Origin of the sequence: Mycobacterium marinum (genome assembly GCF_003391395.1) — a bacterium.
Lineage (GTDB): Bacteria > Actinomycetota > Actinomycetes > Mycobacteriales > Mycobacteriaceae > Mycobacterium > Mycobacterium marinum.
The window spans coordinates 3,800,682-3,916,024 of record NZ_CP024190.1; the positions used below are offsets into that span (position 1 = coordinate 3,800,682).

The window sequence follows — 115,343 nt, forward strand, 5'->3', positions numbered from 1 at the left end:
CCCCCTCCGCGTTCTACGCACTACAAACCATCGACGACACCACCCACCACAACCCCACCCAGCCACCACTCGCCCTCACCACCGTGATCCTCGCCGGTGAAGCCTTCGCCCCCACCCGCGCCCACACCTGGCTGTCCCACCACCCCCACACCCGACTGATCAACATGTACGGCACCACCGAAACCACCGTGCACGCCACCCTGCGCGACATCACCGAACACGACACCACCAACGACACCAGCCCCATCGGCACCCCCCTGCACCACCTGGCCTTCGCCGTCCTCGACAGCTCGCTGCGCCCGGTCCCACCCGGAACCGTGGGTGAGTTGTATGTCGCCGGTGCTGGGGTCGGTGTCGGCTATTGGCGCCGGGGTGGGTTGAGCGCGGCCCGGTTTGTGGCATGTCCGTTCGGGGCGGCGGGGTCGCGGATGTATCGCACCGGTGATCTCGTGTGTTGGGGCCCTGATGGGCAACTGCAATATGTGGGCCGCGCTGATGAGCAAGTCAAAATCCGTGGTTACCGCATCGAATGCGGCGAAGTCGCCGCCGCCCTGGCCGCACTCGATGGGGTGCAGCAGGCGGTGGTGATCGCCCGCGATGACGCCCCCGGCCAACCCCGGCTGGTCGCCTACTACACCACCACCAGCGGGACCGGGCTCGACACCACCGACATCCGCGCCTCCTTGAGCCAGGTGTTGCCGGCGTATATGGTTCCGGCCGCCTTCATGGTGATCGACGAACTACCGTTGACGGTCAACGGCAAACTCGACCGCCGCGCTTTGCCCGCCCCCGACTACACCACCAGCGCGCAGGCTTATGTGGCGCCGCAGGGGCCGGTGGAAGAAGTCCTGGCCAGCCTCTACGCCCAGATCCTCGGTGGTAGTGACCGGGTCAGCGCCGCCGACTCCTTCTTTGATCTGGGTGGGGATTCGCTGTCGGCGATGCGTTTGATCGCCGCCGCCAACACCACCCTCAACACCAGTCTGCGCGTTGCTGATGTGTTCGAAGCCCCCACCATCACCGGGCTCGCCGAGCTGGTGGGCACCACCACCACGACCACGCAGCAGGCGGTGCCGGCGTTGATCGCCGGTGAGCGCCCGCCGCGGGTGCCGTTGTCGTTTGCCCAGTCCCGGCTGTGGTTTCTTGAACAGCTTCAAGGCCCCTCGGCGGTCTACAACATCCCGGTCGTCCTGCACCTGCACGGGCCCCTGGACACCGAGGCACTCCGAGCCGCACTCACCGATCTGATCACCCGCCACGAAACCCTGCGCACCCGCTTCAGCACCACGAGCGAGGGGATCGGCTACCAAGACATCCTCACCCCCAACCAAGCCGAAATCTTCTGGCAGGTGGTGGATGCCCAGGGTTGGACACCCCAACACCTGCACACCGCTATCGACGAAGCCACCAACTACCACTTCGATCTAGCCGCCGAGATCCCGATCCGCGCCACCGTCTTGCACACCGCACCCCACCAGCACGTGCTGGTACTGCTGATCCACCACATCGCCGCCGACGGCTGGTCGCTAGGCCCGCTCGCCCGCGACCTGAACACCGCCTACACCGCCCGCACCGCCGGACACCCACCGGCCTGGGTGCCGCTGCCGGTGCACTACGCCGACTACACCCTGTGGCACCACCAACTCCTCGGCGACCCCCACGACCCCACCAGCCTGCTGGCCACCGACCTGGCCTACTGGCAGCACACCCTGGCCGGACTCCCCGAACACCTGCCCCTGCCCACCGACCGCCCCTACCCCCCGATCGCCGACTACCGCGGCGCCAGCCACCAATTCAGCTGGCCCCCCGAACTAACCACCGCAATCCACACCCTGGCCCACACCCACCACGTCTCGGTCTTCATGGTCATCCACGCCGCCCTGACCGTGGTCCTAGCCACCCTCGCCGACACCAACGACATCGCCATCGGCGTCCCGATCGCCGCACGCACCCACCCCCACCTCGATGAACTGATCGGCTTCTTCGTCAACACCCTGGTCCTACGCACCCACACCCACCCCGCAGACACCCCCACCGACCTACTCGCCCACATCCGCGACCACAGCCTGACCGCCTACCAACACCAACACGTCCCCTTCGAACTCCTCGTCGAACACCTCCAGCCCACCCGCTCCCGCACCCACCACCCCCTCATCCAGGTCATGCTCGCCTTCCAAAACCACCCCTGGACCCAACACGACACCACCGGCGCCGAAATGCGCCTGGGTGAAGCCAGCATCAGCCCCTACCCCGTCGCCACCCACACCGCCCGCATGGACCTGGTCATCTCCCTGCGCGAACACGCCACCAGCCCCGACACAGCACCGACCCTGACCGGCGCCATCGAATACCGCACCGACGTCTATGACCCCACCACCATCAACACCCTGGCCACCCGCCTGCACCACACCCTGCACGCCTTCACCACCCACCCCGACCAACCCCTGCACCACCTCGACCTACTCACCGACACCGAACACACCCAACTACACACCTGGGGCAACCACCCCACCCTCACCGCTCCCACCACCACGGCGGCGATCTCGATTCCCGCCGCCTTCACCGCCCAAGTCGCCGCTCACCCCCACGCCCCGGCCCTCACCTTCGAGGACCACACCTGGACCTACCAACAACTCGATGCGGCCAGCACCCAACTCGCCCACCACCTCCTGAACTACGGCGCTGGGCCGGGTGCGGTCGTTGCGCTGCTGCTCCCGCGCAGCGACCACGCCATCCTCACCATCCTGGCCATCCTCAAAACCGGGGCCGCCTACCTCCCCATCGACCCCCACCACCCCCCAACGCGTATCGCGTTCATGCTCACCGACACCACCCCCACCGCAGTACTGACCACCACCGAACTGACCACCCACCTCCCCACCAGCACCGGCACCGGCAGTGGTGTTCCGGTGATCACCCTCGACACCCTCACCAACCTCGATGACCACCCCACCACCCCACTGCTCCCACCCGACCCCCACGACCTGGCGTATCTGATCTACACCTCCGGCACCACCGGAACCCCCAAAGGCGTGGCCATCACCCACCACAACATCGCCAGTTGGATCAGCTCCCTGCATCAGCGGGGCATCTACGGGTCGATACCGTCCCGGCAGAGCTGGTCGCAATGCCACTCCTACGCCTTCGACTACTCCGTCTGGGAAATCTTCGGCGCCCTGCTCGGCGGCGGACGGGTCGTGGTCGTGCCCGAGGACATCATCACCTCACCCGAGGACTTCCACGCCCTGCTCGTCACCGAGCAGGTCAGTGTTCTCAGCCAAACCCCCGCCGCACTCCAGAACCTGCCACCAGAAGGACTGGAAAACACCACCCTCCTCACCGGAGGTGAGCCCTGTCCTGCTGACCTACTAGATCGCTGGGCACCAGGGCGGATCATGCTCAACGCCTACGGCCCCACCGAAACCACCGTGGCAGCCACCATCACCGCCCCGCTGGTGGCAGGGACCCCGGTGGTGCCGATCGGCGCCCCCGTGCCCGGGGCCGGGGTATTCGTGCTGGATGGGTGGCTGCGTCCGGTTCCGCCGGGGACCGTGGGTGAGTTGTATGTCGCCGGTACTGGGGTGGGTGTCGGCTATTGGCGCCGGGGTGGGTTGAGTGCGGCCCGGTTTGTGGCATGCCCGTTCGGAGCAGCCGGGTCGCGGATGTATCGCACCGGTGACCTGGTGTGTTGGGGCCCTGATGGGCAACTGCAATATCTGGGCCGCGCCGATGAGCAAGTCAAAATCCGTGGTTACCGCATCGAATGCGGCGAAGTCGCCGCCGCCCTGACCGCACTCGACGGGGTGGATCAGGCGGTGGTGATCGCCCGCAACGACGCCCCCGGCCAACCCCGCCTGGTCGCCTACTACACCACCACCGGTAACGCGGGGATCGATACGGCGTGGCTGCGTGACCGCCTAAGTGAAGTCCTGCCGCCGTATATGGTTCCGGCCGCCTTCATCGAGATCGACCAACTACCACTAACGGTCAACGGCAAACTCGACCGCCACGCCCTGCCCACCCCCGACTACACCACCAGCGCACAGACCTACCTCGCCCCCCAAGGCCCCACCGAAAAAACCCTGGCCAACCTCTACACCCAAATCCTCGGCGGTAGTGACCGGGTCAGCGCCACCGACTCCTTCTTCGAACTCGGCGGAGACTCCCTCTCAGCCATGCGCCTAATCGCCGCCACCAACACCACCCTGCACACCGACCTCCGCGTCGCCGACATCTTCGACACCCCCACCATCACCACCCTCGCCCACCGAATCGACACCCAAGCCCAACCCGCCACCATCCCCCCCATCCAAACCCTGCGCACCGGCACCGGCACACCCCTGTTCTGCATCCACGCCACCAGCGGCATCAGCTGGCCCTACCAAACCCTCGCCAACCACCTCACCAACCCCCTCATCGGCATCAACCAAACCCTCAACGCCGACGAAACCCCACCCCACACCCTCCAAGCCATGGCCCACAACTACGCCACCCGCATCCAAAACACCCACCCCACCGGCCCCTACCACCTCCTCGGCTGGTCCTTCGGCGGCGTCCTCGCCCACCAAATCGCCATCGAACTACACCACCGCGGCCACACCGACACCCGACTCATCCTGCTCGACTCACTACCCACCCTCGACACCAACACCAACCCAACAACCACCCCCCGCAACGACCGCCAAACCCTGCAAACACTGCTCGGCCACCACCACACCACCATCCCCGACAACCAGCTACATCACCTCACCACCAACCACAACCACAACATCACCCTCTACCAACACCACCAACCCCACACCTACACCGGCCCCACCCTGCTCATCGCCGCCGAACACACCCCACCCCCCAACCACCCCACCTACGAAAGCACCCACACCAAAGCCGCATACCTCCTCCACGCCTGGCAACCACACCTCACCGGCCCCACCACCACCCACTCAACCAACAGCACACACCACCAACTCCTCCACCCCAACATCGTCCCCACCTACACCAACCACCTCAAAAACTTCCTCCAATGACACACACCAATCACCCAAAACGGCCCAACACAACACGCCCCACCGTTTGGGTTTCAGATCCCGTAACTAACTGATGCCCGGCACGAAAGACTCACTGTGATGCCAGGTTGTATCCGGCCGAATTCCTCACCCACACAATCGCGCTCGTACACCGGTGACCCCACAAAGACAGACCCCCGACCATCTCGGCACAGACCCAGTCGCCCTCTCGAAGTAGATCAAGCAAGACGACGTCGATCGCGGCATGCGCCCCGGTGTCCCGGCAAACGAATCAACACAGTTGCAGGGGGCGAGGCGAGGAATCAACGCGTTCGAGTCCGAGACGGCCATCGTGCGCCGAGCCTCCACCTTCCTGGGTGAGGACAAACCCCGCCCAATCGGCGCTACCGGTCACCGACCCATTAGTGGACGCCGGGGCCCCGGTACGCCGCTGCCGGAACTTTCTTGGCATCAGCCGACCGAACTACCACAAACGAGACTGGCCCGGTTTGGTTGACTCCTAACATTTGATGGATTCGCCCTTGCTGGACGGATCAATCTCGTCCCGAAACCGTTTCCCACCGAGTTCCGAGCCGAAGTCATCGCGGGGCGAGGCCCGCTGCACCAGATCTCGAAGGACTTGGGCTTCTTAGAAGCCCGCCTGCATCGCTGGCTCAAAATCGCCGACCGCCAGGACTGTGGAGGCCCGCCCGACTCACCAACCGCTGCCGAGGATGTAGCGGCCCAGCTACGCGAGGCACACAAGCGGATCAAATCCTCGGAATGGATGTCACGAGCGGCGTTGATCGGGCGGGCATCATCCTAATCACTTTGAAGCACAGGCGCTTTGCACCTTTTGCGGAGCGCTCAGGTGGAGAATTGCAGGACTCGGCGGGTCACTGTGACGGGCACGCCTTCATCAGGGAGGCAGAGGACCAGCGGGTACATCATTTTGGGTTGGCGTCCCGGGACAGGTCCGCGTTCACCTGCCGCGACGATCGCCCACACCGACAGGGGCAGCCACTTTCGACCGCGAAAGTTCGTCCATGCACTGCCACACAACGGCTTACATGGATCGATGGGACACGCCGGTCCATGGTGGGACAACGCCGCAATGGAGCGGTCCTCCGCCCTTCTGCAAAGCAACGTGCTCGACCGGCGACGCTGGCACACCCGAGCCCAACACCGCCTGGTGATCGTGACCTCGATCGAGCGCACCTACCACCGACACCGCCACCAAAGCGCACTCGGCAGACTCACCCTGGTACAGCTCGAACTTCTCCACGCACCAGCCGCAACCGCGTCCTGAAATTCATACCCCGCGAGTCAACTGAACTCGGGATAGTCCCGATCACCCTGCACCCCCGCAACGGGTGCACGGACTCCGCAACAGCCCGGCAGACCCGCCCAAAGGCAGCCATCGGTTGTCGGTCAATTTTCAGGCCCGCCACCAAGCTCCGATGCAAAAGGCGCATCCAGACCCAGTCCATGTGCGTTCATCCTTGAATTCGCCATCAATCCTAATAGGACAACGTATCGTCGAACCATCGCTCCACCAATATCGGAGCGAGCGAACCTGCTGTCGCCGTGACAGTTACCGCCCGCGGCAATTCCATTTTGTTAAGGTCACGCGGCATCGCCTCCGGGTCGGGGAATTTGATATCCGCATAGGGCTCCCGAACCAGATACCTCATACGTCACCTTTCTCGGGTTGCGAGGATCTGGACCTTTCCCCGAAGGTCACGGGTGTGACGATCACAGGGGACAGGACCAGAGTAGGTACGTATCCGCGTCACGAGCACTCTCGGCTTGCGACCACTAAGTGGGTGACAATAGGGGTCTACAACCACCTCAACACCGAAGCGATGAGATACATAGTGACGCATAAGACATTGCTAGGAACCATTCTGGCGACTAACCAGAGCCTTCTTTGCAACTTTTCATATACCGCGTATATTTCCAATTCTCTGATTACGCCAAACTAGCACGAGACGGCATTATCGTGGATCAAACCTTGCCCTTGTCCAATTCTTTGACCACCAAAATAAATTCAAGATAAGTTTTAACATTCGCCGAACCCACAAGCCACAATCTTCGCCCCCCCACTCGAGCTCGACCCAGTCCTGAGAATATGACACCAAACTACCCGGCTGATACTGAGTACCTATGAAACAATTGACGATGCATAATCGCATTCTTCAAAACTGATCCCAGTTCTGCCTGTAGTGGCGAAGTCCACACCCAACTCTCCGAGGCGCATCTTCGGGATACGGGACAGCGGCGCAGTGAACCACAACACGAGCGACGAACCCCCGCGTTTGAACAGCCCATTTCAACCCATCCCCCGCCGAGCTAGCTAGCCGTTGGACGCAGTGATGGGGTAGCACCTTTGGACACCCCTCAGCGCAACCGCAACGCGTGGCTTCGCGCACCAGGCCGTGTGGCGGATCCATCCAGACACGATCATTCGAACTAACTACCCTAATCAAGGGGCACTTTGACACCATGGGAGTTCAAGCAGGACCCAGCGGAGCAAACCACCGGTCATCGCCAACCCGCCAACTCCGCGAGTGACCCTTCCCAGCCTGACGGGCACGCCAGCCGACCCTATCGGCGATACATCCATGTCTCAAATTGACTCTTCTCGTCTCTGCTGCGAAGACTCTGTCCCATTTCCCGACTTCGACTGGCCGGCCACGAAATCGCGACATATGCTTGGCGTCTTCCGCAGGTATCAGAGACTATGGGCGCGCTTGACCCGCCGCCCGCGCTAGGTAGACGAGATCATTGTTTACTGTTGCCAGTGAGGTTTGTGCGAGAGTTGATATCATGACCAGATTCCTCTTTAGTATTCAATGCATCGAAGTGCGACATACTCGATATGCGTTTTATCCAGCGCTGACGATCTTCGACTCCAGCAGATAGCGGTACCGACAATCTCATAGAAACTACATACCGGCTCGATATATCAACATCAAATCCACCATTCGAAACTCGCCACTGCAGAGCCTCACGCGTGAACGCGGACCGATCAGCTATTTTGCTGCAACCACTCTTTGGGGGTAACTAGTGGCGCGACAAAACGTCGCCTTGCCTTTGACTCGCGGCCAGATACACATCTGGCTTGACCATCACATTAACGGCGCAGGTACGCGATGGAATCTGGCGAATTTCCTGGTCATAGACGGTCCGATAATCCCCGATGTATTCATCAGTTCTTTGCGCCAGGCGGTCCGGGATTCGGACTCACTGAGGGCCACCTTCCGTGAGAGCAATGGCGAGGTTCTTCAGGAGATTCAGCTAGCTGAGGATTTCGGCGTACCGTTCTACGATCTCCGCGGGTTCGATGACCCGGTTGAGGAGGCCTACCGCCGCGCTCTGCTGCACCGGAACAAGCCGATGCCACTGAGTGAGCCGCTGTATCGATTTGAGCTTTATCAAACCGATGCCAGCCAATTCTACTGGTATGCCGGTTTCCATCACCTCGTCTGCGATGGATTCGGGGCGATGGTTTTCTGCAACCGGGTTGGGATGATCTACTCCGCCCTGGTCGCCGAGGAGCCGGTTCCCCCGAATTTTGTCGGTTCACTGCAGGACCTCATCGCCCTTGAGGCCGCCTACGACAACTCGCCCACCTATCACCGCGACCACAAGTACTGGGCCGAGCATCTGCCCGCAGACACCAACATCGATCCCCGCTTGCTCAACGCCGAAGGCAGCAACACCGCTCGCGGCGGCGTTGCTGCCCCGGTGGTGTTGAACCCTACGATCATCTCCGCAGTACAGCGGTTGTGTCGAACCCTGGGCGTGCGCCAATCGGCGATACTGACCGCCGCGTGCGCGCTACTGGTGGGCAAGTGGTCCGAACACCGCTCCGACGTTGTGTTCGATTTCCCGGTAAGCCGCCGCGTGCAACCCGAGTCGATGACCTTCACCGGGCTGATGGTGGGTACCGTCCCACTAGGGCTCACCGCTACACCAGGACAAAGTGTTACCCAGCTCTGCAAACATACGCATTCCCAAATTCAGGCGGCGGTACGCCATCAGCGGTTCCCGGTGGAAACGCTCACGAGACAGCAGCATTCGCCTACACCGGGACACACCGCCTCCAGAGTGGCAGTCAATTTCATCCCGAGTACCGCCTCGCACCCATTCGGACAGGCTCCGGCATCGGCGATGTGTGTCGCCTTTGGTGGGGCCAGCAGTTTCGGCATTTTCTTCCAAAACAACGGCCACGAACTACTTGTGAGCACCGAGGGAAGCGCCCACCCAAACTCAGATTTCGCAACTACACAGATATTTGCGCAACGTTTAGAGCAGGTCTTGGTGGCCATCACCACCAATCCCGACCTTCCTATTGGTGAGCTCGATCTGCTCACCCCCACCGAACACACCCACCTACACACCTGGGGCAACCACCCCACCCTCACCGCTCCCACCACCACGGCGGTGTCGATTCCCGCCGCCTTCGCCAGCGTGGTCGCCGCTCACCCCCACGCCCCGGCCCTGACGTTTGAGGACCACACCTGGACCTACCACGACCTCGATACGGCCAGCACCCAACTCGCCCACCACCTACTCGACTACGGCGCTGGGCCGGGTGCGGTCGTCGCGCTGCTGCTCCCGCGCAGCGACCACGCCATCCTCACCATCCTGGCCATCCTCAAAACCGGGGCCGCCTACCTCCCCATCGACCCCCACCACCCCCCCACGCGTATCGCGTTCATGCTCACCGACACCACCCCCACCGCAGTACTGACCACCACCAAACTGACCACCCACCTCCCCCACACCCCAGCCATCGCCACCATCACCCTCGACACCCTCACCCTCGAGCACCACCCCACCACCCCACTACCCCCACCCAACCCCCACGACCTGGCGTACCTGATCTACACCTCCGGCACCACCGGAACCCCCAAAGGCGTGGCCATCACCCACCACAACATCGCCAGCTGGATCAGCTCCCTGCATCAGCGGGGCATCTACGGGTCGATACCGTCCCAGCACAGCTGGTCGCAATGCCACTCCTACGCCTTCGACTACTCCGTCTGGGAAATCTTCGGCGCCCTACTCGGCGGCGGACGGGTCGTGGTCGTACCCGAACACATCGTCACCTCACCCGAGGACTTCCACGCCCTGCTCGTCACCGAGCAGGTCAGTGTTCTCAGCCAAACCCCCGCCGCACTCCAGAACCTGCCACCAGAAGGACTGGAAAACACCACCCTCCTCACCGGAGGTGAGCCCTGTCCTGCTGACCTACTAGATCGCTGGGCACCAGGGCGGATCATGCTCAACGCCTACGGCCCCACCGAAACCACCGTGGCAGCCACCATCACCGCCCCGCTGGTGGCAGGGACCCCGGTGGTGCCGATCGGCGCCCCCGTGCCCGGCGCCGGGGTATTCGTCCTCGATGGCTGGTTGCGCCCGGTTCCGCCCGGGACCGTGGGTGAGTTGTATGTCGCCGGTACTGGGGTCGGTGTCGGCTATTGGCGCCGGGGCGGGTTGAGCGCGGCCCGGTTTGTCGCATGCCCGTTCGGGGCGGCCGGGTCGCGGATGTATCGCACCGGCGATCTGGTGTGTTGGGGCCCTGATGGGCAACTGCAATATGTGGGCCGCGCCGATGAGCAAGTCAAAATCCGTGGCTACCGCATCGAATGCGGCGAAGTCGCCGCCGCCCTGACCGCCCTCGACGGGGTGCAGCAAGCGGTGGTGATCGCCCACGACGCCTCCGGCCAAACCCGGCTGGTGGCCTACTACACCACCACCAGCGGGACCAGGCTCGACACCACCGACATCCGCGCCTCCTTGAGCCAGGTGTTGCCGGCGTATATGGTTCCGGCCGCCTTCATGGTGATCGACGAACTACCGTTGACGGTCAACGGCAAACTCGACCGCCGCGCCCTGCCCGCCCCCGACTACACCACCAGCGCGCAGGCTTATGTGGCGCCGCAGGGGCCGGTGGAAGAAGTCCTGGCCAGCCTCTACGCCCAGATCCTCGGCGGTAGTGACCGGGTCAGTGCCGCCGACTCGTTCTTCGAACTCGGCGGGGATTCCCTGTCGGCGATGCGTCTGATCGCCGCCGCCAACACCACCCTCAACACCAGTCTGCGCGTTGCTGATGTGTTCGAAGCCCCCACCATCACCGCCCTCGCCCACCGAATCGCCACCACCACCACGACCACGCAGCAGGCGGTGGCGGCGTTGGTCGCCGGTGAGCGCCCGCCGCGGGTGCCGTTGTCGTTTGCCCAGTCCCGGCTGTGGTTTCTTGAACAGCTTCAAGGCCCCTCGGCGGTCTACAACATCCCGGTCGTCCTGCACCTGCACGGCCCCCTGGACACCGAGGCACTCCGAGCCGCACTCACCGATCTGATCACCCGCCACGAAACCCTGCGCACCCGCTTCAGCACCACGAGCGAGGGGATCGGCTACCAAGACATCCTCACCCCCAACCAAGCCGAAATCTTCTGGCAGGTCGTGGATGCCCAGGGTTGGACACCCCAACACCTGCACACCGCTATCGACGAAGCCACCAACTACCACTTCGATCTAGCCGCCGAGATCCCGATCCGCGCCACCGTCTTGCACACCGCCGACCACCAGCACGTGCTGGTACTGCTGATCCACCACATCGCCGCCGACGGCTGGTCGCTGGGCCCGCTCGCCCGCGACCTCGACACCGCCTACACCGCCCGCACCGCCGGACACCCACCGGTGTGGACACCGCTGCCGGTGCACTACGCCGACTACACCCTGTGGCACCACCAACTCCTCGGCGACCCCCACGACCCCACCAGCCTGCTGGCCACCGACCTGGCCTACTGGCAGCACACCCTGGCCGGACTCCCCGAACACCTGCCCCTGCCCACCGACCGCCCCTACCCCCCGATCGCCGACTACCGCGGCGCCAGCCACCAATTCAGCTGGCCCCCCGAACTAACCACCGCAATCCACACCCTGGCCCATACCCACCACGTCTCGGTCTTCATGGTCATCCACGCCGCCCTGACCGTGGTCCTAGCCACCCTCGCCGACACCAACGACATCGCGATCGGTGTCCCGATCGCCGCACGCACCCACCCCCACCTCGATGAACTGATCGGGTTCTTCGTCAACACCCTGGTGCTGCGCACCCACACCCACCCCGCAGACACCCCCACCGACCTACTGGCCCACATCCGCGACCGCAGCCTGACCGCGTTCGAACACCAACACGTCCCCTTCGAACTCCTTGTCGAACACCTGCACCCGACCCGCTCCCGCACCCACCACCCCCTCATCCAGGTCATGCTCGCCTTCCAAAACCACCCCTGGACCCAACACGACACCACCGGCGCCGAAATGCGCCTGGGTGAGGCCCGGATCAGCCCGTATCCGGTCGCCACCCACACCGCCCGCATGGACCTGGTCATCTCCCTGACCGAACACCCCACCAGCCCCGACACAGCACCGGCCCTGACCGGCACCATCGAATACCGCACCGACGTCTATGACCCCACCACCATCAACACCCTGGCCACCCGCCTGCACCACACCCTGCACGCCTTCACCACCCACCCCGACCAACCCCTGCACCACCTCGACCTCCTCACCGACACCGAACACACCCACCTGCGCACCTGGGGCAACCACCCCACCCTCACCGCTCCCACCACCACGGCGGTGTCGATTCCCGCCGCCTTCGCCAGCGTGGTCGCCGCTCACCCCCACGCCCCGGCCCTGACGTTTGAGGACCACACCTGGACCTACCACGACCTCGATACGGCCAGCACCCAACTCGCCCACCACCTACTCGACTACGGCGCTGGGCCGGGTGCGGTCGTCGCGCTGCTGCTCCCGCGCAGCGACCACGCCATCCTCACCATCCTGGCCATCCTCAAAACCGGGGCCGCCTACCTCCCCATCGACCCCCACCACCCCCCAACGCGTATCGCGTTCATGCTCACCGACACCACCCCCACCGCGATACTGACCACCACCGAACTGACCACCCGCCTCCCCACCAGCACCGGCAACAGTGGTGTTCCGGTGATCACTCTCGACACCCTCACCGTCGATGACCACCCCACCACAGCGCTACCCCCACCCGACCCCCACGACCTGGCGTATCTGATCTACACCTCCGGCACCACCGGAACCCCCAAAGGCGTGGCCATCACCCACCACAACGCCACCACCCTGACCACCACCCTGACCCCACAACTGGGCCCCACCACCAACCAGGTGTGGTCGCAATGGCACTCCTACGCCTTCGACGTCTCCGTCTGCGAAATCTTCGGCGCCCTACTCGGCGGCGGGCGGGTCGTGGTCGTACCCGAACACGTCATCACCTCCCCCCACGACCTGCACCACCTCCTGGCCACCGAACACGTCACCGTCCTCAGCCACACCCCCTCCGCGTTCTACGCACTACAAACCATCGACGACACCACCCACCACAACCCCACCCAGCCACCACTCGCCCTCACCGCCGTGATCCTCGCCGGTGAAGCCTTCGCCCCCACCCGCGCCCACACCTGGCTGTCCCACCACCCCCACACCCGACTGATCAACATGTACGGCACCACCGAAACCACCGTGCACGCCACCCTGCGCGACATCACCGAACACGACACCACCAACGACACCAGCCCCATCGGCACCCCCCTGCACCACCTGGCCTTCGCCGTCCTCGACAGCTCGCTGCGCCCGGTCCCACCCGGAACCGTGGGTGAGTTGTATGTCGCCGGTACCGGGGTGGGTGTCGGCTATTGGCGCCGGGGTGGGTTGAGTGCGGCCCGGTTTGTGGCATGCCCGTTCGGGGCGGCGGGGTCGCGGATGTATCGCACCGGTGATCTGGTGTGTTGGGGCCCTGATGGGCAACTGCAGTATGTGGGCCGCGCTGATGAGCAAGTCAAGATCCGTGGTTATCGCATCGAATGCGGCGAGGTCGCCGCCGCCCTGGCCGCACTCGATGGGGTGCCGCAGGCGGTGGTGATCGCCCGCGACGACGCCCCCGGCCAAACCCGGCTGGTGGCCTACTACACCACCACCGGTAACGCGGGGATCGATACGGCGTGGCTGCGTGACCGGTTGAGTGAGGTGTTGCCGCCGTATATGGTTCCGGCCGCCTTCGTGGTGATCGACGAACTACCGTTGACGGTCAACGGCAAACTCGACCGCCGTGCCCTGCCCGCCCCCGACTACACCACCACCGCGCAGCCTTATGTGGCGCCGCAGGGACCGGTGGAAGAAGTCCTGGCCAGCCTCTACGCCCAGATCCTCGGCGGTAGTGACCGGGTCAGCGCCGCCGACTCCTTCTTTGATCTGGGTGGGGATTCCCTGTCGGCGATGCGTTTGATCGCCGCCGCCAACACCACCCTGCACGCCGGTCTGCGCGTTGCTGATGTGTTCGAGGCCCCCACCATCACCGGGCTAGCACAACGTGTCGGGGCCGACCCGGTCGCTCAGCTGCCATTGATCGCCGGCCCCCGCCCGCCGCGGGTGCCGTTGTCGTTTGCCCAGTCCCGACTGTGGTTTCTTGAACAGCTTCAAGGCCCCTCGGCGGTCTACAACATCCCGGTCGTCCTGCACCTGCACGGCCCCCTGGACACCGAGGCACTCCGAGCCGCACTCACCGATCTGATCACCCGCCACGAAACCCTGCGCACCCGCTTCAGCACCACGAGCGAGGGGATCGGCTACCAAGACATCCTCACCCCCAACCAAGCCGAAATCTTCTGGCAGGTGGTGGATGCCCGCGGGTGGACACCCCAACACCTGCACACCGCTATCGACGAAGCCACCAACTACCACTTCGATCTAGCCGCCGAGATCCCGATCCGCGCCACCGTCTTGCACACCGCCGACCACCAGCACGTGCTGGTACTGCTGATCCACCACATCGCCGCCGACGGCTGGTCGCTAGGCCCGCTCGCCCGCGACCTGAACACCGCCTACACCGCCCGCACCGCCGGACACCCACCGGCCTGGGTGCCGCTGCCGGTGCACTACGCCGACTACACCCTGTGGCACCACCAACTCCTCGGCGACCCCCACGACCCCACCAGCCTGCTGGCCACCGACCTGGCCTACTGGCAGCACACCCTGGCCGGACTCCCCGAACACCTGCCCCTGCCCACCGACCGCCCCTACCCCCCGATCGCCGACTACCGCGGCGCCAGCCACCAATTCAGCTGGCCCCCCGAACTAACCACCGCAATCCACACCCTGGCCCACACCCACCACGTCTCGGTCTTCATGGTCATCCACGCCGCCCTGACCGTGGTCCTAGCCACCCTCGCCGACACCAACGACATCGCGATCGGTGTCCCGATCGCCGCACGCACCCACCCCCACCTCGATGAACTGATCGGGTTCTTCGTCAACACCCTGGTCCTGCGCACCCACACCCACCCCGCAGACACCCCCACCGACCTACTCGCCCACATCCGCGAGGACAGCCTGACCGCGTTCGAACACCAACACGTGCCCTTCGAACTCCTTGTCGAACACCTGCACCCGACCCGCTCCCGCACCCACCACCCCCTCATCCAGGTCATGCTCGCCTTCCAAAACCACCCCTGGACCCAACACGACACCACCGGCGCCGAAATGCGCCTGGGTGAGGCCCGGATCAGCCCGTATCCGGTCGCCACCCACACCGCCCGCATGGACCTGGTCATCTCCCTGACCGAACACCCCACCAGCCCCGACACAGCACCGGCCCTGACCGGCACCATCGAATACCGCACCGACGTCTATGACCCCACCACCATCAACACCCTGGCCACCCGCCTGCACCACACCCTGCACGCCTTCACCACCCACCCCGACCAACCCCTGCACCACCTCGACCTACTCACCGACACCGAACACACCCAACTACACACCTGGGGCAACCACCCCACCCTCACCGCTCCCACCACCACGGCGGCGATCTCGATTCCCGCCGCCTTCACCGCCCAAGTCGCCGCTCACCCCCACGCCCCGGCCCTGACGTTTGAGGACCACACCTGGACCTACCACGACCTCGATACGGCCAGCACCCAACTCGCCCACCACCTCACCACCACCTACGGGGCTCGAGCGGGTGCGGTCGTCGCGCTGCTGCTACCACGCAGCGACCACGCCATCCTCACCATCCTGGCCATCCTCAAAACCGGGGCCGCCTACCTCCCCATCGACCCCCACCACCCCCCCACGCGTATCGCGTTCATGCTCACCGACACCACCCCCACCGCGATCATCACCACCACCGAACTCGCCCAACACCTCCCCGACACCCCAGCCATCGCCACCATCACCCTCGACACCCTCACCCTCGATGACCACCCCACCACCCCACTGCTCCCACCCGACCCCCACGACCTGGCGTACCTGATCTACACCTCCGGCACCACCGGAACCCCCAAAGGCGTGGCCATCACCCACCACAACGTCACCACCCTGATCCACACCCTGACCCCACAACTGGGATCCACCACCAACCAGGTCTGGTCACAATGCCACTCCTACGCCTTCGACGTCTCCGTCCGGGAAATCCTCGGAGCCCTCCTCAGCGGCGGATCCCTCATCGTCGCGCCCGACGACGTGGTCGCGTCCCAGGACGAACTCGTCCGGTGGTTCGACGATGCCGGGGTCAATATCGTCTATCTCACCGCTCCTGTACTGACGGTGTTGCCGCCGCATGGTTTAACAGGCGTACGCACACTGCTAGTCGGTGCCGAGCCGTGCCCGATCGAGGTGGTCCGGCGGTGGGCCCCGGGGCGGCTGATGCTGAACTCATATGGCCCCACCGAAACCACCATCACGGCCACCATCAGCAACCCCCTACAACCCGACTCCGACCCAGTACCCATCGGCGCCCCGGTACCTGGTGCTGCACTGTTTGTGCTCGATCGGTGGCTGCGTCCGGTGCCTCCCGGGGTGGTGGGTGAGTTGTATGTGGCCGGTGCTGGGGTGGGTGTGGGGTATTGGCGCCGGGGTGGGTTGAGTGCGGCCCGGTTTGTGGCATGTCCGTTCGGGGCGGCGGGGTCGCGGATGTATCGCACCGGCGATCTGGTGTGTTGGGGCCCTGATGGGCAACTGCAATATGTGGGCCGCGCCGATGAGCAAGTCAAAATCCGTGGCTACCGCATCGAATGCGGCGAAGTCGCCGCCGCCCTGGCTGCCCTCGATGGGGTGGATCAGGCGGTGGTGATCGCCCGCGACGCCTCCGGCCAACCCCGGCTGGTGGCCTACTACACCACCACCAGCGGGACCAGGCTCGACACCACCGACATCCGCGCCTCCTTGAGCCAGGTGTTGCCGGCGTATATGGTTCCGGCCGCCTTCGTGGTGATCGACGAACTACCGTTGACGGTCAACGGCAAACTCGACCGCCGTGCCCTGCCCGCCCCCGACTACACCACCACCGAGGCTTATCTCGCCCCGCAAGGCCCGGTCGAAGAAGTCCTGGCCAGCCTCTACGCCCAAATCCTCGGCAGTAGTGACCGGGTCAGCGCCGCCGACTCCTTCTTTGATCTGGGTGGGGATTCCCTGTCGGCGATGCGTTTGATCGCCGCCGCCAACACCACCCTGCACGCCGGTCTGCGCGTTGCTGATGTGTTCGAGGCCCCCACCATCACCGGGCTAGCACAACGTGTCGGGGCGGACCCGGTCGCTCAGCTGCCATTGATCGCCGGCCCCCGCCCGCCGCGGGTGCCGTTGTCGTTTGCCCAGTCCCGACTGTGGTTTCTTGAACAGCTTCAAGGCCCCTCGGCGGTCTACAACATCCCGGTCGTCCTGCACCTGCACGGCCCCCTGGACACCGAGGCACTCCGAGCCGCACTCGACGATCTGATCACCCGCCACGAAACCCTGCGCACCCGCTTCAGCACCACGAGCGAGGGGATCGGCTACCAAGACATCCTCACCCCCAACCAAGCCGAAATCTTCTGGCAGGTGGTGGATGCCCGCGGGTGGACACCCCAACACCTGCACACCGCTATCGACGAAGCCACCAACTACCACTTCGATCTAGCCGCCGAGATCCCGATCCGCGCCACCGTCTTGCACACCGCCGACCACCAGCACGTGCTGGTACTGCTGATCCACCACATCGCCGCCGACGGCTGGTCGCTAGGCCCGCTCGCCCGCGACCTGAACACCGCCTACACCGCCCGCACCGCCGGACACCCACCGGCCTGGGTGCCGCTGCCGGTGCACTACGCCGACTACACCCTGTGGCACCACCAACTCCTCGGCGACCCCCACGACCCCACCAGCCTGCTGGCCACCGACCTGGCCTACTGGCAGCACACCCTGGCCGGACTCCCCGAACACCTGCCCCTGCCCACCGACCGCCCCTACCCCCCGATCGCCGACTACCGCGGCGCCAGCCACCAATTCAGCTGGCCCCCCGAACTAACCACCGCAATCCACACCCTGGCCCACACCCACCACGTCTCGGTCTTCATGGTCATCCACGCCGCCCTGACCGTGGTCCTAGCCACCCTCGCCGACACCAACGACATCGCGATCGGTGTCCCGATCGCCGCACGCACCCACCCCCACCTCGATGAACTGATCGGCTTCTTCGTCAACACCCTGGTCCTGCGCACCCACACCCACCCCGCAGACACCCCCACCGACCTACTCGCCCACATCCGCGACCGCAGCCTGACCGCGTTCGAACACCAACACGTGCCCTTCGAACTCCTTGTCGAACACCTCAACCCGACCCGCTCCCGCACCCACCACCCCCTCATCCAGGTCATGCTCGCCTTCCAAAACCACCCCTGGACCCAACACGACACCACCGGCGCCGAAATGCGCCTGGGTGAAGCCAGCATCAGCCCCTACCCGGTCGCCACCCACACCGCCCGCATGGACCTGGTCATCTCCCTGCGCGAACACGCCACCAGCCCCGACACAGCACCGCCCCTGACCGGCGCCATCGAATACCGCACCGACGTCTATGACCCCACCACCATCAACACCCTGGCCACCCGCCTGCACCACACCCTGCACGCCTTCACCACCCACCCCGACCAACCCCTGCACCACCTCGACCTACTCACCGACACCGAACACACCCAACTACACACCTGGGGCAACCACCCCACCCTCACCGCTCCCACCACCACGGCGGCGATCTCGATTCCCGCCGCCTTCACCGCCCAAGTCGCCGCTCACCCCCACGCCCCGGCCCTCACCTTCGAGGACCACACCTGGACCTACCAGCAACTCGATGCGGCCAGCACCCAACTCGCCCACCACCTCCTGAACTACGGCGCTGGGCCGGGTGCGGTCGTTGCGCTGCTGCTCCCGCGCAGCGACCACGCCATCCTCACCATCCTGGCCATCCTCAAAACCGGGGCCGCCTACCTCCCCATCGACCCCCACCACCCCCCCACGCGTATCGCGTTCATGCTCACCGACACCACCCCCACCGCGATCATCACCACCACCGAACTCGCCCAACACCTCCCCCACACCCCAGCCATCGCCACCATCACCCTCGACACCCTCACCCTCGAGCACCACCCCACCACCCCACTACCCCCACCCAGCCCCCACGACCTGGCGTATCTGATCTACACCTCCGGCACCACCGGAACCCCCAAAGGCGTGGCCATCACCCACCACAACATCGCCAGCTGGATCAGCTCCCTGCATCAGCGGGGCATCTACGGGTCGATACCGTCCCAGCAGAGCTGGTCGCAATGCCACTCCTACGCCTTCGACTACTCCGTCTGGGAAATCTTCGGCGCCCTACTCGGCGGCGGACGGGTCGTGGTCGTGCCCGAGGACATCATCACCTCACCCGAGGACTTCCACGCCCTGCTCGTCACCGAGCAGGTCAGTGTTCTCAGCCAAACCCCCGCCGCACTCCAGAACCTGCCACCAGAAGGACTGGAAAACACCACCCTCCTCACCGGAGGTGAGCCCTGTCCTGCTGACCTACTAGATCGCTGGGCACCAGGGCGGATCATGCTCAACGCCTACGGCCCCACCGAAACCACCGTGGCAGCCACCATCACCGCCCCGCTGGTGGCAGGGACCCCGGTGGTGCCGATCGGCGCCCCCGTGCCCGGGGCCGGGGTATTCGTGCTGGATGGGTGGCTGCGTCCGGTTCCGCCGGGGACCGTGGGTGAGTTGTATGTGGCCGGTACTGGGGTGGGTGTGGGGTATTGGCGCCGGGGTGGGTTGAGTGCGGCCCGGTTTGTGGCATGCCCGTTCGGGGCGGCGGGGTCGCGGATGTATCGCACCGGTGATCTGGTGTGTTGGGGCCCTGATGGGCAACTGCAATATGTGGGCCGCGCTGATGAGCAAGTCAAAATCCGTGGTTACCGCATCGAATGCGGCGAGGTCGCCGCCGCCCTGACCGCACTCGACGGGGTGGATCAGGCGGTGGTGATCGCCCGCAACGACGCCCCCGGCCAACCCCGCCTGGTCGCCTACTACACCACCACCGGTAACGCGGGGATCGATACGGCGTGGCTGCGTGACCGCCTAAGTGAAGTCCTGCCGGCGTATATGGTTCCGGCCGCCTTCATCGAGATCGACCAACTACCACTAACGGTCAACGGCAAACTCGACCGCCACGCCCTGCCCACCCCCGACTACACCACCAGCGCGCAGGCTTATGTGGCGCCGCAAGGACCGGTCGAAGAAGTCCTGGCCAGCCTCTACACCCAAATCCTCGGCGGTAGTGACCGGGTCAGCGCCGCCGACTCCTTCTTCGAACTCGGCGGAGATTCCCTGTCGGCGATGCGTCTGATCGCCGCCGCCAACACCACCCTCAACACCAGTCTGCGCGTTGCTGATGTGTTCGAAGCCCCCACCATCACCGGGCTAGCACAACGTGTCGGGGCCGACCCGGTCGCTCAGCTGCCGTTGATCGCCGGTGAGCGCCCGCCTCGGGTGCCGTTGTCGTTTGCCCAGTCCCGGCTGTGGTTTCTTGAACAGCTTCAAGGCTCCTCGGCGGTCTACAACATCCCGGTCGTCCTGCACCTGCACGGCCCCCTGGACACCGAAGCACTCCGAGCCGCACTCACCGATCTGATCACCCGCCACGAAACCCTGCGCACCCGCTTCAGCACCACGAGCGAGGGGATCGGCTACCAAGACATCCTCACCCCCAACCAAGCCGAAATCTTCTGGCAGGTGGTGGATGCCCGCGGGTGGACACCCCAACACCTGCACACCGCTATCGACGAAGCCACCAACTACCACTTCGATCTAGCCGCCGAGATCCCGATCCGCGCCACCGTCTTGCACACCGCCGACCACCAGCACGTGCTGGTACTGCTGATCCACCACATCGCCGCCGACGGCTGGTCGCTGGGCCCGCTCGCCCGCGACCTGAACACCGCCTACACCGCCCGCACCGCCGGACACCCGCCGGCCTGGGTGCCGCTGCCGGTGCACTACGCCGACTACACCCTGTGGCACCACCAACTCCTCGGCGACCCCCACGACCCCACCAGCCTGCTGGCCACCGACCTGGCCTACTGGCAGCACACCCTGGCCGGACTCCCCGAACACCTGCCCCTGCCCACCGACCGCCCCTACCCCCCGATCGCCGACTACCGCGGCGCCAGCCACCAATTCAGCTGGCCCCCCGAACTAACCACCGCAATCCACACCCTGGCCCACACCCACCACGTCTCGGTCTTCATGGTCATCCACGCCGCCCTGACCGTGGTCCTAGCCACCCTCGCCGACACCAACGACATCGCCATCGGTGTCCCGATCGCCGCACGCACCCACCCCCACCTCGACGAACTGATCGGGTTCTTCGTCAACACCCTGGTCCTGCGCACCCACACCCACCCCGCAGACACCCCCACCGACCTACTCGCCCACATCCGCGAGGACAGCCTGACCGCCTACCAACACCAACACGTGCCCTTCGAACTATTGGTCGAACACCTCCACCCCACCCGCTCCCGCACCCACCACCCCCTCATCCAGGTCATGCTCGCCTTCCAAAACCACCCCTGGACCCAACACGACACCACCGGCGCCGAAATGCGCCTGGGTGAAGCCAGCATCAGCCCCTACCCCGTCGCCACCCACACCGCCCGCATGGACCTGGTCATCTCCCTGACCGAACACCCCACCAGCCCCGACACAGCACCGACCCTGACCGGCACCATCGAATACCGCACCGACGTCTATGACCCCACCACCATCAACACCCTGGCCACCCGCCTGCACCACACCCTGCACGCCTTCACCACCCACCCCGACCAACCCCTGCACCACCTCGACCTCCTCACCGACACCGAACACACCCACCTGCGCACCTGGGGCAACCACCCCACCCTCACCGCTCCCACCACCACGGCGGCGATCTCGATTCCCGCCGCCTTCACCAACATCGTCGCCGCTCACCCCCACGCCCCGGCCCTCACCTTCGAGGACCACACCTGGACCTACCAGCAACTCGATACGGCCAGCACCCAACTCGCCCACCACCTCACCACCACCCACGGGGCTCGAGCGGGTGCGGTCGTCGCGCTGCTGCTCCCACGCAGCGACCACGCCATCCTCACCATCCTGGCCATCCTCAAAACCGGCGCCGCCTACCTCCCCATCGACCCCCACCACCCCCCCACGCGTATCGCGTTCATGCTCACCGACACCACCCCCACCGCGATCATCACCACCACCGAACTCGCCCAACACCTCCCCACCACCTCCAGCAACAGTCGTGTTCCGGTGATCACCCTCGACACCCTCACCGTCGATGACCACCCCACCACGCCACTACCCCCACCCAACCCCCACGACCTGGCGTACCTGATCTACACCTCCGGCACCACCGGAACCCCCAAAGGCGTGGCCATCACCCACCACAACGCCACCACCCTGACCACCACCCTGACCCCACAACTGGGACCCACCACCAACCAGGTCTGGTCACAATGCCACTCCTACGCCTTCGACTACTCCGTCTGGGAAATCTTCGGCGCCCTGCTCACCGGAGGACGGGTCGTGGTCGTACCCGAACACGTCATCATCTCGCCCGAAGACCTGCACCAGCTCCTCGTCACCGAGCAGGTCACCGTCCTCAGCCAAACCCCCTCAGCATTGGCGATGTTGGCGCCGACGACTTTGGATGTAGAGACGGTGATCGTCGCAGCCGAGGCCTGCCCAGCAAAGCTGGTCGATCAGTGGGCCCCGGGGCGAACCCTGCTCAACGCCTACGGCCCCACCGAAACCACCATCTACGCCACCACCAGCAACCCCCTAAAACCGGACGCCGACCCAGTACCCATCGGCACCCCGATACCTGGCGCCGCACTGTTTGTCCTCGACAGCTGGCTGCGCCCGGTCCCACCCGGGACCGTGGGTGAGTTGTATGTGGCCGGTGCTGGGGTGGGTGTGGGGTATTGGCGCCGGGGTGGGTTGAGTGCGGCCCGGTTTGTCGCATGCCCGTACGGGGCGGCCGGGTCGCGGATGTATCGCACCGGTGACCTGGTGTGTTGGGGCCCCGACGGGCAACTGCAATATCTGGGCCGCGCCGACGAACAAGTCAAAATCCGCGGTTACCGCATCGAATGCGGCGAAGTCACCACCGCCCTCACCACACTCGACCCCATCGAACAGGCGGTCGTCATCGCCCGCGAAGACACCCCCGGCCAACCCCGGCTGGTCGCCTACTACACCACCACCAGCGGGACCAGGCTCGACACCACCGACATCCGCGCCTCCTTGAGCCAGGTGCTGCCGCCGTATATGGTTCCGGCCGCCTTCATCGAGATCGACCAACTACCACTAACGGTCAACGGCAAACTCGACCGCCACGCCCTGCCCACCCCCGACTACACCACCAGCGCACAGACCTACCTCGCCCCCCAAGGCCCCACCGAAAAAACCCTGGCCAACCTCTACACCCAAATCCTCGGCATCGACCGCATCAGCGCCACCGACTCCTTCTTCGAACTCGGCGGAGACTCCCTCTCAGCCATGCGCCTAATCGCCGCCACCAACACCACCCTGCACACCGACCTCCGCGTCGCCGACATCTTCGACACCCCCACCATCACCACCCTCGCCCACCGAATCGACACCCAAGCCCAACCCGCCACCATCCCCCCCATCCAAACCCTGCGCACCGGCACCGGCACACCCCTGTTCTGCATCCACGCCACCAGCGGCATCAGCTGGCCCTACCAAACCCTCGCCAACCACCTCACCAACCCCCTCATCGGCATCAACCAAACCCTCAACGCCGACGAAACCCCACCCCACACCCTCCAAGCCATGGCCCACAACTACGCCACCCGCATCCAAAACACCCACCCCACCGGCCCCTACCACCTCCTCGGCTGGTCCTTCGGCGGCGTCCTCGCCCACCAAATCGCCATCGAACTACACCACCGCGGCCACACCGACACCCGACTCATCCTGCTCGACTCACTACCCACCCTCGACACCAACACCAACCCAACAACCACCCCCCGAAACGACCGCCAAACCCTGCAAACACTGCTCGGCCACCACCACACCACCATCCCCGACAACCAGCTACACCACCTCACCACCAACCACAACCACAACATCACCCTCTACCAACACCACCAACCCCACACCTACACCGGCCCCACCCTGCTCATCGCCGCCGAACACACCCCACCCCCCAACCACCCCACCTACGAAAGCACCCACACCAAAGCCGCATACCTCCTCCACGCCTGGCAACCACACCTCACCGGCCCCACCACCACCCACTCAACCAACAGCACACACCACCAACTCCTCCACCCCAACATCGTCCCCACCTACACCAACCACCTCAAAAACTTCCTCCAATGACACACACCAATCACCCAAGAAGCGTTCAGCGGAGCCGGTCTGCCCCGGCAAGCTTGGCGAGCCACCGGCTGCCCCTCACTAACGACGCATCCGGACGTGATGCCCACGCGCCGTTGTGCGCACGCAACTGGCGGCACCAGCCGCGACAGCTGCCGTTACATCAGTGCGCGCGCGCCTTCCCGACGGAGCTTGCCCGACGTCGTCTTCGGCAAGCTCCCCGGAGCCAGCAACCGCACCTCACGCGGCGCATGACCGACGTGACTGCTGACGCGCGCTGCGATCGCTCGTCGCAGTTGGGTCAGCTCAGATTCGTCGAACCGATCGTAGACTTCGGCCAGTACCGCGAAACCTTCGCGATCGGTGTCCAGCCGCAGGGCCGCTACGCATCCTTTGCGTACGCCCTCGACACTTGCGGCGGCACGTTCGATGTCGTGGGGATAGAGATTTCGGCCAGCCAGCACGATCATGTCCTTGGCACGACCGCAGACATACAGCCGTCCCAGCTCATCGAGATAGCCGAGATCTCCCGTATCAAACCAGCCCGCGTCATCGACCAACGGTATGGGGCCGTCCACGGTGACGTAGCGCTTACCGATCGAGGGACTGCAGAGTTCGATGACGCCTACCTTTCTGGCGTCCTGCAGCTGCCCATCTCGGGTGATGCGGATTTGCATGTCGGGAATGGGCAGCCCAACGCAAACCACAGGTTGCGCGCCCTGGGCATCCGCGGCGACGGGTTCAGCGAAATGATCTTCCGAAAGGCGCTGCCGGGAAACGTAATCCACGACGGCCGGCGCGCCGAATGCACCAGCCGAAACCGTTAGCGCGGCTTCCGCTAGCCCATAGAATGGCGTTGGCACGCCCGAACCCATACCGAACCGCGCTCCCACCGTCGCCAAGTTCTCCAGATCACGGTGATCGATCGGCTCGGCTCCGTTGACCGCCACGCGGAGGGCCGACAGATTGATCGATTCTGGGTCGGCCCGTTCGAGCACACGCGCCAACACCGAATACGCGAAGTTGGGCCCTGCGGTGACATTGGCCCGGAACTTGCTCAGCATCTCGGCCCAGACGATGGGCCTGCGCAGGAACTCGTCAGTTCGGATCACCACCACCGTGTTTCCCGTTTTCATCGGTATGCAGATGAACCCGACCATCCCCATGTCGTGGCACAGTGGTAGCCAGCTGGCCATCACCGTATCGACGGTGATATCAACTGCCTGGCATGACGCGTCGATGTTCGCGGCAAGATTGCCGTGGCTGATTTCCACCGCCTTCGGGATCCCGGTCGATCCCGAGGTGAGTTGGCGCATCGCGATGTCGTTGTCGTTGGTATCCACGACAGCGGCTGGACCCGTGCCACGCAAGGAGCCCACAGCGCATACACGCAATCCCTCCGCGGTCAAAGCATCCGCGGCCATCTCAAACGGATCACCCACTACAACCAGCGCGGCACCTAGCATCCGGCATGCACGTACGGTATCGGCGATCCACACCGCGAGATCACTCCGCGGAGTCGGCTGCTGCAGCATTGTCAGTGCGGCACCACGAAGCCACAGTGCCTGAGCCAGCGGCGCCACATCGCAGGCCTCCGCCGCCAGCACCGCGACCGTGTCGCCACGGCCAATCCCCATGGCGGCCAGACTGTTTGACATGCCATGGGCCTGTTCCTGAATCGCACGCCAAGTCATCTCTCGGGGAGTATCGACCGAACCGACATAAAGAGCGTTCGGGGAAGACTCGGCAGCGGCACCAATTTCACGGACCAACCTACTACTCAAGACAAAAACTCCTTTACTCGGCAAACATTATCGAAACAGGCCGCATCGGCACATAACGCGCGATTCCCCACCCCCGGCCAGGACCCACGAACCACAAACTTGTGACGCTCCCTTTCCGACAAACCGCTTACCCGGCGGATCCGATCGGTGGCCGCAACACCGGCCAGCCCAATCCAACGAACAACAGAAACACCACTCCACTCCCGAAAGCGACACCACCATTCAGAACCCGACACTCACACACCCGCAATCGCAACAGACCATCCGAGCGAAACTTCACTCTCCCGCGACAACACCCAGCCCGGCTTGCCCGCACAAACACTTTCCCAAATATTCACTCCTAGTAACGGCGCTGAACCCCGGAGTCACCACGATTTCTTCAGCCGACCTAGGATGCGTCCGCTCACCTCGCGATCTGTGTCAAAATTCGCCGGACATCAGATGCGCAGCCATCGCACGGATCGTCGGATAGTCCCAGACAATGGTCGCATCTGCCTCGATACCGTGCTCACGCTGAAGATCAGCACACAAAGACAGGCTCATAGCCGAGTCAATTCCACATTCAGGCAACGGAAGATCAACGTCAATCGAGCCCGGAGACATGTTGAGGTACAGGCCGACTTTTCCAATCAACCAATCTGCGAGCTGCCGCTCGTCCAATTCACCACTGTCGATATTAGACAATCCCGCCCCCATCATCGTTGCCGAGGTGACCATTCCGATAGCACTGGCCTCGGACAAGCCACCAACGCCCAGCGTCGCACCGACAAATCCAACAAAACTCAAATCTTCGATCGATTGCCGCGCTACGCTTGCGTGACAATCGCCGCGTCCTCCATCATCAAGCCCGACTTCCGAGCCATCGCTTAATCCGACAATTTCCGGTAACTAATGAATACATTGCCACAACGCTAATCAGACGACTCGATTATCCGGTGTCTACTATGGCAGTGGATTCAGGAGTTTTATGATACTACGGATTCGCCAAAGAATCCTCGTTACCAAACTTCCAAGCCGCCCGCCGATGGGATCAAAGCGTATCCGTTTCTGCCGGTGTCCGGCCCCGGGCCAGCGACGATGTCAGCCCGACTCATCGGTCACCCGTAGCGGATGCTGACCACCGAGATTGCTGGCCTCAAAACCGAAATCGCCGAACACATCACGATGCTCGCTCCCGTCGCTGCTCGTGACCCGACTGGCGGCACTGCCCGAGGCGGAGATCGTCGGCGAGACAACTCCTCATCGGTTTCGGTCCAAGGACAGCACCACCTGCCAAAGGGAGGAGCTTTCGAGGCCAACCTCGGGCTCCGAGAGCGTGGGCAAACCCGTTGCCGCCATTACGGGTTCGTCCGGATTGATCGGCTCGGCGTTGGCAGCGGCACTACGCGTGGCCGATCACCGCGCGCTTCGGATCGTGCACCGAGCACCAGCCAATTCCGAAGAGCTGCACTGGATCCCCGAGAGCGGCGAGTTCGATCCCGACGCACTCACCGATGTCGACGTCGTCACCAGTTCCACCACAACACAATTGGTGAAGCATTGAGCCACGCCACAGCCCACCGCGACCAGATCCAGCACAACTCCGAACACCGCGAGCACGCTCGGCGGAACCCACCACCAGGGCGGGCTACCGCCAAGCCGCCCGATCAACTACGCCGACACCCGCGGAAAATCGATCTCGGTGCCCGCAACGTTGTTGAAGTAGTTGGTCAACACGTTAAGCGCCACGTGACCGAGGACCTCGGCGATCTCGGCGTCGCTGACTCCAGCATGACGAACCGCGGCAAGCTCGGACTCATCGATCCGGCCGCGCTGCTCATTGACCGCCACGGCGAACGCGAGAATGGCCGCCACCTTTGGGTCGTCCGCGTCGCCCTTGCGCGCCGCCGCCGCCTGCTCGGCGCTCAGACCCGCCAGTCTCTGTCCGGTGTAGGTATGCGCCGACAAGCAGTACGAGCAGGTATTGGACTGGGCGATGGCAATTGCCAGGCGCTCACGGGTGGACCTGGGCAAAGTGCCGCCATCGAGGCTTCCGGCAAGCCCGAGATAGCCATGCAGAAGTGCGGGGCTATTGGCCATCGCGCGAGTCAGATTGGGGACCGAACCCAACGCTTGCTTCACCGCCGCAAGCGCCGTCGCCTGTTCGGGTGTTGCGTCGGCCTCGGTCACGAGGGGCAGAGTGCTCACTATTCCTCCATGGGTGTCGATTTGTTTCCGGCCCGCCGCCGCAAGCACGACGGGTACTGTTTGGACACCGACAACCCCTGCGGCGTTACACCGCAGGCGCAAGGTTCTGTCGGCGGAGTGAGGATTCGACACCAGTGGCGGTACCCAAACGAACCATCGTCGATGATCGATGGGCGACCGAAAGCGATCTGATCGCTGCTTTGCAGGCCGGCGACGGGAAAGCGTTTCGCGCCCTGGTCGAAACGCTTCACGCACCGCTGGTCAGGCTGGCCGGCATCTATGTATCGCGGGCGACAGCCGAGGACGCGGTCCAGAACGCGTGGGTCTCGGCGGTGCGCTCCATCGGCAAGTTCGAAGGTCGGGCCAGCGTTCGAACCTGGATGTTCCGGGTCGTGCTCAACCAGGTGCACACGCTGGCCCGTAAGGAAGCCAATACGGTGCCCTTCGCGACGGCCGGACCCGAGGTCGACCCACGTCCATCCGTCGATCCCGAGCGGCTGATCGATCCCGAACTGGGACCCAACCATTGGCGTGATGTGCCGGTCCGATGGGACCTACTGCCCGAGCAGAGACTGTTGTCGGCAGAGGTTCGCTCCGTGGTGGTCGAAGCGCTGCAGCAGCTGCCCGGCGCTCAACGCGAGGTGGTAGCGATGCGCGATCTCGAGGGGTGGTCGAGCGAGGAAACCTGTGAGGCATTGGGCATTTCAGCGGTCAATCAGCGGGTCCTGCTGCACCGTGGCCGCACCGCCCTGCGCGCAATACTGGAGGAGTATTTCCATGACAACTGATGGCGACTTCATCTCCAACGAACTACGTATTACCTGCTCGGACGCGGTGGCTCTGGTGACCGACTATCTCGAGGATGCGCTCGACGAGTCTGACCTGAACCGGTTCGAACAGCACACCAGAGGGTGCCAGGCGTGCCGCGTCTATGTGGACCAGATCCGGCGCACCATCCGAATCGCGGCAACCACGCGAGATGAGTCGGTAGAGGTGCGGCCGGCCAACTTCGACGCGTTGCTGGCCGAGTTCGACCGCCTCGGTCGGGATTCAACGTTGTAGCGTGGCCCCCGCTGTGCGGTGACCGGATTCGCGGATCTCGCCGACTGCCATGGTCACGCCACGATTGTGGTCCCGACCGTCAACTGACGGTGAAACGTCGTTCAATCCAGTCGCCTCGGTGCGGGGGATCCGGCCTGGGCGGGATTTGTCCGGACCACCGAGGGGCGGACCGTTCGCCATCTCCAAAGTGTGCTGGCATCGGTGAGCGGTTCGCCGGCCGGGCGATCACGCCGCAGCGCCGAGCATCCGCTGACGGATGTGCCCCAGAACGGTGTTCTAATCACGCTATGGTCCAACGGCTTTGACTGCTGCGACCGGCAGCGCCGCGGCGCGCGGCCGACCCAGATGGAGTTGGTCCGCACCCGCCCGCCGGGGGCCTCACTTCCCGGTGGACCACGGGGCATCATCGTTGCTGTGCGCCAAAAATTTAATTGGTTGACGACGGCCCTGCAACGCCCCAAATCGTGTAATCTTCGCTCTCGGTACGCATCCCTGTGGCCAGCTAAATGAACAAACGGAGACGCGCGTGGCATCCTCGATTTTCCACGAGATGAAGAAGGAAGGGCCGCTCTACGCGCTCTTTCTGAACTGCACCCTGAAAAAGGGCCCGGAAGTATCGAATACCGAAGCATTGTGCAATCTGCTTATCGACCGGCTCAAGGCCCACGAGCCCGACATCGAGACCGAGATAGTCCGAGTCGTTGACTACGACGTCAAGCCCGGAGTCGGCAATGACGAGGGGGACGGCGACGAGTGGCCGCTGATCCTGGAAAAGGTCAAGCGTGCCAACATCATCGTGCCCGCCATGCCGATCTGGATGGGTGTGCGATCGTCGGTGATGCAGCGAGTGATCGAGCGCCTCGACGGCACCACGAAGACGGTGATGTGCGAAAAGACCGGGCAGTTCCCGCTCTACGGGTCGGTGGCCGGCATCGTGGTGACGGGCAATGAGGACGGCAGCCACGATTGTGTGGCCAACACTTTCGGCAACCTGCTGCACTTCGGGGCGACGGTGCCACCCAACACCGATCTGTATTGGGTCGGTGACGCAGGTCCGGGCGCGAGCTATATCGAGGCTGGCGGCGAGCTGTCGCCCTATGTGCGCCGCAATGCCGAGCTGACCGCCACCAATCTGCTTTTCGCGGCAAAGCTGTTGCGGGAAAACCCATATGCCGTCAACATCGCGCAGCTGAACGCACAGATGATGGAACGCAACAAGGTCAAGATGGCCGCGATGAAGCTTGCGATCGACTACATGCGCGCGAACATGCCGGACTGATCTTCTATCCCTGGGAGATAAGGGAATTTGCCATGCAGCCGTCCGGAGATCCGGTTCCAAGCGTCGGCGAGGCCGAGGCGACGGGTGAAATTGCCGAGCTCTACGCGGACATCCGCGAGACGCTTGGAATGTCATTCGTCAATCTGATCTGGCGCAACATCGCGTCCATTCCGGGTGGGTTGCGCTGGATCTGGGAAACGATGAGACCGCTCTACACCAACGGCGCGGTGTACGGGCAGGCGGACGCCTTGCGCGAGGCGCAGGATCTGCCGACAGTCCCCCGGTTCAGCCGGGCCGCCCTGCGGTCGGTGGGCATCAACGCTGAGGGTGAGTCGGCGATCCGTGCCGCGCTGATCGGCTACGACCGCGGCAATCCGCTCAACATCGTTTCCTTTTCGGCCATCATGGCGCGATTGGACGGACAGGGCCAACCGGCCGCTCCCCCGGCCCAGCAACCGCCGCGGCACGGCGCCGGCACGCCCGCCCCGACGAGGTTGAATTTCGATCAGATGCCCTCACACGTGGCCGAGATGGTGCGCACGGTCAACTTGATCGGCGCCCGCGGCAAGGCCAAAGACGTGCAGGTCAGCCTGCCGCGAAACCTGGCGCACTGGCCAGGCTTCTTGGTGCTCTACTACGCCGCGTTGCGCCCGCTGCACGATGACGGGTCACTGCTGACGACGATCGACGCGGTGCTCGCCGACGGCCGACGCCGGGGGGTCACGGTCAGTGGTGCACTCGGGCCGACCGAGCCGCCTGACCCCGAAACCGCGGCAGCAGTGAAGGATTCGCTGGAAAACCTGGTCCCCAACGCGATGGGGCGGATGATTCCGGTGGTGAGCCTATTGCTGAACATGATGCCCACCGAATAGCCGCTTTCGAATAGAAGGGTAGGACGAAGTCATGCAGCTGACCGAACTGGTGGATGGCCTCGGGGTCGCCGACGTCGTCGACGCCATGATGATGACCTATGCGCATCGCGCCCACATCATCGAACTTGACAGCCCGGACCCGGACCGAGTGCTCGTCGGCCCCGCGGTCACCATTTCCTTTCTGCCGGTACGCAAGGACCTGATGGACCCGGAGAAGCACAGCCTCGGTCCGGCGATCTACCGTGCCGTCGCCAAACATGACCCTGCCGGCGCCGTGCTGGTGATGGCATCCAACGGCTACCACCAGACCTCACTCGGCGGCGGCACCAAGCTCAGTCGGGTCGAAAACCTCGGCATGGCAGGCATTCTCGCTGACGGCATGCTGCGTGATTTCGAGGAGCTGAGCACCTACAACTTCGCGACCTACTGTCACGGGGAAACGGCGCGCGGAGGCGGTAACGAGATCCAGCCCTACCTGGCCGACGTTCCGGTAGCGATCGGCGGCGTCACCGTGGTTCCCGGCGATGTGATCTTCGCCAAGGGTTCGACGGCCGTGGTGATCCCCGGCGATCAGGCCGAGGCAATCCTGACCAAGGCACACAACATCATGAAGAAGATGGACCAGGTCAAGGAAAGCCTGAAATCCGAAGACCCCGAGACGGTGCTGCGTCAGGGCAGCGGTGAACTCTGATGGCACCGTCGAACACCAGCGAACAGATCGTCGCGGCGCTTGCGGCCGAAGGCGTGGAGTATGTGTTCGGGATCCCGGGCGACGAGAACCTGCATTTCATGGAGGCGCTGCGCAACGACGGGCGGATCAAGTTCATCCTGTTCCGCCACGAGCAGGCGGCGGGCTTTGCGGCCGCCGCCTATGGGCGCCTCACCGGCAAGCTGGCTGTCGCGATGTCAACACTTGGCGCGGGCGCGATGAACCTGACCACCCCGGTGGCCCACGCCTATCTGACGGCCATGCCCATGCTCGTCATCACCGGCCAAAAGGCGGTGCGCGACAACCGCATGGGGCAATATCAAATTGTCGACGTCGTCGATGTGATGCGGCCCATCACCAAGTTCGCCGCCAAGATCCCGTCCGGACCAATGGCCGGATCGTTGCTGCGCCAGGCGATGATGTCGGCGCTGGGTGAGCGTCAGGGGCCCGCGCACCTGGAACTACCCGACGACGTGGCCAGAGAAACCGAACTCGGGCCACTGGTGCCATGCTGGCACGGCGACATTCCGGTAGCCACGCAGGACAGCATTGAGACCGCGGCCCGGTTGATCCGTGACGCCCGCCGGCCGCTGATCATGGTCGGCGGCGGCACCCGCGCCAATCGGCCCGCGGTGGCGGCGGCGGTGCGCGCGCTCATCGAAAAGACCCAGATCCCCTTCGTGGCAACCATGATGGGCAAGGGCGTCGCCAACGAGGACGATCCACGCTATCTCGGTTGTTCGATCATGCCGGGTGACTATCCCAACTGCGCCATCACGACGGCGGATGTCATTCTCAACGTCGGTCACGACGTGCTGGAGAAACCGACCTTCTTCATGCAACCCGACGACGGGCGCACGGTCATCCACCTCAATCCGTTCGCCGCCCAGGGCGACAACAGCTACTTCCCGCAGGCGCAGGTCGTCGGCGACATGGCAGACGCGCTGCACCGGCTGACCGAGCAACTCTGCCCCAATCCGGCGTGGGACCACGATGGCTTCCACCGACTCGCAAAGGCGATGCAGGACAGCATCAAACGCGCCTCGACCGACACGTCTTTCCCGGCCAAGCAGGGGTACCTGATCGCCACGCTGCGTGACTTCATGGCCGACGATGACATTCTGTCGCTCGACAACGGCATCCACATGATGTGGGCGACCCGCAACTTCAACGCGCGCCAGCCCAACACGATGCTGATCGACCATGCGCTGGGGTCCATGGGCATCAGCCTGCCCGCCGCGATCGCCGCCAAGCTGGTTCATCCCGATCGCAAGGTGGTGGTGGTGACCGGTGACGGCGGATTCGCCATGAACAGTCAAGACCTGGAAACGGCGGTTCGCCTCGGGCTGGATCTGATCATCGTCGTGTTCAACGACAATGGTCTGGGCATGATCGCCCTCAAGCAGATGTCCGATGGCTTCGGCAGGTACGGGGTGGACTTCACCAATCCCGATTTTGTCGGCTTCGCCCACAGTTACGGGGCGACGGGTCACCGGTTGGATGATCCAGCCCGGTTCCGCGATGTGCTCGATCAGGCCGCCGCGGCCGGCGGTGTCCACATCATCGATGCGCCGGTCGACCCACAGCAGAACATGGCGCTGATGATGGAGATGCGTTCGGTGGACTGCGAGAAGCTGCTGGCCGGCAGCCAACGATAGCGGGCAGCCACGCCGGCGTGCTGGCTAGCTGTCGGCAGCCGCGTCGAATTGGCCCCCAGCGGCGGTGGTCTCCGGTGACACCGTCGGCTGCCGCCAGGGCCATCGACCCGTCATCTCGACGGTGAGCGAGATGCTCAGAAAGGTCCTGATCGCCACGACACCGGCTAGCGCGGCAACGCTTTCCCCGTTGGGAGTCACCAGGATCGTGTTGATGATGTCGCCGGCCACCAGCAGCTCCAGGCCGATCAGGATGGATCGCCCGAGATTTTGCCGGAACTCCCGATAGGCGCGGTCCGGCCTGCGCGGCAGGTGGGCGACGAAGAGCCCCGATGAGACCACCGCGCCCAGCATGATCACCGCGACGCCCATGCCGTCGATGGCCATGCCTATCCGACTGACAGTTTCGATGAAGCTCATTACACGCAGGGTATCGCTGCAGCCCGGTGTTGTGACAGCACATCAACTACCCACGTGGTCCGCCGAATTCCTGCCGCGCCGAATCACGTTCGGCACCTGACGGAATCGCCGATCAGAACATGTGACGTCTTGGTTCGCGACGCAATCCGGGGCCCAGGGCGGTCCGGGGTATGTTCACCGGCCGGTGGCGTGCGGCTCGCCGGCGCGCGCACCGGCCGCGTATCCGGCCGGTGATGCGCCTCGCTCACCCGGGACCGGGGGTGCCGACGCCCACCGTCGCAACACGGTGCACCGCCATCGTCGGCCCGTCCCGGCCGAGGCGCCACGCACATGCCGGCGGCCTCCATCATCTGAAAGTAGCTGCCGCGCCGGGCCACCAGCTGTCGGTGAGTCCCCTGTTCGACGACCCGCCCTGCCTCCATGACGAGGATCGCGTCGGCGTCGCGGATCGTCGACAGACGGTGGGCGATAACGAAACAGGTTCGGCCACGCCGAAGTTCGGTCATCGCCCGCTGAATCAGGGCCTCGGTGCCCGGGTCGACCGAACTGGTGGCCTCGTCGAGGATGAGAAATTGCGGACCCGCCAGAAATGCCCGAGCGATGGTGATCAGCTGCTTTTCGCCGGCGCTGAGGTTGCCGCCGTCCTCGCTCACCCAGGTGTCGTAGCCGTCACGCATGCCACAGACGAACTCGTCCAGATGTGCCGCCTTGGCCGCCGCGATGATCTCCTCGCGGCTGGCCTCGGGACGTCCGTAGCCGATGTTTTCGGCGATGGTGCCGGCCAGCAGCCAGGTGTCCTGCAGGACCATGCCGATCCGAGAGCGCAGCGAATCGCGGTCGACGGTGCCGATGTCCACTCCATCGATCAGGATCCGTCCGGAGTCCACCTCGTAGAACCGCATCAACAGATTCACCAGCGTGCTCTTGCCCGCCCCGGTGGGCCCAACGATCGCGACCGTCTTGCCCGCCTCGGCCACCAGAGACAGATCCTCGAGCACCGGCCTGCCCGGCTGGTAGCCAAAGTTGACCTGGTCGAATTCGACCCGGCCACCCCCAGCACCGACTGCGGGCAACTCGAGGCCCGGGTCGTCTTGCTGTTCAGGCGCATCGAGCAGCTCGAAAACCCTTTCCGCGGACGCAAACCCGGCCTGCAACACGTCGTACCTGGTCGCGACGTCGGTCACCGGCTGGTTGAACTGGCGCACGTACTGGATGAACGCCTCGATGGTGCCGAGGCTGAGGCTGCCCGACGTCACCTGCAGTGCGCCCACCACCGCCACCACCAGGTAGCCCAGATTGCCGACGAACGTGGTGGCCGGAGAGATCAGCCCCGAGATGAACTGCGCACCCGAGCTGGTGCGGTAGACATCGTCGTTGATCTGCGCAAATTGGTCGCGCACGGGTGTCTGATGGCCGAAAGCCTGGACCACGGCAAGCCCGCTGTAGATCTCCTCGACCGCCGCGTTGAGCCGACCAATATCGGCGGCCCGGGCCACCCGTAGTTGCTTGGAGCGCTGCAGGAGGAAGCGACTCGCCAGCACCGATATCGGCACGGTGACCATCGTGAGCACCGCCAGGAGCGGCGAAATGGTCACCATCATCACCAGTACCGCCAGCACGGTCAGCACCGTGGTGGGCAGCGCGCTCGCGGTCTGCTTCAGAGCCATCTGAACGGTATCGATGTCGTTGGTGACCCGGCTGAGCAGCTCGCCGTGCCGGTGCGCGTCGACGTAGGACAGTGGGAGCCGGTGCAGCTTCTCCTCGAGCTCGGTGCGCAGGCGCTCCATCATTTTCTGGATTGCGATCTTCAGCAGCTGGGCTTGGACCGAGACCAGCAATGCGGAAACGCAGAACAGGGCCGCGGCCACCAGCAGGGTGTGGGCGATGGCGGTGAAGTCGATACCCACGCCCGGCACCACGTCCATCGTGGACAACAGGTGCGCGACGGTGCCGTCGCCCCGCGCGTATGCCGCCGACACCGCCTGCTCCTTGGTCGTGCCGGCGGGCAGCTGACGACCCATCATCCCGGCGAACAGCAGATCGGTGGCGTGCCCGAGCAGCCGTGGCGCAATCACATCGATCGCGGCGCCCGCGATGGCCAGCACGACGACGGCGGCCATCAGGCCCCGGCTGGCCAGCAGCCGTTTGCACAGACGTGCGGCGGTCCCGGCGCGCCGTGCCGGCACGGCGGCACACCCGCGCCGGAACCGGGGCCAATGTTGGTGGCCGATCACTGTCACGTCCCTCCCCAGCTCGATGACCTAATTCGCTTATCGCCGCCACCAGCGTCGAACGTGTCCCTTGTCGGCTTCTGCATGCATTCTTGAGACGCCGGGTTTCGCGCGGCAGATCCCCTTGGACCGGCTCGACACCGGTTCAGGCCGGTTCAACCCGGTTCAGGGACGTGTCCGGGTTATGCCGGGGCCTGGGCCGCGACGAACTCGGCGTAGCGCGGGCAATCGGCCAGCAGCGACTCGTGGGCGCCCATCGGGGCGCGTGAGCCGGTGGCCGAGCCGCCGTGCAGGAAAATCACCTGGTCCGCTTCGGCCGCCGCGCCGACTCGCTGTGACACCGTGATGACCGCGGCGTCGGGGCAACTGGCGCGCAGTGCGGCCCACACATCGCGCTGGGTGCGCACATCCAGTGCCGAGAAGGCATCGTCGAGCAAGTACACCGAGGGCCGGCGGATGACGGCGCGGGCGATGGCCAGCCGCTGTCGCTGGCCACCGGAGAGATTGACACCGCCCTGCGCAACCGGCATCTGCAGGCCGTCGGGGTGGGCGGCCACGAATCCGTCGGCGGCCGCGATGCGCAACGCCTCCCACATCTCGGCGTTCGTGGCGTCGGGCTTGCCGTAGCGCAGATTGTCGGCAACCGACCCGGCGAACAAGTATCCGCCCTGAGGGACCACCGCGATCGAGCGCAGCTGTTCGGGATCGCAGTCGCGCACGTCGACTCCGTTCACCCGCACCGATCCACCGGCAACGTCATAGAGCCCGGTGAGCAGTGAGATCATCGTCGACTTGCCCGAACCGGTGGCGCCGACAATCGCCGTCACACTGCCCGGCGTGGCGGTGAACGACAGGTCACGCAGCACGGCCCGGTCCGCGTCGGGATAGCCGAAACTCACGTTGTGCAACCCGATGACCGCATCATTGCGGGCGGGCGCGCCCCCACCATGGTCGGCTCGGGCCGGTGTCGAGGCCAGGCCGGCGTCGGTCGATAGCACCTCATTGATCCGCTCAAAACTGGCGGCCGCCGCCGGCATGTTGGCCAGTATTTTCGACAGCATCGACGCCGCGGCCAAGATCTGCATCGCATACAGCATGAAAGCGAGTAGCTGCCCCACCCGCATCTGGCCGGCGTCGATGGCCGTCGCGCCGAACCAGACCAGCGCAACGCTGGACAGGCTGATCACCAGGGTGGCAACCGGCGCCAGCAGGGCCTGCCACCGATCGGCGGCCAGCGCGGTCCGCGAGTAGCTGGCGCTGACTTGGCCGAACCGGCCCCGTTCGAACCCTTCACGAGCGCAGGCGCGGACCACCCGGATGCCCGAAAGCTGTTCGCGTACAACCTGGTTCATTCGATCAAAGAGTTTCTGCAGACCGCGCTCGTGGGCGATCAGGTGCGACATGATCCATGAGGTGAGCGCCGCCAACACCGGAACCGCCACCAACAGCACCCAGGACAGGGCGGCGTCTTCGTGCGCCGCCATCACCACCCCGCCGATGCCGGTTATCACGGTTGCGATCAGCGTCGTGATGTACTGCTGCAGCGTCGACTCGATCGTTTGTACGTCGGTAGTGGTGCGCGTCAGCAGCGAGGAGGCTCCAAACCTGGACACCTCGAGCATCGACCAACCGGTCACCCGGTCAAACAGCTCCCGGCGCAGGGCACGCCCGAACCCCATGCTGACCAGCGAGCCGAGGTAGACCGCGGCCACCGAGCACAGCAGCTGAATTCCGCCGGCGGCCAGCATCACCGCCCCCAGCCTGATGATTGTGGCGGTGTCCCCCTGGGCGATGCCGCGGTCGATGATCCTGGCGTCGACGGCCGGCAAGTACAACGCCGCCAGGGTGCCGACCAGCTGCACCGCGGTGACCGCCGCCAAAAGGCGGGGATTACCGGCGACGCACCGCCGCACCAGCCTCAGCGCGGTGGTCGCGGTAGGACTGCGCCGCGCGGCGTGGCCGACCAGGCGCCGCAGCGCCGTATCGCTGGTTGGCACGCCCGGTCCGGGTTGGGCAGCGATCACTGCGGCGTCCTTCCGATGCATCCAGTGGTGCGGTCAACCACAGCGTCAGCGGCGCGCCCTGGCGGATTCTGAAAGGATTCTCAAGACGGTCGACAGCCAGGGCCGGGACCTGGCACACCACGGCCGCGGGTGACCGGCTGCTACGGGTAACGTCGCAACTGTGACCGGGTCAATCCGCTCCAGCACGGCTGGAATCGACGTGCGCCAACTTGGCAGCGTCGATTACCAGACTGCCTGGCAGATGCAACGCGACCTGGCCGACGCCCGCGTCGCCGGCGGCCCCGACACGTTGCTGCTGCTGCAACACCCCGCGGTCTACACCGCCGGACGACGCACCGAGCCGCACGAACGGCCCGGCCCCGTCTTTGCGGGCGCCGCCGGGGCCGAGGCGATAGATGTCGTAGACACAGACCGCGGCGGAAAGATCACCTGGCATGGCCCAGGCCAGCTGGTCGGCTATCCGATCATCGGTTTGGCCCAACCACTCGACGTGGTCAATTACGTTCGGCGCCTCGAAGAATCGCTGATCAAGGTGTGTCTTGACTTGGGTTTGGAGACCGGACGGGTCGAGGGCAGGTCCGGGGTGTGGATACCGGCCGGATCCGGGCGCCCGGAGCGCAAGATCGCCGCCATCGGTGTCCGGGTGTCACGGGCGACAACGCTGCACGGCTTCGCGCTGAACTGCGATTGCGACTTGGCCGCGTTCACCGCGATCGTGCCGTGTGGCATCTCCGATGCCGGGGTGACCTCGCTATCGGCCGAGCTTGGCCGCACCGTTGGCGTCGAGGAGGTCCGCGGCGCAGTCGCCGACGCCGTCTGCAATGCGTTGGACGGAGCCCTGCCGGTCCGCGACCACCGGGGCGCCCGCGTAGCATCATCAACGTGAATGTCGCTCCGGAGCCCGGTGCCGCCGGCGCTGCGGCTCCGCAGGGCCGCAAGCTGCTGCGCCTGGAAGTGCGCAACGCGCAGACCCCTATCGAACGCAAACCCCCGTGGATCCGCACCCGCGCCCGCATGGGGCCCGAATACACCGAGCTGAAAAACCTGGTTCGGCGCGAGGGCCTGCACACGGTGTGTGAAGAGGCTGGCTGCCCGAACATCTTCGAATGCTGGGAAGACCGGGAAGCCACGTTTTTGATCGGCGGGGACCAGTGCACCCGTCGTTGTGACTTCTGCCAGATCGACACCGGAAAACCGGCCCCGCTGGATCGCGACGAGCCGCGCCGCGTCGCCGAGAGTGTGCACACCATGGGCTTGCGCTACGCCACCGTCACCGGCGTGGCGCGCGACGACCTGCCCGACGGCGGCGCCTGGCTCTACGCGGAGACCGTGCGCGCCATCAAGGAGCTCAACCCGTCCACCGGCGTCGAGCTGCTGATCCCGGACTTCAACGGCAAAGCTGATCAGCTTGGCGAAGTCTTCGAGGCCCGCCCGGAGGTATTGGCGCACAACGTCGAAACCGTGCCACGGGTTTTCAAACGGATCCGGCCCGCCTTCACCTATCAGCGCAGCCTGGACGTGCTTACCGCGGCCCGCCAGTTCGGGCTGGTGACCAAGAGCAACCTCATTCTTGGCATGGGGGAAACCCCTGAGGAGGTGCGCACCGCGCTGGTCGATCTGCATGATGCCGGCTGCGACATCATCACCATCACCCAATATCTGCGCCCGTCGCCGCGCCACCACCCGGTCGAGCGCTGGGTACGGCCCGAGGAGTTCGTCGAGTTCGCCCAGTACGCCGAGGGGCTGGGCTTCGCCGGGGTGTTGGCCGGTCCGCTGGTGCGCTCGTCCTACCGGGCGGGCCGGCTCTACGAGCAGGCCCGGTCCCGCAACACCTCGGGAGCCTCGAACTCAGGCTAGCCAGTGCCTACGTATTCTTGACAACTATGGCCAGATCCCGAAATTCCGCTGAAAACAAGGCCGCCAAGGCCGAGGCAAAGGCGGCCCGCAAGGCCGCCGCCCGGGAACGCCGCACCCAGCTTTGGCAGGCGTTCAACCTGCAGCGCAAGGAAGACAAGCGACTGCTGCCCTACATGATCGGGGCTTTCGTCCTGATCGTGGGCATCTCGGTGGCGGTCGGGGTGTGGGCCGGCGGGCTCACCATGATCACGATGATCCCGTTCGGCTTGCTGCTGGGCGGTCTGGTGGCGTTCATCATTTTCGGCCGCCGCGCTCAACGGGCGGTCTACAGCAAAGCTGAAGGCCAGACCGGTGCGGCCGCCTGGGCGTTGGAGAACCTGCGCGGCAAGTGGCGCGTGAGCCCCGGGGTCGCCGCGACCGGCCACTTTGACGCCGTACATCGGGTGCTGGGCCGGCCCGGCGTGATTCTGGTCGGCGAGGGATCCGCGGCCCGGGTCAAACCGCTGCTGGCACAGGAGAAGAAGCGCACCGCTCGCCTGGTCGGCGAGGTACCGATCTACGACATCATCGTGGGCAACGGCGACGGCGAAATTCCGTTGGCCAAGTTGGAACGCCACCTCACCCGTCTTCCGGCCAACATCACCGTCAAGCAACTGGACTCGCTGGAGTCGCGACTGGCCGCTCTGGGGTCACGGGCCGGCGCCGGCGCCCTGCCGAAGGGGCCGTTGCCCAACGCCGGCAAGATGCGCGGTGTCCAGCGCTCGGTGCGCCGCAGGTAGCTGCGCACACGCTCTGCCCGGGCCCGACCGCCCCGGACGGGGCGCGGTCTCAGCGCCGCACCACCGCCGTGGCCGTCAGCCGGTCGTGGATCCCGCGCCCATCGGCGTCGGTGAACAGCGGCGGGACCACCAGGGCGATCAGCAGTCCGCGTCCGGCCAGACGGCCGACCCCGACGGGCATCCGTCCATCCAGCCTCACCACCGCCAGACCGAGCATCAACTGACCTGGCGTGAATCCGAACAGGCGTACCGCCAGTACACCCATCAACAGCCAGATCACCAGGACCACCGTCGACAACATCGCCTGGGGCCAGGCACCGACTCCCGCGCCCAGCAGGGCCAGACCGTAGGCCAGCAGCCAGTCGACGCACAGCGCCGCCAGCCGGCGCCCCGTTCCAGCAAGCGATCCCGGCCCGGTTCTCGGGAACCCGAGCGTCTTACCCGGATAGCTGGTGGACGATTCTGTGGTCATCGGCCCGGTCCGCTCGCATGGTTGTGCTTCCCAGCGAGCCGGCCGACGGCTGGCGGGGATATTGTCATCGACGGACCAGTTACGATCTTGCGGGCCATGGCTTCACAATAGGACTCGGCCAGCAGCCGGGGGCTGTTGCCGGGGCTGATGGTCGCGTAACGTCCGCGCAACACGGGGTTGACTGGCGGGCAACAACACCTCCATAGCGTCGGCCGCGAATCACCTAAGCAAAGGAGCACTCAGTGACGGATAAGACGCCCGACGACGTCTTCAAACTCGCCAAAGACGAAAGCGTCGAGTTTGTCGATGTGCGGTTCTGCGATCTGCCCGGTGTCATGCAGCACTTCACGATTCCGATCTCCTTCTTCGATGAGGCCGTTTTCGAGGAGGGCCTGGCCTTCGACGGCTCCTCGATCCGCGGATTCCAGTCGATCCACGAGTCCGACATGCTCCTGCTCCCGGACCCCGATACCGCGATCATCGACCAGTTCCGCGAAGCCAAGACGCTGAACCTGAACTTCTTTGTGCATGACCCGTTCACCCTTGAGCCCTACTCCCGCGACCCGCGCAACGTCGCCCGCAAGGCCGAGAACTACCTGATCAGCACCGGCATCGCCGACACCGCCTACTTCGGCGCCGAGGCCGAGTTCTACATTTTCGACTCGGTGGCCTTCGACTCGCGCACCAACGGGTCGTTCTACGAGGTGGACGCCATCTCCGGGTGGTGGAACACCGGCGCAGCCAACGAAGCCGACGGCGGCCCCAACCTCGGCTACAAGGTCCGCCCCAAGGGCGGGTACTTCCCGGTGGCGCCCGTCGACCACTACGTCGACCTGCGCGACAAGATGCTGACCAACCTGATCAACGCCGGCTTCAGCCTGGAAAAGGGCCACCACGAGGTGGGTACCGGCGGGCAGGCCGAGATCAACTACAAGTTCAACACGCTGCTGCACGCCGCGGACGACATGCAGCTCTACAAGTACATCGTCAAGCAGACCGCATGGCAGGCCGGCAAGACCGTGACCTTCATGCCCAAGCCGCTCTTCGGTGACAACGGATCGGGTATGCACACCCACCAGTCGCTGTGGAAGGACGGCACCCCGATGATGTACGACGAGACCGGGTACGCCGGCCTGTCGGACACGGCTCGCCACTACATCGGTGGCCTGTTGCACCACGCGCCTTCGCTGCTGGCCTTCACCAACCCCACGGTGAACTCCTACAAGCGGCTGGTACCCGGCTACGAGGCCCCGATCAACCTGGTCTACAGCCAGCGCAACCGCTCGGCCTGTGTGCGTATCCCGATCACCGGCAGCAACCCGAAGGCCAAGCGCCTCGAGTTCCGTTGCCCCGACTCGTCGGGCAACCCGTACCTGGCGTTCGCGGCGATGTTGATGGCCGGTCTGGACGGCATCAAGAACAAGATCGAGCCCCAGGCGCCGGTCGACAAGGACCTCTACGAGCTGCCGCCGGAGGAAGCCGCAAACATCCCGCAGGCCCCGACCCAGCTGGCCGCGGTGATCGACCGGCTCGAGGCTGACCACGAATACCTCACGGAGGGTGGCGTATTCACCCCCGACCTGATCGAGACGTGGATCAGCTTCAAGCGCGAGAACGAGATCGAGCCGGTCAACCTGCGGCCGCACCCGTACGAGTTCGCGCTCTACTATGACTGCTAGAGACGTCTAGCGCGCTTCCAAGTCGTGTAACACACACCGGGTACAGCAACCCGCTTGGCGACCCTCACCGGTCGCCAAGCGGGTTGTCTGTTTTTCGCGCCGGAGTCTGCGCCGTGCCGCCCTGCATCGCAGACGGTGCATCGGAAGGGCCAGCGATAGCCGGCAATCGCGTTTGCGGATCCACGCCATCGATTAGGCTCTGCTCAGCACGGCTCGTTGACTCTGGCTTGCTGAATTCTGACTGTTCCTGGCCGAACCGGGGGGCACATGTCGTACGTCATTGCGGCACCAGAAGAGTTAGCCTCGGCGGCAAGGAATTTGGCGAATATCGGGGTGACGATCAACGCCGCGAACGCCAATGCGATCCTCGCGACCACCGAAGTCATCCAGCCCGGCGCCGATGCGGTGTCGGCTGCGATCACGGCCCTGATCAATTCGCACGGCTTGGGATATCAGTCGATCAGCCAGCAGACGACGGCGTTTCATGACCGGTTTGTGCAGACCGTCAACGCGGCTGCGGCCAGCTACACAACTACCGACCTCACCGCTGCGTCCCTGCTGAAGAGCATGCCTGCCGCAGTCAACGCACCCGCGCAGGCGTTGTTTGGGCGGCCGCTGATCGGCAACGGCAGCAATGGCGCTCCAGGAACCGGGGCACCCGGCGGCGACGGCGGATTATTGTTCGGCAGCGGCGGAGCCGGTGGGTCCGGCGCTGGCGGTCAAGACGGTGGAGCCGGTGGGCGAGCCGGGCTCTTCGGCAACGGTGGCGCCGGCGGTGCCGGCGGGACGGGCCAGACCCAAGGAGGCGCCGGCGGGGCCGGCGGCCTGTTCTTAGGCAACGGCGGCGCCGGCGGTCCGGGCGGCTCCGGTGGCCTCAACGGGGGTGCCGGTGGTGCCGGCGGGGTCGGCGGGTTGATGTTCGGAGCCGGCGGTGCCGGCGGGGCGGGTGGAACGGGGACCTCCGGTATCGGTGGTTTGGGCGGGGACGGCGGTAGCGCCGGTGGCCTGTCGATCTCCGCCGGCGGGGCCGGTGGCAATGGCGGAACCGGGTTGTCCGGTTTCGGCGGTGCAGGTGGTGCCGGCGGAAACGCCGGACTCTACGGGCACGGTGGTGGCGGCGGAGCCGGCGGCACTGGCACCGGCATGGGCGTGGACAACGACGGTATCGGTGGGGCCGGCGGGGCCGGCGGGTCCGGCGGCTGGCTCATCGGCACCGGCGGAACCGGCGGCACCGGCGGATTCGGCGATGGCCCCCTGGGCGGGCAAGGCGGTGACGGCGGCAACGCCGGACTGTTCGGTGTCGGCGGCGACGGCGGTCTGGGCGGCACCGGCTTCTTTGGGGTCGGCGGAGCCGGTGGCGCCGCCGGCAACGCGGGCCTGATCTCCGGAACCGGCGGGGTCGGCGGCCAGGGCGGCGTGGGCGGGTTCGGCGAAGGCGGGGCCGGCGGGTCCGGAGGCGGGGCCGGGCTGATCGGCAATGGCGGCAGCGGCGGCACCGGCGGCAACGCCGTCGGGAACTCTGGGGTCGGTGGCCACGGCGGCGCCGGTGGCCAGGGCGGCAGGCTCTACGGCAACGGCGGGGTCGGGGGCAACGGCGGATTCAGTGGCCCCATCACCGCCGGCGGGGCCGGTGGCACCGGCGGGACCGGGGGCGCCGCCGGACTGTTCGGTGACGGTGGAGCGGGCGGCGCTGGCGGGGCCAGCGGGTTCGCCAGCGGCGGTACCGGCGGCATCGGCGGTACCGGCGGGTTGCTCTTCGGCACGGCCGGTGACGGCGGCAACGGCGGGTTCGGCGCTGGTGGACGAGGCGGCTCCGGCGGGGCCGGCGGCGACGCCTGGCTGTTCGGCAGCGGCGGCGCCGGCGGCAGCGGCGGGGCCGGCGCCATCAACGACGGCGGCTCCGGCGGGGCGGGCGGCAACGGCGGACGTCTGTTCGGAGATGCCGGAGCCGGTGGGAGCGGCGGGGCCGGCGGAACCAGCTTTCTCGATACCGTAATCGTTAGCAGCAACGGCGGGGCCGGCGGCAATGGCGGCAGCGCCGGGCTGGTCGGCAATGGCGGGGCCGGCGGCGCCGGGGGCCAGGGCGGGCTAATCGTCAGCGCCAACGGCAACAACGGCGGGGCCGGCGGCGACGGTGGCGGCGCCGGGTTGCTGTTGGGGGCCGGCGGCGCGGGGGGCCAGGGCGGCCTGGGCGGCAACACCGGCGACGGTGGCAATGGCGGCAACGGCGGCAACGCGGCTTTGATCGGTGACGGCGGAAGTGGTGGCGCCGGCGGCGACGCCGGCAGCGGCGACGCGGGCGACGGCGGCGACGGCGGCGACGCCCGGCTGGTCGGCAGCGGTGGTAACGGCGGCAACGGCGGATTCAGCGCGACGCCGGCCGCCGGCGGCACGGGTGGCGCCGCCGGCGCGGTGTTCGGCTCGGATGGGGTGGATGGGCTGCCCTGACCGGCGACCGATCCAAATGGCCGGATTGGCCGTCCGCGCCACGGCTAGCTGTCGAGCGAGAGGTCGTTGCGGAATCGCGCCATGCCGTCGATCTTCGCGTCCAATCCGGCGTCCGGCCCGGTGTAGAACATCCACGGCATGGTGATGATCCCGGTGATGCCGGCATCCTCGGCACGCTGGTAGTCGGCGGGGGTGAAGGCATCGGTCAGCGGCGTCAGGATGGTGAAATCATCTACTGGCAAGCCGTTTTCGGCACGCAGTTCGCGTAGCCTGCCCACCGCCTCGATGGCCCGTTCGGTCTTGATCAAGTCTCCGATCCAGCCGTCGTAGCGGGCGGCGCGGCGCAACGCGATGTCGCTGAGCCCCCCGACGTAGATCGGAATGGGCGGCGGAGTTGGCTGCATCTCCAGGCGCGGAGTTTGGTAGAACCGACCCTCGAATTCCGTCCAGCCCGGTTCCCACAGCCGCTTCATCAGGGCGAGCATTTCGTCGGTACGTTTGCCGCGGGCCGCGAACTGCTCCCCCATCAGAGCGAATTCCTCGGCGCACCAGCCGACGCCGACGCCCAGCTCGACCCGTCCCGACGCCAGAAGTGCGGCAGTAGCAATGGCTTTCGCCGCCGAATAGGGGTTGCGCATCGCGGGAATGTACACGGTGGTGACGAACTTCAGCCGCCGCGTCACCTGCGCAAGCGCACCCACGAGGACCCAGGGATCAGGCCAGTCGGTGAACGGCTGCCATCGCCGCTGCCCGTCCTTGGTATAGGGGTAGGGGGTCTGCAATGTCTCCAGGTTGACCACGTGGTCCGGGATCCCGATGCCGTCATAGCCCAGCTCGTCGGCGGCCTTGGTGATCTGGATGATCTCCGAGGTGTTGAGGAAGGCGCTGCTGACGTAGAACTTCACCGGACCTCCCGCGCCCAAGCCGGTTTGATGAAGACCCCCTCGGCCTGCGCCGTGATTCCCTCGGCGTCGGACAGAAATCCGCGTGCAAAGGTTTTGACGCCTTCGGTCCGGTCCACCCATGCTTCGCAGCGCAGCGGCCCCAGTGGGGTGCCGCGCAGGTATTTCACCGTGATGGTGCCGGTGAACAGGGGCTGGGTCCGTCCCTGGCTGGCCGCCTCGCCAAGCAGATGATCCAGCACCAGTGCGCACACCCCGCCGTGCACCAGGCCGGGCGGACCCTCGTAGGCCGCGCCCAGCACGAATTCGGCCCGGCACCGGCCGTCTGCGGCGTCGGGATCGCGATGGACAACCACCGGCGGTGCTATCGGATTGCACTGGCCGATTACCGCATTTGCCAGCGGAATCGGGCGCGCGTCACCGCGGTAGCTGACCTCGCATGGCCGGCTCTGCTCGCGGCGCAGCGACTGTGTCACCGCCTCGATCACGGCCCTCGCCTGCAGGATCCCCTCTTCGTCTGCCCGGGTTTGGATGGTGGCGTCGATGAGATCGCGCACGGCCTCGGCCAGGGGTGCGTAGGTCGCCTCGACCCGATCCAGCTCAGCGTCGTCGCTCGAGCCCTCGAACGCGGCGCCCAACCCGGACCAGCCCCTAACTTCCGAACACCTTGCGCACGACGGCTTTCGCGCGCCGGGTTACCCGCAGATAGTTGTCCAGGAACTCGCCACCGTCGTCGTTGTGCCAGCCGGCGGCCACCGCCACCGCGTTGAGCTGACGTCCCGGTCCCGGCAGCTGGTCGGTGGGCTTGCCACGCACCAGCACCAAGGCGTTGCGCGCCCGGGTCGCGGTCAACCAAGCCTGCCGCAGCAGCTTCACCTCGTCCTCGGCGACCAGTTTCGCCTCGGCTATCGCATCCAGTGATTCCAGCGTCGAGGTGTTGTGCAAGGCCTCGATCTCGTGCGCGTTTTGCAGTTGCAGCAGCTGCACGGTCCATTCGATGTCGGCCAGCCCGCCGCGGCCCAGCTTGGTGTGCGTATTGGGGTCGGCGCCGCGCGGCAGCCGTTCGGACTCGACCCGCGCCTTGATGCGGCGGATTTCATGCACCGCCTCGGCGGAGACGCCGTCGGGCGGATAGCGGGTGTGGTCTACCAGCAGCAAGAACCGCTGGCCCAGCTCCGCATCGCCGGCGACCGCGTGCGCGCGCAGTAGCGCCTGGATCTCCCAGGCCTGCGCCCACTGCGCGTAGTAGGCCTCATAGGACGCCAACGTGCGAACCAGTGGACCGTTGCGGCCTTCCGGCCGAAGGTTGGCATCCACCTCCAGCGGTGGATCGACGCTGGGCGTGCCCAGTTTTGCTCGAACCTGCTCGGCCACCGCGGTGGACCATTTCACCGCCTGCGCATCGGTCACACCGCTGGCCGGTTCACAGACGTACATGACATCGGCATCTGATCCGTAGCTCAATTCGGAGCCGCCCAGTCTGCCCATGCCGATGACCGCGATGCGGGCCAGGGGCCGTCCCCCCTCGGGGGTGTTGGCCCGGATCATCGCCTCCAGCGCGGATTGCAGCACCGCCACCCACACCGAGGTCAGCGCACGGCACACCTCGGTGACTTCGAGCAGGCCCAGCAGGTCCGCGGAACCGATGCGGGCGAGCTCGCGGCGTCGTAGCGTGCGGGCGGCGGCGATGGCGCGCAACGGATCGGAGTATCGGCCCGCCGAGGCAATCAGTGCCCGGGCAACCGCCGCGGGCTCCGTCTCGAGCAGTTTGGGTCCGGTCCGGCCGTCGCCGTAGTTCTGAATCACCTCGGGTGCGCGCATCAACAGATCTGGCACGAAAGCCGAGGTGCCCAGCACGTGCATCAGCCGCCTACCCACGGTCGGCTTGTCGCGCAGGGTCGACAGATACCAGCTTTGCGGGGCCAGCGCCTCGCTGAGCCGGCGGTAGGCCAACAGCCCGCCGTCGGGGTCTGGGGCATAGGACAGCCAGTCCAACAGCCTGGGCAACAGCACCGACTGCACGCGCGCGCGCCGGCCGCTGTGATTGACCAGCGCCGCCATATGCTTCAACGCGGTCTGCGGGCCCTCGTAGCCCAGCGCCGCCAGCTGGCGCTCAGCCGCCTCCGACGTCATGCCCCGCCCGGCGATTTCCAGCCCGGCCGGGGCAATCGACTCCAGCAGCGGCTGATAGAAGAGCTTCGCGTGCAGCCGCGACACTCGCACGTTCTGATGCTTGAGTTCCTCGCGCAGCATCCCGGCCGCGTCGTGACGGCCGTCGGGCCGGATGTGAGCCGCCCGCGCCAGCCAGCGCACCGCCTCTTCGTCCTCGAATTCGGGCAGCAGGTGGGTGCGTTTGAGTCGCTGCAGCTGCAGGCGATGCTCGAGCAGGCGCAGGAATTCGTAGGAGGCGATCATGTTCGCCGCGTCCTCGCGCCCGATGTAGCCGCCTTCGCCGAGCGCCGACAGCGCGTCCACGGTAGAGGCGACATGCAGCGACTCGTCGCTGCGGCCATGCACGAGCTGCAGCAGTTGCGCGACGAATTCCACGTCGCGCAGCCCGCCGGTCCCCAGCTTGAGCTCGCGCCCGCGGATATCGGCGGGCACCAGCTGCTCCACCCGGCGGCGCATGGCCTGCACCTCGGCCACGAAGTCGTCACGTTCGCAGGCGGTCCACACCATCGGCATCAGCGCGGCCAGGTAGCGCTGGCCCAGTTCAGCGTCGCCGACCGCCGCCCGGGCTTTCAGCAGTGCCTGGAACTCCCAGGTCTTGGCCCAACGCTGGTAGTAGGCGATGTGCGATTCGACGGTGCGGACCAACTCGCCGCTGCGGCCCTCCGGGCGCAGTCCGGCATCCACTTCGAAGAACGTCGATGACGCCACCCGCATCATCTCGCCGGCGACGCGGATGCTGATCGGGTCGGCGCGCTCGGCCACAAAGATGACGTCGACATCGCTGACGTAATTCAGTTCGCGGGCGCCGCATTTGCCCATCGCGATGACCGCCAGTCGCGGTGGTGTGCGGTCGCGGCACACCGTCTTTTCGGCCAGCCGCAAAGCCGCCGCCAGCGCGGCGTCGGCGATATCGGCCAGGTGCGCGGCCACCACGGTGAACGGCAGCACCGGTTCGTCTTCGACCGTCGCCGCCAGGTCCAGCCCGGCCAGCACCAGAACGTGGTCACGGTGCAGGGCGCGCAACCGATGTACGGCCGAGGCCGGCGCCGCGGCCACCTCCTCGGCCAGATCCACGAACGACTCGAGCAGCGCCGCGTGTGATGGCAGTGCGACCTTGCCCCTGAGCAACTTCCACGACTGCGGATTGGCGACCAGGTGGTCCCCCAGCGACAGCGAGGAACCCAGCACTGCGAACAGTCGCCCGCGCAGGCTGCGTTCGTTGAGCAGCGCCGCGTTCAGCTCGTCCCATCCGGTGTCGGGGTTCTCGGCGAGCCGTACCAAGACCTTCAGGGCAGCGTCGGCGTCCGGTGCGCGTGATAACGACCAGAGCAGATCCACATGCGCCTGGTCATCGTGTTCGGTCCAACCCAGCTCCGCCAGGCGCGCCCCGGCCAGGGCATCCACCAATCCCAGACGGCCGACGCTGGGCAGCTTTGGTCGCTGCGTCGCGGGCTTCGTCACGTTCATGACGGTAGCGCAAGCCGACCGCTGATCGGACCGTCTGGTCCATCAGATTGATTTCACCGCGCCCCGCGGGCTACAGCGACAGGTATGTGCTCAGTTCGTATGGGGTGACGTGACTGCGGTAGGTGGCCCATTCACGACGCTTGTTGCGCAGGAAGAAGTCAAAAACATGCTCCCCCAATGCCTCCGCGACCAGCTCGGAGGATTCCATCGCGCGCAGCGCGCTGTCCAGGCTCGTCGGCAGCTCGCGGTAGCCCATGGTGCGGCGCTCTTCGGGCGTCAGGTCCCACACGTTGTCCTCGGCCTGCGGGCCCAGCACGTAGCCCTTCTCCACCCCGCGCAGCCCGGCGGCCAGCAGCACTGCGAACGCGAGATACGGATTGCACGCGGAGTCGGGGCTGCGCACCTCGATCCGCCGCGACGACGTCTTGTGCGGCGTGTACATCGGCACGCGCACCAGCGCGGAGCGGTTGGCCGCCCCCCAGGAGGCGGCGGTGGGCGCTTCACCGCCCAGGATGAGCCGCTTGTAGGAGTTGACCCATTGGTTGGTCACCGCGCTGATCTCAGAGGCGTGCTCGAGGATCCCGGCGATGAACGACTTGCCCACCTCCGACAGCTGCAGCGGATCGTCGGGGCTGTGGAACGCGTTGACATCACCCTCGAACAGGCTCATGTGGGTGTGCATCGCCGAACCGGCGTGCTGGCCAAACGGCTTGGGCATGAACGTGGCGCGCACGCCCTCTTCCAGCGCCACTTCCTTGATGACGTAGCGGAAGGTCATCACGTTGTCGGCCATCGAGAGCGCGTCAGCGAACCGCAGATCGATTTCCTGCTGGCCCGGCGCGCCTTCGTGATGGCTGAATTCCACCGAGATTCCCATGAACTCCAGGGCGTCGATCGCGTGCCGGCGAAACTTCGACGCCGATACATGCACCGCCTGGTCGAAATAGCCGGCGTTGTCGATCGGCACCGGTTCCGTCCCGTCCTCGGGGCCGGGGTTGAGCAAGAAGAATTCGATCTCGGGATGTACGTAGCAGGAGAAGCCGAGTTCGTTGGCCTTGGTCAGCTGACGCCGCAGCACGTGGCGCGGATCGGCCCACGACGGCGAGCCGTCCGGCATGGTGATGTCGCAGAAGATCCGAGCCGAATGGTGATGGCCGGCGTCGGTGACCCAGGGCAGCACCTGGAAGGTGGACGGATCCGGGTGCGCCACTGTGTCGGATTCCGAGACCCGGGCAAAGCCCTCGATCGACGATCCGTCGAAGCCGATGCCTTCCTCAAAGGCGCCTTCGAGTTCGGCAGGTGCGATCGCAACCGACTTGAGAAAACCAAGCACGTCGGTGAACCAAAGCCGGACGAAGCGGATGTCACGCTCTTCCAGTGTGCGGAGGACGAATTCCTTCTGCCGATCCATGACTCGAACAGTATGCAAGATGTGTTAAATGCGTGTTACCGATGCCCGGCCAGGCACGTTGCGGAGTGCCCGGGCGAGCGCGCGACCGGCTAGGACCCGCAGCGCAAATTGGCCGGCGGCGGCGTCAAGTTGAGCAAATACCGCACCACCGCGCCGTCAACACAGTCGTTGCCGTCGAATACGGCGGTGTGCTGAGTCCCGTCGTAAGTGATCAGCGGAGCACCCAACTGCCGGGCCAGGTCAACGCCGGCCTGATATGGCGTTGCCGGGTCATGGGTGGTGGACACCACGACAGCCTTGCCCGGCGCCGCGGGCGAGGCCGCATGTGGCACCGACGTCGCCGGCACCGGCCACAACGCACACAGATCACGCGGGGCCAACCCGGTGAACTGCCCGTAACTGAGGAAGGGAGCGGCCTGACGGAACTGTTGGTCGGCCGAGACCCACGACGCGGCATCCGTCGGTGTCGGCGCGTCCACGCAGCGGATCGCGTTGAACGCGTCCTGGCCGTTGTTGTAGCGCCCCGCGCGGTCACGGCCGTCGTAGTCGTCGGCCAGCAACAGCAGGTCACCGGCGTCGGTACCCCGCTGCAGGCCGAGCAAACCGCTGGTCAGATACTTCCAGCGCTGCGGCGCATAGAGCGCATTGATCGTGCCCGTGGTGGCGTCGGCGTAGCTGAGGCCGCGCGGGTCTGAGGTCTTTGCCGGCTGGCTGACCAGTGGATAGACCAGAGCGTGGTACCGGTTGACCCATTGGGCCGGGTCGGTGCCCAGCGGGCAGGCCGGTGAGCGAGCACAGTCGGCGGCGTAGTCATTGAAGGCGGTCTGGAATCCCGCCAACTGTTTGGCGTTTTCGTCGATTGGCCCGGCCATCGGATCGATGGCGCCGTCGAGCACCATCGCCCGGACGTGGGAACCGAACCGTTCGAGGTAGGCGGTGCCCAACTCGGTACCGTAGCTGTAGCCCAGGTAGTTGAGCTGATCGTCGCCTAGCGCCCGGCGGATCATGTCCATGTCGCGTGCGGTGGCCGCGGTGCCGACGTTGGCCAAGAAGCCCAGGCCCATCCGGTCAGCACAGTGTTGGGCCAGCTCTCGGTACACCTGCTCGATGTGAGCCACGCCGGCCTGGCTGTAGTCCACCATCGGGTCACGCCGGAACGCGTCGAATTCGGCGTCAGTGCGACACCGCAGCGCGGGAGTGGAGTGGCCCACTCCTCTGGGGTCGAATCCCACCAGGTCGAAATGGCGGGCGATCTCGGTGCCCCTCAGCTCGGGTGCCATCCCGGCGACCATGTCGACCGCGGAAGCTCCGGGCCCGCCGGGGTTGATCAGCAGCGCACCGATTCGCTGGCCCGTCGCTGGAACCCGGATCACGGCCAGTTTGGCTTGTGCCCCACCGGGTTTGTCGTAGTCGATCGGGACCCCCACGGTGGTGCACCGTGCGGTTGGAATCTCGCTGACGTTATCGATGAACGGCCCACAGGAGCCCCAGTTCTGCTGCGGCGCTGCTATAGGTATGCCCGGGCTCTGGGTCTGACCGACATCGGGTTCCGGTATCGCGCCCGCCACAGCCAGCGTGGTCGGCAACGCGCCGCAGAGCACCAGCCCAAAAGACAGCAGCGCCGAGCTCAGCGTTCTCAGGCGCAACATGGCGGACATCGTCTCACCCACGGATACCCGTGGCGCCGCGAAATGGTTACGCCTTGGTCTCGTATCTCACTACGTTGGACTACCCGCCAGTTCTGAAGTGTCGGTCTCGATTTCGTGACGACCGACGTGGGCCTCGGCCCGAAGACGTTTCACCATGTGCGGGTAGTGCAGCTCGAACGCCGGTCGCTCCGAACGAATTCGGGGCAGCTCGGTGAAATTGTGCCGAGGCGGAGGGCAACTGGTGGCCCATTCCAGCGAGTTGCCGTGTCCCCACGGATCGTCGACCAGCACCGGTTCGCCAAAGCGCCAGCTCTTGAACACATTCCATACAAAGGGCAGCACCGAGACACCGAGGGTGAATGCTCCGATCGTGGAGATGACGTTGAGCGTCTGGAAGCCGTCGGTGGGCAGGTAGTCCGCATACCGACGCGGCATCCCGGAATTGCCCAGCCAGTGCTGGACCAAGAAGGTGGCGTGGAACCCGAGGAAGGTCAGCCAGAAGTGAAACTTGGCCAGCCGCTCGTCGAGTAGGCGCCCGGTCATCTTGGGGAACCAGAAGTAGATGCCGGCATAGGTGGCGAACACGATGGTGCCGAACAGCGTGTAGTGGAAATGGGCAACCACGAAATAGGTGTCGCTGACGTGAAAGTCCAGCGGCGGGCTGGCCAGCAACACGCCGGTCAGCCCGCCGGCCAGGAAGGTGACCAGGAATCCCAGCGAGAACAGCATCGGTGATTCGAACGTCAGCTGACCTCGCCACATGGTGCCGATCCAGTTGAAGAATTTCAGACCGGTCGGCACCGCGATCAGAAACGTCATGAACGAAAAGAAGGGCAGCAGCACGGCCCCGGTGGCGAACATGTGGTGGGCCCAAACCGCCACGGACAGTGCCGCAATCGACAGTGTCGCGTAGACCAGCGTCGTATAGCCGAAGATCGGCTTGCGACTGAACACCGGGATCACCTCGGACACGATCCCGAAGAACGGCAGTGCGATGACATACACCTCGGGGTGCCCGAAGAACCAGAACAGGTGCTGAAACAGAATGACCCCACCGTTGGCGGGGTCGTAGATGTGGGCGCCGAGGTGACGGTCGGCGGCCAAACCGAACAGCGCCGCGGTCAACAGCGGGAAGATCATCAGCACAAGCAAGCTCGTGACCATGATGTTCCAGGTGAAGATCGGCATCCGGAACATCGTCATTCCCGGAGCGCGCAGGCACACCACGGTGGTCAGCATGTTGACTCCCCCGAGGATGGTGCCCAGTCCACCGACCGCCAGGCCCAGAATCCAAAGGTCCGGCCCCACACCGGGACTGTGAGCGGCGTTGGACAGTGGCGTGTAGGCGGTCCACCCGAAGTCGGCGGCGCCTCCGGGCACGATGAATCCGCTCAAGGCGATCAACGCGCCAAAGACAAAGAGCCAGAACGACAATGCGTTGAGCCGCGGGAAGGCTACGTCGGGTGCGCCGATCTGCAAGGGCAGAACCAGATTGGCGAATCCGAACACCACCGGGGTCGCGTAGAACAGCAGCATGGCGGTGCCGTGCATGGTGAACAGCTGGTTGTACTGCTCGTTGGACAGGAACTGTAGCCCCGGTGTGGCGAGCTCCGCGCGCATCAGCAACGCCATCAAGCCGCCGATGAAGAAGAAGATGAAGCAGGCGACCATGTACATGATGCCGATCATCTTGTGGTCGGTGGTGGTGATGATCTTGTAGATCAGGCTGCCTTTGGGCCCCATTCGCGGCGGAAATGGCCGGCGGGCTTCGAGATCGTGGGCAGGCGGCGCTTCGGTGGTCATTGATCAGCTCCAAAGGCAACGGTGACCGAATAGCTTTGGACAAGCCGCCCAAGTATTCCGGGCCGCCGCTGCACCGCCCTAGGGCCAATAGTCCCTAACCGCGGCGTTCGGCGCGGAGCTGGTTACTCGGTGTTATCGCACGCCTAGCACTTCGCGCCGCGCGGTGGCGTGGTGCCGCCGATCAGATAAGCCGTGACGTAGTCGTCGATGCAGCTGTCGCCCTGGAACACCACCGTGTGCTGGGTTCCGGCGAAAGTGAGCAACGAACCATGCAGCTGGTTCGCCAGATCCACCCCGGCCTTGTACGGCGTCGCCGGGTCGTGGGTGGTGGACACGATCACGGTCGGCACCAAGCCCGGCACCGACACCGCGTGGGGCTTGCTGGTCGGAGGGACCGGCCAGAACGCGCAGGTGCCAAGGGGGGCGTGGCCGGTGAACTTCCCGTAGCTCATGAACGGCGCGATCTCGCGCGAGCGGCGGTCTTCGTCCACGATCTTGGCGCGATCGGTGATGGGTGGCTGGTCAACACAGTTGATCGCGACACGCGCGTCGGTGGCGTTGGTGTAGTGGCCGTGCGAGTCGCGACGCATGTACATGTCGGCCAGGGCCAGCAGGGTGTCACCACGATCGTCGGTCAGCTCGGTGAGACCGTCGGTCAGGTGCTGCCACAGGTTGGGCGAATACAGCGCCATGATGGTGCCCACGATGGCGTCGCTGTAGCTGAGCCCGCGCGGGTCCTTGGTCCGAGCCGGCCTGCTCACCTGCAGATTGTTCGGGTCGACGAGCTTGTCGACCAGGCTGTGGTAGACGGCGACGGCCTTGGCCGGGTCGGTACCCAATGGGCAGCTGTCGTTCTCGGCGCAGTCGGCGGCATAGTCGTTGAACGCTTCCTGAAACCCCTTGGCCTGCCGCAGGTCCGCCTCAATGGGATCGGCATTCGGGTCGACCGCACCGTCGAGGATCATCGCCCGCACCCGCTGCGGGTAGGCCTCGGCATATGCCGAACCGATCCGGGTGCCGTAGGAGTAGCCGAGGTAGGTCAGCTTGTCATCGCCAAGCGCCGCGCGGATGGCATCGAGGTCCCGTGCCACGTTGACCGTGCCGACGTTTTCCAGGAAGTTCTTGCCCATCTTGCCGACGCAGCGGGCAACGAACTGCTTGGTTTCCTCCTCCATCCGCGCGACGCCGGCCTCGCTGTAGTCGACCTGCGGCTCCGCGCGCAACCGGTCGTTGTCCGCGTCGGAGTTGCACCACAACGCGGGACGCGAGGACGCCACTCCGCGTGGGTCGAATCCAACCAGGTCGAAGCGCTCGTGGACGCGCTTGGGCAACGTCTGGAAGACGCCGAGCGCTGCCTCGATGCCGGATTCACCGGGCCCGCCGGGGTTGATCACCAAGGAACCGATTTTGTCGCCCGTGGCCGGAAAGCGAATCAACGCCAGCGCCGCGACATCGCCGCGGGGTTGCCGGTAGTCGACCGGCACGGCGAGTTTGCCGCACAGCGCTCCGCCGGGAATCTTCACGTTCGGATTGGAGCTGCGGCACGGTGACCACTGGATCGGCTGGCCGAGCTTCGGCTCGGCCATGCGGGCGTGCCCGCCAACGACGCGGATGCAGCCGGTCAGGACGAGCGCCACGCTGGCGATCGCGGTCCATATCAGCAGCATTCGCGCGAGCTTGTCGCGGCGAGACAGGAACATGGCAACCTATGGTGCCAGAGAACACGGTAAATGCTGGTTAACCACCGTCACCGCGCCCGTCATCCGGTCTCGGCCAGCAGTTCTTCCATTACGGTGGCGAATTCGTCGGCCATTTGCCACAAATCCGGAAGCAGCTCCGGGCAGGCCACCAGCCCGACGTCGAGTTTGCCGTTCAGCGACATCACCGTGACGTTGAGGCCCGAACCGTGGAAGATGGGCCCCAGCGGGTACATCGCCTTGACCTCACATCCCAGCATGTACAGGGGCAGCTGCGGGCCCGGCACATTGGAGACCACCAGGTTGTGCACGGGCAGGCTTTCGGTCAGCCGGCTGCTTGCATAGACACGCATGGCGGCGCCGAAGACCGCCGGCGCGGCAAATTGCGACCAGTCCTGAAGCAGCGTGGCGCCGATCGCCGAACTGTGGCCCTTGGCAACCGTATTGCCGTGCGCGATGGCGTTCAGCCGCTCGGCCGGATCGGCGATCTCGGTGTGCAGGCTGGAAAACATGGCCGATACCTGGTTACGGCCGGGACGGTCGGACTTGCCGTGCACCGACACCGGTACCGACGCCACCAACGACGACGTGGGCAGTGCGTCCCGGTCCGCCAGGTAATTGCGCAGCACGCCGGAGACCAGCCCCATCACCACGTCGTTGACCTTGACGCCGAAGTGATTCTTCACCGCCTTGATGTCCTCGAGATCCAGCTCCGCGTAGGCAACGGCGCGCCGGCCGCTGACGCGGGCGTTGAACACCGTGCGCGGCGCGGTGAATGGGCGCGCCATGGTCAGGCCTTCGCGCGCCCGCAGCAGGGTGGACACTACCGAGGACACCGTTTCGGGCACCACATTGGCCAGCTGCAACGGCCGGGTGGCGAACCTGAGCAGGCCCCCGGCGGCGATCTGCCAATCGGTGGCACCGCCGACCCCGTCGACCGGATCCGGGGCGGGAGCGTCGGCTTCGGTGGTGCACAGCTGCGACATCAGGTTGGCACCGGTCACGCCGTCGACCGCGGCATGGTGCACCTTGGTCAGGACCGCCAGGCGCCCGTCGCGGTGGCAGTCGGTGCCCGCCACTCCTTCGATCACCCACATCTCCCAGAGCGGGCGGCTGCGGTCCAACGGCAGTGAGGCGATGTGACCGCAGATTTGGGAGAGCTCGGCCCGGCCCCCCGGTGGGGGCAGGCCGATGCGGTGCAGATGCCGATGCAGCTGGAAGTCCTCGTCGTCCACCCACACCGGGTGATCGAGGTTCAGTGCGCTGTTGGCCAGCTTTTCGCGGAATTCCGGCATCGCCTTGATCCGCAGTGCCAACGCGTCCTGCAGCCGGTCGAACGTGTAGCCGCCGGGCATCGTCGACGTGTCCAGCTCCATGATCGAGCAGACGTGCATCGGCTGATTCGAGGTTTCCAGGTACAAGAAGCTGGCGTCGAGGCCACTAAGCCGCTGCATTCCGCCGATGGTAGGCCGTGCGCGGGCTCACAGTGCATCCGTGCGTAAGAAATGGCAGACTAGCCAGGTCAGATGAACCCGGGGACCCGGATATCAGCTTGTGCTGAGGGCCACGAGGATCTACCCGACCAACAGCTAGGGACAATGATGTCTGAGCAGTTCTCTGAGCAGTCTGAGCAAAATGTCTATGGCGCTAACTCGCCGGTGCCCGCCGGTGAGTCGTCGCCTTCCGCGGCCAGCGCGCCGCGGACCAAGGTGCGAACCCACCACCTGCAGAAATGGAAAGCCGAAGGCCACAAGTGGGCCATGCTCACGGTCTATGACTACTCGACCGCGCGGGCCTTCGACGACGCAGGCATCCCGGTTCTATTGGTCGGCGACTCCGCCGCCAACGTCGTGTACGGCTACGACACCACGGTGCCGATCTCGATTGATGAGCTGATTCCCCTCGTGCGCGGTGTGGTGCGCGGCGCCCCGCACGCGTTGGTCGTCGCCGACCTGCCGTTCGGCAGCTACGAGTCCGGACCTTCGGCCGCGCTGGCGGCGGCCACCCGATTCATGAAGGAAGCCGGTGCCCATGCCGTCAAGCTCGAGGGCGGCGAGCGGGTGGCCGAGCAGATCGCGTGCCTGACCGCGGCGGGCATCCCGGTGATGGCCCACATCGGCTTCACCCCACAGAGCGTGAACACCTTGGGCGGGTTCCGGGTGCAGGGCCGCGGTGACGCCGCGGAACAAACGATCGCCGACGCGATCGCCGTCGCCGAAGCCGGGGCATTCTCGGTGGTGATGGAAATGGTGCCCGCGGAATTGGCCACCCAGATCACCGGCAAGCTCACCATCCCGACCATCGGGATCGGCGCCGGCCCGAGCTGCGACGGCCAGGTCCTGGTTTGGCAGGACATGGCCGGCCTCAGCAGCGGCAAGGCCCCCCGATTCGTCAAGCGCTACGCGGATGTCGGCGGCGAATTACGCCGCGCCGCGGTGCAATACGCGCAAGACGTGGCCGGCGGCGTATTTCCCGCCGAGGAGCACTGCTTCTGATTCTCCCCTACTGCTGACACCGATCCCGAAAGTCGGTCAGCGGCTGGCGAATGCCTTGTAGCTCGGCGTGTACGCCGGGGTTGGCGTCCATGTACTGCTGCAGTTGGTCACGGATGTCGTCGCGAGGCTGACCTCGCAGACCGGTGAAGTAGTCGTTGACCTCGGGATGGCTGAACAGGTACACCGAAGTCGCTGCGGCAACCCCGGCAGACACCCCGGCCAGGTCCGCCGCCGTGCAGTTCGGCGGTGCCGGTGCGGGAGCGGGAGCGGGATCATCCGGATCTGCCCCGGCGACCGCGGACGCGAAGCCGGCTGCGCCCAGGAACATCGCGCCGGCAACGATCCCACCGGCAACCAGGCGCGATCTGGCAGCACCGAACAACACCATGAACGACTCCTTCATCAAGTATCGGAAGGCCGCCGGGACGGCCCGCATCGCACACGATAGGTGCTTTCGGGCCGGTGCAGGAACCGAATGGTGTGTGGCGTCGGCAACCGAACCTTGAGGCTCACGCGTCACCTCGATATGGCACTCTATGATGCCTATCCACGATTTCATGTCCGCGGATCTGTGGCCTGACCGGAGGCGAAAATGCCTGTAAAGGCGCCGAAGACGGCGCGTCACTTGGAGGTCGAGCGCAAGTTCGACGTCGTCGAGTCGACGGTATCGCCCTCGTTCGAAGGCATTGCGGCGGTGGCTCGTGTGGAAAGGAAGCCGGTCCAGGCGCTGGATGCGGTGTATTTCGACACCGCAGACCAAGACCTCGCGAGCAATCGGATCACCCTGCGGCGGCGCACCGGTGGCGCCGACGCCGGCTGGCATCTCAAGCTGCCGGCCGGTGGTGACGCCCGCACCGAGCTGCATGCGCCGATCACGGAGCCGGACGCATCCGAGTCCTTGGGGGCGCCGACCCAACACTGCGTTCCGGCGGAGCTGCTCGATGTGGTGTTGGCGATCGTGCGTGATCGCCCGCTGCAGCCGGTCGCGCGCATCAGCACACAGCGCGCGAGCCAGTTCTTGTACGGCGTTGACGGCGCACCGCTCGCGGAGTTCTGCGATGACCACGTCACCGCCTGGTCGGCTGGTGCCGGTCCGGATGCCGAACCGGCGCAACAACAGTGGCGCGAGTGGGAACTCGAGCTTTCGGATCCGAGCCAGAGCGCCAGTCGCGAACTGCTGGACCGGCTGAGCAACCGGCTGCTTGACACCGGAGCGGCACCGGCTGGGCACGGCTCCAAGCTGGCTCGGGTGCTGGGCTCGACCTCGCCGTCGGCGGGCCGGCCCGAACCGGCGGATCCGGTGCACCGCGCGGTGGCCCGCTACGTTGCGGAGCTGCTGGTGTGGGATCGCGCCGTGCGCGCCGACGTCGACGATTCCGTCCATCAGATGCGGGTGACCACCCGCAAAATTCGCAGCCTGCTCGCGGATTCGCAGGATTCGTTCGGATTGGCCGACAAGGCGTGGGTTCTCGACGAGCTGCGCGAACTCGCCGCCGTGCTGGGGGTGGCCCGTGATGCCGAGGTGCTTGGCCAGCGCTACCAGCACGCCCTGGAGAGGCTAGACCCGACGCTGGTGCGCGGACCCGTCTACGAGCGTCTGGTCGACGGGGCCCGGCGCCGCTACCACGCCGGGCTGCGGCGGTCGCTGGTGGCCATGCGGTCCAAGCGCTACTTCCGCCTGCTCGATGCCCTCGACGCCATCGCGGCCGCGTATCCGGCCGACACCGCCGCCGCGGGGGCTGAGCCGGCCCCACCCCCGAGTATCGAGGCGGCTTACCGACGGGTCCGCAAGGCCGCCAAACTCGCCAAGGCGGCCGCCAAGGCGCCAAGTTCGCCGGCCGAGTCTGCCGCCGCGGACGCGGGTGCCCACCTCGGCCCCAACGAGGCGCTGCACCGAATCCGCAAGCGCGCCAAGAGGCTGCGCTACACCGCCGCGGCCACCGGAGCCGTCCAGGTCTCCAGCCAGGCCAAGGCCATCCAGACGCTGCTCGGCGATCACCAGGACAGCGTGGTCAGCCGAGAGCACCTGCTCCACGAGACCGATGCGGCGCACGCCGCGGGCCAGGACACCTTTACCTACGGCCTGCTGTATCAGCGGGAGAGCGATCTGGCCGAGGGTTGCCGGCAGCGGCTCGACGCCGCCCTGCACCGGCTCGACAAGTCGGTACGCAAGACCCGACGCTGAGTGCGGGTGGGCAAGTCAAACGCCATCCCACGCGCAGCATCAGGGCTCCGACGGACAAAGCGAAGGCCAGTAGTGCGAGCAGGCCCAACACGTTGGTTATCAGGCGGGCACACAGATGGCCGCGTCACGGTGAAGCTGCCGGGTGTGGCACCGCCGCGGATCAGCGCCAGCGCGCGCGGCTGTCGCAGAGTCGGCCGATAATCCCGGCGTCTCGATCACGTCGGCGGTGGCTGCCCAGCGGGCGCTGGAGCTGCCGGTACGGATGGGCATCGCGACCGGCGAAGCCGGGCTGCGCGATGGGGATTACGTCGGTGCGGTACTGAATCGTGCGGCACGGGTTCTGAATCCGCGGCCAGCACCACCGCAACCATCACCGCGACGGCGTAACATCACCCGCCGAAGCCAGAACCTCCGCCGGCCCAGCCCCCGTGTTCCCCCAGACCGATCTTGATGAGCCTGGCTCATGGCGGGCGGCCGCGTTCATGCGCGATCATCCGACAAAAGGAATTTGCGATCGGTTAGCATGACGGCATCACACGAGGTAGACGTCCGCAGAGCAGGTCATGGTGCGGAAGCCAAGTCGGGGGTGTGCCGTGAAAGCCATTCATTTCATCTCCGGTCTGCCGCGGTCGGGTTCGACGTTGCTGGCCGCGTTGCTGCGGCAAAACCCGCGGTTCCAGGCCGGAATGTCGGGTCCGCTGGCCGGCCTGTTCGGCGCCCTGCTCGACGAAATGAGTGGGCGCAACGAGTTTTCGGTGTTCATCGATGACGCCAAGCGCGAGCGCATCCTGCGCGGGTTGTTCAACGACTTCTATGCGGACTGCACCGCCGAGGTGATCTTTGACACCAACCGCGGCTGGTGTGCGTGGATGCCCGCGATTGCGCGACTGTTTCCCGATGCGAAAGTGATTGCCTGCGTGCGTGAACTGCAGTGGGTGGTGGACAGCATCGAGCGGTTGATTCAACACAACGTCTTTAGCCCGTCGTCGATTTTCAACTACAGCGCCGGCGGCACGGTGTTTAGCCGCGCCACAAGTGTGGTGGCGCCCGACGGCATGGTCGGCGGTCCCTACGATGCCCTGCGGCAGGCGTGCTACGGCGCGCAACGAGATCGACTTCTGTTGCTGCAGTACGAAACCCTGAGCACCGACCCGGCCAAGGCGATGCAGGCCATCTACGCGTTTCTGGGTGAGCCGGTGTTTGAGCACGATTTCGGCCATGTCGAGTACGACGTCACCGAGTTCGACGAGCGCGCCGGGACACCGGGGTTGCACACCGTGCGCCCCACGGTCACGGCCGAAGCGCGCGACACGTTGCTACCGCCGGATCTGTTCAACCGCTTCACCCACGACGCCTTCTGGCGCGACCCGGAGAGGATTCCGGCCGGGCTGACGGTCGTGTGAGGTTTGTTCTCTCCCAGCCATCTCGACCAGGCCGTGGTGGCGTTTCGATCAGCGGTGAACTGTCACGGCACATTCGCGCCGGGCGTACCGAAAAGGTCCACTCCCATCCAGTCGGGGGGAGCTGTGAGGTCGGCGGCCCCGCCGTTGCCGCCGGTATTGCCCAGGCCGGTGCCGCTACCGCCGTTGCCGCCGGTGCCGGTGCTGGTGTCGATGGTGCCGCCGGTGTTTGCGGTGAAGGTGGATCCCCCGCCGTTGCCGCCGATGCCGTCGGTGATGCCGTCACCGCCGGCCCCGCCGTTGGTGGCGCTGCTAGTGACGGTGCCGCCCCCGACGGCGTTGATTCGGGCTTGGTTTCCGGCGCCGCCGATGCCGCCGCCGCTTCCTGCCCCGCCGACCCCGCCGGTCGCGTAGCCAGTGGCGACGGAGCTGCCCGCCCCGTTGGCGAAGAGGTTGGCGCTGCCTCCGGAGCCGCCGCGGCCGCCGATGCCAGCGCCACCGCCGCCGCCGGTGGCCGTGCCGTCAGTGAGGGTGGCGCCGCTATAACCTCTGATCGAGGCGTAGTTTCCGCTGCCGCCGTAGCCGCCGGCGGTGCCCGCGCCCCCGGCGCCGCCGATGGAGATGCCGCTGGCGGAGCTGCCCGCGCCGTTAGCCCGAAGGAAGGCGTTGCCGCCGCCGCCGCCGTGGCCGCCGGTGGTGCCCGCACCCCCGTAGCCGCCGCTGACCGTGCCCGTGGCGGTGCCGCCGTTAGAAGCACTGACCTGGGCGTAGCCGCCAACGCCGCCGAGGCCGGCGGTGGTGCCCGCGCCCCCGAAGCCACCGATGGCGCTGCCGCTGGCGGAGCTGCCGGCACCGTTGGCAAATAGGGCGCCGCTACCGCCGCCGCCGCCGCTGCCGCCGGTGGTGCCCGCACCCCCGACGCCGCCGGTCGCCGTGCCGCCGGTGATGGTGCCGCCCCCGCTGGTGCTGATGGTGGCGTCGCCTCCGCGGCCGCCGCTGGCGTGGTTGGTGCCGCCGGCCCCACCGGCCCCGCCGGTGGCGGTACCGTCGGCGGAGCTGCCGGCATCGCTGGCGGCGAGGGTGGCGTTGCCTCCGTGGCCGCCAACCCCGCCGGCGGCCACGGTGGTACCGGCGCCGCCGACGCCGCCCTCACCACCGGTGGCGGTACCGCTGGTAATGCCGCCGCTGGTGGGTAGCACCCTGGCGCCCCCGCCGCCGCCACCGCCGCCACCGCCGTAGCCCGGCCCGCCGCTGGTGGCCGCCGCGCCCGCGCCACCGGCCCCGCCGGCGCCGGCAGTCGCACCGGTGCCGACAGCCCCGCCGCTGCCGCCCTGGCCGCCGTCGCCGCCGGCACCGTCGGTGCCACCGACGCCGCCGGAAAGGCCGCCCCTGCCGCCGGTACCGCCGGCCGCGCCCCCGTTCGTGGAGGTACCGACGCCGCCCAACCCGCCGGTGCCGCCCCTGCCGCCGTCACCGGCGCCGCCTGTGGCGCCAGCGGAGCCGAGGAATCCGCCGGAGCCGCCGGCCCCGGCGACGCCGCCGGAGCCGCCGTCACCACCGTTACCGCCGGTGCCGGCCGAGAAGGACTGCGTGCCCGGGGCACCCTGCGCGCCGGTGCCACCCACGCCGCCGTCCCCGCCGGCACCGCCGCCCCCGCCGCTCCCGAACAGCCCGACCGCGCGGCCACCGACGCCACCGACCCCGCCGTGGCCGCCGTGGCCGCCGGACGCGCCGGCTGCGGCCATCGGGTCGGCGGCTGCGTCATAGCCGAGGCCGCCCTGCCCGCCGGCACCACCGGCACCGGCGGCTCCACCCAGCTGATAGCTGGTGCCGCCGGCCCCGCCGTGACCACCCATGCCGGGCGCCGCGGTGGCTGAACCGGCCGCACCCAGCCCGCCGACACCGCCGGCCCCGCCGCCGCCGAAGATCAGCCCACCGGCACCACCGTTGCCTCCGGTCCCGCCGACCGCGCCGCTGCCCGCATAGGCGGTCCCGCCGGATCCGCCGTGACCGCCGGAGCCGAACAGGAACGCCGACCCACCGGCCCCGCCCGCGCCACCGGCCGGGCTGGTGGCCGTACCCGGCGTGCCCGATCCGCCATCGCCGCCATCGCCCCACAACCATCCACCGGGCCCACCGGCCTGCCCGGTGCCCGGCGCCCCATCGGTACCCGGCCCAACCAACGGGCGCCCGGTGAACTGCAGGAACGGCGCATTGATGGCGTCTTGCACCCCCACGGCCGCAGCGGCTGCCGCTTGCAGCGGCGACGCGCTGGCGGCCTCGGTGGCCGCATACAAGAACCCACCGCCATTCAGCGCCTGCACGAACTGGTCATGAAACAGCGACGCCTGCGCGCCCAGCGCCTGAAACTGCTGGGCGTAACCACCAAACAACTTTGCGACCGCCGCCGACACTTCATCCTCAGCCGCCGCCGCAATCGATGTCGTCAAGCCCGCCGACGCCGCATGCGCCTCCCTGATCGACGACCCCAGGCTGCTCAAGCTGGAAGACGCTGCAGCTAACTCCTCGGGTGCGGCATAAACAAAAGTTGACACTCGTCAATCCCCATCACGACCGGACGGTCCAAGTCCGAAGGAAACAATTTTCGGCCTTTTCCGACTTTTCCGAGACGCTACGCCCGCCCATTCCGATCATCGCAGCAAATCTACGGTCCGGTGACAGAAGCCCCATGCTCTTAAGGACCTAAGTCACTAACTCGTGAGGCTAATTAACCAACGGCAAACTAGCGAAAGGCAACCCACCGAAGTTTGCCACCCAAGGCACCGGCGCCCGTCGTCGCGGCTGACCTTCTTGGCGGCCAGCGGTGCACATCGCCGGATCAGCAAACTCCGTCCCACAGTCCCGCCTACAGCCACCTGTGGCCCGATTCCGACAACCGGACGCGGGACGCAATTGATTCGGTGCTCGGATCTGCTGCGGACGCAAGCGGCTCCGGCTAGCTGAATATGCAGGTCGTAGACGTAAGGCGGACGAGTTGGCCTGTAAGCCGGATTCTGTTCCACACCGCCGCGGCTGAACCAGCGGCGGCGCGGCGGCGACCATCCATCTGGGCACACCGTCGCCGGGTACCTCGAGCGGCCTACCCGCAGACTCGGGCGAGCAGCCCTCAAACGCCTGCGCGGCCGCACCTACGGTACGGCCTTCTTGACCTTGCTTCGGGTGGGGTTTGCCTAGCCACCCCGGTCACCCGGGGTGCTGGTGCGCTCTTACCGCACCGTTTCACCCTTACCACCGCGAGAGTGGCGGTCTGTTTTCTGTGGCACTTTCCCGCGAGTCACCTCGGATTGCTGTTAGCAATCACCCTGCTCTGTGAAGTCCGGACTTTCCTCGACTCGACGCTGACCTCATGACAAAACGAGCCCAACGCGAGCCGCGGCCGCCCAGCCAACTCGTCCGCGGAAGATACGCTACCCGCTACGCAAAATCGCGGCCAACAGACGCCGTCGAACCGAGCCGCTGGCCCGATCGTTGACGGCGGCGCTGCTACAGGTAGCCGGTCTGGTTGACCAGCCGCACCGACGACGCGCCGTCGGCATAGAACTCGGCGATGCTCAGCGACGCCAGATCAAGATGCAGCCGGTAGAGGACCTCGGAGCCCACATCGAGCGCGAGTCGCAGCAACATCTTGATGGGCGTGACGTGTGAGACCACCAGCACGGTCGTGCCTTCATACCGGGAGATCATCCGGTCGCGTCCGCGCCGAACCCGCCGCAGCACTTCATCGAAGCTCTCACCGCCCGGCGGCGTGATGCTGGTGTCGTTGAGCCAACGATGGTGCAGGTCGGGGTCGCGGTTGGCGGCCTCCGCGAAAGTCATGCCTTCCCAGACCCCGAAGTCCGTTTCGACCAGGTCTTCGTCCACCGTCACGTCCAGCCCGAGGGCTCGGGCCGCCGTCGTCGCCGTATCGTAGGCACGCTGCAGAGGCGAGGACACCACCGCAGCAATTCCGCCGCGTTGCGCGATGTAGCGGGCGGCCAAACCGGCTTGGCGCCAACCGACTTCGTTGAGCGCCGGGTTGCCGCGCCCGGAATAGCGGCGTTGCACCGACAGTTCGGTCTGACCATGTCGCAGCAGCAGCAGCCTGGTGGCCGTATCGCGTCTACCGGTCCATCCGGGAGCTGCCGGGGTTTGCACAGGCGCCGTGTTGGCGGGGTCGGCGACGGCGGCCACCGCCACGGTACCGGGTTCGCCACGCCGATTGGTGCGAACCGCGGCGTCCATCGCTTCGTTGGCCAGCCGGTCGGCATGCGCATTGCGGGCCCGCGGAATCCAGGCGTAGCTGATCCGGCGGAATTGCCCTGCCAGCTCGCGCGCCTGCCCATGCAGTTCCACCAGGTCCGGGTGCTTGACCTTCCAGCGCCCGCACATCTGCTCGACCACCAGTTTGGAATCCATCAGGACCGACACTTCGGTGGCACCCAGCTTGACGGCGTCGTCCAAACCGGCTATCAGACCGCGGTATTCAGCGACGTTGTTGGTGGCGCGGCCGATCGCCTGTTTGCTCTCCGCCAACACGGTCGAGCGGTCCGCGGTCCACACCACTGCGCCGTATCCGGCCGGCCCCGGGTTACCACGCGATCCACCATCAGCTTCGATGATGACTTTCACAGCTCGGGTCCCTTGATCCGTAAGAGGATCGCGGCGCATTCCGGACACCGAAGCACCTCGTCCTCGGCGGCCGCCGAGATACGAGCCAATTCGCTGCGGCCGATCTCAATACGGCAGGCACCGCAACGGTGGCCCTGCAACTGCCCCGCGCCTGGCCCGCCGCCGGCCCGCAGCCGTTCGTAGAGCGCGGCAAGATCGGGATTCAACGATGCGGCCAGCGTGTCGCGTCGCGATGAATGTTCTTGACGGGATTGGTCGAGTTCGGCCATGGCGGCATCGACGGACTGCTGGGCAGCGGTCAGTTCGGCTTGCAGGACTTCGAGCGCCGCAATCTCGGTGTTCTGTTGCGCCTGCAACTCCTCGCGGCGCTCCATCACCTCCAACAGCGAATCTTCCAGACTGGCCTGGCGGCGTTCCAGGGTCTCCAGCTCGTGCTGCAGGTCAGCCAATTGCTTGGCATCCACAGCCCCCGAGGTGAGCAATGACCGGTCCCGGTCTTCACGCTTACGTACCGCGTCGATCTCGTCTTCCAGGCGTGAAACCTGGGCGTCCAAGTCCTCCAACCCGATTCGCACCGCAGCGAGTCGGTCACCGACCGCCTCGTGCTGAACCCGAACCTGCTCGAAAGCGGACCCCTCGGGCAGATGGGTGGACCGATGGGCGATCCGTGACAGCTCAGCATCGAGCTTCGCCAACTCCAATAGCGAACGCTGCTGTGCCGCTTCGGCCTTCATGTCTGATCTCCCGGTCCTATTCTCAGCTGTCGTTCTCGCGGCTTGCTGCAACGTTCCACGGGTCGGTACGCAACGGACATACCCGCACCGGCAGCGCCTCACCGAAATGGGACCGCAGCACCTCGGCCGCCTGGCCGCACCAAGGGAACTCGCTTGCCCAATGCGCGACGTCGATCAACGCGACCGCGGAGGCGCGGCGATGTTCGTCAGCAGGATGATGGCGCAGATCTGCGGTGAGGTAGGCCTGGACGTCCGCCGCGGCCGCCGCGGACAGTAGTGAATCGCCGGCGCCACCGCACACCGCCACCCGCGTCACCAGCATCTCGGGGTCCCCCGCCGCGCGCACTCCCCAGGACGTCTGCGGTAGCGCGGCGCCGACGCGAGAGACGAAGTCGCGCAAGGTTTGCGGCCGGTCCAGCGTGCCGATGCGCCCCAACCCGACATCGGCCGGTGGTGGCACCAGCGCAAGAATGTCGAATGCCGGCTCTTCGTACGGGTGCGCGGCTCGCATGGCCGACAGCACGGCGGCACGGGCGCGCGCGGGTGCGATGACCTCGACCCGGTCCTCGGTGACTCGTTCGACGATGCCGACGCTGCCGATCGCCGGTGACGCGCCGTCCAGCGGGAGGAACTGCCCGATGCCCGTAACGCTCCAGCTGCAATGCGAGTAGTCACCGATATGTCCGGCGCCAGCGTCAAAGATCGCCGCCTGCACGGGTTCTGCGTGCTCGCGCGGCACATAGATGACCCACTTGTCCAGCTCGGCCACGCTTGGCGACCGGGCGAGCACGGATTCGACGGTCAGTCCCAGCGCTTGGGCCAGCGCGTCGGACACCCCCGGCGATGCCGAGTCGGCGTTGGTGTGCGCGGTGAACAGCGAGCGACCCGTCCGGATCAAACGGTGGATTAGCGCACCCTTGGCGGTATTGGCGGCCACCGTATCGACCCCGCGCAACAGCAACGGGTGATGGGCCAGCAGCAACCCGCGCTCCGGAACCTCATCGACAACCGCCGGCGTGGCGTCCACCGCGACCGTCACCGATTCCACCGGTTCCCCGGGATCTCCACACACCAGGCCGACCGAGTCCCAGGACTCGGCAAGGCGCGGCGGATATGCGCCGTCGAGCACTTCGATGACGTCAGCGAGCCGAACGCTCATCGTCGCCTCCCGCTGCGGCCGGCCTGCCTGGCTTCGGCGATGGCATCGACCAGCTGCGGCCATTCGGGCCGCACCGCCGCCCGCAAATACCCGTCGTCCAAGCCGACGAAGGTGTCGCAGCGACGGATCGCGATTCCGCGCTGATGCAGCCGTTTGCGGACCTCATCGGCCTCGGGGACGCCGAACAAGACAAACGGTGCGCAGCCGTCGACCACGCTGGCACCAACCGAAGCAAGGCCGCTGACCATCTCGGCCCGCGATGCCAGCAGCCGTCGAGCATCGGCGGCGGATTCGGCCACCGCTTCGGGCGTGCAGCAGGCCGCGATGGCCGTCAACGGCAGGGTGCCCACCGGCCAGTGGGCCCGCATCCGGGTCAGCCGGTCCAGCAGGTCCGGCGCGCCAAGGGCGTACCCCACCCGCAGACCCGCCAGTGACCACGTCTTGGTCAGGCTGCGCAGCACCAGCACGTCGGGCAGGCAGTCACCGGCCAGCGACTCCGGCTCGCCGGGAACGGCGTCCGCGAACGCCTCGTCGACCACCAGGATCCGGCCCGGCCTGCGCAATGCCAGCAGCTGCTCGCGGCTGTGCAACACCGAGGTCGGGTTGGTCGGATTGCCGACGACGACCAGGTCGGCATCGTCGGGGACCGCGGCTTCATCCAGACGGAACGGCGGCGCCAGCACCACATGGTGCACCGGGATCCCCGCGGCGCTCAGGGCCGCGGCCGGCTCGGTGAATGACGGCGCGATAATTGCTGCCCGAGCCGGACGCAGGTTGCTCAACAGCGCAAAACCCTCGGCGGCCCCGGCCAGCGGCAGCACCTCCGCGCGGGTTCGGCGGTGACGCAGCGCCGCCGCACCCTGCGCGCGCTGGGTGTCCTCGATGCTGGGATAGCGTGCCAGCGTGGTCAGCTGTTGCGCCAGCAGTTCGACCAGCCAGTGCGGCGGGTGCGGGTGGCGGACATTCACGGCGAAATCCAGCATGCCGGGCGTGGCGGCCTGATCCCCGTGATAACGCGCCGCCGCCAGCGGGCTCGTGTCCAGACTCACCACCTAGAAAACACTAGTGCGCCGGTGACAGAACCAGGCATCCGGAGCACTACGCCCCTGCCTGGCACACGGCTACCCGCGCGGCCGCGAGTCCCGGGCACCGGCCGGGTCCGACCGAACTCGGCTGCTCAAGCCGGTCCCGCCAGCTCCTGCCGACCCCGCCGACCGCCGCATCAACGACAATGGAGTGGTGACAGGTTCGATTGCAGCCGATTCACCGGCTGACCCCGGCGCCACACCGCAGGACACCGGCTGCCCGGAGGGGACGCCGCAGCTGGTGATCTTCGATCTCGACGGCACCCTGACCGACTCGGCCCACGGGATTGTGGCCAGCTTCCGCCACGCACTCAACCACATCGGTGCCGCCGTTCCCGAAGGCGACCTGGTCGCCCAGATCGTCGGCCCGCCGATGGACGACACCTTTCACGCCATGGAGCTCGGCGACCGCGTCGAGGACGCGATCGCCGCCTTCCGGGCCGAATACGGTGCCCGTGGTTGGGCGATGAACACCCTGTTCGACGGGATCGCGCCGTTGCTGGCCGACCTGCGTGCCGCCGGGGTTCGGCTGGCGGTGGCCACCTGCAAGCTAGAGCCAACGGCGCGGCGGGTACTCGCCCATTTCGGGCTCGACGCGCATTTCGAGGTGATCGCCGGCGCGACCGGCGACGGCGCACGCCGCAGCAAGACCGAGGTGCTCGCCCATGCGCTGGCCCAGCTGCACCCGCTGCCCGAACGGGTGCTCATGGTCGGTGACCGCAGCCACGATGTGGAGGGCGCGGCCGCCCATGGCATCGACACGGTCGTGGTTGGCTGGGGTTACGGAAAGGCCGACTTCGCCGCCGGTACCCACAGCGGCGCCGCCCTGCATGCCGGCACGGTCGACGAATTGCGGGAGGCGTTAGGTGTCTGACTCAACGCTGCACGTCACTTTCGTGTGTACCGGCAACATCTGTCGCTCGCCGATGGCCGAGAAGATGTTCGCCCACCAGCTGCGGGAACGCGGGCTGGGCGAGGCGGTGCGGGTGACCAGCGCCGGCACCGGCAACTGGCACGTCGGCAATCGGGCCGACGAACGGGCAAGACAGGTGCTGCACTCCCACGGCTACCCCACCGATCACTGCGCCGCCCGGGTCAGCACGGACCACCTGGAGGCGGATCTGGTCATCGCGCTGGGGCGCAACCACGCCCGGCAGTTGCGTCAGCTCGGCGTGGAGGAGAGCAGGCTGCGGATGTTGCGTTCGTTCGACCCACGCTCGGGGGCCTACGTTCTCGATGTCGAGGACCCCTACTACGGGGGCCATGACGACTTCGAGCAGGTCTTCGTCGTCATCGAGGCCGCCCTGCCCGGTCTGCACGATTGGGTGGACGAACAGTTGGCGCAGGACGGCAAGGTGTGATGCGACGCCTGGCGTTTCTGCTGCGGCCCGGGTGGATAGCGCTGGCCCTGGTGGTCATCGCGTTCACCTACCTGTGCTTCACGGTGCTCGCGCCGTGGCAGCTGGGAAAGAACACCAAGACGTCGCGGGAGAACCGCCAGATCAACCATGCCCTGACTTCGCCGGCGGTTCCGGTCAAAACATTACTGCCACAGCAAGATTCGTCAGCTCCCGAGGCGCAGTGGCGCAGCGTGACGGCGACCGGACACTATCTGTCCGATGTGCAGGTGCTGGCCCGGCTGCGGGTGGTCGACGGAGACCAGGCGTTTGAGGTACTGACCCCATTCGCCATCGACGGCGGACCCACCGTCCTGGTCGACCGCGGGTACGTCCGCCCCGAGCCGGGCTCGCACGTGCCGCCGATCCCCCGCGCCCCGGACCAGACCCTGACCATCACGGCACGGCTGCGCGACTTCGAGCCCACCATCGCGGGCAAGGAACCGTTCTCCAGAGACGGCTTCGAGCAGGTGTACTCGATCAACGCCAAGCAGATCTCCACGTTGACCGGAGTGCCGTTGGCCGGCTCCTATCTGCAGTTGGTCGAAAACCAACCCGGCGGACTCGGTCTGATCGGCTTGCCGCATCTGGATTCCGGACCGTTCTTGTCATACGGCATCCAGTGGATCGCCTTCGGCATTCTGGCGCCAATCGGACTCGGCTACTTCGCCTACGCCGAACTGCGGGCCCGCCGGCGCGAAACACGCGCCCGCGCGGATGCGCCGCCCGCGGACACACCGATGACCGTCGAGCAAAAGCTCGCCGACCGCTACGGCCGCCGGCGGTAGACAAAGACCCCGGCACCCACTGCCGCGGCGGCCTGCACGGCCCGCGACAACGTCACGGCGCGGCGCAGATCATCGACCGCGGGTTGACCGCCGTCCCCGAGGGTGGGGCGAATCTGCAGCTCAAAGTGGTACCGGGTGGGCCCGCCCAGACGCACCCGGAGCGCCCCGGCAAAAGCGGCCTCGACCACCCCGGCGTTCGGGCTGGGGTGCCGCGCCGCGTCGCGGCGCCAGGCCCGCACCGCGCCCAGCGCTGACCCACCGACCAGCGGCGCGCACAGCACCACCAGCCCCGCGGTCACGCGGGCCCCGAAGTAGTTGGCCAGATCATCCAGCCGCGCTGCGGCCCAACCGAATCGCAGGTAGCGCGGCGAGCGGTAGCCGATCATCGCGTCCAGGGTGTTGACGGCGCGATATACCAGTACCGCCGGCACGCCGCCGACCGCCGCCCACAGCAGCGGCGCCACCTGCGCGTCGGAAGTGTTCTCGGCAACCGATTCCAGGGCCGCGCGGGTCAAATCCGGCACGTCCAGCTGAGCCGGATCGCGACCACACAGCGACGGCAGCAACCGCCGGGCGGCATCGAGGTCGCCGCGGTCCAACAGCTCGGCCATTTCCCGGCCAGTGCGCACCAGCGAGGTTCCGCCCAGCGATACCCAGGTCGCCATCGCCGTCGCCGCGACCGACCACGGCCTGCCGGCCGGGCGCCCCAAGACCGCACCCAGCAGGCCCACCCCGCCAACCAGCACGCCAACGTGCACCGCGCCGGCCGCCCTGGTATCGCGATAGCTGGCCCGCTCCAACCCCGCGGCCAGCCGCCCGAACACCGCGACCGGATGACCTCGCTGTGGGTCGCCCAGCACCAGGTCGGCCAGATAGCCCACCAGGACACCGACCGTCCGGGCCTGCCGTGCCGACGCAACCACTCAGGCAGCGTCTCACATGGCCGTCCGGTGGCCACCGGGCCCGCGCGTTCGTCTAGTCCATGACGGCAACCCCCGGCGCGTGGTCTACTCATCATCATGGGTCAGGAATCCCGATGAAGCGTCCCGCGACCCGGGTCGCCGACCTGTTGAACCCGGCCGCGCTGTTGCTGCCCGCCGCCAACGTGATCATGCAGCTGTCGTTGCCCGGCGTCGGGTATGGCGTACTGGAGAGTCCGGTGGACAGCGGCAACGTCTACAAGCATCCGTTCAAGCGCGCCCGCACCACCGGCACCTACCTGGCGGTTGCCACCATCGGGTCGGAGTCTGATCGCGCGTTGATCCGCGCTGCGGTGGACTCGGTACACCGGCAAGTCCGGTCCACCTCGTCGAGTCCGGTGTCCTACAACGCCTTCGATCCCAAATTGCAGCTGTGGGTGGCCGCCTGCTTGTACCGCTACTTCGTCGAGCAACACGAATTCCTGCACGGACCGCTCGATGACGGCGCCGCCGACTCGGTCTACCTCGACGCCAAACGGCTGGGCACCACCCTTCAAGTGCCGGAGCGCATGTGGCCGCCGGACCGGATCGCCTTCGACGAGTACTGGAAGCGCTCACTCGATGAGCTGCACATCGACCCACCGGTGCGCGAACACCTCCGAGGGGTGGCTTCGATGGCGTTTTTGCCGTGGCCGCTGCGGGCGCTGGCGGGGCCGTTCAACCTGTTCGCGACGACGGGGTTCTTGGCGCCGGAGTTTCGCGCGATGATGCGGTTGGACTGGTCGCAATCCCAGCAGAGCCGATTCGAGTGGCTGTTGGCCGCCCTGCGGCTGGCCGACCGGGTCATCCCCCATCGGGCGTGGATCTTGATCTATCAGCTTTACCTGTGGGATATGCGGTTTCGCGCCCGCCGCGGGTGGCGCGTCGTCTAGATCGAGGCCGACCGGCGGTGCTAACCGAGCGGCACACCGCGTGCGGCCCAGCTGAAACTGCGCATCTGCGGCAACCTGGCCCCAAGCTGGTCGGCGACCCGCCGGCCGATGTCGTCCGCGTCGGCCACCGACATGGCGGGGTCCACCCAGCCCTCGACCTCGACACGGAGCGTGCGTCCGGTCCAGCGGGCCCGCGCGTGCGCGTGAACAACTCCCGGTATGGCGGCGGCGACCGCTTCGGCGGTGTCCAGCACGCCCGGGTCTACCCCATCGAGCAGGCGATGCCCGATCTCGGAGCTCACCTCCCAACCCACATGGCAGATGAATCCCGTCACCGCAAGCCCGGCAAACCCGTCGGCCCATTCCCACCCCATCGCGACCCCGCACAATCCCAGCAGCGCGCCCGCCGAGGACAGCGCGTCCAGCCAGGAATGCTTCGCATCGGCGATCATCGTTGATGACTGAATCCGGCGCCCGACAACGAGCTTGTAACGGGCCACCAGCTGATTGCCGACAATGCCAACCGCCGCGGCGGCGATCCCCCAGCCCACATGCTGGGTTGAGCCGTGCCGCAGCAACTTGCCGAAGCTTTCGGTCCCGGCAACCGCGGCGCTGGCCCAGATCACCAGCGCCACACCGATCCCGGCAAGATCCTCGGCCCGCTCCAAACCGTACGGGTAGCGCTCGCTCGCCGACTTGCGCGAGCTCCGAAACCCAACGAACACAACCAGACTCGTGGAGACATCGGACAGGTTGTGCAGTGCGTCGCCGAGCAAGGCCACCGAGCCGGACACCAGCGCTATCGCCAGTTCGATCAGACCCGTCAACCCCAGCCCGGCCGCGCTGACGGCGACCGCACGATTGGCCCGCCGGCGTTCGGCTTGGTCGTCGACGGCCTGGGCCAAGGGAAAGCTTGCGGCCGGATCCCGCTGACCGTCAACCAGATGCATGTCCCCTAGCGTGCCACGCCCCCGCGCCCGGCCGCCCGGTTAGCGCACAACTTTTTCACGCAGCCGGCCCGGTTGTGCCGCGGTCGAGTCAGCGCACCGTGGCGAAGAACGCACGGACGTCTCCGACGAACAATTCCGGCTGTTCGAACGCGGCGAAGTGACCACCGCGCGGCATCGTCGTCCAGTGGGTGATGTTGTAGTTCGGTTCGCACCACGCGCGCGGTGCGCGCAGCACCTCCTTGGGAAACGACGCCACGCCGGTGGGCAGTTCGACCCGCTCGGTCTGCCCCCAGACCTTGAAACTCTCCCAGTACAAGCGGGCTGACGACGCCGCGGCGGCGTTTACCCAATACATCATGACGTTGTCCAGTAGTTCGTCGCGGGTGAGGATGTTCTCCGGGTTTCCCGCGCAGTCCATCCATGCCCAGAACTTCTCCACGATCCAAGCCAGTTGTCCCACCGGGGAATCGGTCAGGCCGTAGCCCACGGTCTGGGGTCGGGTGGACTGTTGTTTGAAGTAGCCGGTTCCCCATTTCCGGTGGTACGCCAACGCTGCCAGCACCTCTTGCTCTGCCGCGGTCGGGTTGGTCAGCGCCGCACGCGTGGGCATGGCGATCGGCATATTGAGATGAATGGCCACACAGTGGCCGCCGTTTCGGCCGATCTGGGTGGTGACCGCGGCCCCCCAGTCGCCGCCTTGGGCGCCGTATCGCTGATAGCCCAGGTTCTGCATCAGCGTTTCCCAGGCCCACGCGATCCTGTCCACACCCCAGCCCGTGCTGCTCGGCTTGCCGGAAAATCCGTATCCGGGAAGGGACGGGCAGACGACGTGGAAGGCGTCTTCGGCGCGCCCGCCATGGGCGGTGGGGTTGGTCAGCGGCTCGATCACCTTGTGTAACTCCACCACGGAGCCGGGCCAGCCATGGGTGATCAGCAGCGGAAACGCGTCCTGGTGCGGGGAGCGTTGATGGATGAAATGCAGATCCAGGCCGTCGATTTCGGTGATGAACTGGTCGAAGCGGTTCAGCGCGGCCTCGCGCGCCCGCCAGTCGTAGTCGTTGGCCCAGTAGGCGGCCAAGTCCCGCGTGTAGCTCAGCGGGATGCCCTGGCTCCAATCGTCGACACACTCGGCCTCCGGCCAACGGGTGCTCGCCAGACGGGCTTTCAGGTCATCGATAACGTCGTCGGGAACATCGATGCGAAACGGCCTCACCCGTTCATCATGCCGCCTAGCCCGGATTTTTCGCGGATTGTTGCCTGTTTCGGTGTGCAGATAGGCGAAAGTGCCTGTCCTGCAACGAATAATGAGACTGCTGAAGGTCCATGATTCCGAGCGGGAGGGCACTTTCTAGGTGAAGAGTAGCGCAGCGGTTTCGCGGGTGAAAGTGTCGGCGGGCGGGCGTGGCGTGGTATCACATGCCGGGATTCGCCTGTTGCGCGAGTTGGCGGACCTGACCGGGTTATCGGCGCAGGTCACTGCCGCGCCGGCAGACACCTACCGGGGCCCGTGGGTGTACGCGCCGGGGGATATCTTCGCAGATCTGGCGGCCGCGGTCGCTGATGGCGCCGATTGCATCGACGGCGTCGGGCAACTGTGTGGGGACCGTGAGCACGTGTTCGGAGCGAAGGCCTCGACCACCACGATGTGGCGGCTGGTCGACCAGCGGATCGACGCCGCACACCTACCCGGAATCCATGCAGCCCGAGCGGCCGCGCGGGCGGCGACCTGGGCCGCCGGCGCCGCCCCGGCACCGGGTGAATGGCTGCACATCGACATCGACACCACCCTGGTCATCGATCACTCCGACAACAAAGAGCTGCCGACACCGACCTGGAAGAAGTCGTTCGGCGTGCATCCACTGCTGGCGTTTCTCGACCGACCCGAGATCGCCGGTGGGGAAGCGCTGGCCGGGCTGCTGCACACCGGCCGTGCCGGTTCCAACACCGCCGCCGACCACATCACCGTACTGGACCAAGCCTTGGCATCGCTGCCACCGGCGTGGCGCCCCGATCCTGGTCGTGGTGGCGATCCAGACGCGCCGAAGGTACTGGTGCGCTGCGATTCGGCCGGGTCCACCCACGCGTTCGCCGACGCGTGCCGCGCCGCCGGGGTGGGGTTCTCTTTCGGCTACCCGGTGGATTGGCGGGTGCAGGACGCGGTGGACACTCTCACCCTCGGCGACGCCTGGTATCCGGGGATCGACACCGACGGCGGTATCCGCGACGGGGCGTGGGTCGCCGAAGCCACCGGGCTGGTCAACCTGTCCGCGTGGCCGGCCGGCACGAGGTTGATCCTGCGCAAGGAACGCCCGCATCCCGGCGCGCAGTTTCGGTTCACCGACGCCGACGGGATGCGGGTCACCGCGTTCATACCGACACCGGCCCCGGTGCCGTGCCAGGCCAGGTCGCCGGCCTGGAACTACGGCACCGTCAGCACGCCCGCGTCGAGGACCGCATCCGCGAACTCAAGAGCACCGGCCTGCGTAACCTGCCATGCCACGCCTTCTCGGCCAATGCCGCCTGGCAGGAGATCATCCTGGCCGCCGCCGATCTCATCACCTGGACCCGTCTGATCGGATTCACCACCCAACCCGAACTCGCCCGCGTGGAGATCACCACGTTCCGCTACCGGGTCTTGCACGTCGCGGCCCGCATCACCCGCGGAGCCCGGCAAGTCCGGCTGCGTATCGACGCGACCTGGCGCTGGGCGGCGATGATCGCCACCGCCTGGCAGGCCATCCGCACCGCCTTCGGATAGAGCCCTCACCACCCGACCGACCGACACGGAAAGACCCACCGGCCCAAGGAAAGCCCGCCCCACCCCGCGACACGCGACACCTCTCCACGCCAGCACGCGACAATACCTACCCAACAACATAATTCAACGGCTGAGTGACCTCAGCATCAATTCGATGCAAAATCGAGGCCAATCCGGTGCAACATATGAAATCCCACGAAAAGACCGATAGGCAACGCATTCAGCCTTTACCGTAAACGCCTGCCGATTTTACTGATTTATTTCTGGCTTGGAGGGCAGCGATGGCGTTTGTGTTGGTGGCTCCGGAGATGGTGACGGCCGCGGCGTCGGATTTGGCGAATATCGGCTCGGCGATCAACACGGCCAATACCGCGGTCGCGGCCCCCACCGCGGAGCTGCTGGCCGCCGGGACCGATGAGGTCTCCGAAGCCATCGCCTCGCTGTTTTCCGGCCACGCCCTGGACTATCAGAGCCTCGGCGCCCGGATGACAGCGTTTCACGATCAATTCGTGGCGGCCCTGACCGCGGGTGGCGGCCTGTACTCCAGCGCCGAGGCCGCCGCCGCCACGCCATTGCAAGACCTGCTCAATGTCGTCAACGCCCCCACCCAAGCACTGTTGGGGCGCCCGCTGATCGGCGACGGCGCCGACGGAACCGCACCCGGGCAGGCCGGCGGAGCCGGTGGACTGCTCTACGGCAACGGCGGTAACGGCGCCGCGGGCACCAACCCCGGAGTGGCCGGCGGGGCCGGCGGGGCGGCCGGGTTGATCGGCAACGGCGGTTCCGGCGGGATCGGCGGCGCCGGTGGCTCCGGCGGTGCCGGCGGGACCGGGGGCTGGCTCTACGGCAACGGTGGCGCCGGTGGTGCCGGTGGGGCCGGCGCGCCGGGGCCGGTGAGCTTCAACGGCAGCAACGGCGGCAACGGCGGCAACGGCGGCGCGGCCGGCTGGTGGGGCACTGGCGGGGCCGGCGGCGCGGGCGGCGAGGGCGGGGCCGCCGGCGGTGGCCCGGCCGGCATCGCCTACGGGTCAACGGGCGGGGTCGGTGGCAACGGCGGCACCGGCGGCAACGGCGGATGGTTCGCCGGCAACGCCGGTGCCGGCGGCAACGGCGGAGTCGGCGGAGACGGCAACGCCGCCGACCATGGCCTGGTTGGCGGCACCGGCGGGGTCGGTGGGGCCGGGGGCTCCGCCGGGCTCTTCGGCGACGGCGGAGCCGGCGGACAAGGCGGCGACGGCGGCGGCGTGACTGGACTAGTGGGGGCGGGCCATGGCGGCGCCGGTGGCGACGGCGGGCGCGCCGGGTGGCTCAGTGGTAACGCCGGGGCCGGCGGTGGCGGCGGGGCCGGCGGGGCGGTGGACAACCACGGGGCAGGCGGCAATTATGCCGGCGGCGGCGGGGCGGGTGGCAGCGGTGGTGCCGCCGGATTGTTCGGCAACGGCGCCGCCGGCGGCGCCGGCGGGGCCGGCGGGGCAAGCCAGACGTTTACCGGCGCGGGGGGTGCCGGCGGGACCGGTGGCGCCGGCGGGTGGCTCTACGGCAACGGCGGCTCCGGTGGTGCCGGCGGGGCCAGCGGCGCCGGCATCGGGGGGGACAGCTTGGGCGGCAGCGGCGGCAATGGCGGCAACGGCGGCATCAGTGGGCTGATCGGCAATGGTGGCGCCGGTGGCGCCGGCGGCAACGGCAGCGCCGCCGGCTACAACGGCTACAGCGGCAACGGCGGCAACGGCGGCAACGGCGGGGCGGCACAGCTGATCGGTGCCGGCGGCGGCGGCGGAGTGGCCGGGATCGGCGGAGCTGGCGGAACCGGGGCCGCGGCGGGGGTAACCGGAAGCGCGGGCGCCAGCGGCGTGGGCGGACGGTTGTACTCGGGCAACGGGATCCCCGACATCTTTGGCCGCCCACTAATCGGCGACGGCGCCGACGGGGCACCGGGCACCGGGCAAGCCGGAGGCGACGGCGGCTGGCTCTACGGCAACGGCGGCAACGGCGGCTCCGGCGCCGCCGGGCAAGCCGGAGGGGCCGGAGGTGCAGCCGGGTTGATCGGCAACGGTGGAGCCGGTGGCACCGGCGGCTCCGGTGCGGCCGGCGGCACCGGCGGCGCCGGTGGCTGGCTGTTCGGCAACGGCGGCACCGGCGGAACCGGCGGAGACGCCGTCGCCGGCCTGCCGGGTCTCAACGGCGGCAACGGCGGCAACGGCGGAGCCGGCGGAGCCGCCGGCTGGTGGGGCCGCGGGGGCATCGGGGGCCAAGGCGGCACCGGCGGGGCGGCCGGCGGCGACCCTGGAATCTATGCCGGAAACGCCGGCAACGGTGGCGATGGCGGGGCCGGCGGCTGGCTGTTCGGCGACGCCGGCGCCGGCGGGCAAGGCGGCACCGGCGGAGCAGCGAACGACCCCTTAGTATCGAGTAGCACTGGCGGCAGCGGGGGCGCCGGCGGCAATGGCGGGGCCGCCGGACTGTTCGGCGCTGGCGGAGCCGGCGGGACCGGCGGAATCGCCGGGGATGGCTACCTCATCGGTGGCGACGGCGGCCACGGCGGCCAGGGCGGCTACGGCGGCTGGCTGGCCGGCAGCGGAGGCGCCGGGGGGACCGCCGGAGACGGCGGAGCGGGGATATACCCCGGCGGAGCCGGCGGGACCGGGGGTAGCGGCGGGGCAGCGAGATTCTTCGGTGACGGCGGTGCCGCCGGGACCGGCGGAGTCGGCGGGTTCGGCAGCAAATACGTCGCCGGCAGCGGCGGCAGCGGCGGCACCGGCGGCGCCGCCGGATGGCTGATCGGCAACGGCGGGGCCGGCGGACAAGGTGGAGTAGCGGGTACCCCGGATGGGGTCAACCGTGTCTTCGGAGGCACTGGCGGAGCCGGCGGCACCGGCGGCACGGCCGGATGGCTCTACGGCTCCGGCGGCAGCGGCGGCGCGGGCGGAGCCGGAACGGCCAGCATCTACCCGGGCAGCACCGGCGGCAACGGCGGAAACGGCGGAAACGGCGGCGCCGCACAGGTCATCGGCACCGGCGGCACCGGCGGAACGGCCGGCACCGGCGGGGCCGGCGGGCCCGACGATCCGCCCAACAACATCCCGGCCGGAAACGACGGACAGGACGGAGTCGGCGGTGCCGGCGGGTCCGGCGGACTGGTGTTCGGCAATTCCGGCGGCTAGCCCGGATTTTTCGCGGATTGTTGCCTGTTTCGGTGTGCAGATAGGCGAAAGTGCCTGTCCTGCAACGAATAATGAGACTGCTGAAGGTCCATGATTCCGAGCGGGAGGGCACTTTCTAGGTGAAGAGTAGCGCAGCGGTTTCGCGGGTGAAAGTGTCGGCGGGCGGGCGGGCGTGGTATCACATGCCGGGATTCGCCTGTTGCGCGAGTTGGCGGACCTGACCGGGTTATCGGCGCAGGTCACTGCCGCGCCGGCAGACACCTACCGGGGCCCGTGGGTGTACGCGCCGGGGGATATCTTCGCAGATCTGGCGGCCGCGGTCGCTGATGGCGCCGATTGCATCGACGGCGTCGGGCAACTGTGTGGGGACCGTGAGCACGTGTTCGGAGCGAAGGCCTCGACCACCACGATGTGGCGGCTGGTCGACCAGCGGATCGACGCCGCACACCTACCCGGAATCCATGCAGCCCGAGCGGCCGCGCGGGCGGCGACCTGGGCCGCCGGCGCCGCCCCGGCACCGGGTGAATGGCTGCACATCGACATCGACACCACCCTGGTCATCGATCACTCCGACAACAAAGAGCTGCCGACACCGACCTGGAAGAAGTCGTTCGGCGTGCATCCACTGCTGGCGTTTCTCGACCGACCCGAGATCGCCGGTGGGGAAGCGCTGGCCGGGCTGCTGCACACCGGCCGTGCCGGTTCCAACACCGCCGCCGACCACATCACCGTACTGGACCAAGCCTTGGCATCGCTGCCACCGGCGTGGCGCCCCGATCCTGGTCGTGGTGGCGATCCAGACGCGCCGAAGGTACTGGTGCGCTGCGATTCGGCCGGGTCCACCCACGCGTTCGCCGACGCGTGCCGCGCCGCCGGGGTGGGGTTCTCTTTCGGCTACCCGGTGGATTGGCGGGTGCAGGACGCGGTGGACACTCTCACCCTCGGCGACGCCTGGTATCCGGGGATCGACACCGACGGCGGTATCCGCGACGGGGCGTGGGTCGCCGAAGCCACCGGGCTGGTCAACCTGTCCGCGTGGCCGGCCGGCACGAGGTTGATCCTGCGCAAGGAACGCCCGCATCCCGGCGCGCAGTTTCGGTTCACCGACGCCGACGGGATGCGGGTCACCGCGTTCATACCGACACCGGCCCCGGTGCCGTGCCAGGCCAGGTCGCCGGCCTGGAACTACGGCACCGTCAGCACGCCCGCGTCGAGGACCGCATCCGCGAACTCAAGAGCACCGGCCTGCGTAACCTGCCATGCCACGCCTTCTCGGCCAATGCCGCCTGGCAGGAGATCATCCTGGCCGCCGCCGATCTCATCACCTGGACCCGTCTGATCGGATTCACCACCCAACCCGAACTCGCCCGCGTGGAGATCACCACGTTCCGCTACCGGGTCTTGCACGTCGCGGCCCGCATCACCCGCGGAGCCCGGCAAGTCCGGCTGCGTATCGACGCGACCTGGCGCTGGGCGGCGATGATCGCCACCGCCTGGCAGGCCATCCGCACCGCCTTCGGATAGAGCCCTCACCACCCGACCGACCGACACGGAAAGACCCACCGGCCCAAGGAAAGCCCGCCCCACCCCGCGACACGCGACACCTCTCCACGCCAGCACGCGACAATACCTACCCAACAACATAATTCAACGGCTGAGTGACCTCAGCATCAATTCGATGCAAAATCGAGGCTAGCCGGGCGGACTATTTCTGATTTGCTTCCTTGATCAGGGTGCTGATCTGTTCTAGCAGTTCACGCATATCGGCGCGCATCGCATCGACCGCGGCGTACAAGTCTGCCTTGGTCGCCGGCTGCTGGTCTGACGAGAGCGGCCGCACAGGCGGCGCCGTCTTTCCCGCCGACGCGCTGTCGCTCTGAGTCCCAGGTCGCTCGTCCACGCCCCAGAGACTGCCACAACCGGCTCGCCAGCGACAACGAAACCCACCCCGAGTGTGCTGTCAGTCACCGTATTGCCTTGTCACGGGGACCATCGGAGGCATTGGGGTCCGTTGCGCGGTGCTGGCGCCGGCGCTCAGATGAGACGTTCGGCCCGTGCCCACTCGTGGACGCGGGCCATCCCCTCCTCGATCGAAACCCGCGGTTGGTAGCCCAGCATCTTCTGGGCCTTCTCGATCGAATAGGTGCCGGGCCGATTGAGCAGCCACATCGTTCCGGCCGACAGGTCGGTTTTCTGGCCCAAACGGCGCAGCAGCGAGCCGAGGAGTTCGGCGGCCGGTGCGGCCACCCGGATCGGCAGCGTGTGGATCGTGCCGTCACTCATGCTCGCCATCCGGCCGAAGAAATCGGCGCACCGCACACCTTTGCCGTCGGTGATGTTGAAAATCTGGCCCACCGCGTCATCGGATGACACGGCGAGCACCATGCCGTCGACGAAGTTGTCGATGTACACCGGGGAGAAGATGCCGTTTCCGCCGTTGGGCAGCGGAAAGCCGGTCCTCTTGCGCATCTCGGCGATCGGCGAACGGACCCACACCGAGCCGGGACCCCAGACATCGCCAGGCCGGATAACGGTGACATCAATCTCGCCGGCGCCGTGCGCGGCCAGCACGACCGCCTCGGAGTTCACCTTGGTGTCGGTGTAGACGTCGCCGTTGACATGCACGGGGTAGGTCTCATCCGCACCGTCGGGGAACTCGAAGCCGTAGGCCGCCACCGAGGAAAAGTGCACGAACCGGCGGACCCCGGCGTCGATCGCCGCGCGCAGCACCCGGCTGGTGCCCAGGACGTTGACGTGCCAGGCCTGTTTCAGCGGGAACGCCGCCCCCAGCAGCGCGGCGGTGTGGATCACGGTGTCCGCCCCCTCCAGCCCCGTCGGCCCCGCCGCCCAGGTCTCGGGACGCGTGATGTCACCTGCGACCACGTCCCCTGCCGGATCGGCCGCCAGATCGACACCGCGTACCACGGCGCCGAGGGCGCGGAACCGGGCCGCCATGGCGCGGCCGATGAAGCCGTTGGCTCCGGTGATGAAGATCGTGCGACCGGACAGCGAGGGCGCGGGACGGTCGAATTCGTGTTCGCTCATTGCGATTCCATTCGTTGTGGGTGTGGTCGTCTCAAACCAGCATGCTCACCGAATTCACCGGTGTCTTGACAGCAAAGGACATGACTTTGACCGCAACGGACGATCAGCGGGTGGACTGCAGCGTGATCGGCGATGCGGTCCGTTGCCACTGCGCCCTCAGCGACGCCGGGCTCGCACCGAACCACCGTTGACACGACCGGGAGAGCACGCTTTGCTCCGCATAACCCAGTTGCCGGGCCAGATGCGTGAGCGTCATGTCGCTGTCGCGCAAGTAGCGTTCGGTCACCTCCCGCCGAACGTCGTCGACAACCGCGTTGAAGTTCGTCCCCTCGGCGGCGAGTCGGCGCCGTAATGCCTTGGGGTGCAGCCGAAACTGGTCGGCAATCACCGGAACCGTCGCCGCGCCGGTCGGCAACAGCTGGCGGATCAGTTCTCGAATCGAGGAGGCCATTGTCGGCCGTTGCCGGTCGATGACGGTGTCGAGATATTCGAGCACGACACGATGCGCCAGCTCGTCTCTGACCAGGGGGCGCTGCAGGTCCTCGCTCGGCAACCGGAATCCGCCCCTGTGCGACCCGAAGCGAGGTGTGCACGCGAAGTAGCGCAGGTAGTCTTCCCGCGGGGTCAGCGCCGGGTGCGGAAGGTCGACCACGGTGGGCGCATACCCGGCACCCAGCAGAAAGCGCAGCACCCGCAACATGACTCCCAGCGACAACTCGGTGGTCTGTGGGTGCGCCGGCGGGTGCGCGATCAGGATCTTGAACTCCAGGAATGAGGCTTCACCGCCGGGCTCGCGGCTCATCGTCGCGGCGATCGCGGGGCTGTAGGCGGCGAGGTAGTGCTCGAAAGTGTCGAGTGCCTCGGCAACCGATTTCGAGGTCCGCGCCGCCACCCCGACCGGCCCCAGGATCTCGATGCCTTGACGTTCGGCCAGCCGACGGCCGAAGTCAGGCGTTTTCGTCACTGCCGCAGCGGATTCGACCGCGTGGATCAGCGCCAGATAGGTGATAAATGCGTCGAATCGGCCGACATCGGACCGCTTCACGCCAGCGCGGGCGAGCAGCGCCTCGGGATCCGCCCCGAGTTCGCTCACCAGCGCCGGATAACCGGTCAAGGCGGTGCCACGGATCACCGACACGTCCTTTACAGTCAAGCATCCGTTCCCCGCCGTCAAGGCCCGATGGCCCCAGCGGATCGACCGCGAAATCGACTACGCGGTTATCCGGGCACCGGTCGGCTCGGCCCGGCGGGCCAGCCCCCGGACCAGAGTGCGCAGCATCCTGGTGGTGAGCAACGTCGAGCCGGGCAGCTGGGAACGGTACTGCGCCTCCCAGGTGATCGTGCAGCCTCCGGATGAGTCCGGCTCGACGGTGACGAACGCGTGGTAGCGGTTCAGACCGGGCGCCCCCTTGGCGCGGTATTCGAAGCGGTAAGGCGCCTCGGCGGCGACCACCCGCTCGACCACCGACATCCCGGCCGGGCCGCCGCTGAGCCGCCGGACCAGGCCGACACCGTCGGTATCGCCGGTGCTGAGCACCTCGGAGCGCTGGAACGGAGTCCACTGGGCCATGGACTCGTGGTCGGCCAACACCGTCCACACCTGTTCGGGCGACGCCGCACAGCGGGCGACCGCGCGGGCCCGGGTAACGGGTGGTTCTTTTCCGGTGAAGCCGAGTTCGATCAGGTTGAACGGGTCGGCGCGGTGCCGATGCCCCTTGCTCCCATGAAACAGCAGCTCGATCGAGAAGCCCATCGGATCATTGACATAGCTGGCATGCCACCAGCGGTCCAGCAGGGTGGACTTGGTGCTGTTCGGGTGTATCCCGTGGTGCTGCCCCTTGGCGACGAGCGCGTCGAGGCTCGCCCGGTCCTGAGGTCCCAGCGCGACGTTGAGGATGCCGATGTCGCTGATGTGGTAGCCGGCCGGCCATGGCTTGCCGACCGGGTCGAGGTACTGCACCACCTCGAGCAGGCTGTCACCGGCGCGCACCACGAAGGATTCGCGATCTGCCCCGGCCAGGCCCCACAGCTGCTCGTGCTCGGGGTAGTGCAGCCGGTAGTCGACTTCGGGCAGCCCCATCACGTCCACCCAGGTTCGCCGCGCCTCGGCCAGGTCGGGCACCGACAGGGTGGCGAAGCGGGCGACCGCCGGCGATCCGGTGGGGCGCGCCGCCATGCCGGCAACCACAGGGTCCGCCTCCAGGATCTCGAGCAGGGTTCCATCGGGATCCTTGACACAGACCCGGCGAGAACCGGGCTCCCCCATGGGCTCGGTGAGCGGGGGCACGCGGCGGCGAGTGAGATTCCCCAGCGTCGCGTCGAAGTCGGTGACGTGGAAGCCGAGCATCGTGTAGCCGATGTCGCACGGGCGCCAGTCCTGCGGAATCGGACGCGGGTGCGGCTTGGAAAACTCGAACAGCTCCAGCTGGAAGCCGGGTTTGCCGTCCAGCAGCCACCAGCACACGCTGGTGGCGCCCGGCACGCCCTGGACGTCCTCGGAGCCCAGCGCCGGGATGAACATGTGGGTACCGCCGGCCTCGGTGAGGCCGAAGATGTCGCGGTACCAGCGCTGGGAGTGCTGGATGTCGCGAACGCTGAGCGCGATCTGGACAAGGGGAAGGGTGGTGGTCATCTCGGGGTCCTCAGGCTAATGACTTGGCGGCGGCGATGATCCGTTCCGCGTTGGGCAGGACGGCGTACTCCAGGTGTGGCGCGAATGGGATGGTCTGCTCGACCGCCACCCGCGCGTAACGGGCGCTGGTCCCGGCTTCCAGCAGCAGCGCGGCGACCTCGCCGGTGAGCCCGCCGCGGACGTAGTCCTCGTCGGCGACGACCACCCGGCCGGTCCGGCTCACGTGCTCGACGATGGCCTCCTTGTCCAGTGGGGCCAGGGTGCGCAGGTCCAGCACGGTGGCCTCGATGCCGTCGGCGGACAGGCGCTCGGCCGCCTCGAGGCAGCGATGCACGCCGACGCCCACCGACACCAGCGTCAGGTCTCCCCCGTCGCGGCGAATTGCCGCCTGGCCGAACGGAATCGGCTCGACCCGGTCGGGCACCTCGCGGCGGACACCGGCTGCGGGCTGCACGCCGGTCAGGTCGACCGTGGACCGCTGGTCACCACCGAGGTAGTCCAGGATCTGCTGATCGAGCAGCTTGGGGGTGAGGAAAACGGTGAACTCGTCGCTGCGCACGGCCGACAGCATCAGGCCCGCCGCGTCGGCCGGCGTGGAGGGCACGACGACCTCGGTCGACGGGTAGGACGCCAGGGTGCCCCACAGCGTCTGCTCGTGCTCGCCGCCGTCGGCGTACCAGCCGCCGACCCCGGCCCGTAGCACCATGGGCACGTTCCAGCGGCCACCGGAGAAGTCCTTGAACTTCGAGCCCGCGTTGATGATCGCGGACCAGCCGACGGTGCCGAAGTCGATCATGTACAGCTCGACGACCGGACGCAGCCCTGCCATCGCCGCACCGACTCCGGCGTACATGAACGCCTGTTCGGAGATCGGGGTGTCGCGCACCCGGTCGGGTCCGAATCGACTCAGCAGCACCCGGCGCAGGATCTGGACGTCTTCGCCCCAGGTGAGCACCCGCGGATCGGCGGCCATCGCCTGCCCGAGTGCGTGGTCGACGGCCTCGTCGTAGCGCATGATGGTCATCGGTCTGCTCCTGTCTTGATGCCGAAGCCGGCCCGCTTGCCGACCCGGGCGCGTGCTTCGGTCATGGCGGCGAGCACCTCGGCTCGCTCCTGGGCTTCGATGGCGGTTGCGGCGTCCGCGCTGATCAGGGACCGGCCCCGGCGGACGGGATCCTTGCCGGCAGTGCGGCCCACGTCGTAGGCGAACCGCGCGGCGCGCTTGCCGATGCCGGCCATGGCGCGCAGTTTGTCTGTGCGCGAACCGCTTTCGGTGGCGGTCAGCCCGGAACGCAGCTCCGGCACCCAGACCGACAGCTGCTTGCGGGGGGCACGCAGCAGGCCGACCAGCGGATCGCCTTCGAAGTGGCCGCCGGGCCGGCGGCAGGTGACGTAGAGGAAGCCGGGGCCGTTACCGGAGCGGGCACGCTCGATGAGCCGCCCCGCCGCTGCGTGCACGTCGGCGACCTTGTGTCCGGCGGCGCTGGCGACCTCGAGTCCAAAGCCGCGTGCTCGGCTGATCGGGTCGGCACCGGTCTGGTCCTTGGAGTAGGTCGTGATGCCCCATTTGTTGTCTTTGCAGACGAACACCACGGGCAGGTTCCACGCGACTGCCATGTTGTAGGCCTCCATCAGCATTCCCTGGTTCATCGCGGCCTCCCCGTGGAAGGCGATCGCGACGCTGCCCGGGTGCAGCTGGGTGTGCGCGATCGCATGTCCGACGGCCAGCGGGCCGGCGGCACCGACGATGCCGTCAGCTCCGGCGCGCAGATCGGGGTCGAAGATGTGCATGTGCCCCGCCATGCCGCTGGCGATGCCCTGGTCGGAGCCCAGCACTTCGAGCATCAGGGCCTGCAGGTCGATGCCGCGACCCACCAATGGCGCGGTGTTGCGGTGGTCCAACGCTAGGGTGTCGAATTCGAATAGCTGGGTGAGGATGCCGGCGACGATGCCCTCTTCGCCGATGGCGGAGTGGTATTCGCCGGGAACCAGCCCCTCCTGCCACGCCTCGACCAGGGCCTCTTCGGCCAGACGCATCCGCACCATCATCCGGTAGACGCGGGCGGCGTCGATGGGGCTCATTCTGCGCGTTCCTTTCTTTCGTGTCTTTCGTGGAGTCCGTTGGTGCCTAGGCTCGGATCTCAAATGAGGCCCTCATGGCGGGCCCATTCTTTGGATCGGGCCATCCCCTCGTGATAGGAGACGACCGGCTTGAATCCCAAGCGGTCACGGGCCTTGTCGTTGGAGACGACATAGCGGCGGTTGAGCATGTGCAGCAGGGCCGGGCCGAGTTCGCTGCTCATACCGAGTCGACGCTGGATGCGGCCGATGGCTCCCAGAGCCGGTGCACCGATCCGGATCGGCACCGAGCGGACCTTTGCGCCGGTCCAGGACGCGACCTCGCCGAAGTACTCCCGGCAGCTAACCGCCAGCTCCTCGCCGAGGTTGAAAACCTCCCCGGCGATGCCCTCGGTGGCCAGGACCAGCACCATGGCGTCGACGAAGTTGTCGATGTAGATCACGTCGAACACGCCGGAGCCCCGTTCCGGCAAAATCAGCTGGTTGGCCTTGGCCATCGCGATCGGCTCGCGGATCCACACCGAGCCGGGGCCGTAGACGTCGGCGGGACGCACGACCACCATCTCCATGCCGCGGTTGGCGTTGGCGAGCGCGACCAACTCGGAGTTGGTCTTGGTGTCGACGTAAGTGCTCAGGCCGCCGGTCACCCTGGTCGGGTAATCCTCGGTCACGTGGTCGGGGAAATCCCACCCGTACGCGGCGATCGAGCTCAGGTGCACGAACCGGCGCACCCCCGCGTCGACCGCGGCGTCGATGACCTTCTTGGTCCCGAGCACGTTGACGTCCCAAGCGGTTTCGACCGCAACCACGGTGCTCACCAACGCCGCCAGGTGCACGACCGCGTCGACGCCGTCCAGTGCCGATGCCCAAGCGGCCGGGTCGGCAGTGCTGCCGGCGATGATTCCGTTGGCGGGATCTGCGACCAGGTCGACGCCGGTCACCCTCGCGCCGAGCTGGCGTAGCCGGGCCGCCAGGTTTGCGCCGATGAAGCCGTTGGCTCCGGTGATGAAGATCTTGCGCTGGGCGAAAAACGGTGCGGGACGCGCAGATTGGTCGGTGCTCACGACGGGTTTCCATTCGCTGGGGACGTTGTTGTCAGCCCTTAGCCTGCCCGTCCGGGCCGTCGATGTATTGACAGCAAGGGACACCTACTTGACCCGAGGGGACGCACATGCGATCGAGGCACCTGCCACCCAGCGATGAGGCGCCGAGCACGGCCATCGAAAACCCGCGGATCACCACCGGCACCACGGCGATGCCCGGCGGCCGCAAACACCCCACCCCTAGGCCAGGCGTGCGGGTTCCGCCGCGGGCTTCCGATCGCCGAACGTCCCTTACGGTCAAGCGTTTGTCCCTTACCGTCAAGACATCAGGGAGCGCCGCAGGCACGGTTGGAGTCGACAGCCCCGCCATATCCCGAAAGGACCCCACCATGACCCTGGCGACCGCACCCGCACCGGCGACCACCGCAACTGGCGCCCCGTTGCCCCTGGTGGCCCTGCCGCAGGGCGAACTGCTGACCGTCAACGAACACGACGTACCCCTGGTGCACGACGCCCTCGGCCCCGGCGTGCACTTCAAACCCCTGCGCCTGGACATCGAGAACGGCGAATGGCTGGTACTGGCCACCTTCGAACCCGGCGCCACCGTGCCGCTGCACTACCACACCGGCACCGCCGAGGTCTACACGCTCTCCGGCTGCTGGCACTACCTCGAATACCCCGACCAGCTGCAAACCGCCGGCTCCTACCTCTACGAGCCGGGCTCGTCGGTGCACACCTTCGTCACCCCCACCACCAACACCGAAGACACCGTCTTCCTGGTCCGCGTGCAAGGCGCCAACATCAACTTCACCGACGACGGCCAGTTCGACTCCATCCTCGACGCCGCCCTGATCGCCCACGTGACTCAACTGAAGGCCGAAGAGCAAAACCTCGGACCGATCAACTACATCGGCGGCGGCGCCGCCGGCCACACCACCAAGGAGGCCTGACACCCAGCAGTTCTCCCGCCAGACCCGAACCGTCGATCCCGGCGCGGCCGAGCCACTCGAGCCGCGCCGGGATTCACCGTGGGCGGCCCGGCCGCTATCACCGCCCGGTGCTCACGTTGCGAGTTCGAGCAATCTCAATGCAGATCAGGACAATTCACGCCGGGCCTGTCCGCACGACCCTAGCGGCGTGCCAAACAGGTTTAACCACATAGCATCTGCATATCCGATGCACATGATCACCCCCGACAGTGCACGAATGGTCATCCACCAGGCGCGTCACCACACGCAATCAGCAAGTAAGCAAAGAACTTTGGCCATAGCCGCGACGCGTTACATTCCCTGACGTTACGGTGACGGTGCCCGGCTCATGGTGGTCGTCGAAGCGCACACCGGATTGTGATGATCTTCAGGAGGTTTCGAATGTCGTTGGTGATCGCAGTACCCGAACTGGTGGAGGCAGCGGCAACCGAGCTGGCCGGAATCGGCTCGGCACTGGGTCAGGCCACCGCGGGCGCGGCATCCCCAACCGTGAACATCCTGGCCGCCGCAGAGGATGAGGTGTCGGCGGCGATCGCGGCGGTGTTCTCCGGGCATGCCCAGGCCTACCAGGCCGCCAGTGCCCAAGCCCAGGTTTTTCAACGCCAGTTCGCCCAGGCCCTGGCCGCCGGGGCGACCTCGTATGCAGGCGCCGAGTCCGCCGCCGCAGCGGCGTTGGCCAACCCGGCCCAAGTGGTGCCCCAGGATCTGCTAGGGGCGATCAACGCACCCGTGCTGGCACTGACCGGGCGCCCGTTGATCGGCAACGGCGCCAACGGCGCCCCGGGCACCGGGGCCGCCGGCGCCCCGGGCGGCTGGCTGCTCGGCGACGGTGGTGCGGGCGGCTCGGGTGCGCCCGGTAAGGCCGGCGGGGCCGGTGGGGCGGCCGGGTTGTGGGGCTCCGGCGGCGCCGGCGGGGCCGGCGGCAGCACCAGCAGCGGAGTCGCTGGGGCCGGGGGTGCGGGCGGGGCCGGCGGCTGGCTGCTGGGCACCGGTGGCGCCGGCGGCGCCGGCGGAGCCAGCGGTTTTTTTGCCTCCGGAACGGGTGGGGTCGGGGGGGCCGGCGGGACCGGCGGACTTCTGGGGGGCGGAGGGGTCGGCGGCGCCGGCGGGACGGCACATGGAGGGTCCACCGGGGGTGCCGGTGGGGCTGGTGGAGCGGGTGGATTGTTGTCCGGGCTGGTCGGTGCCGGTGGCGGCCATGGCGGCACCGGCGGGTCTGGCGGCGGCGCCGGAGGCGCAGGTGGGGCCGGTGGTCATGCCGGGTTGCTGGGCGGGCCAGGCGGGGCCGGCGGCGACGGCGGAACCAACGTCCTTGGCACCGGGGGCGCGGGTGGGCCCGGTGGTGCTGGCGGGTGGTTGTTCGGCAGCGGGGGTGCCGGCGGCACCGGCGGGTCCGGCTCCAATGGGGGTACAGGTGGGGCTGGCGGCGATGCGGGGCTGCTGTTCTCCAACGGCGGCACCGGCGGCACCGGCGGATTCAGCAGGTTCGGTCCCGGAGCTGACGGCGGGACCGGCGGTACCGCCGGCTGGCTGGGTAACGGCGGCACCGGCGGCACCGGCGGAAGCAGCCTGGTCGGTCGCGGAGGTGACGGTGGCGACGGCGGCACCGCCGGGCTGCTGATCGGCAACGGCGGCGCCGGCGGCACCGGCGCACAAGGCGCCACCGGCGGCGGTGCCGGCGGGACCGGTGGTAACGCGGTGCTGATCGGCAACGGCGGCAACGGCGCCATGGGTGGTACCGGCCCCACCGTCGGCGCCACCGGCGCGGGCGGCATGAGCGGACTGCTACTGGGCTTGGATGGCTACAACGCCCCCACCAGCGCCTCACCCATCCACGTCGCCCAGCAGCAGGCGCTGGCCGCGATCAACACACCCGCCCAGGCACTGACCGGACGCCCCCTGATCGGCAACGGCACCCCCGGCGCCACCGGCAGCGGCGCCGACGGCACCCCCGGCGGATGGCTGCTCGGTGACGGCGGAGCCGGCGGCTCCGGCCCAGCCGGCGGGGACGGCGGGGCTGGTGGGGCCGCCGGGCTCTGGGGCACCGGCGGCATCGGAGGTGCCGGTAGCCGCGGCGACACCGGAGGTGATGGCGGAGCCGGTGGAGCCGGTGGCTGGTTCTCCGGTGACGGCGGTGCCGGCGGTATCGGCGGCCACAGCACCGCAATTGGGGCCACGGGCGGGGCCGGTGGGACAGGTGGTGCCGGCGGGCTGTTCGGGGCCGGAGGGAACGGTGGCGCCGGCGGTGTCGGCACTTACTTTAATTCTGCGTTCGGCGGAGCCGGCGGCACAGGCGGGAGCGGTGGGCTGTTGTCCGGGCTGGTCGGCGCCGGCGGGGGCCACGGCGGCGCCGGCGGAATGACAATAGGTAATTCTGGGGCTGGTGGTGCCGGTGGGACCGGTGGCGATGCCGGGCTGCTCGGCGGGCCGGGTGGGGCCGGCGGCACCGGCGGGCCTGGCGCTTATGGTTCAGCTCACGGCGGAGCGGGTGGGGCCGGTGGGAATGCCGGATTGCTGTTCGGCAGCGGCGGCATCGGCGGCACGGGCGGATTTGGCGCCGGCGCCGGGGACGGAGGTCACGGTGGAAGCGCCGGGCTGCTGCTCTCGGGCGCCGGAGCCGGTGGCGCCGGCGGGTTCGGCATAAGCGGCCCCGGCGGTGCCGGCGGGCGTGGCGGTGACGCCGGCTGGCTAGGCGATGGCGGCGCCGGGGGCACCGGCGGAATTTCCCAGCGCGATGACGGCGGCGCCGGCGGGGCGGGCGGCGCCGCTGGACAGCTGTCGGGTGGCGGCGGCGCCGGCGGCCAAGGCGGCCAAGGCAACGTCGCCGGCACCGGCACAGGCACCGGCGGTGACGGCGGGGCCGGCGGCGACGCCGTGCTGATCGGCAACGGCGGCAACGGCGGCAACGGCGGCACCGATGACACCGGCGCACCCACCGGCAGCCCCGGCGCCGGCGGCACCGGCGGAATCCTGCTCGGCGCAGACGGAAACGACGGGCTGGGCTAGCAACCCCAAACTCGATCGGCGCGCGAACCCACGCTGATCAGGCTGCCGGGCGGATGCGCCCCGGATCACCGATATGTCCCTTGCTGTCAAGCACGTGTCCCCTGGCGTCAAGATTTGGGGTCTCCTGGCGGGCACAGTTGGAGTCATCAAGCCCAACACTCCCGAAAGGCTCCACCATGACCCTCATGACCGCTCCCGCTCCGGCTGCCACCGCCACCGGCGCACCGCTGCCGCTGGTAGCTCTGCCCCAGGGTGAGCTGCTCACCGTCAACGCCAACGACATTCCGCTGGTTCGCGATGCCCTCGGTGACGGCGTGCACTTCAAGCCGCTGCGCCTGGACATCGAGAACGGCGAGTGGGTGGTGCTGGCGACGTTCGCGCCCGGTGCGCGGATCCAGCTGCACTACCACACCGGCACCGTCGACGCCTGGACCATCAGCGGCTCCTGGCACTACATGGAATACGCCGACCAGCCGCAGACCGCCGGCTCCTACCTGTTCGAGCCCGGCTCCTCGGTGCACACGCTCGCCTGCCCGGCAACCAACACCGAAGACACCGTGGTCCTGTTCCGGGTCAGCGGCGCCAACGTCAACTTCACCGACGACGGCCAGTTCCACTCCATCCTGGACGCGGCCCTGATCGCGCACTTGACCGGTCAACTCGCCGAGGCGCAGGGGCTCGGTCCGATCACCTACATCGGTGGCGGCGCCGCCGGCATCACCGCGGGTGGTGCGTGATGCGTGCGGTTTTGATGCAGGACTCCCAGCTGCAGGTCGCCGAGGTGCCCGAGCCGGTGCCCGGCCCCGGCGAGGTGCTGGTCGATGTGCTGGCCTGTGGCATCTGCGGATCGGACCTGCACTGCGCGGCCCACGGCCCGGAATTCAACGCGGCCACCCAGGCCGCGGGTGGATTCGACATGATGGATCTCAGCCGTCCGGTGGTATTCGGACACGAGTTCGTAGGCCGCATTGCGGCCTACGGACCCGACACCGACCAACGCATCCCGGTCGGCCGCCGCGTGGTCTCGGCACCGTTTCTGCTCCGCGAGCAGAAGGTGACCCTGGGCTTCGCCGGCCCTGAGGCACCCGGAGGCTACAGCGAGCGCATGCTGCTGTCCGAACCGCTGCTGATCGAGGTGCCCGATCACGTGCCGACCGAGGTCGCCGCACTGACCGAACCACTGGCGGTGGCCTACCGCACGGTGGCCCGCGTCGACACCAGCACCGACGACGTCGCCCTGGTGGTCGGGTGCGGACCGATCGGGCTCGCCGTCATCGCGGTGCTCAAGATGAAAGGCGTCGGCCCCATCGTCGCGTCGGACTTCTCTCCCGAAAGGCGGTCCCTGGCAGCACAACTCGGTGCCGACGTGGTCCTCGACCCGAACGAGAACTCCCCGTTCGAGGCGTTCATGGCGGCCGCAGTCACCGACGACCCGGCACGAATGGCGCCCGCGCACACCGTATTCGGACAGTTGCCGCTTCGTCCCACCGTCGCGTTCGAATGCGTCGGCGTCCCCGGCCTGATCCAGCAGCTCATCGCCGGTGTCCCGCCCGGCACCCGGATCGGCGTGGCGGGCATCAACATGAGCTCGGATCACTTCGAGCCCGCCCAATGCATCGCCAAGGAACTCGACATCCGCTTCTCCCTGTACTACACGCTCGACGAGTTCGCGCAGACCTTCGCACACCTGGCCGCCGGCGATTTCGACGTGGCCCCGCTGCTGACCGGGACCGTCGCGTTGGAAGGCGTCGCCGACGCCTTCGAGCGGCTCCGGAACAACCCGCACGACGCGAAGATCCTGCTCGACCCGACGCGCTGAACACCCCGTCCCCTCTCCCGAGAAAGCTCCGACAAAATGCGCGCCCTCACCAGTCTCGACAGCATGTTTCTTGCCGCCGAAGATGGTCGAACCGTCACCAATGTGTCCAGCCTGGCGGTGATGGACCGCACCGATGAGTCCGGTAAGGAACTCACCCGGGCGGACATCGCCGAACTGTTGGCCGACCGCCTGCACCTACTGCCCCCGCTGCGCTGGCGGCTGGCCACCGTTCCGCTCGATCTGGGCCACCCGTGGTGGGTGGAGGGCGAGGTGGACCTCGACTTCCACGTCCGCGAGACGGCGGTGGTGGCCCCGGGCGACCGGGCCGCACTCGAGACGTTGGTCGCTCGGCTGTCGGCCCATCCGATGGACCGCTCCCGCCCGCTGTGGGAGGTGTATCTGATCCAGGGTCTGCAAGACGACAAGGTCGCACTGCTGACCAAGCTGCACCATGCCGCGGTGGACGGGATGTCGGGCGGGGAGGTGCTCAACGTCATGTTCGACACCACGCCGCAGGGGCGGGTGCTGCCACCGGCCCCGCGGTACCGACCTGAGAAAGAGCCCGGCCAACTCGGGATGTTGGCGCGCACCATCGTGGGCATGCCACGACGCCAATGGCAGTCCGCGGGCGCGGCTCGGCGCACGCTGACCAATTTGGATCAGATCGCAACCCTGCGCTCGATACCCGGTGTGGCGGCGGTGGGGAGCGCGATGCGACGAGCCCAAGCACCCATCCGCAGGGGGCCATCGGCACCCAGCCCCGCGACGGTGACCGCGCCCAGACTGGGTTTCAACGGCAAGATCTCCCCGCATCGGCGGGTGGCGCTGACCAGCTTGCCGCTCGAGGACGTCAAGGAGATCAAGACCCACTTCGAGGCGACGGTCAACGATGTCGTCGTCACCCTGTGCGCCGGTGCCCTGCGCCGCTGGCTCGCCGATCGCGGTGAACTTCCCGAACAGCCGCTGGTGGCGGCGATCCCGGTGTCGGTTCGCGCCGAAGCCGAGTTCGGAACGTATGGCAACAAGGTGGGCACCATGCTGGCGGCATTGCCGACCGACGTGACCGATCCGGCGATTCGCCTGCAGCGGTGCCGCAAGGAGCTGCGTGCGGCCAAACGCCGCAATGAGGCGGTGCCGGCCTCGTTGATGCGCGATGCCAATGATCTGGTCCCGCCGGTGCTGTTCGGGCCGGCGATGCGCGCGATGACGGCCGTCGCGGCCAGCGACGCGCTCTCCCCGGTCGCCAACCTCGTCATCTCCAATGTGCCGGGCCCCCGGTCGCCGCTCTACTGCGCGGGCCGACGGGTTTGCGAGCACTACCCGGTGTCCACGATCAGCGACAGCCTGGGCCTGAACGTCACGGTCTTCAGCTACACCGATCGTTTGGAAATCGGCTTGGTGGGTGACCGCTATCTGGTCAAGGACCTGGACCGCCTCGCCGATGCGTTCGGCGCGGAACTCGCTGTGCTCAAGCAGAGCGTGCGCAAGCCCCGAGGAGGCCGCAAATGAGACGGCTCAGCAGCGTTGATGCCCAATTCTTCGCGATGGAGGACGGCCGCAACCATTCTCACGTCTGTCAGCTCACCATCGTCGAGGCCACCACCACGGATGGCCTGCGACTGGACGGGCAGCGGATCCGCGGCCTGTTGGCCCAGCGCATCGACCTGATGCCGCCGTTGCGCTGGCGGGTGCGTGAGGTCCCGTTCGGCATCGACTATCCCGTGCTGGTGCAGGACGACACATTCGATCTGGATTCGCATCTCTGGGAAAGCGCGCTCCCCGTACCCGGGGATGACGAACAACTCGGCCGGGCCGTCGCCGATATCGCGTCGAGGCCGCTGGATCGGGCTCGACCGCTGTGGGAACTCCACGTGATCCACGGCCTGGCCGGCGACCGCGTCGCGCTGGTGACCAAGTTGCACCACAGCGTGATCGACGGGGTCTCGGGCATGGAGTTGCTGGGCGCGCTGCTGGACACCGTTGCCTTCCCGGACGCCGGGCCGGAGCTCGAAAAACCCCCGACCGGCACCGCGATCGGCAACGCACCCAGTGACGCCGGGCTGCTGGCACGCGCGCTCGCCTCGCTGCCCGTTCAGCCCGCGCGAATGGTGCGGGGCCTGCCGCCCATGCTGCGCCATATCGATCAACTCCCCACCATGCGCCACCTGCCCGGTGCCGCCGTGATCGCCAAAGTCGCCGACCGCGCCGAACGGCTCGCCACCCGCAACAAAGACGGTCGCAATCTGCAGCACCCTCGGGCCGCTGCCCCGAAAGTCTCCTTCGGCGGCAGGATTTCGGCACAACGGCGATTCGCATTCGGGTCGTTGCCGCTAGACCAGATCAAGGCCGCCAAGTTCGCCGTGCCCGGCGCAACCGTCAACGATGTCGTGGTCGCCGTGTGCGCCGGGGCCTTACGGCGACGCATGATCGCTCGGGGCGACGACGTGGCGACTCCCCTGGTTGCCATGGTGCCGGTGTCGGTGCGCACCGGCGAGCGACAGTACGGCAACCAGATCTCATCGATGATCGTGCCGATTCCCACCGACCAGGCCGATGCCCGCGCCCGGCTGATCTCCGCCCACCAGGTCATGCGGGCGGCCAAGGAACGGCACCGCGCCATCCCCGCCAAGCTGCTCACCGAGGCGAACCACACCGTTCCCCCGGCGCTGCTGACCCGGGCCGCCCGGGTGATCTCGATGACCACCGGCTCGGGTTGGATAAGGCCGCCATTCAACGTGACGATCTCGAACATCCCGGGATCGCCGGACCCGCTGTACTGCGCGGGAGCCCGGGTGGTGTCCCAACATCCGGTGAACGTCCTGCTCGACGGGATGGGCCTGAGCATCACCCTGCTCAGCTACCAGGACCGGCTTGACTTCGGGCTCACCGCCGATCGCGAATTGCTGCCCGACGTCTGGCACCTCGCCGACGAACTGGCGGCCGAACTGAGTGCCCTGGCCGCCGAGGTTGGCGCGCCGAGGAATCCGGTGGCCGATGGTGCACCCACGGGTACGACGGGCCGGCCAACGGCCAAACCCGGTGCGATCCCCCGCTGAACGAACTTGGTGGGCGCGGACGGTATCGAACCGCCGACCGCTGGTGTGTAAAACCAGAGCTCTACCACTGAGCTACGCGCCCTATGCCCGCCGCAGGCTACACGCCCGAGACGTCAACACCCAAAAACCTTGGCCCGCTCAGGCCTGTAATGCCGCCAACGCATCCGTCCACAGCCGCTGATCGCGGGCCTCACCGGGCTGCTTCATCTCGGCGAACCGAATGATCCCCGCCCGGTCGACCACGAAAGTCCCGCGGTTGGAGATGCCGGCTGTGTCGTTGAACACACCGTAGGCCTGGCTGACCGCGCCGTGCGGCCAGAAATCCGACAGCACCGGGAAGGTGAACCCGCTTTGGGTGGCCCAGATCTTGTGGGTGGGTGGTGGCCCCACCGAAATCGCGACCGCCGCGGTGTCGTCGTTCTCGAACTGCGGCAGATGGTCACGAATCTGGTCCAACTCGCCCTGACAGATCCCGGTGAAGGCCAGCGGGAAGAACACCAGCAGCACGTTCTTGGCGCCGCGGTAGTCGCTGAGCGTGACCGGCTGCTGATTCTGGTCACGCAGCGTGAAGTCCGGAGCGGTGGCTCCGACTTCGAGCATCAGCGCTTCCCGGCCCGCGACTTGGGCTGAACCAGCCGACTGGCAGCCCAGTTACCCAGGTTGACCGACGACGTCGGCATCAGCCCCGCGGTGGGGGCCGCCTCCGCGATGTCGGCCGGCAGCACGTGGCCGGGCTGGCCGGTCTTGGGTGTCAGCACCCAGATCACGCCATCCTCGGCAAGCGGGCTGATTGCGTCCATCAGAGTGTCGACCAGATCCCCGTCGCTGTCTCGCCACCACAGCAGCACGACGTCGACCACCTCATCGGTGTCTTCATCGAGCATTTCGCTGCCGCAGGCTTCCTCGACGGCAGCGCGGATCTCATCGTCGGTATCTTCGTCCCAGCCCCACTCCTGGACGACTTGGTCTCGTTGGATGTCCAGTTTGCGAGCGTAGCTCGGGGCGTGATCCGCCGCGACCACCGTGGAACCTCCCTTTTCCTTCACACAAAGTGCGATTCGCACTATCGTCGCACAAACCTGATCGAACCAATACGGCTACCTCAGTAGGAAGCCATGCAGAGCTTCAAAGCCTTGGTCTTGGTGTCGTTGAGCTGATCGACTCTTCTGTTGAACTCCCCCGTCGGCGCATGCGTGCCGATCGCGTTGGCCACCGAACGCGCCGCGTCCGTGTAGGCATTGAACGCGTCGCGCATCTCCGGTGACAGCGCCTCGTTGAGTGCGCTGGAAACCGAGGAAGCGCTGTTGTTGAGCGCTTCGATGGCCGGGCCTTCGGCCGGACCGGTGCTGCGTCCGGCATTGAACGCACCGACGAACTCGTTCACCTTGTCGATGGCTTCCTTGCTGGTGGTGGCGAGGGTTTCGCACGAGGTGCGAATCGCCTTGGTGGTCAGCGACTGTTGCCGCTGGGACTCGCGCACGCTCGAGGTCGCCGCGGAGGCCGAAATCGACAGCGATACCGATGAGCGGTAGGCCGGAGCCACCTTGGTGTCCGGGGTGGCCGTACCGTCGGTGACGCTGGTGCATCCCACGATGCCGATCAGCAGCACCGCGATACAACCGAGTGCCTGGGCACCTCGCCGGGCGCGCGAACCAGAGAAAGCCCCCCCGTGCCTGCGAGGAACGGCACGCCATCCGATGAGCACGGCTAGTGACGTTACCGGGTCGGGGCTCCGACTGGCTTCAACGCACCCAATTCGTTGTCACAGAGGGCATCGGAGGCATCTCGCGGCATCGACTGGACGGCGGCTATCTACTCGAAACGTCGGTGCGGCACGATAGGAGGACGATCACCCCACCCGATAGCCCGCCAACTACAGGAGCGGAAGTTTGACCACCGAGTTCGTCCGCCACGATCTTGCCAAAACCTCAAGCAGCGCAAGCGAACCCGACCGCGTTCGGGTCATTCGCGAAGGCGTGGCGTCCTACCTGCCCGATATTGACCCCGAGGAAACTTCGGAATGGCTGGAGTCATTCGACGCACTCTTGGAGCACTCCGGACCGGCGCGGGCGCGCTATTTGATGCTGCGACTGCTCGAGCGGGCAGGCGAACAGCGCGTCGCCATCCCGTCATTGACCTCAACGGATTACGTCAACACCATCCCCACCGAGTTGGAGCCGTGGTTCCCCGGCGATGAGGATGTCGAGCGCCGCTACCGGACCTGGATCAGGTGGAACGCGGCAATCATGGTGCACCGCGCACAACGCCCGGGCGTCGGCGTCGGTGGCCACATTTCGACCTACGCTTCGTCCGCGGCCCTCTACGAGGTCGGCTTCAACCACTTCTTCCGCGGCAAATCGCATCCCGGCGGCGGAGACCAGGTGTTCATCCAGGGCCATGCCTCCCCCGGCATTTACGCCCGCGCGTTCCTGGAAGGACGACTGACCGCCGAAAAGCTGGACGGCTTCCGGCAGGAACACAGCCACCCCGGCGGCGGGCTACCGTCCTACCCGCACCCACGGCTGATGCCCGACTTCTGGGAATTCCCGACCGTATCGATGGGCCTGGGCCCGCTCAACGCCATCTACCAGGCGCGGTTCAACCACTACCTGCACGACCGCGGCATCAAGGACACCTCCGATCAGCACGTGTGGTGTTTCTTGGGCGACGGCGAGATGGACGAGCCGGAGAGCCGCGGGCTGGCCCACATGGGCGCCCTGGAAGGCCTGGACAACCTGACCTTCGTGATCAACTGCAATCTGCAACGCCTGGACGGCCCGGTCCGCGGCAACGGCAAGATCATCCAGGAGCTGGAGTCCTTCTTCCGCGGCGCGGGCTGGAACGTCATCAAGGTGGTCTGGGGCCGCGAATGGGATGCGCTGCTGCACGCCGACCGCGACGGCGCGCTGGTGAACCTGATGAACAGCACCCCCGACGGCGACTACCAGACCTACAAGGCCAACGACGGCGCCTACGTGCGCGATCACTTCTTTGGCCGCGACCCCCGGACCAAGGCCCTGGTGGCCAACATGAGCGACCAGGAGATCTGGAACCTCAAGCGTGGCGGCCACGACTACCGCAAGGTCTATGCCGCCTACCGCGCCGCCGTCGACCACAAGGGTCAGCCGACGGTGATCCTGGCCAAGACCATCAAGGGCTATTCGCTTGGCGCACACTTCCAGGGCCGCAATGCCACGCACCAGATGAAAAAGCTTGCCCTCGCCGACCTCAAGCGGTTCCGGGATTCGATGCGCATCCCGATCAGCGACGCCCAGCTCGACGAGGACCCCTACCTACCGCCCTACTACCACCCGGGCTCGGACGCCCCGGAGATCCGCTACATGCTGGACCGGCGCCGCACCCTGGGCGGGTTCCTGCCCGAGCGCCCGACCAAGACCAAGGCCCTGACCCTGCCCGGCCCCGACGCCTACAAGGTGCTCAAGAAGGGGTCCGGACAACAAGAGGTCGCCACCACCATGGCCCTGGTCCGCACCTTCAAAGAACTGTTGCGCGACAAGAACATCGGGAATCGGATTGTCCCGATCATTCCCGACGAGGCCCGCACCTTCGGGATGGACTCCTGGTTCCCGTCGCTCAAGATCTACAACCGCAATGGGCAGCTGTACACCGCCGTCGACGCGGAACTGATGCTGGCGTACAAGGAAAGCCACATCGGCCAGATCCTGCACGAGGGCATCAACGAAGCCGGGTCGGTGGGCTCCTTCACCGCGGCCGGCACCTCGTATGCGACCCACAACGAGCCGATGATCCCGATCTACATCTTCTATTCGATGTTCGGGTTCCAGCGCACCGGCGACAGCTTTTGGGCCGCGGCCGACCAGATGGCGCGCGGGTTCGTGCTGGGTGCGACCGCTGGGCGCACCACGCTGACCGGTGAGGGTCTGCAACATGCCGATGGCCACTCGCTGCTGCTGGCCGCGACCAATCCGGCGGTGGTCTCCTACGACCCGGCGTTTGCCTACGAGCTCGCCTACATCATTGAAAATGGCCTGTCTCGGATGTTCGGGGAGAACCCGGAGAACATCTACTTCTACATCACCGTCTACAACGAGCCGTATGTGCAGCCAGCGGAGCCGGAGAACTTCGATCCCGAGGGCGTGCTGCGCGGCATGTACCGCTACCGTGCGGCGACCCAACAGTGCGCGCACAAGGCTCAGCTGCTGGCTTCCGGGGTGTCGATGCCCGACGCGCTGAAGGCGGCGCAGATGCTGGCCGACGAGTGGGACGTCGCGACCGACGTGTGGTCGGTGACCAGTTGGAGCGAGCTGAACCGCGACGGGGTGTCCATCGAACGTCACCGGCTGCGTCACCCCGGTGAACCCGCCGGTGTCGCCTACGTGACGACGGCGCTGGAAGGCACCAGCGGCCCGGTGGTCGCGGTATCGGACTGGATGCGCGCGGTTCCCGAGCAGATCCGGCCCTGGGTGCCCGGGACCTACGTCACCCTGGGCACCGACGGGTTCGGTTTCTCCGACACCCGGCCCGCCGCCCGCCGCTACTTCAACACCGATGCCGAGTCACAGGTGGTCGCGGTGCTCGAGGCGCTGGCCCGCGACGGTGAGATCGATGAGTCGGTGGCCGTCACCGCCGCCCGTCAGTACCGGATCGATGATGTGCAGGCCGCGCCGAAGCAGACCTCGGATTCCGGCGTCGCATAACCCCCGGCCGTTCGCCGCCGTGCGTCACGCCAGTGTGACGCACGGCGACGACCGCCACGCTGGCGTGACGATCGACGCCCGGCTCGCAAAACTTTTAGCAGGTTCTTCTAGAAATCAGGCGTAGCTTTTAGGCGTGAACGACAACCAGTTTTCCGCGATCGCGCGACTTGGGTCTGCAAGATCGCCGCTGGAACTCCTGGAAACCGTGCCCGATTCCCTGCTGCGGCGGTTGAAGCAGTACTCCGGCCGGCTGGCCACCGAGGCGGTCTCGGCCATGCAGGAGCGGCTGCCGTTCTTCGCTGACCTGGAAGCCTCCCAGCGCGCCAGCGTGGCACTGGTGGTGCAGACGGCAGTGGTGAACTTCGCCGAGTGGATGCAGAATCCGCGCAGCGACGTCAGCTACACCGCGCAGGCGTTCGAACTGGTACCCCAGGACCTGACCCGACGCATCGCGCTGCGCCACACCGTGGACATGGTGCGCGTCACCATGGAGTTCTTCGAGGAAGTGGTGCCGCTGCTGGCCCGATCCGAAGAACAGCTGACCGCCCTGACGGTGGGCATCCTGAAATACAGCCGGGATCTGGCCTTCACCGCCGCCTCGGCCTATGCCGACGCCGCCGAAGCGCGCGGCACCTGGGACAGCCGGATGGAGGCCAGCGTGGTCGACGCGGTGGTACGCGGCGACACGGGTCCGGAACTACTGTCGCGGGCGGCGGCACTGAACTGGGACACGACCGCTCCGGCGACGGTGGTCGTGGGCACGCCGGCATCGGCGCGCGACGGCTCCGACGGCAGCGAGCGGGCCATCCAGGACGTCCGGGACGCCGCCGCCCAGCACGGCCGAGCGGCGCTGACCGACGTGCACGGCACCTGGCTGGTGGCGATCGTGTCCGGCCACCTGTCCCCCACCGACAAAGTCTTTAAAGACCTATTGGAGGCCTTTTCCGACGGGCCCGTGGTGATCGGCCCCACCGCCCCCATGCTGACGGCGGCCTATCACAGCGCCAGCGAGGCGATTTCAGGCATGAATGCGGTGGCGGGCTGGCGCGGAGCCCCGCGCCCCGTGCTGGCCCGGGAATTGCTGCCCGAACGAGCCCTGATGGGTGACGCGTCGGCCATCGTGGCGCTGCACACCGACGTGATGCGGCCGCTGGCCGATGCCGGTCCAACGCTGATCGAGACACTGGACGCTTACTTAGATTGTGGCGGTGCTATTGAGGCTTGTGCCAGGAAGTTGTTCGTTCATCCAAACACCATCCGCTACCGACTCAAGCGGATCACCGATTTCACCGGGCGTGATCCGACTCAGCCACGCGATGCCTATGTCCTTCGAGTGGCCGCGACGGTGGGCCAACTGAACTACCCAACGCCGCCGTCGGGCGCCGCCAACAACACCATCACGCCGGTTCCACTCCCGGTCAGAAGGGGTACGGAAGGGCCATAAAGACCCGACCTGAGCCAATAGTGACCTAGAGCACAAGTCGCGGGGCGATCTCAAACATGTAGCTTACCGAGCTGTTTTGTAGGGTCCCCACAAAAACCTAAGACGAGGTTCATAATCTGTTACACCGCGCAAAACCGTCTTCACAGTGTTCTCTTAGACACGTGATTGCGTTGCTTGCGCCCGGACAGGGCTCCCAGACCCAGGGAATGCTGTCGCCGTGGCTGGAACTGCCAGGCGCGGCGGACCAGATCGCCTCCTGGTCGCAGGCCAGTGGCCTGGACCTCGCCCGCTTGGGCACCACCGCGACGACGGAGGAGATCACCGACACCGCGGTTGCTCAGCCCTTGATCGTTGCGGCCACCCTGCTGGCCCACCAGGAGCTGATCAGGCGGGGCTTGCTCAACGACCAAGAAGTGATCGTGGCCGGGCACTCGGTCGGCGAAATCGCGGCCTACGCGATCGCCGGTGTGATGGCCGCCAACGATGCTGTCTCACTTGCCGCCACCCGCGGCGCGGAGATGGCCAAGGCGTGCGCCACCGAGCCGACCGGCATGTCTGCCCTGCTGGGCGGCACCGAGGACGAGGTGCTGAGCCGCCTCGAACAACTCGACTTGGTCCCCGCCAACCGCAACGCCGCCGGCCAGATCGTTGCCGCCGGTCGCCTGACCGCATTGGAGAAGCTCGCCGAGGACCCACCAGCGAGGGCCCGAGTACGCACCCTGGGGGTCGCCGGAGCGTTCCACACCCAGTTCATGGCTCCCGCGCTCGAGGGGTACGCCGCGGCGGCCGAGGCCATCGCCACCGCTGAGCCCACCGCGACGCTGCTGTCCAACCGCGACGGCAAGCCGGTCACATCTGCGGCCGCGGCGATGCAGACTCTGGTCTCGCAGCTCACTCAGCCGGTCCGATGGGACCTGTGTACCGCGACCATCCGCGAGCACAGTGTCACGGCGATCGTGGAGTTCCCCCCCGCGGGCACCCTCACCGGCATCGCCAAACGCGAACTTCGGGGGGTTCCGACGCACGCCGTCAAGTCACCCGCAGATCTGGACGAATTGGCAAACCTCTAGCCACCGGTTACGTCCAGAACCAAAGCACGTCAATTCGATTTACACACAACATATTACGAAGGGAAACAAGTCGTGGCCGTCAGTCAGGAAGAAATCATCGCCGGTATCGCCGAGATCATCGAAGAGGTCACCGGTATCGAGCCGTCGGAAGTTACCCCGGAGAAGTCGTTCGTCGACGACCTGGACATCGACTCGCTGTCGATGGTTGAGATCGCCGTGCAGACCGAGGACAAGTACGGCGTGAAGATCCCCGACGAGGACCTCGCTGGTCTGCGTACCGTCGGTGACGTCGTCTCCTACATCCAGAAGCTCGAGGAAGAGAACCCCGAGGCTGCCGAGGCCCTGCGCGCCAAGCTCGAGACCGAGAACCCCGAGGCTGCCGCCAACGTCAAGGCGAGGCTGGAAGCAGAGAGCAAGTGACCAAGCCTTCCACTGCTAATGGCGGTTACCCCAGCGTTGTGGTAACCGCCGTCACAGCGACGACGTCGATCTCGCCGGACATCGAAAGCACGTGGAAGGGCCTGTTGGCCGGCGAGAGCGGCATCCACGTCCTTGATGACGAGTACCTCACCAAGTGGGACCTGCCGGTCAAGATCGGTGGGCACCTCAAGGATCCGGTGGACAACCACATGGGCCGGCTGGACATGCGACGGATGTCGTATGTCCAGCGCATGGCCAAGTTCCTGAGCGGGCAACTCTGGGAGTCCGCCGGCAGCCCCGAGGTCGATCCGGACCGGTTTACCGTCGTGGTTGGTACCGGTCTGGGTGGCGCCGAGCGCATCGTTGAGAGCTACGACCTGATGAACGAGGGCGGGCCCCGTAAGGTGTCCCCGCTGGCCGTTCAGATGATCATGCCCAACGGTGCCGCGGCGGTCGTTGGTCTGCAGCTGGGCGCCCGCGCCGGGGTGATCACTCCGGTGTCGGCGTGTTCGTCGGGTTCGGAGGCCATCGCCCACGCATGGCGTCAGATCGTCATGGGTGATGCCGACGTCGCCGTCTGCGGTGGCGTCGAAGGCCCCATCGAGGCGCTGCCCATCGCGGCGTTCTCCATGATGCGGGCCATGTCCACCCGCAACGACGAACCCGAGCGCGCCTCGCGGCCGTTCGACAAGGACCGTGATGGTTTCGTGTTCGGCGAGGCCGGTGCGCTCCTGCTCATCGAGACCGAGGAGCACGCCAAGGCCCGTGGCGCCAAGCCGCTGGCCCGGCTGATGGGTGCAGGTATCACCTCCGACGCGTTCCACATGGTGGCTCCTGCCGCCGACGGTGTGCGTGCCGGACGGGCGATGCAGCGGTCCATGGAGTTGGCCGGTTTGTCCCCCAAGGACATCGATCACGTCAACGCGCATGGAACGGCGACACCGATCGGTGATTCCGCCGAAGCCAACGCCATCCGGGTGGCGGGGTGCGAGAACGCGGCGATCTACGCGCCGAAGTCGGCACTGGGTCACTCCATTGGCGCGGTCGGCGCGCTCGAGTCGGCGCTCACCGTGCTGTCGCTGCGTGACGGAGTCATCCCACCCACCTTGAACTACGAGACACCCGATCCCGAGATCGATCTGGATGTTGTGGCAGGCGAACCGCGTTACGGCGAATTCCAGTACGCCATCAACAACTCGTTCGGCTTCGGCGGCCACAACGTGGCGCTCGCGTTCGGGCGCTACTAAGCACGGTGTCCGGCAACGAAGCAGGCCCCTAACGGCCCGAAGAGGAGCCGGACAGATACGGAAGGAATCTTCGCAACACCCATGACAGAGCTGGTTACCGGGAAAGCGTTCCCGCATGTGGTCGTCACCGGCATTGCCATGACTACTGCACTCGCAACCGACGCTGAAACCACGTGGAAGCTGTTGTTGGACAGCCAAAGCGGGATTCGCACGCTCGACGACCCGTTCGTTGAGGAGTTCAACCTGCCGGTTCGCATCGGCGGGCACCTGCTCGAAGAGTTCGACCACCAACTCACCCGGGTCGAACTGCGTCGGACGGCTTACCTGCAAAGAATGTCCACCGTCATCGGCCGTCGAGTTTGGGAGAACGCCGGATCCCCCGAGGTCGACACCAACCGTTTGGCAGTATCGATCGGCACCGGGTTGGGCTCAGCTGAGGAGCTCGTCTTCGGGTACGACGAAATGCGGGTGCGTGGGTTTCGCGCGATCTCCCCGTTGGCCGTGCAGAAATACATGCCCAACGGGGCCGCGGCGGCCGTCGGTCTCGAACGCCACGCCAAAGCGGGTGTGATGACACCGGTGTCGGCGTGTGCGTCCGGTTCCGAGGCCATCGCCCGGGCCTGGCAGCAAGTCGTGCTCGGTGAGGCCGACATCGCCATCTGTGGTGGTGTGGAAACCCGGATCGAGGCGGTGCCGATCGCCGGATTCGCCAACATGCGGATCGTGATGTCCACCAACAACGAAGACCCCGCCGGTGCCTGTCGGCCATTCGACAAGGACCGCGACGGCTTCGTGTTCGGCGAGGGCGGCGCCTTGATGGTGATCGAGACCGAGGAGCATGCGAAGGCTCGCGGCGCCAACATCCTGGCCCGCATCATGGGCGCCAGCATCACCTCGGATGGCTTCCACATGGTCGCGCCGGACCCCAACGGGGAACGCGCCGGACACGCGATCACCCGGGCCGTCCAGCTCGCGGGCCTGCAGCCCAGCGACATCGATCATGTCAATGCCCACGCGACCGGCACCCAGGTCGGTGACGTCGCCGAAGGCAGGGCCATCAACAACGCCCTCGGCTCCCACAAGCCGGCGGTGTACGCGCCCAAGTCCGCTCTGGGCCACTCGGTTGGTGCGGTCGGCGCGGTGGAATCGATCTTGACCGTCCTCGCGTTGCGGGACCAGGTCGTTCCGCCGACACTGAACCTTGTCAACCTCGATCCAGAAATCGACCTAGACGTGGTAGCGGGTAAGCCGCGGCCTGGCAACTACAGGTACGCGGTCAACAACTCGTTCGGATTCGGCGGACACAACGTGGCAATCACGTTTGGGCGTTATTAACACCCAAGCAACACCCGTTAACTACAGGAGACCTGCGATGACAATCATGGCCCCCGAGGCGGTTGGCGAGTCGCTCGACCCCCGCGACCCGCTGTTGCGACTGAGCAACTTCTTCGACGACGGCACCGTGGTGCTTTTGCACGAGCGTGACCGGTCCGGAGTGCTGGCCGCATCGGGCACCGTGAACGGTGTGCGCACCATTGCTTTCTGCACCGACGGCACCGTAATGGGTGGCGCGATGGGTGTCGAAGGCTGCGCGCACATCGTCAACGCCTATGACACCGCGATCGACGAGCAGAGCCCGATTGTGGGTATCTGGCACTCGGGCGGTGCCCGTCTGGCCGAGGGCGTGCGGGCACTGCACGCGGTCGGTCAGGTATTCGAAGCGATGATCCGCGCGTCGGGCTATGTCCCGCAGGTTTCGGTGGTCGTGGGCTTCGCCGCCGGCGGCGCCGCCTACGGGCCGGCGCTGACCGACGTCGTCGTCATGGCACCGGAAAGCCGGGTGTTCGTCACCGGGCCCGACGTGGTGCGCAGTGTTACCGGCGAGGACGTCGACATGGCCTCGCTGGGCGGCCCGGAGACCCACCACAAGAAGTCCGGGGTGTGCCACATCGTCGCTGACGACGAGCTCGACGCCTACGAGCGGGGCCGCCGCCTGGTCGGCTTGTTCTGCCAGCAGGGGCATTTCGACCGCAGCAAGGCAGAGGCCGGCGACACCGACATCCACGCGCTGCTGCCCGAGTCGGCTCGGCGGGCCTACGACGTGCATCCGATCGTGACCGCGATCCTTGATTCGGACACGCCTTTCGACGAGTTCCAGGCCAACTGGGCGCCGTCGATGGTGGTCGGCCTGGGACGGCTGTCCGGCCGCACCGTCGGGGTACTGGCCAACAATCCGCTGCGACTGGGCGGCTGCCTGAACTCCGAAAGCGCCGAGAAGGCAGCACGTTTCGTGCGCCTGTGCGACGCGTTCGGCATCCCGCTGGTGGTAGTTGTGGATGTTCCGGGTTATCTGCCCGGCGTCGACCAGGAGTGGGGCGGCGTGGTGCGCCGCGGCGCCAAACTGCTGCACGCCTTCGGCGAGTGCACCGTTCCGCGTGTCACGCTGGTCACCCGGAAGACCTACGGCGGGGCCTACATCGCCATGAACTCGCGTTCGCTCAACGCGACCAAGGTGTTCGCCTGGCCGGACGCCGAGGTGGCGGTGATGGGCGCCAAGGCCGCGGTCGGCATCCTGCACAAGAAGAAGCTGGCAGCTGCGGCCGAGCACGAGCGTGAGGCTCTGCACGACGAGCTGGCCGCCGAGCACGAGCGGATCGCCGGTGGCGTGGATAGCGCCATCGACATCGGTGTGGTCGACGAGAAGATCGACCCCGCGCACACTCGCAGCAGGCTCACCGAGGCGCTGGCGCAGGCACCCGCACGCCGCGGTCGCCACAAGAACATCCCGCTCTGATTTCTCCCGCGAGCAGACGCGGAATCGCACTGCGCGTGCTTCGCGCAGTGCGATTTTGCGTCCGCTCGCCGCAGTTATCCCCAGCCTGACTGGCCAAGCCGAGGCCCTGCTCGCATCCTCGGTCAGTGCCCACAGATGCCCAGGCGCTGTTGCAGAAATCCGGCGGGTTCGCCACGACCGCGCAGCTGTTGACGGTCATGACCCGCCAACAGCTCGATGTTCGGGTCAGAAACGGCAGCCTGGTGCGGGTATGGCATGGCGTCTACGCGGCCGAGGAACCGAATCTGTTGGGCCGCTTGACCGCACTCGACGTATTCATGGGCCGACCGGTCGTGGCGTGCATGGGTACGGCAGCCACTTTGTACGGGTTCGACACCGAGTGCAGCTCCGCCGTCCACGTACTGGACCCCGGCGTCCGGATGCGCCCCACGGTCGGCCTGATGGTTCATCAACGCATTGGCGCGCGGTTGCAGCGGGTGGCTGGGCGGCTGGCGACCGCCCCGGCATGGACGGCTGTGGAGGTCGCCAGAGCGCTGCGCCGTCCGCGAGCACTGGCAACACTTGATGCCGCGCTGCGGTCAATGCAGTGCACTCGCGATCAAATCGAATCCGCGGTTGCCGAGCAGCACGGCCGGCGCGGGATCGTTGCGGTACGCGAACTCCTGCCACTTGCCGACCCACGCGCGGAGTCGGCCATGGAAAGTGAGACCCGGCTGGTCATGATTGATGGCGGGTTGGCGCGTCCGGAACTGCAGTATCTGATCCACGGTTCCGATGGCGAGCTGTGGCGAGTGGACTTCGCCTGGCCCGACCTGCGCCTGGCCGCCGAATACGACAGCATCGACTGGCACGCCGGACGAGTGGAAATGCTGCGGGACAAGACCCGCTGGGCCAAGATCCAAGACCTCGGGTGGACGATCATCCCGATTGTCGTCGATGACGTCAGACGCGAGCCCGGCCGTCTCGTGCAGAGAATCGGCAACCACCTCGATCGCCTGCGCGCAGCCAGCTGACGCCCCCGCCCTCCCCCGCGAGCAGACGCAGAATCGCACGCGCCGGGCCGGCGCCGTGCGATTCTGCGTCTGCTCGCCAGTCAGCCGACCCCCGCCAGAAACTCCTCGGCGATGCCGACCACGCGCTGCCGATCATGGGGCACCAACCCGATGCGGGTCCGGCGATCGAGGATGTCCTCGGCGTCCAGTGCGCCCTCGTGGGTGACCGCGTACTCGAACTCGGCCCTGGTCACGTCGATGCCTTCGGCGACCGGGTCGGTAGGCCGCTCACATGTTGCGGTCGCGACGACGTTGGCCGCCTCCGCTCCGAAGCGCGCGACCAGAGACTCGGGCGGGCCACCCGGACCGGCGGCCGGCCCGGGGTTGGCCGGCGCCCCGATCAGCGGCAGGTCTCGCGTTCGGCACTGGTTGGCCTGCAACTGCCGCAAGCTGATGGCGCGATTGAGCACATCCTCTGCCATGTAACGGTATTCGGTCAGCTTGCCACCGACCACGCTGATCACACCCGATGGCGACTCGATGACCGCGTGGTCGCGCGAGACGTCAGCGGTGCGACCTTCCCCGGTGTCGATCAGCGGTCGCAGACCGGCGTAGGCTCCGATGACGTCAGAAGTCTGCAACGCGGTGCCCAGCGCGGTGTTGACCGTATCGAGCAGGAACATGATTTCTTCCGAAGAAGGTTCTGGCACATCGGGAATCGGACCTGGGGCGTCTTCGTCGGTAAGCCCGAGATAGACGCGACCCAACTGCTCGGGCATGGCGAACACGAACCGGTTGAGTTCACCGGGAATCGGAATAGTCAGCGCCGCAGTCGGATTGCCGAAGGCGTTCGCATCGAACACAAGATGGGTGCCACGGCTCGGACGCAGCTTCAGCGCGGGGTCGATCTGGCCACCCCACACTCCAGCGGCGTTGATCACCGCGCGCGCAGACACGTCGAACGACTCTCCGCTACGTTGGTCGGTCAACCGAGCCGACGTGCCGGTGGCCTCGGACGCCCCAACATATGTCAGGATGCGCGCACCATACTGGGCCGCGGTGCGCGCGACCGCGGTAACCAGCCGGGCGTCATCGATCAATTGCCCGTCGTAGGCGAGAAGGCCGCCGGCCAACCCGTCACGCCGCACGGTCGGCGCCAGCTCCACCACACGCTGCGCTGAAACTCGCCGCGACCGGGGCAATGTCGAGGATGGCGTGCCCGCAAGCATCCGCAACGCGTCACCGGCCAGAAACCCAGTCCGCACCAGGGCACGCTTGACATGATCCATCGACGGCAGCAACGGGACCAGTTGCGGCATCGCGTGAACAAGATGCGGGGCATTGCGTGTCATCAGAATTCCGCGCTCGATGGCGCTGCGGCGGGCGATGCCGACGTTCCCGCTCGCCAGATACCGCAGCCCGCCGTGCACCAGTTTCGAGCTCCACCGGCTGGTGCCGAAGGCCAGGTCATGCTTTTCCACCAAGGCCACTTGCAGGCCCCGCGACGCGGCATCCAAGGCGATACCGACACCGGTGATGCCGCCGCCGATGACGAGGACGTCCAGCGCTTCGCCGTCAGCGAGTGCGGTGAGTTCGGTGCTGCGGCGAGCGGCGTTGAGTGCGGTCGAGTCAGGCATTAGGCCAGGTATCCGTTCAGTGAGTAGGTGAGTTCTGCGGCCAGGGCCTCGGAGTCGAGGATCGGATCGATGATGTCCACCGACTGGATGGTCGACTGGGTGATCAGCAAGACCATGGCCGCAAGTTTGCGGGGATCGCCGGCGCGGACGCTGCCCGTTCCTTGGGCGACTTGCAGCCGCGCCGCAAGTCCTTCGAGCAGGAAGTGCTGGCTGGCGCCGAGACGCTCGGTGATGTACACCCGGGCCAGGTCCGAGTGCATGAGTGCCTTGACTAATTCGTCGCCCCGGAGCCGATCGGCCACGGCGACCACTTGCCGTACCACGGTCTGTCGGTCATGGCCGTCGAGGGACACCGCGCGCACCACGTCGGTGACATGGCTGGTCAGCAGCGCCGAAATGATCGACCGCGTATCCGGCCAGCGGCGGTACACGGTGGGGCGGCTCACGCCCGCACGCCGCGCGATCTCGGCGAGGGTCACGCGGTCGACACCGTAGTCGCGAACGCAGCTCGCGGCCGCCTGAAGTATGCGGTCCCCAATATCTTCGGGAGCATTACTCATTGACAGCATGTGTAATACTGTAACGCATGACGCATCCTGAGGAACTCCTTCCACCGATGAAATGGAACGCGTGGGGAGATCCCGCCGCAGCCAAGCCGCTCTCCGACGGCATCCGGGCCCTCCTGAAGCAGGTTGTGGGCCTAGAGGATTCAGGCGAAGCCGAACTCGGTGCCGACCAGGTCAAGCTGCGCCCGTGCGCGTTGTCGCAAAGCAATCAGGATGCGCTGGCCAAGATTGTCGGGCCCGAATACATGCGCACCGCCGACCGCGACCGGCTGCTGCGCGCTGGCGGCAAGTCCACCCCCGACATGCTGCGACGGAAGGACACCGGCATCCAGGATGCGCCAGACGCGGTCCTGCTGCCCGGCGACGACCAGGCCGTTGCCGAGATCCTGCGGTACTGCTCGGATCAGGGCATCGCGATCATCCCGTTTGGGGGCGGCACCAACGTGACCGGTGGACTGGACCCCAACCGCGGCCAGTTCAGCGCCGTGATCTCGCTGGACCTACGCCGGTTCAACGAACTGCACTCCCTCGACGAAGTCTCGGGCATCGCCGAGCTGGGCGCCGGCGTCACCGGCCCGGACGCCGAACGGCTGCTCGGCGAGCGCGGCTTCTCTCTCGGGCACTTCCCGCAGAGCTTCGAATACGCAACCATCGGCGGCTTCGCGGCGACCCGGTCCTCAGGCCAGGATTCGGCCGGGTACGGCCGCTTCAACGACATGATCATCGGCTTGCGCATGGTCACTCCGGCAGGCGTGCTGGATCTTGGTCGGGTGGCCGCCTCCGCCGCCGGTCCGGACCTGCGTCAGCTGGCGATCGGCTCGGAAGGTGTTTTCGGTGTCATCACCAAGGTGCGGCTGCGGGTGCACCCGGTGCCCGAAACCA

At 66.9% G+C, this 115,343-nt stretch carries 72 protein-coding genes, 1 tRNA gene, 1 other RNA gene and 6 pseudogenes (2 of these 80 cut by a window edge); 41 read left to right on the forward strand and 39 right to left on the reverse strand.

The annotated features are described in order from the left end of the window. Positions 1 to 5,024: the 3' end of a non-ribosomal peptide synthase/polyketide synthase gene (locus CCUG20998_RS15760; RefSeq protein ID WP_116269120.1), read on the forward strand. The gene continues 31,051 nt to the left of window position 1, outside the view; 5,024 of the gene's 36,075 nt are visible here — the last part of the coding sequence; the start codon falls outside the window, past its left edge; the stop codon is at positions 5,022 to 5,024. Positions 5,025 to 5,556: 532 nt separating this feature from the next. Beyond that, positions 5,557 to 6,312, forward strand: a pseudogene (locus CCUG20998_RS29300) (transposase). Between the two features lie 211 nt (positions 6,313 to 6,523). On the opposite strand, the gene CCUG20998_RS28145 reads toward CCUG20998_RS29300, so the two are convergent. Continuing rightward, positions 6,524 to 6,697 carry an MmpS family transport accessory protein gene (locus CCUG20998_RS28145; protein ID WP_192812735.1) on the reverse strand — a complete coding sequence of 58 codons (174 nt, stop codon included), beginning with the start codon at positions 6,695 to 6,697 and terminating at the stop codon, positions 6,524 to 6,526. 1,375 nt (positions 6,698 to 8,072) lie between these two features. On the opposite strand from CCUG20998_RS28145, the gene CCUG20998_RS15785 reads away from it, so the two are divergent. Beyond that, complete coding sequence (locus CCUG20998_RS15785) at positions 8,073 to 24,794, forward strand: non-ribosomal peptide synthetase (protein ID WP_116269121.1); 16,722 nt, start codon at positions 8,073 to 8,075, stop codon at positions 24,792 to 24,794. Positions 24,795 to 24,949: 155 nt separating this feature from the next. Here the strand turns inward: CCUG20998_RS15785 and CCUG20998_RS15790 are convergent, their stop codons facing one another. Beyond that, complete coding sequence (locus tag CCUG20998_RS15790; RefSeq protein WP_050674574.1) at positions 24,950 to 26,575, reverse strand: fatty acyl-AMP ligase; 1,626 nt, start codon at positions 26,573 to 26,575, stop codon at positions 24,950 to 24,952. Between the two features lie 420 nt (positions 26,576 to 26,995). After that, complete coding sequence (locus CCUG20998_RS15795; RefSeq protein ID WP_020730670.1) at positions 26,996 to 27,361, reverse strand: acyl carrier protein; 366 nt, start codon at positions 27,359 to 27,361, stop codon at positions 26,996 to 26,998. 529 nt (positions 27,362 to 27,890) lie between these two features. On the opposite strand from CCUG20998_RS15795, the pseudogene CCUG20998_RS15800 reads away from it, so the two are divergent. After that, positions 27,891 to 28,088 (forward strand): annotated as a pseudogene (locus CCUG20998_RS15800) (NAD-dependent epimerase/dehydratase family protein); the annotation flags it as partial. A 137-nt stretch (positions 28,089 to 28,225) separates the two neighbouring features. Here CCUG20998_RS15800 and CCUG20998_RS15805 read toward each other — a convergent pair. Then, positions 28,226 to 28,762 (reverse strand): carboxymuconolactone decarboxylase family protein, encoded by a 537-nt coding sequence (locus CCUG20998_RS15805; protein WP_012394931.1) that lies wholly within the window; start codon positions 28,760 to 28,762, stop codon positions 28,226 to 28,228. A gap of 134 nt (positions 28,763 to 28,896) precedes the next feature. On the opposite strand from CCUG20998_RS15805, the gene CCUG20998_RS15810 reads away from it, so the two are divergent. The 6 genes from CCUG20998_RS15810 to CCUG20998_RS15835 all read left to right on the forward strand — a co-directional run bounded on the left by CCUG20998_RS15810 (position 28,897) and on the right by CCUG20998_RS15835 (position 34,342). After that, positions 28,897 to 29,550, forward strand: coding sequence for an RNA polymerase sigma factor (locus CCUG20998_RS15810; RefSeq protein ID WP_012394932.1), 654 nt, complete (start codon positions 28,897 to 28,899; stop codon positions 29,548 to 29,550). After that, positions 29,540 to 29,824 carry a zf-HC2 domain-containing protein gene (locus CCUG20998_RS15815; protein ID WP_012394933.1) on the forward strand — a complete coding sequence of 95 codons (285 nt, stop codon included), beginning with the start codon at positions 29,540 to 29,542 and terminating at the stop codon, positions 29,822 to 29,824. The genes CCUG20998_RS15810 and CCUG20998_RS15815 overlap by 11 nt, the downstream gene beginning before the upstream one ends. Before the next feature lie 526 nt (positions 29,825 to 30,350). Next, positions 30,351 to 31,103 (forward strand): flavodoxin family protein, encoded by a 753-nt coding sequence (locus CCUG20998_RS15820; protein WP_012394934.1) that lies wholly within the window; start codon positions 30,351 to 30,353, stop codon positions 31,101 to 31,103. Between the two features lie 32 nt (positions 31,104 to 31,135). Then, entirely contained in the window at positions 31,136 to 31,975 is an 840-nt protein-coding gene (locus tag CCUG20998_RS15825; RefSeq protein ID WP_103653946.1) for a hypothetical protein, read from the forward strand. Positions 31,976 to 32,006: 31 nt separating this feature from the next. Continuing rightward, positions 32,007 to 32,666, forward strand: a complete 660-nt coding sequence (locus CCUG20998_RS15830; RefSeq protein ID WP_012394936.1) for an RraA family protein — start codon at positions 32,007 to 32,009, stop codon at positions 32,664 to 32,666. Next, a complete protein-coding gene (locus CCUG20998_RS15835; protein WP_020730666.1) occupies positions 32,666 to 34,342 on the forward strand; it encodes an acetolactate synthase large subunit in 1,677 nt (558 codons plus the stop codon). The genes CCUG20998_RS15830 and CCUG20998_RS15835 overlap by 1 nt, the downstream gene beginning before the upstream one ends. A gap of 24 nt (positions 34,343 to 34,366) precedes the next feature. On the opposite strand, the gene CCUG20998_RS15840 is transcribed toward CCUG20998_RS15835, so the two are convergent. The 3 genes from CCUG20998_RS15840 to CCUG20998_RS15850 all read right to left on the reverse strand — a co-directional run bounded on the left by CCUG20998_RS15840 (position 34,367) and on the right by CCUG20998_RS15850 (position 39,014). Further along, entirely contained in the window at positions 34,367 to 34,759 is a 393-nt protein-coding gene (locus tag CCUG20998_RS15840) for a DUF1622 domain-containing protein (RefSeq protein ID WP_020730665.1), read from the reverse strand. Between the two features lie 83 nt (positions 34,760 to 34,842). After that, positions 34,843 to 36,945: an ABC transporter ATP-binding protein gene (locus CCUG20998_RS15845; RefSeq protein WP_020730664.1), complete on the reverse strand. Its 2,103-nt coding sequence runs from the start codon at positions 36,943 to 36,945 to the stop codon at positions 34,843 to 34,845. A gap of 227 nt (positions 36,946 to 37,172) precedes the next feature. Further along, entirely contained in the window at positions 37,173 to 39,014 is a 1,842-nt protein-coding gene (locus CCUG20998_RS15850; protein ID WP_020730663.1) for an ABC transporter ATP-binding protein, read from the reverse strand. Between the two features lie 160 nt (positions 39,015 to 39,174). On the opposite strand from CCUG20998_RS15850, the gene lipB reads away from it, so the two are divergent. From lipB to CCUG20998_RS15865, 3 genes are read left to right on the forward strand one after another with little or no spacing between them, the layout of a single operon-like run. After that, positions 39,175 to 39,900, forward strand: a complete 726-nt coding sequence (gene lipB / locus CCUG20998_RS15855) for a lipoyl(octanoyl) transferase LipB (protein ID WP_020730662.1) — start codon at positions 39,175 to 39,177, stop codon at positions 39,898 to 39,900. Continuing rightward, the gene (gene lipA / locus CCUG20998_RS15860; RefSeq protein ID WP_011739517.1) at positions 39,897 to 40,871 is read left to right on the forward strand and encodes a lipoyl synthase; all 975 of its coding nucleotides are present in this window, start codon (positions 39,897 to 39,899) and stop codon (positions 40,869 to 40,871) included. Before lipB ends, lipA begins: the two co-directional genes overlap by 4 nt. A gap of 26 nt (positions 40,872 to 40,897) precedes the next feature. Next, positions 40,898 to 41,650, forward strand: coding sequence for a DUF4191 domain-containing protein (locus CCUG20998_RS15865; protein ID WP_011739516.1), 753 nt, complete (start codon positions 40,898 to 40,900; stop codon positions 41,648 to 41,650). A 49-nt stretch (positions 41,651 to 41,699) separates the two neighbouring features. Here CCUG20998_RS15865 and CCUG20998_RS15870 read toward each other — a convergent pair whose 3' ends face one another. Then, entirely contained in the window at positions 41,700 to 42,122 is a 423-nt protein-coding gene (locus CCUG20998_RS15870; RefSeq protein ID WP_020730661.1) for an RDD family protein, read from the reverse strand. 242 nt (positions 42,123 to 42,364) lie between these two features. On the opposite strand from CCUG20998_RS15870, the gene glnA (CCUG20998_RS15875) reads away from it, so the two are divergent. Both glnA (CCUG20998_RS15875) and CCUG20998_RS15880 read left to right on the forward strand, forming a co-directional pair. Continuing rightward, positions 42,365 to 43,801: a type I glutamate--ammonia ligase gene (gene glnA / locus CCUG20998_RS15875; protein ID WP_020730660.1), complete on the forward strand. Its 1,437-nt coding sequence runs from the start codon at positions 42,365 to 42,367 to the stop codon at positions 43,799 to 43,801. A gap of 267 nt (positions 43,802 to 44,068) precedes the next feature. Then, on the forward strand, positions 44,069 to 46,249 hold the full coding sequence (locus CCUG20998_RS15880) for a PE family protein (RefSeq protein ID WP_050674576.1): 2,181 nt from the start codon (positions 44,069 to 44,071) through the stop codon (positions 46,247 to 46,249). Positions 46,250 to 46,293: 44 nt separating this feature from the next. Here the strand turns inward: CCUG20998_RS15880 and CCUG20998_RS15885 are convergent, their stop codons facing one another. The 8 genes from CCUG20998_RS15885 to CCUG20998_RS15920 form a co-directional block, all read right to left on the reverse strand. Beyond that, entirely contained in the window at positions 46,294 to 47,154 is an 861-nt protein-coding gene (locus CCUG20998_RS15885; protein ID WP_020730657.1) for a TIGR03619 family F420-dependent LLM class oxidoreductase, read from the reverse strand. After that, complete coding sequence (locus CCUG20998_RS15890) at positions 47,151 to 47,789, reverse strand: PaaI family thioesterase (protein ID WP_020730656.1); 639 nt, start codon at positions 47,787 to 47,789, stop codon at positions 47,151 to 47,153. Before CCUG20998_RS15890 ends, CCUG20998_RS15885 begins: the two co-directional genes overlap by 4 nt. Before the next feature lie 13 nt (positions 47,790 to 47,802). Further along, on the reverse strand, positions 47,803 to 50,790 hold the full coding sequence (locus CCUG20998_RS15895; protein ID WP_020730655.1) for a bifunctional [glutamine synthetase] adenylyltransferase/[glutamine synthetase]-adenylyl-L-tyrosine phosphorylase: 2,988 nt from the start codon (positions 50,788 to 50,790) through the stop codon (positions 47,803 to 47,805). A 70-nt stretch (positions 50,791 to 50,860) separates the two neighbouring features. Then, complete coding sequence (gene glnA, locus CCUG20998_RS15900) at positions 50,861 to 52,201, reverse strand: type I glutamate--ammonia ligase (RefSeq protein ID WP_012394948.1); 1,341 nt, start codon at positions 52,199 to 52,201, stop codon at positions 50,861 to 50,863. A gap of 89 nt (positions 52,202 to 52,290) precedes the next feature. Continuing rightward, complete coding sequence (locus CCUG20998_RS15905) at positions 52,291 to 53,859, reverse strand: alpha/beta hydrolase (protein ID WP_020725675.1); 1,569 nt, start codon at positions 53,857 to 53,859, stop codon at positions 52,291 to 52,293. 60 nt (positions 53,860 to 53,919) lie between these two features. Beyond that, a complete protein-coding gene (gene ctaD / locus CCUG20998_RS15910; protein WP_012394950.1) occupies positions 53,920 to 55,653 on the reverse strand; it encodes an aa3-type cytochrome oxidase subunit I in 1,734 nt (577 codons plus the stop codon). Between the two features lie 143 nt (positions 55,654 to 55,796). Then, entirely contained in the window at positions 55,797 to 57,353 is a 1,557-nt protein-coding gene (locus CCUG20998_RS15915; protein WP_020730653.1) for an alpha/beta hydrolase, read from the reverse strand. Positions 57,354 to 57,412: 59 nt separating this feature from the next. Then, positions 57,413 to 58,804, reverse strand: coding sequence for a WS/DGAT/MGAT family O-acyltransferase (locus CCUG20998_RS15920; protein WP_020730652.1), 1,392 nt, complete (start codon positions 58,802 to 58,804; stop codon positions 57,413 to 57,415). A 147-nt stretch (positions 58,805 to 58,951) separates the two neighbouring features. Here CCUG20998_RS15920 and panB point away from each other — a divergent pair, with 147 nt between their 5' ends. Beyond that, positions 58,952 to 59,845: a 3-methyl-2-oxobutanoate hydroxymethyltransferase gene (panB, locus tag CCUG20998_RS15925; RefSeq protein ID WP_038581622.1), complete on the forward strand. Its 894-nt coding sequence runs from the start codon at positions 58,952 to 58,954 to the stop codon at positions 59,843 to 59,845. 7 nt (positions 59,846 to 59,852) lie between these two features. Here panB and CCUG20998_RS15930 read toward each other — a convergent pair whose 3' ends face one another. Beyond that, entirely contained in the window at positions 59,853 to 60,281 is a 429-nt protein-coding gene (locus CCUG20998_RS15930; protein ID WP_038579973.1) for a heme-binding protein, read from the reverse strand. A 156-nt stretch (positions 60,282 to 60,437) separates the two neighbouring features. On the opposite strand from CCUG20998_RS15930, the gene CCUG20998_RS15935 reads away from it, so the two are divergent. Further along, complete coding sequence (locus CCUG20998_RS15935; protein ID WP_038579975.1) at positions 60,438 to 62,030, forward strand: CYTH and CHAD domain-containing protein; 1,593 nt, start codon at positions 60,438 to 60,440, stop codon at positions 62,028 to 62,030. Between the two features lie 593 nt (positions 62,031 to 62,623). Then, on the forward strand, positions 62,624 to 63,433 hold the full coding sequence (locus CCUG20998_RS15945) for a sulfotransferase family protein (protein ID WP_020730647.1): 810 nt from the start codon (positions 62,624 to 62,626) through the stop codon (positions 63,431 to 63,433). Positions 63,434 to 63,495: 62 nt separating this feature from the next. Here the strand turns inward: CCUG20998_RS15945 and CCUG20998_RS29070 are convergent, their stop codons facing one another. The 6 genes from CCUG20998_RS29070 to cobC form a co-directional block, all read right to left on the reverse strand. Next, on the reverse strand, positions 63,496 to 65,985 hold the full coding sequence (locus CCUG20998_RS29070) for a PE family protein (RefSeq protein WP_116269122.1): 2,490 nt from the start codon (positions 65,983 to 65,985) through the stop codon (positions 63,496 to 63,498). Positions 65,986 to 66,417: 432 nt separating this feature from the next. After that, positions 66,418 to 66,843: RNase P RNA component class A (rnpB, locus tag CCUG20998_RS15960), an RNA gene on the reverse strand. A 91-nt stretch (positions 66,844 to 66,934) separates the two neighbouring features. Then, the gene (locus CCUG20998_RS15965; RefSeq protein ID WP_020730646.1) at positions 66,935 to 68,059 is read right to left on the reverse strand and encodes a bifunctional RNase H/acid phosphatase; all 1,125 of its coding nucleotides are present in this window, start codon (positions 68,057 to 68,059) and stop codon (positions 66,935 to 66,937) included. Then, positions 68,056 to 68,793, reverse strand: coding sequence for a zinc ribbon domain-containing protein (locus tag CCUG20998_RS15970; protein ID WP_020730645.1), 738 nt, complete (start codon positions 68,791 to 68,793; stop codon positions 68,056 to 68,058). The genes CCUG20998_RS15965 and CCUG20998_RS15970 overlap by 4 nt, the downstream gene beginning before the upstream one ends. A 22-nt stretch (positions 68,794 to 68,815) precedes the next feature. Next, the gene (locus CCUG20998_RS15975) at positions 68,816 to 69,952 is read right to left on the reverse strand and encodes a Nif3-like dinuclear metal center hexameric protein (protein ID WP_020730644.1); all 1,137 of its coding nucleotides are present in this window, start codon (positions 69,950 to 69,952) and stop codon (positions 68,816 to 68,818) included. Beyond that, the gene (gene cobC, locus CCUG20998_RS15980; RefSeq protein ID WP_020730643.1) at positions 69,949 to 71,004 is read right to left on the reverse strand and encodes an Rv2231c family histidinol phosphate aminotransferase CobC; all 1,056 of its coding nucleotides are present in this window, start codon (positions 71,002 to 71,004) and stop codon (positions 69,949 to 69,951) included. Before cobC ends, CCUG20998_RS15975 begins: the two co-directional genes overlap by 4 nt. A 187-nt stretch (positions 71,005 to 71,191) precedes the next feature. Between cobC and CCUG20998_RS15985 the strand changes: the two genes are divergently transcribed. The 3 genes from CCUG20998_RS15985 to CCUG20998_RS15995 are packed head-to-tail and all read left to right on the forward strand — an operon-like array spanning position 71,192 to position 73,222. After that, a complete protein-coding gene (locus CCUG20998_RS15985; protein ID WP_166436233.1) occupies positions 71,192 to 71,911 on the forward strand; it encodes an HAD-IA family hydrolase in 720 nt (239 codons plus the stop codon). After that, positions 71,904 to 72,398, forward strand: coding sequence for a low molecular weight protein-tyrosine-phosphatase (locus CCUG20998_RS15990; RefSeq protein WP_103654155.1), 495 nt, complete (start codon positions 71,904 to 71,906; stop codon positions 72,396 to 72,398). The genes CCUG20998_RS15985 and CCUG20998_RS15990 overlap by 8 nt, the downstream gene beginning before the upstream one ends. Continuing rightward, positions 72,398 to 73,222 (forward strand): SURF1 family cytochrome oxidase biogenesis protein, encoded by an 825-nt coding sequence (locus CCUG20998_RS15995; RefSeq protein ID WP_036456401.1) that lies wholly within the window; start codon positions 72,398 to 72,400, stop codon positions 73,220 to 73,222. The genes CCUG20998_RS15990 and CCUG20998_RS15995 overlap by 1 nt, the downstream gene beginning before the upstream one ends. Here the strand turns inward: CCUG20998_RS15995 and CCUG20998_RS16000 are convergent. Next, positions 73,204 to 74,145 (reverse strand): cobalamin biosynthesis protein, encoded by a 942-nt coding sequence (locus CCUG20998_RS16000; RefSeq protein WP_020730640.1) that lies wholly within the window; start codon positions 74,143 to 74,145, stop codon positions 73,204 to 73,206. The genes CCUG20998_RS15995 and CCUG20998_RS16000 overlap by 19 nt on opposite strands. 113 nt (positions 74,146 to 74,258) lie before the next feature. Between CCUG20998_RS16000 and CCUG20998_RS16005 the strand changes: the two genes are divergently transcribed. Then, positions 74,259 to 75,074 (forward strand): oxygenase MpaB family protein, encoded by an 816-nt coding sequence (locus CCUG20998_RS16005; protein ID WP_020730639.1) that lies wholly within the window; start codon positions 74,259 to 74,261, stop codon positions 75,072 to 75,074. Positions 75,075 to 75,094: 20 nt separating this feature from the next. Here the strand turns inward: CCUG20998_RS16005 and CCUG20998_RS16010 are convergent, their stop codons facing one another. Together CCUG20998_RS16010 and CCUG20998_RS16015 are read right to left on the reverse strand one after the other, a co-directional pair. Continuing rightward, positions 75,095 to 76,024 carry a cation diffusion facilitator family transporter gene (locus tag CCUG20998_RS16010; RefSeq protein ID WP_020730638.1) on the reverse strand — a complete coding sequence of 310 codons (930 nt, stop codon included), beginning with the start codon at positions 76,022 to 76,024 and terminating at the stop codon, positions 75,095 to 75,097. 88 nt (positions 76,025 to 76,112) lie between these two features. Further along, a complete protein-coding gene (locus CCUG20998_RS16015) occupies positions 76,113 to 77,237 on the reverse strand; it encodes an epoxide hydrolase family protein (protein WP_020730637.1) in 1,125 nt (374 codons plus the stop codon). Positions 77,238 to 77,376: 139 nt separating this feature from the next. Between CCUG20998_RS16015 and CCUG20998_RS16020 the strand changes: the two are divergent. The 4 pseudogenes from CCUG20998_RS16020 (at position 77,377) to CCUG20998_RS16030 (ending at position 83,467) form a co-directional block, all read left to right on the forward strand. Further along, positions 77,377 to 78,782: pseudogene (locus CCUG20998_RS16020) on the forward strand (IS1380 family transposase). Positions 78,783 to 79,090: 308 nt separating this feature from the next. Continuing rightward, a pseudogene (locus CCUG20998_RS29450) lies at positions 79,091 to 79,564 on the forward strand (PE family protein); the annotation flags it as partial. Positions 79,565 to 80,674: 1,110 nt separating this feature from the next. Continuing rightward, positions 80,675 to 80,944 (forward strand): annotated as a pseudogene (locus CCUG20998_RS29455) (PGRS repeat-containing protein); the annotation flags it as partial. A 1,118-nt stretch (positions 80,945 to 82,062) separates the two neighbouring features. Next, positions 82,063 to 83,467, forward strand: a pseudogene (locus CCUG20998_RS16030) (IS1380 family transposase). A gap of 181 nt (positions 83,468 to 83,648) precedes the next feature. Here CCUG20998_RS16030 and CCUG20998_RS16035 read toward each other — a convergent pair. The 7 genes from CCUG20998_RS16035 to CCUG20998_RS16065 form a co-directional block, all read right to left on the reverse strand. Further along, positions 83,649 to 83,843 (reverse strand): hypothetical protein, encoded by a 195-nt coding sequence (locus CCUG20998_RS16035; protein WP_012394971.1) that lies wholly within the window; start codon positions 83,841 to 83,843, stop codon positions 83,649 to 83,651. 134 nt (positions 83,844 to 83,977) lie between these two features. Next, positions 83,978 to 84,988, reverse strand: coding sequence for an NAD-dependent epimerase/dehydratase family protein (locus CCUG20998_RS16040; RefSeq protein WP_012394972.1), 1,011 nt, complete (start codon positions 84,986 to 84,988; stop codon positions 83,978 to 83,980). Between the two features lie 103 nt (positions 84,989 to 85,091). After that, the gene (locus CCUG20998_RS16045; protein WP_012394973.1) at positions 85,092 to 86,126 is read right to left on the reverse strand and encodes an AraC family transcriptional regulator; all 1,035 of its coding nucleotides are present in this window, start codon (positions 86,124 to 86,126) and stop codon (positions 85,092 to 85,094) included. 72 nt (positions 86,127 to 86,198) lie between these two features. Further along, entirely contained in the window at positions 86,199 to 87,620 is a 1,422-nt protein-coding gene (locus tag CCUG20998_RS16050; RefSeq protein WP_012394974.1) for an SRPBCC family protein, read from the reverse strand. 10 nt (positions 87,621 to 87,630) lie between these two features. After that, positions 87,631 to 88,644, reverse strand: a complete 1,014-nt coding sequence (locus tag CCUG20998_RS16055) for an alpha-ketoacid dehydrogenase subunit beta (RefSeq protein ID WP_020730634.1) — start codon at positions 88,642 to 88,644, stop codon at positions 87,631 to 87,633. After that, positions 88,641 to 89,702, reverse strand: coding sequence for a thiamine pyrophosphate-dependent enzyme (locus CCUG20998_RS16060; RefSeq protein ID WP_012394976.1), 1,062 nt, complete (start codon positions 89,700 to 89,702; stop codon positions 88,641 to 88,643). The genes CCUG20998_RS16055 and CCUG20998_RS16060 overlap by 4 nt, the downstream gene beginning before the upstream one ends. A gap of 59 nt (positions 89,703 to 89,761) precedes the next feature. Further along, the gene (locus tag CCUG20998_RS16065; RefSeq protein WP_020730633.1) at positions 89,762 to 90,763 is read right to left on the reverse strand and encodes an NAD-dependent epimerase/dehydratase family protein; all 1,002 of its coding nucleotides are present in this window, start codon (positions 90,761 to 90,763) and stop codon (positions 89,762 to 89,764) included. A gap of 368 nt (positions 90,764 to 91,131) precedes the next feature. On the opposite strand from CCUG20998_RS16065, the gene CCUG20998_RS16070 reads away from it, so the two are divergent. The 6 genes from CCUG20998_RS16070 to CCUG20998_RS16095 all read left to right on the forward strand — a co-directional run bounded on the left by CCUG20998_RS16070 (position 91,132) and on the right by CCUG20998_RS16095 (position 99,612). Beyond that, complete coding sequence (locus CCUG20998_RS16070) at positions 91,132 to 91,692, forward strand: 2,4'-dihydroxyacetophenone dioxygenase family protein (protein ID WP_012394978.1); 561 nt, start codon at positions 91,132 to 91,134, stop codon at positions 91,690 to 91,692. Between the two features lie 420 nt (positions 91,693 to 92,112). Then, positions 92,113 to 94,737: a PE family protein gene (locus CCUG20998_RS16075; RefSeq protein WP_038579980.1), complete on the forward strand. Its 2,625-nt coding sequence runs from the start codon at positions 92,113 to 92,115 to the stop codon at positions 94,735 to 94,737. A gap of 176 nt (positions 94,738 to 94,913) precedes the next feature. Then, positions 94,914 to 95,474, forward strand: a complete 561-nt coding sequence (locus tag CCUG20998_RS16080) for a 2,4'-dihydroxyacetophenone dioxygenase family protein (RefSeq protein ID WP_012394980.1) — start codon at positions 94,914 to 94,916, stop codon at positions 95,472 to 95,474. Beyond that, positions 95,474 to 96,556 (forward strand): zinc-binding dehydrogenase, encoded by a 1,083-nt coding sequence (locus tag CCUG20998_RS16085; protein ID WP_020730631.1) that lies wholly within the window; start codon positions 95,474 to 95,476, stop codon positions 96,554 to 96,556. Before CCUG20998_RS16080 ends, CCUG20998_RS16085 begins: the two co-directional genes overlap by 1 nt. A 36-nt stretch (positions 96,557 to 96,592) precedes the next feature. Beyond that, on the forward strand, positions 96,593 to 98,065 hold the full coding sequence (locus tag CCUG20998_RS16090; RefSeq protein ID WP_020725697.1) for a WS/DGAT/MGAT family O-acyltransferase: 1,473 nt from the start codon (positions 96,593 to 96,595) through the stop codon (positions 98,063 to 98,065). Beyond that, positions 98,062 to 99,612 carry a WS/DGAT/MGAT family O-acyltransferase gene (locus tag CCUG20998_RS16095; RefSeq protein ID WP_038579982.1) on the forward strand — a complete coding sequence of 517 codons (1,551 nt, stop codon included), beginning with the start codon at positions 98,062 to 98,064 and terminating at the stop codon, positions 99,610 to 99,612. Before CCUG20998_RS16090 ends, CCUG20998_RS16095 begins: the two co-directional genes overlap by 4 nt. Before the next feature lie 7 nt (positions 99,613 to 99,619). Here CCUG20998_RS16095 and CCUG20998_RS16100 read toward each other — a convergent pair. The 4 genes from CCUG20998_RS16100 to CCUG20998_RS16115 form a co-directional block, all read right to left on the reverse strand. Continuing rightward, positions 99,620 to 99,694, reverse strand: a tRNA-Val gene (locus tag CCUG20998_RS16100). A 56-nt stretch (positions 99,695 to 99,750) separates the two neighbouring features. Next, on the reverse strand, positions 99,751 to 100,212 hold the full coding sequence (locus CCUG20998_RS16105) for a peroxiredoxin (RefSeq protein ID WP_011739492.1): 462 nt from the start codon (positions 100,210 to 100,212) through the stop codon (positions 99,751 to 99,753). Continuing rightward, a complete protein-coding gene (locus CCUG20998_RS16110) occupies positions 100,212 to 100,634 on the reverse strand; it encodes a DUF3052 domain-containing protein (RefSeq protein WP_015356256.1) in 423 nt (140 codons plus the stop codon). Before CCUG20998_RS16110 ends, CCUG20998_RS16105 begins: the two co-directional genes overlap by 1 nt. Positions 100,635 to 100,714: 80 nt before the next feature. Beyond that, positions 100,715 to 101,317 (reverse strand): hypothetical protein, encoded by a 603-nt coding sequence (locus tag CCUG20998_RS16115; RefSeq protein ID WP_094357065.1) that lies wholly within the window; start codon positions 101,315 to 101,317, stop codon positions 100,715 to 100,717. A 184-nt stretch (positions 101,318 to 101,501) separates the two neighbouring features. Here CCUG20998_RS16115 and aceE point away from each other — a divergent pair, with 184 nt between their 5' ends. From aceE to CCUG20998_RS16155, 8 genes are all read left to right on the forward strand, one after another. Further along, positions 101,502 to 104,291, forward strand: coding sequence for a pyruvate dehydrogenase (acetyl-transferring), homodimeric type (aceE, locus tag CCUG20998_RS16120; RefSeq protein ID WP_020730628.1), 2,790 nt, complete (start codon positions 101,502 to 101,504; stop codon positions 104,289 to 104,291). 133 nt (positions 104,292 to 104,424) lie between these two features. Further along, complete coding sequence (locus CCUG20998_RS16125; RefSeq protein WP_012394986.1) at positions 104,425 to 105,735, forward strand: PucR family transcriptional regulator; 1,311 nt, start codon at positions 104,425 to 104,427, stop codon at positions 105,733 to 105,735. A gap of 161 nt (positions 105,736 to 105,896) precedes the next feature. Next, positions 105,897 to 106,805, forward strand: a complete 909-nt coding sequence (locus CCUG20998_RS16130) for an ACP S-malonyltransferase (RefSeq protein ID WP_038579985.1) — start codon at positions 105,897 to 105,899, stop codon at positions 106,803 to 106,805. Positions 106,806 to 106,877: 72 nt separating this feature from the next. Further along, positions 106,878 to 107,225 carry a meromycolate extension acyl carrier protein AcpM gene (gene acpM / locus CCUG20998_RS16135; RefSeq protein ID WP_011739486.1) on the forward strand — a complete coding sequence of 116 codons (348 nt, stop codon included), beginning with the start codon at positions 106,878 to 106,880 and terminating at the stop codon, positions 107,223 to 107,225. Then, the gene (gene kasA, locus CCUG20998_RS16140; protein ID WP_012394988.1) at positions 107,222 to 108,472 is read left to right on the forward strand and encodes a 3-oxoacyl-ACP synthase KasA; all 1,251 of its coding nucleotides are present in this window, start codon (positions 107,222 to 107,224) and stop codon (positions 108,470 to 108,472) included. The genes acpM and kasA overlap by 4 nt, the downstream gene beginning before the upstream one ends. A gap of 81 nt (positions 108,473 to 108,553) precedes the next feature. Next, positions 108,554 to 109,807, forward strand: coding sequence for a 3-oxoacyl-ACP synthase KasB (kasB, locus tag CCUG20998_RS16145; protein ID WP_036456394.1), 1,254 nt, complete (start codon positions 108,554 to 108,556; stop codon positions 109,805 to 109,807). Between the two features lie 37 nt (positions 109,808 to 109,844). Next, complete coding sequence (locus CCUG20998_RS16150; protein WP_020730624.1) at positions 109,845 to 111,266, forward strand: acyl-CoA carboxylase subunit beta; 1,422 nt, start codon at positions 109,845 to 109,847, stop codon at positions 111,264 to 111,266. Between the two features lie 125 nt (positions 111,267 to 111,391). Next, positions 111,392 to 112,279 (forward strand): hypothetical protein, encoded by an 888-nt coding sequence (locus CCUG20998_RS16155; RefSeq protein WP_012394990.1) that lies wholly within the window; start codon positions 111,392 to 111,394, stop codon positions 112,277 to 112,279. 80 nt (positions 112,280 to 112,359) lie between these two features. Here CCUG20998_RS16155 and CCUG20998_RS16160 read toward each other — a convergent pair whose 3' ends face one another. Both CCUG20998_RS16160 and CCUG20998_RS16165 read right to left on the reverse strand, forming a co-directional pair. Next, on the reverse strand, positions 112,360 to 113,895 hold the full coding sequence (locus CCUG20998_RS16160; protein ID WP_020730623.1) for a glycerol-3-phosphate dehydrogenase/oxidase: 1,536 nt from the start codon (positions 113,893 to 113,895) through the stop codon (positions 112,360 to 112,362). Then, positions 113,895 to 114,464 (reverse strand): TetR/AcrR family transcriptional regulator, encoded by a 570-nt coding sequence (locus CCUG20998_RS16165; RefSeq protein ID WP_012394992.1) that lies wholly within the window; start codon positions 114,462 to 114,464, stop codon positions 113,895 to 113,897. The genes CCUG20998_RS16160 and CCUG20998_RS16165 overlap by 1 nt, the downstream gene beginning before the upstream one ends. Before the next feature lie 47 nt (positions 114,465 to 114,511). On the opposite strand from CCUG20998_RS16165, the gene CCUG20998_RS16170 reads away from it, so the two are divergent. Next, positions 114,512 to 115,343: the 5' portion of an FAD-binding oxidoreductase gene (locus CCUG20998_RS16170; protein ID WP_103654067.1), read on the forward strand. It continues 749 nt past the right edge of the window; the window shows 832 of its 1,581 coding nt (coding positions 1–832); it begins with the start codon at positions 114,512 to 114,514; its stop codon lies beyond the right edge, outside the window.

Coding starts and splice junctions, on each gene's coding strand:
- CCUG20998_RS15905 (WP_020725675.1), bottom strand. CDS start 53,859: ATGTCCGCCATGTTGCGCCTGAGAACGCTGAGCTCGGCGCTGCTGTCT.
- CCUG20998_RS15995 (WP_036456401.1), top strand. CDS start 72,398: ATGCGACGCCTGGCGTTTCTGCTGCGGCCCGGGTGGATAGCGCTGGCC.
- CCUG20998_RS16160 (WP_020730623.1), bottom strand. CDS start 113,895: ATGCCTGACTCGACCGCACTCAACGCCGCTCGCCGCAGCACCGAACTC.
- CCUG20998_RS15815 (WP_012394933.1), top strand. CDS start 29,540: ATGACAACTGATGGCGACTTCATCTCCAACGAACTACGTATTACCTGC.
- CCUG20998_RS16040 (WP_012394972.1), bottom strand. CDS start 84,988: ATGAGCGAACACGAATTCGACCGTCCCGCGCCCTCGCTGTCCGGTCGC.
- kasB (WP_036456394.1), top strand. CDS start 108,554: ATGACAGAGCTGGTTACCGGGAAAGCGTTCCCGCATGTGGTCGTCACC.
- CCUG20998_RS15825 (WP_103653946.1), top strand. CDS start 31,136: ATGCAGCCGTCCGGAGATCCGGTTCCAAGCGTCGGCGAGGCCGAGGCG.
- CCUG20998_RS16150 (WP_020730624.1), top strand. CDS start 109,845: ATGACAATCATGGCCCCCGAGGCGGTTGGCGAGTCGCTCGACCCCCGC.
- CCUG20998_RS15970 (WP_020730645.1), bottom strand. CDS start 68,793: ATGAAGGCCGAAGCGGCACAGCAGCGTTCGCTATTGGAGTTGGCGAAG.
- CCUG20998_RS16005 (WP_020730639.1), top strand. CDS start 74,259: ATGAAGCGTCCCGCGACCCGGGTCGCCGACCTGTTGAACCCGGCCGCG.
- CCUG20998_RS15840 (WP_020730665.1), bottom strand. CDS start 34,759: ATGAGCTTCATCGAAACTGTCAGTCGGATAGGCATGGCCATCGACGGC.
- CCUG20998_RS16095 (WP_038579982.1), top strand. CDS start 98,062: ATGAGACGGCTCAGCAGCGTTGATGCCCAATTCTTCGCGATGGAGGAC.
- CCUG20998_RS16075 (WP_038579980.1), top strand. CDS start 92,113: ATGTCGTTGGTGATCGCAGTACCCGAACTGGTGGAGGCAGCGGCAACC.
- CCUG20998_RS16010 (WP_020730638.1), bottom strand. CDS start 76,024: ATGCATCTGGTTGACGGTCAGCGGGATCCGGCCGCAAGCTTTCCCTTG.
- CCUG20998_RS15880 (WP_050674576.1), top strand. CDS start 44,069: ATGTCGTACGTCATTGCGGCACCAGAAGAGTTAGCCTCGGCGGCAAGG.
- CCUG20998_RS15830 (WP_012394936.1), top strand. CDS start 32,007: ATGCAGCTGACCGAACTGGTGGATGGCCTCGGGGTCGCCGACGTCGTC.
- CCUG20998_RS16165 (WP_012394992.1), bottom strand. CDS start 114,464: ATGCTGTCAATGAGTAATGCTCCCGAAGATATTGGGGACCGCATACTT.
- panB (WP_038581622.1), top strand. CDS start 58,952: ATGTCTGAGCAGTTCTCTGAGCAGTCTGAGCAAAATGTCTATGGCGCT.
- CCUG20998_RS15935 (WP_038579975.1), top strand. CDS start 60,438: ATGCCTGTAAAGGCGCCGAAGACGGCGCGTCACTTGGAGGTCGAGCGC.
- CCUG20998_RS28145 (WP_192812735.1), bottom strand. CDS start 6,697: ATGAGGTATCTGGTTCGGGAGCCCTATGCGGATATCAAATTCCCCGAC.
- CCUG20998_RS16055 (WP_020730634.1), bottom strand. CDS start 88,644: ATGACCATCATGCGCTACGACGAGGCCGTCGACCACGCACTCGGGCAG.
- CCUG20998_RS16070 (WP_012394978.1), top strand. CDS start 91,132: ATGACCCTGGCGACCGCACCCGCACCGGCGACCACCGCAACTGGCGCC.
- CCUG20998_RS16080 (WP_012394980.1), top strand. CDS start 94,914: ATGACCCTCATGACCGCTCCCGCTCCGGCTGCCACCGCCACCGGCGCA.
- glnA (WP_012394948.1), bottom strand. CDS start 52,201: ATGGATCGGCAGAAGGAATTCGTCCTCCGCACACTGGAAGAGCGTGAC.
- CCUG20998_RS16090 (WP_020725697.1), top strand. CDS start 96,593: ATGCGCGCCCTCACCAGTCTCGACAGCATGTTTCTTGCCGCCGAAGAT.
- CCUG20998_RS15895 (WP_020730655.1), bottom strand. CDS start 50,790: ATGAACGTGACGAAGCCCGCGACGCAGCGACCAAAGCTGCCCAGCGTC.
- CCUG20998_RS15835 (WP_020730666.1), top strand. CDS start 32,666: ATGGCACCGTCGAACACCAGCGAACAGATCGTCGCGGCGCTTGCGGCC.
- CCUG20998_RS15865 (WP_011739516.1), top strand. CDS start 40,898: ATGGCCAGATCCCGAAATTCCGCTGAAAACAAGGCCGCCAAGGCCGAG.
- CCUG20998_RS15920 (WP_020730652.1), bottom strand. CDS start 58,804: ATGCAGCGGCTTAGTGGCCTCGACGCCAGCTTCTTGTACCTGGAAACC.
- CCUG20998_RS16060 (WP_012394976.1), bottom strand. CDS start 89,702: ATGAGCCCCATCGACGCCGCCCGCGTCTACCGGATGATGGTGCGGATG.
- CCUG20998_RS16105 (WP_011739492.1), bottom strand. CDS start 100,212: ATGCTCGAAGTCGGAGCCACCGCTCCGGACTTCACGCTGCGTGACCAG.
- CCUG20998_RS16085 (WP_020730631.1), top strand. CDS start 95,474: ATGCGTGCGGTTTTGATGCAGGACTCCCAGCTGCAGGTCGCCGAGGTG.
- ctaD (WP_012394950.1), bottom strand. CDS start 55,653: ATGACCACCGAAGCGCCGCCTGCCCACGATCTCGAAGCCCGCCGGCCA.
- CCUG20998_RS15975 (WP_020730644.1), bottom strand. CDS start 69,952: ATGAGCGTTCGGCTCGCTGACGTCATCGAAGTGCTCGACGGCGCATAT.
- CCUG20998_RS15930 (WP_038579973.1), bottom strand. CDS start 60,281: ATGCGGGCCGTCCCGGCGGCCTTCCGATACTTGATGAAGGAGTCGTTC.
- CCUG20998_RS16050 (WP_012394974.1), bottom strand. CDS start 87,620: ATGACCACCACCCTTCCCCTTGTCCAGATCGCGCTCAGCGTTCGCGAC.
- CCUG20998_RS15915 (WP_020730653.1), bottom strand. CDS start 57,353: ATGTTCCTGTCTCGCCGCGACAAGCTCGCGCGAATGCTGCTGATATGG.
- CCUG20998_RS15870 (WP_020730661.1), bottom strand. CDS start 42,122: ATGACCACAGAATCGTCCACCAGCTATCCGGGTAAGACGCTCGGGTTC.